This window comes from Telluria sp. B2 (assembly GCF_051789535.1).
Lineage (GTDB): Bacteria > Pseudomonadota > Gammaproteobacteria > Burkholderiales > Burkholderiaceae_D > Telluria.
Map to the genome: position 1 here is coordinate 1017781 of NZ_CP196525.1, position 114943 is coordinate 1132723.

Sequence of the window (114943 nt, forward strand, 5' to 3'; positions counted from 1 at the left end):
AGCACGCAGTCGCCGCTGGGGTCGGGTTCGCCGACGCTGTCGAGGAAGGCCTGGCCTCCGGCATAGCCGCGTGCGTTCAGCCCGCGTGACTGGGCCAGCCACGCGAGCGCATCACGGATGACTTCTTCGTCGTCGACGATATGCAGCATGTGGTTCTCCTTGGTGCGCTATTTTAGCTCAGGCGCGGCCGCCGCTGCATCCTGGCGCGGCAGGCTGAAGGTGAAGATCGTGCCGCCGGCCGGATTCGGCGCATGGGTCAGGGTGCCGCCATGGAATTCGATCGCGGTGCGGCAGATCGACAGGCCCATGCCCATGCCCTCGGCCTTGGTCGAGAAGAAGGGCGAGAACAGGCGCTCGGCGACATCGGGGGCGATGCCGTGGCCATGGTCGACCACCGACACCGATACCTGGGCCGCGTCGGCCGCGGCGGCGATGCGCAGGATGCGCCGCGCGGGCGGCGCCTGCTCCATCGCCTCGATGCCGTTGCGCGTGAGGTTGAGCAGCACCTGCTCGAGCATCACGCGGTCGGCCAGGACCGTGGGGAGGGTCGGCGGCAGGTCGAACTGCAGCGACACGTAAGACTTGCGGGCCTGCAGCTCGATCAGGGCGCGCACGCCGTCGACCACGCTCCTGATCGCCACCTCCTCGCGCTGCGGTTCGCTCTTCTTCACGAACTCGTGCACGCTCTTGATGATCTGGCCGGCGCGCTGGGCCTGCTGGCGCGCCTGCTCGAGCGCGCGGCGCAACAGGGTCGGCTCGACCGGCACGCCGCTGTCGGCGCGTTCGAGCACGTTCAGGGCGCCCGCCGTGTAACTGGAAATCGCAGCCAGCGGCTGGTTCAGTTCATGCGCCAGCATCGACGAGATCTCGCCCATGGTGGCCAGGCGCGCGCTCGCTTCGAGCTTCTCCTGCTGCTGGCGGTTGAGTTCCTCGGCTTTCTTGCGGTCGGTTATGTCGAGGATGGAGCTCATCCAGCCCGTCTGCCTGCCGCGGCTGTCCACCAGCGGCGCCTCGAACACCAGCACCGGCACCCGCAGCCCGTCCGAACGCTGGAACACGGTCTCGAACTGCGGCGTGATGGTCCCGGCCAGCACGCCGGCGAAGCGTTCCTCGTACTCGCCCATCGCTTCCGGCGCCCAGTAGGGCATCGGCGGCTTCTTGCCGACCAGGTCTTCGGGCGGCAGCCCGACCATCTGGCAGAAGGCCTTGTTGACGTAGGTGACGCGGCCCTCCAGGTCGCGCGCGCGCAGGCCGGTCAGCAGCGAATTTTCCATTGCGGTGCGAAAGGCCATCTGCTGGCGCAGCGCGGCTTCGGCCGCCAGGGTGCGCGAGATGTGGCGCCACAGGGTCATGAGGCTGAGCAGGAGGCCGAGCGCCAGCACGATCACCGAGCCGACCAGCAGGTTCGGCAACAGGCGCGGCGCGCCTTTCACGCTGTCGGTCTCCAGCACGATCGAGCTGCCCGGCAGGTCGAGCGCGCGCCGATGCGTGTAGACGCCGCGCCCCGGGCCGCCGTCGGCGCGCTCGGCGATCGGGCGGTCGTCGCGGTCGACCAGGGCGAGGGCATTGTCCTGGGCGAACCACCAGGGCACGGTCTCGTCCAGCAGGACCTTCAGGCTGTAGCTGGCGACCAGGCTGCCGGCATATTTGCCATCCTTGTACAGCGGCAGGTAGTAGTCGATCATGCCTGGCGTATGGGCGCTGGCGCCGTAGGCTTCGGTATAGCGCCCGGCACGGGTCAGGCGCGCCATCTCCTGGGTTTCCAGGCCCACCTTGGCCAGGCCGCCGGGCGGCAGTTCCAGGCCATGCCGGGCCAGCACGCTGCCGTCGGCGCCGAGCCAGAGCACGCGGCGCAGTTCGTGGCCGTTCTTGAACATCTGGACAAAGCGCGCCTGCAGCTGCTCGGGCGCGGGCGGCTTGGTGACCAGGTCCGCGCCCAGGCTTTCCAGGGCTTCCTCGCTGCGCGCCAGCTCGAAGCGCAGGGTCTGCTCGACCCAGAGCGTATCGGCGATCAGCTGTTCCTGGCGCTCGTTGGCCTCCATCTGGCGCGCCTGCCAGGGAAGCCAGATCAGCACCGCCAGGAACAGCAGCACGAGCAGCACCGGCACCAGCCAGCGCCAGGGGCGGGAGAGGCTGGCGCGACGCGGCAGCCGGAAAGGATTTTTCATGCGATACCGTGGAAGGTTTCTGATTCCGATGTTATTGTGGAAATGGGTAATTGCAAGGCAAAATGAAGCTGACGGATCGATTCACGCTGGTCAATACAAAAAAACGATACACCAAGGAGACATCATGCAGATCAAAACCCTGGTCGCGGCCTTTGCCGTCGCCCTTTCCATGAACGCTGCCTGGGCCCAGGCACCGATCGTCATCAAGTTCAGCCATGTGGTGGCGACCGATACGCCGAAGGGCCAGGCCGCAGAGCGCTTCAAGGAGCAGGCCGAAAAGCTGACGAAGGGACGCGTGAAGGTCGAAGTGTATCCGAACAGCCAGCTCTACAAGGACAAGGAAGAACTCGAAGCCCTGCAGCTGGGCGCGGTGCAGATGCTGGCGCCCTCGCTGGCCAAGTTCGGCCCGCTCGGCGTGAAGGAATTCGAAGCCTTCGACCTGCCTTACATCTTCCCCTCGAAGGCCGCGCTGTACGCGGTGACCGAAGGCCCGATCGGCAAGGGACTGCTGAAGAAGCTCGAACCGAAGGGCATCACCGGCCTGGCCTACTGGGATAATGGCTTCAAGATCATGTCGGCCAATAAGCCGCTGCACGTGCCGGCCGACTTCCGCGGCCAGAAGATGCGCATCCAGTCCTCGAAGGTGCTCGACGCCCAGATGCGCGCCCTCGGCGCCAACCCGCAGGTGCTGGCCTTCTCCGAGGTCTACCAGGCCCTGCAGACCGGCGTGGTGGACGGCACCGAGAATCCGCCGTCGAACATGTACACCCAGAAGATGCATGAGGTGCAGAAGCACCTGACGGTATCGAACCACGGCTACCTGGGCTACGCCGTCATCGTCAACAAGAAGTTCTGGGACGGCCTGCCGGCCGATATCCGCGGCCAGCTCGAACAGGCCATGCGCGACGCCACCACTTTCGAAAAAGCGATCGCCCAGCGCGACAACGACCTGGCGCTGGAAGCCATCCGCAAGGCCGGCAAGACCACCATCTATCACCTGACGCCGGCCGAGCAGGCGCAGTGGCGCCAGGTCCTGCTGCCGGTGCACAAGCAGATGGAAGGCCGGATCGGCAAGGACCTGATCCAGGCGATCGCCCGGGAAACCGCGAAGAAGTAAGCCGGCCAGGTAAGCCGGCCGTCATCGGCCGGCGACCCGGCGCCGGACAGGCGTCCTTCGCGGCACGCCCATAGCGCGCTGCGGGACGCGTGCGCGTCCTTTGGTACGCGCGCTCTCCCTGCCTCCTGAAAGACATCCATGAAATTCCTCGATCGACTCGAAGAATGGATCATCGCGACCCTGATGGCGGCGGCGACCGTCGTCATCTTCGTCGCGGTGGTGCATCGCTACCTGTCCGGGCTGCCGATTCCGGCGCTGCAGGACTACCTCATCCAGATCAACACCAGCTGGGCCCAGGAACTGTGCATCTACATGTTCGTGTGGATGGCCAAGTTCGGCGCGGCCTATGGCGTGCGCACCGGCATCCACGTCGGCGTCGACGTCCTCGTCAACCGCCTGAACCCGCGTTGGCGCGCCGGCTTCATCGTCTTCGGCCTGCTCGCCGGGGCGCTGTTCACCGGCATCGTCGGCACCCTGGGCGCCAACTTCGTCTGGCACATGTCGGAAACCGACCAGACCTCGGCCGACCTCGAATGGCCGATGTGGATCGTCTACCTGGCGGTGCCGCTCGGCTCGTACCTGATGTGCTTCCGCTTCCTGCAGGTGATGGTGAACTTCATCCGCACCGGCGAAGTGCCGCACCATGACCCGGCCCAGGTCGAGGGCCTGGACGACGCCGACCTGCCGATCTCGAAAGGCGCCGCATGAACGCCGCCATCATTTTCATCCTGCTGCTGCTCCTGATGCTGACCGGGATGCCGATCTCGATCTCGCTCGGCCTGACGGTGCTGGCCTTCCTGTTCACCATGACCACGGTGCCGATCGAGTCGGTCGCCCTGAAGCTGTTCACCGGCATCGAGAAGTTCGAGATCATGGCGATTCCCTTCTTCATCCTGGCCGGTAACTTCCTCACCCACGGCGGCGTGGCGCGGCGCATGATCCGCTTCGCCACCTCGATGGTCGGCCACTGGCACGGCGGGCTGGCGCTGGCCGGCGTGGTGGCCTGCGCCCTGTTCGCGGCAGTGTCGGGTTCGAGCCCGGCAACCGTGGTGGCGATCGGCTCGATCATCCTGCCGGCGATGGTCAAGCAAGGCTACCCGAAGCGCTTCGGCGCGGGCGTGATCACCACCTCGGGCGCGCTCGGCATCCTGATTCCGCCGTCGATCGTGATGGTGATGTATTCGGTGACCACCAACACCTCGGTCGGCGCGCTGTTCATGGCCGGCGTGGTGCCGGGCCTGATGCTGGCCTTCCTGCTCGGCCTGACCACCTGGGTGCTGGCGAAGAAGCGCGGCTACCCGCGCATGGCCAGGGCCAGCTGGGGCGAACGCTGGGACGCCTTCCGCAAGAGCGCCTGGGGCCTGTTCCTGATCGTGATCGTCATGGGCGGCATTTATTCGGGCATGTTCACGCCGACCGAGGCCGCCGCGATCGCCGCCGTGTACGCCTTCGTCATCTCGGTGTTCGTCTACAAGGACCTGCGCCTGGAACAGGTCGGCAGGGTGCTGCTGGACTCGGCCTCGCTGTCGGCGATGCTGCTCTACATCATCACGAATGCCGTGCTGTTCTCGTTCCTGATGACCAGCGAGAATATCCCGCAACAGATGGCGGCCTGGCTCACCGGCCAGGGCCTGGGCGTGGTCGGCTTCCTGCTGGTGGTGAACGTGCTGCTCCTGCTTGCCGGCAACGTGATGGAGCCTTCCTCGATCGTGCTGATCATGGCGCCGATCCTGTTCCCGGTCGCGGTGCAACTGGGGATCGATCCGATCCACTTCGGCATCCTCATCGTGGTCAACATGGAAGTGGGGATGTGCCATCCACCCGTCGGCCTGAACCTGTACGTCGCCTCGGGCATCACCAAGATGGGGATATCGGAGCTGACGGTGGCGGTCATGCCCTGGCTGCTGACCATGCTTGGCTTCCTGCTCCTGGTGACCTATGTGCCGGCGATTTCGTTGTGGCTGCCCAACCTCGTCTATGGATGATTCTCGATTATCGTATATAAAAAACTATTCTTTGCCGGCACAGTTGCGTTATGATGGAGCGCTGCCGGCACCAGAACAGGGCACCAGCGCGGTGCGGCATACCGGACACAAGTCTTGGGGAGTGAGAGAAAAGCACGGTAATCCATACCGGAGATCATGTGAGGAGACACACGTTCGACAGAAGCTGCGGGTACGCCTAGTAGCCGGGACGTGACCATGATTCAAAAGCGCACATTGTGCGCTTTTTTTTTGCGCGCGCCTGCCAAAGCCCCCATGGCGGCGTTGCATTGTCTCGCCGTACTAGCGTACTGTCTTCGACATTGCGTCGGGTGGCCGCATCCCTTGCCCTGGGAGCTTTGGCAGGCGCGCGTTATGTTGCAAACTCTCCCAATGTTCTCGCGTCCACTGACCGGCTGAACAGCTGCCGTAGGGTGGGCGCCCCGTGCCCACCATGACAACGCTTGCCAGGATCAGGCGGCGAGCTCCGCCTCGTCGACCTCGTTCATGAACACCTTGGGTGCGATGGCGTAGACGCCGACCTGCAACGCCGTAGGCGGCTGGGCGCCGGCCTGGGCCGGGCAACCTGGCAGTGAAACGAAAACCGGGAGGCGTCGTACGCGCGGCATATCGTTCGGTGTCGGTGTTTGATCGCAGGAGAGACGTTTTCGCAAGGATGGGCCGCCACGGACGAGCAATTGCTTCAGCGAAAAACAGTGGTGGACGGCCGGCGCGAGGAGTAAACTGCGCACCATGAATACACCACAAGGCAGCGAGCTGTTTTCCGCCATCGTGCCGGCGCCCTTCGGCGCGATCGGCATCCGCACCGAGGCCGAGCGCGTGCGCGAACTGGTCTACCTGCAGCCGCGTTTCGGCGACAAGGCGCCCGAAAATGCGACGGCCGAACTGGCCGCGCGCCAGGTCGAGCTTTACCTGGCGGACCCTGATTTCGCCTTCGATCTGCCGCTGCTGGACGCTGGCAGCCCCTTCCAGCGCCGCGTCTGGGAAGCCATTAGCGCGATCCCGCGCGGCACCGTGCGCACCTACGGCATCCTGGCCAAGGAGCTCGGCTCGGCGCCGCGCGCGGTCGGCCAGGCCTGCGGCGCCAACTGGTTCCCGCTCGTCATTCCCTGCCACCGCGTGACCGCCGCGCGCGGCCTGGGCGGCTTTGCCAGCAACGACGACGAGAACGGCTTCCACCTCTCGGTCAAGCGCTGGCTCCTGCGCCACGAGGGCGCCACCGCATCGCCATGGCAGCAGCAGTCGATCTGGGACTGATCGACGAGTTCTGCGACACGCTCTGGCTGGAACACGGCCTGGCGAAGAACTCGCTCGACGCCTACCGGCGCGACCTGCGCCTGTTCGCCGGCTGGCTGGAAAAGAAACGGCCGGGACGCGGCCTGCTCGCGGCCGGGCCCGAGGACCTGGCCGGCTATTTCGCCGAACGCCATGCCGACACCAAGCCGAGCACGGCGAACCGGCGCCTGTCGGTCCTGAAGCGCTTCTACCAGCTGGCGCTGCGCCGCAACCAGGTGGCGGACGACCCCTGCCTGAAGATGGCCACGGCGCGCCAGCCGCTGCGCTTCGTGCACACGCTTTCCGAAGAACAGGTCGAGGCCCTGCTGGCGGCACCCGACGTGTCGACCCCGCTCGGCCTGCGCGAGCGCACCATGCTCGAGCTGATGTATGCGAGCGGCCTGCGGGTGTCGGAACTGGTGGCCCTGAAACTGGTCGAACTGAGCCTGAACGATGGCGTGCTGCGCATCACCGGCAAGGGCAGTAAAACGCGTCTCGTACCCTTCGGGGCCGAGGCCCGGAACTGGATCGAGCGTTACCTGAAGGATGCGCGCGGCATCATCCTGAACGGACAGGTCGACGACGCCTTGTTCGTGACAAGCCGCGGTGGGCCGATGACGCGCCAGATGTTCTGGATCCTGATCAAGAAACACGCATTAAAAGCCGGCATCCGCGCACCGCTGTCGCCGCATACGCTGCGCCATGCCTTCGCCACCCACCTGCTGAACCATGGCGCCGACCTGCGCGTGGTGCAATTACTGCTGGGTCACGCGGACATTTCAACCACACAGATTTATACCCATGTTGCGCGCGAACGCCTCAAGCACCTGCATGCACGTCATCATCCACGTGGTTAATTCAAATCCTGAAAGCTTAACTGGCGCATAATAGTTCGAGTTTGCATCACCCTTTCATGTCAGCTTGCATACGAGGAAATCATGGCAAAGACCAACTTCCAATACGAGAAGCGGCAACGGGAACTGGAAAAGAAGCGCAAGGCAGAAGAAAAAGCCCGGCGCAAGCTGGAAGCGAAGAACAATCCGAAACCGGCCGAGGGGGAGCCGGGGGAGGCGGTAGAAGTTGAATCGGCCGAAACGCAGGAGCAGACCTAGCGTTTCCGTAGGGTGGGCACGCTGTGCCCACCCTACGGAAACGCGCCGCAATGTTGGCTTATTTTGAACGTTGCCGTCCGATCGGACGCGCAATATCTTGAGCATACCTGTTGCTCTACCTGGTCGATTGTCGACTCAAGCGGCAGAGCGATGCCGCAGCACTGTTCTCCAGGATACGCTGGTCGAATGCGTATCGTTGAGCTAGAACACCGCTAACACTGCGGCGCGTTCCGCGTGGGCACTTCGTGCCCACCCTACGAGACGCGCCGCAGGCTTTTACGCGCTTTCCTTGGCAATCACCGGCAGATCGTCCGCCACTTCCTCGTGCCCCTTGGCGAACCAGCGCTTGGCGCGCTTGCCGAGGTTGTCGAGGTAGCTGTAGGCCACCGGCACCACTACCAGGGTCAGGAGCGTCGAGGTGATCACGCCGCCGATCACCGCGCGGCCCATCGGCGCTTGCGTTTCGCCGCCGTCGCCGGCGCCGATCGCCATCGGCAGCATGCCGAAGATCATCGCCAGCGTCGTCATCAGGATCGGGCGCAGGCGCACCTGGCCGGCTTCGAGGATGGCCGCGAACTGGCCCTTGCCCTCGCGCTGGCCGTGGTTCGCGAAGTCCACCAGCAGGATCGCGTTCTTGGTCACCAGGCCCATCAGCATCACCACGCCGATCACCGAGAACACGTTCAGCGTACTACCCGTCACCAGCAGGGCCACCAGCACGCCGATCAGCGACATCGGCAGCGACATCATGATCGCGATCGGCTGCAGGAAGCTGCCGAACTGCGAGGCCAGCACCAGGTAGATAAAGATGATCGCGATCACGATCGCCGAGCCGAAGTTGGCCATGGTCTCGGCCATCTGCTGGGCGTCGCCGCCGACGTCGAAGCGCACGCCTTCCGGCAGCTCGATCGACTTCATCGCCTTGTCGATCTCGGCGTTCACGTCGCCCGTCGGGCGGCCTTCGACGCCGGCGTAGATCGCGACGCGGCGTTCCAGCGCCTGGCGCTTGAGCACCTGCGGGCTGAACGAGGGCACGAACTCGACCACCTGGCGCAGCGGCACCATGATCGGGTTGCCGGCGGCGTCCAGGCGCGAGGACGCCAGCGACAGGTCGGCCAGGTCGGCCACCTTCTGGCGGCCGCTCCGCGGCAGCTGGACGTTGACCTGGTAGTTCTGGCCGTCCGGCGCCAGCCACTGGCTGATCTCGTCGCCGGCGACAAACGGACGCAGCGCGGCGCCGACCTGCTGCACCGACAGGCCCAGGTCGCTGGCCAGCTCGTGGTTGATGCGGATCACGGTCGCCGGGTTGGCGCCTTCCTGGCTGTACTCGATGTCGGCCACGCCCTTAATCGTGCGCATCTTGTCCATCAGGCGGTGGGCCACCGCATCGAGCTTGGCCTCGTCGCGGCCGAGGATGGCGATGAAGATCGGCTTGTTCCCGACCGACATCGTGATCCCGGCGATCGAGGACAGGCGCTCGCGGATCACCGACTCCATCTCTTCCTGCGAGCGGCGTTTCGTCTTCTTCACGTCGGTGAGCTTCAGCACGACCTGGGCGCTGTTGTGGCCTTCGTACATGCCGATCGCACTGCTGATCGAGTCGATCTCCTTGTACCCGCGCAGGATGTCCTCGACCTGTTTTACTTTACCGTCGGTATAGGCCAGGCTCGAGCCGACCGGGGTCTTGAAGCGCATCTCGATGAAGCCGTTGTCGGTCTTGGGCGCGAATTCGCCGCCGATCATCGGCACCAGAGCCAGGCTGCCGACGAACACCGCCAGCGCCAGCGCCAGGGTCGACTTCCTCCAGCGCAGGGCCAGCGCCAGCACGTGGCCGTACCAGACGTGCACGCGCTCGATGCCATGCTCGATCTTTGCCATCGCGCGACCCAGCCAGGGCGCGTACTTGAAGCGGTCCTTCACCGGGTCCGGCCACACCGAGGAGAGCATCGGGTCGAGCGTGAAGCTCACAAACAGCGACACCAGCACCGCGACGGCCACCGTCACGCCGAACTGCAGGAAGAAGCGGCCGACGATGCCGTCCATGAAGGCGATCGGCACGAACACGGCGACGATGGCGAAAGTGGTGGCCATCACGGCCAGGCCGATCTCGTTGGTGCCGTCCTCGGCGGCGCGCATGTGGGACTTGCCCATGCCGAGGTGGCGCACGATGTTCTCGCGCACCACGATCGCGTCGTCGATCAGGAGGCCAATGCACAGCGACAGCGCCATCAGGGTCAGGAAGTTCAGCGTGAAGCCGAAGTAGCGCATCGCGATGAAGGAGGCCAGCACCGAGATCGGCAGCGTCAGTCCGGTGATCACCGTGCTGCGCCAGGAGTGCAGGAACAGGAACACGATGATCATGGTAAGGATGGCGCCCTCGATGATCGTGCGTTTCACGTTGTCGAGCTGGTGCTGCACCGTGGTCGACTGGTCGTCCATGATGCGGAAGTGCACGTCGGCGGGCAGGGTCTTGCGCATCTCCTCGACCATCTTGATCACGCCGGTGCCGACCTGCACCGTGTTCGCATCCTGCACCTTGGTGACGTCGAGCGAGATCGCGCGCTGGCCGTTGACGCGCGAGATCGAGGTCTCCTCGCGTTCGCCGTCGACCACGTCAGCCACCTGCGACAGGTAGACCGGGCCGCTGGCGCGGCGCGCCACGATGATGTTGTTGAACTCGCGCGCCTCGCGCATCTTGCCTTCCACCCGCACCAGGCGCTCGGCGGCGCCGTACTGCAGGTTGCCGGCCGGGAGGTTGGTGTTGGTGGCCTGGATCGCACGCAGCACCTCGTCGATGCCGATGTTCTGGCTGCGCAGCTGTTCGGGCTTCACGTGCACCAGGATCTGGCGCGTCGCCACGCCGCCGGTGCGCACTTCGCCGACGCCGGCCACGCTCTGCAGGCGCTTGACGATGACCTGCTCGGCCAGCGTCGACAGGGCGCGCATGTCGCGTTCGTTCGAGGTCACCGAGAGGCGCACCACCGGCTGCTGGTTCTCGCCGTCGGCGCGGATGACGAAGGGTTCCTTTACCTCCTTCGGGAAGCCGGGACGCACGCGCGCGATCTTGTCGCGCAAGTCCTGCATCGCCTTGTCCATGTTGGTGGCGAGGTGGAATTCGACCGAGACGCCGCTACGGCCTTCCCAGGAGTTACTGCGGATGGTCTTGACGCCGCTGACGGTGTTGATGACTTCTTCCATCGGCCGCGTGACGTCGTTCTCGACCTGTTCCGGCGAAGCGCCCGGATACTGGGTCTCGACCCAGGCGTAGGGAATGTCGACGTTCGGCATGCTCTCCACGCCCAGCGAGCGGTACGAGAACAGGCCGAGCACCATCAGGCCGACCATGACCATGGTCGCAAAGACGGGGTGGCGGATGCTGACTTTGGTGATCCACATGGCTCAGTCCTTCTTCGCGACGACGACAGCCTTGGTATCAGGCTTGGCGGCAGCGCCGGGCAGCTTCACCTGGGTGCCCGGCTTGACGCCGTCGAGCGGCACCGCCAGCAGCACCGCGCCGGCGTCCAGCCCGCCGGTCACTTCGGCCAGGCCTTCGTCCTCGTTGCGCATGCCGAGCTCGACCGGCTGGGCCACGACCTTGCCGCCGTCGATGCGGTAGACCACGTCGCGCTGGCCATCCTTGCGCAGGGCCGCCAGCGGCACGATCGGGCGCGCGCTGGACTTGTCGGTGGTGATCTGGCCTTTCGCGAACATGCCGGCGCGCAGAGCGCCATCGGTATTCGCGACGCTGATATACACCAGCATCGCGCGCGAGCCGGTCTCGGCCGCGGGATTGATGCGCGCCACCTTGCCGGTGAATTCACGCGCGTCAAAGCCGTCAACGCGGAAGCGCACGTCCTGGCCGACCTGCACGCGCGGGATGTCGGACGCCGGCACCTGGGCGTCGAGCGTCAGGTGGGCGAGGTCGACGATGGCCATCACCGGGCTGTCCGGCGAGAGCTTTTCGCCGGCCTGCACGAAGCGCTTGCTGACCACGCCCGACAGCGGCGCGCGGATGGTCGTGTCGTTGAGGGCGATGCGAGCCAGGTCGAGCTGGGCGCGCGCGGCGTCGACCGCGGCCTGGGCCAGTTCGACGCTATTCCTCGTGGTGTCGAAGGAATTCTGCGAGATGTAGTTCTGCGCCAGCAGGGCGCGGCTGTTCGCTTCGTTCTTGGTGGCCAACGCCAGGCGCGCGTTCGCTTCCTTCAGCGCCGCGCTCTGCTGCGCCACGCGGGCGCGCGCGTCGGCGTCGTCCAGGCGCGCAATGACTTGGCCGGCCTGCACGCTCATGCCTTCGCGCACGGTGGTCTCCAGCACCACGCCCGAGACCTTGGACTTGACGGTGGCCTGGGCCAGCGGTGCGAGCGAGCCCGACAGGGGCAGGCGCAGCGCCAGTTCGCGTGCCTCGACCGTGACCACGTCGTTCTGGGCCAGCTCGAAGACGGTGGCCTTCGGCGCCGCCTTGGCCGCGGGGGCGGGGGCTGGCTGGCCCTTGCCCGCGAACGCATACCAGCCGCCGGCGGCCAGGACGGCCAGCAGCAGCGCAATGGCGGGCTTGCGCCAGCGGCGCCGGGTTGAAAGGGGAGTCGCGGAAGAAAGCGGCAGGGTTTCGATTTTCATGGCGGCCGTTGTTTGTATTGTTGGAAAGCACGGAGGAACGGGCGCGCGTGCTCCGCCTTGTCTGGCGGAGCTCCGTGCGCATGGTGAGGACTATAGAAATCGACAACGCGATGCGCCATCGGAATGCGACAAGCAGGCGTTTATCGCCGCTGAAATGCAGAAAAAGCGGACCAAACGCTGCGCCGCCGGGCATGCCCGCAGGCCAACCGGGGATTTGCGTGCCCGCAAACGTTCCCGGCAGGGTATGGACAAGAATGGCTCGATGCAGGTGGCATGTCCGCCGCGTTTACCTATAGAAAGGTTCCTTGTGAAAGAGGACTCGCCCGCACCGTCGCCACTGGCCTTGCCCGATGGGCCGGGCCGGGAAGCGCTCGATGCACTGTACCGCTTCGTGGCGGCCATCGAGCTCACGCCCGCGGTGGCCGTGCACAGCCAGGATCGCGACGGCATCGTGCGTTTCTGGAACCGCGCCTGCGCCGAGCTGTTCGGCATACCGGCGCAGCAGGCGGTCGGCCAGCCTTTTTCCAGCCTGGTGTCGCACCTCGAACAGCAGGAGGAATTCGACCGCGCCATTGCCGCGATCTGGTCCACCCTGCAGGCCCCGCCCGCGCGCGAATGGCATGTGGAACGCCATGACGGGCGCCGCATGTGGCTGCATTCCAGCCATTTTCCGGTGATGGGGGAGGGCGGGACCCAGCAGGTGTTTTGCATGGAAATGGACATCACCGCGCGCAAGGAGATCGAAACCACGCTGCAGCAGGCCGCGCTGGTGTTCGACAATGCGCGCGACGCCATCCTGGTGATGGACCACGAGTACCGCGTGCTGGCGGTCAACCGCGGCTATACCACCCTGACGGGCTTTCATCCGCACGAAGTCATCGGCGCCAGCCTGCCCAGCCTGCGCCTGGGCGTGCAGGACCAGGCTTTCTACGACCGCATCCGCCGCCACATGGACACGCACGACCACTGGGAAGGCGAACTCTGGAGCGTGCGCAGCGACAACGCCACCTTCCCCATCCGCGCTTCGCTGTCGGCGATCCGCGATGCGCAGGGCATGGTTACCAGTTACATGGCGCTGCTGTCGGACATCACCGACCGCAAGCGCCTGGAAGAGGAGACCCGGCACCTGGCCCACCACGATCCGCTGACCAACCTGCCGAACCGGGTGCTGTTCATGGACCGGCTGGCCCAGGCGCTGGCGACCAACCGCCGCCAGCATGCCGAGTTCGCCCTGATGTTCCTCGACCTCGACCACTTCAAGAACATCAACGACACCAACGGCCACGAAGCCGGCGACGCCGTGCTGCAGGAGGTGGCGGGACGCCTGACGCGCTGCGTGCGCGGGGTCGACACCGTGAGCCGGCTCGGCGGCGACGAATTCGTGGTGCTGCTGACCGACATCGGCGGCGTCGACCAGGCCGCGCACGTCGCCGCCACCGTCATGCAGTCGGTGGCGCGTCCGGTGCAGGCGGGCGGGCGCGAAATCAGCCTGTCGGTCTCGATCGGCATCGCCATCTGTCCCAGCGATGGCCAGGATGCGAAAACCCTGCTGCGCCATGCCGACGTGGCGATGTACCACGCCAAGCAGAACGGGCGCAACGAGTTCTGCTTCTTCAGCCCGGCCATGAATGCCCATGTGCACGAGCGCGTGCAGGTGGAAAACCGCCTGCGCCGGGCCCTCGCCAACGACGAGTTCGCTCTCGAATACCTGCCCGAGATCGACATCGCCAGCGGGCGCACGGTCGGCGTCGAGGCCCTGATCCGCTGGCGCGACCCCGAGCGCGGCCTGCTCCTGCCCGAGCAGTTCATTCCGGCCGCCGAGGAATCCGGCCTGATCGTGCCGATCGGCCAGTGGGTATTGCGCGAAGCCTGCCGCCAGGCGCGCCAGTGGCGTGACCAGGGTTACCCGGTGGTGGTGGCGGTCAATCTCTCGAACGTGCAGTTCATCCACAATAACCTGGTGCACTACGTGGACGACGCATTGGCCGATTCCGGGCTGGCGCCCGAATGCCTCGACCTCGAGATCACCGAGGCGGTGGTGATGAACAGCGGCTCGGCCACGCGCGAGACCATCGAGGCGCTGCGCAAGCGCGGGGTGCAGCTCACCATCGACGACTTCGGCACCGGCTTTTCCAGCCTGACCGGGCTGCGCCGGCTGCCGCTATCGAAACTGAAGATCGACCGCAGCTTCGTCGACGAAATCACCCGCACGCCCGAGCAGGCCGCCATGATCCCGGCCATTATCGCCGTGGCGCGCAGCCTCAAGTTGCGGGTGGTCGCAGAAGGGGTGGAAACCGCCGAACAGCTGCTCTACCTGCAGCAGCACGGCTGCGACGAGTACCAGGGTTATTACGCGGTGATGGCGGGCAGTATGCCGCCCCACATGCCGCCCTTCATGCCGCGCCTCACATCCCCGCGTCCATGAGGCCGTGGCTTTCGTCGTAGAGGCGGATGCGCGCCAGCACCTGGCCATGGTCCGAGGCCTCCGGCAGTTCCAGGTCGAGGTGGTCGTTCAGGTAGAGCACATCCAGCACCTCGCCGATCGCGTTCGGTAGCGCCGCATTGAATTCTTCCGACACCAGGATGTGGTCGATGGTCGAGTAGTGGCCCTCGTGCACGCTCGAAAAGCCCAGGTGGCGCGCATGGTCGACGCGGCGCTGCACCTGGCTGGCGTCGTACAGCCGGTCGCCCATCGGCGTGCCTGCGCCGAGCACGATGCTGGTGGTGACCGAGTCGGCCACGTCGTTGAAGTCGCCCAGCACCACGCGCGGGCGCCGGTTGGCGCGGCCCATCTCGGTGAGCAGCACGCGCAGGGCCGCCGCCTCGGTGCCGCGCCGGATCAGCGAGCGCAGGCAGGCCAGCGCGTACAGCGCGGGATCCTCGCCGGTGTCGCCGGTACGGTAGTCGGGCCGGCGCGACTTCAGGTGCACCACCACCACGTCGACTGCCACGTCCGGCGAAACCTGGACCACGGCATGCAGCGGCGCGCGGGTGAAGCGGGCCGCGTCGCGGCTGCCCGGCGGCAGTTCTATGCCGCGTGGGAATTCAGTAAGGGGAGCGGGCGGGGCGGCCAGCGGCAGGCGCGAGACCAGCGCCACGCTCGGGGTCAGGCGCATCGCGGCCGGATCGGGGTCGAAGCCGGCGTGGAAGGCCTCGCGGTAGCGCCGGGTGCGCGCCAGCACTTCCTTGAGCGTGGCTTGCGAGAAGATTTCCTGGAAGCCGATCACGTCGGCATCGAGCAGGTCGATCTGGTGCGCAGTCCAGTTCAGCTTGGCTTCGTATTCCTCGGGTGTCGTGGGCAGCAGGTTGTCGTAGAGCTTCACCCCCGGCGGCGCCAGGTTGCAGACGTTGAAGGTCGCAAAACGTATTTCTTGCTGCATAATAGAAACCCCTTTATTCCAGTGTTTAGCGTATCACGCAATGGCCAAGAAAGAGCACGTTTCAGAGACGCCCGCGACCGGGTTCCTGCGCAAGCACGCGGTGACTTTTTCCGAGCATCCCTATGCCTACGAGGAGCATGGCGGCACCGCCGTTTCCTCGCGCGCGCTGGGCGTGCCCGAGCACGACGTCGTCAAGACCCTGGTGATGCAGGACGAGGCGGCGCGCCCGCTGATCGTGCTCATGCACGGCGACTGCAAGGTGTCGACCAAGAACCTGGCGCGCGCGATCGGTTGCAAGTCGGTCGAGCCGTGCAAGCCCGAAGTGGCGCAACGCCATTCGGGGTACCTGGTGGGCGGCACCTCTCCTTTCGGCACGCGCAAGGCGATGCCGGTGTATGTCGAGGAAAGCATCCTCGAACTCGGCAAGATCTACATCAACGGTGGACGGCGCGGCTACCTGGTCGGCATCGATCCGCGCGTGCTGGTCGACGTGCTGGGCGCCAAACCCGTCCAGTGTGCGCTGGCCGACTGACTACCGCCGCGCTGCGGGCTAGTGTATATTCACGAGCCCGTTCCACACGGGAAATAATAGAGAGATAACATGCATACCTTGATCGCCGTCGTTGCCGCCTATTTGCTCGGTTCGGTTTCCTTTGCCGTCGTGATGAGCCGCCTGTTCGGCCTGTCCGACCCCCGCACCTACGGGTCGAAGAACCCGGGCGCCACCAATGTGCTGCGCAGCGGCAGCAAGAAGGCGGCGATCGCCACCCTGATCGGCGACGCCGCCAAGGGCTGGCTGGCCGTCTGGCTGGCGGTGCAGTTCGGCGAGGCCTACGGCATCGAGCGCGGCGGCGTGGCGCTGGTGGCGATCGCGGTCTTCCTCGGCCACCTGTGGCCGGTGTTCTTCCGCTTCGTGGGCGGCAAGGGCGTCGCCACGGCGCTCGGCGTGCTGCTCGGCCTGAACGTCTGGCTGGGCCTGGCAACCCTGGTCACCTGGCTGGTGGTGGCCTATGCCTTCCGCTACTCCTCGCTGGCGGCGCTGATCGCCTCGGTCTTCGCGCCTTTCTACTATGGCCTGCTGTTCGGCGTGAACGAGATCCTGTTCGCCGTGGCCGCGATGAGCGCGCTGCTGATCTTCCGCCACGCCAAGAACATCGGCAACCTGATCGCCGGCAAGGAGTCGCGTATCGGCAGCAAGGCGGCGGGGGCGAAGAAGAAGTAAAACCTTGAGCGCCTGAGAAAGCCCTCAGGGCGAGGCGCGTCGTCGAAGACAGTACAAGCGTACGGCGAGACGATGCAACGCTGCCATGAGGGCTTTATCAGGTGCTCTACTTGATTCTTCCGCAAGCAGGCCCATATAGGGTGAAAGCCGGCGCATTCTGCGCCGGTATTCATTTCAGGAAGGCAGTGTAGCGTGAGCAAGCAATTGAGGATTGATTTCGTGTCGGACGTGTCGTGCCCGTGGTGCGCGATCGGCCTCAAGTCGCTGGAACAGGCGATCGAGCGCGTCGCGCCCGAGGTCACCGTCGACCTGCATTTCCAGCCTTTCGAGCTGAACCAGGACATGGGGCCGGAAGGACAGGACATCGTCGAGCACATCACCGAGAAATACGGCGCCACGCTCGAGCAGCAGGTCCAGTCGCGCGAAACCATCCGCCAGCGCGGCGAAGCGGTCGGTTTCACCTTCGACATGGCGCGCCGCGGCCGCATCTACAACACCTTCGACGCGCACCGCCTGCTGCACTGGGCCGAGTCCCAGGGCCGCCAGCACGCGCTCAAGCTGGCGCTGTTCGAAGCCTATTTCACCCACTGCGAAGACCCGAGCTCGCGCGAGCTGCTGGTGCGCGTGGCGGGGCAGGTCGGCCTCGACACCACCGAAGCGCAGCGCGTGCTGGAGTCGGGCGAATTCGCCGACGAAGTGCGCGAAGCCGAATTCTTCTTCCAGCGCGCGGGCATCCGCTCGGTACCGGCCATCGTCATCAACCAGCGTCACCTGATCTCGGGCGGCCAGCCGCCGGAAGTGTTCGAGCGCGCGCTGCGCGAGATCGCGGCGCAGGGCGAGGCGCAGCTGGGGTGAGCCCTGGAGGCGGCGTCTCTGCGCCGATTCCGCGGCAGTCGACCCGCAAACTCGACGCGGCGTTCCGCGTGGGCACGGAGTGCCCACCCTACGGTTTCCGCTAACGCAAAGAACAGTTGTACGCGTTTTCACCCGTATCGGCGACTGTAGGGTGGGCACCCCGTGCCCACTACGGTCGCCGTCGCGTGCGATGGACCACGGTAACCGTTCTTTGAGTCAGCAGATACCGTAGGGTGGGCACCCCGTGCCCACGCGAACGCCCGCGCTGCGCTAACGTCACACTTGGTCGAAACGCCGGCAGACTGCTAGCGGTTCAACAGATCCGCCGCGAACCTCACACCAGATCCAGCACGATCGGCTGGTGATCCGACGCCGAGGTCTCCGACTGCACCTCGACCTCCGCAATGCGCGGCACCAGGTCTTCGGTCACGAAGAAATAATCGTAGCAATCGGGCTTCTCGGGCCAGGCAAAGCCATGCAGCCCGGCCGTCGGCGCGCGTGCATGGTCGGGATGGCGCACGCGCCAGGCGTCGGCCAGCGCCAGCTCGCCCTGGGCCGGGGGCGCAAGCAGCTCCGCATATTCCGGTGCGTTTGGCTGCAGGTTGAAGTCGCCGCAATAGATCGCCGAGTCCGGCAGCAGCCCCAGCTGGTAGGGCGCGTCCATCTCGGGATTGGGCTGGAAAGTGCGGGCCCGTGCACAGGCCTGGGCATGCAGCTCGCGCAGGCGGCGCACCTGGGCGCTCCTTTGCAACTGCGAATAGTATTCGAGGTGGGTGGTCACCAGGCGCAGCTTCGAGCGTGGCGTGTCGAGCACGACTTCGATCGCCCCGCGCGGCATGCCCTGGGAATGCGCCGGGTCGGCCGGCCAGGGCAGCAGGTGGCGGTGGGCCTGGGTGATGCGGAATTTCGAGAGGATCAGGTTGCCGAACAGGCGGGGAACATTGCTGCGGTAGATTTCGCTGGGGGCGTACTCGACCGGGTGGTAGCCGCCGAAGGCGCCCGCCAGCTGCTTGAACTGGTTGGCGCTGGCGCTGCCTTCGAGTTCGGGGTGGTTCGCAGCCACTTCCTGCAGGCAGATCACGTCGGGATTGAGCCTGCGCAGCACGTCGATGATTGCGTGGATACGGATGCGCCCGTCCCTTCCACAGCCCCAATGAATGTTCCAACTTACAACGCGCATGTAGGACCTCCGAAAACTGAACCGCCAGATATTGCCACTCTTTGGCATGCTGCGGTCACACGGTAGGATCGATGTCAGCGTTGCAAGTTCATTAGGATCAGCCAGCACTGAGCGCCTGACAACCCAGCCATGGGAGCGTTGTCAGGCGCGCTGATCAGGCCGCTTCCAGCTCGTCCAGAGGCCAGCGCGGCCGCACATTGAAGGCGTAGTCGTGCGTCGCCAGCGCAGGATTGCGCTCCAGGCGCATGGCGCCGGCAAAGGCGATCATGGCGCCGTTGTCGGTGCAGAATTCCAGCTCCGGGTAGTAGACGCGGAACTTGCGCTTGGCCGCCGCCGCGTTCAGCGAGGCGCGCAGCTGCTTGTTGGCGCCGACGCCGCCGGCGATCACCAGGCGCTTCAGGCCGGTGTGGCGCAGCGCGTTCACGCACTTCGCGGTCAGCACGTCGACGATCGCGTCCACAAAACCGCGCGCGATGTTCGCCTTGTCCTGTTCGCAGATGTTGGCGATGACCTTTTCGTCGTGGTTCTTTACGACCGTCAGCACCGCCGTTTTGAGGCCCGAGAAGCTGAAGTTGAAATCCTTCGAATGCAGCATCGGGCGCGGCAGGGTGTAGGCGGCCGGGTCGCCGAACTCCGCCAGGCGCGAGATTGCCGGGCCGCCCGGATAACCGAGACCCAGCAGCTTGGCCGACTTGTCGAAGGCTTCGCCGGCGGCGTCGTCCAGGGTCTCGCCGAGCAGCGTATAGCGGCCGACGCCGTCCACCCGCATCAACTGGGTGTGGCCGCCCGAGACCAGCAGGGCGATGAAGGGGAACTCGGGACGCTCGCTCGCCAGCAGCGGCGAGAGCAGGTGGCCCTCGAGGTGGTGCACGCCGAGCACCGGCTTGTCCAGCGCCAGGCCCAGGCTGCAGGCGACCGAGGAGCCGACCAGCAGCGCGCCGGCCAGGCCCGGTCCCTGGGTGTAGGCGATGGCGTCGATGTCGGCCTTGGCGATACCGGCCTTCGCGATCGTCTGCTCCAGCAGCGGCAGGGCGCGGCGGATATGGTCGCGCGAAGCCAGTTCCGGCACCACGCCGCCATACTCCTCGTGCATGGCGACCTGCGAATGCAGGGCATGGGACAGCAGCCCGCGCTCGGTATCGTACAGAGCCAGGCCGGTTTCATCGCAGGAGGATTCGACGCCGAGAACAATCATGGGAACAAGCGGAAGGGGAAAGCGGAATTCGACATTGTAAAGCACCCGGGCGGGCGCTGCTGTGGCCGATGAGGGAATACCGGCGGCGGTGTTGTATGCGGGGGCGGTAGGGTGGGCAGTGGGGCTGGCTAAATGCCAGCACCACGAATGCCCACCCTAGGAAAACCTCACGGCCGCTGCAGCAGCTCCTTGTGCGCACTCTGCAGCATCGCCACCGTATCTTCCCAGCCGATGCAGCCGTCGGTCACCGAGCAGCCATACTTGAGCTGGGTCAGGTCTGCCGGGATCGGCTGGTTGCCGGCGACGATGTTTGATTCGATCATCACGCCGATCAGCGAGCGGTTGCCGTGCCGGATCTGCTGGATCACGTCCGACATCACCAGCGGCTGCAGCTCCGGCTTCTTGTAGCTGTTCGCGTGCGAGCAGTCGACCACCAGGTTGGCCGGCAGTCCGGCCTTCTTCAATGCCTGCTCGGCGATCGTCACCGATACCGAGTCGTAGTTCGGGCGGTCGCCGCCGCCGCGCAGTACCACGTGGCCATAGGCGTTGCCGCGGGTGCGCACGATCGATACCGTGCCCTTGTCGTTGATACCCAGGAAAGCGTGTGGGTTAGCCGAGGACAGCACCGCGTTGATCGCGATGCCCACATCCCCGTCGGTGCCGTTCTTGAAACCGACCGGGGTCGACAGGCCCGAGGACATCTCGCGGTGCGTCTGCGATTCGGTGGTCCTGGCGCCAATCGCGGTCCAGGCGATCAAATCGCCCAGGTACTGGGGCGAAATCGGGTCCAGCGCCTCGGTCGCGGTGGGCAGGCCCAGCTCGCACACGTCGAGCAGGAAGCGGCGCGCGCGCTCCATGCCGACGTCGACCTGGAACGAGTCGTCCATGAACGGATCGTTGATGTAGCCCTTCCAGCCGGTGGTGGTGCGCGGCTTCTCGAAATACACCCGCATCACCAGCAGCATCGTCTCCGCCACTTCTTCCTGCAGCTTCTTCAGGCGCCGCGCATAGTCCAGGCCCGCTTCCGGATCGTGGATCGAGCAGGGACCGACGACCACGAACAGGCGCTTGTCCTTGCGGTCCAGGATGTCGCGCAGGGCGGCGCGGCCCTGCATGACGGTGGTGAAGGCGCGCTCGGTCAGCGGCAGCTTGGCGTGCAGCTCGGTCGGGGTCGGCATGCGCCCGAACGAGGTAACGTTGGTATTTTCGATATCTGGTGTAATGAGCATGGTGCGTCCGTGGGGCAGAGTCGGATTAACGAGTGTAGCGCCAAAAATGCATATTTGCAGCAGACAGGGCAAAAGCGGCAAGCCGGAGCGGGACGGCGAGCGGCACGGCGGCGCAACGGTGTAAGCTAATGCCTATGCATACCGATCACGAATCATTCCCCGCCGCGCGCTTCATCAAGGAGATTGGCCGCGGCGTCAAAGGCGCGCGCAGCATGACGCGCGAAGACGCGGCCTTGCTGTATGCCGCCATGCTCGAAGGCCGCGTGTCCGACCTCGAACTGGGCGGCATCCTGCTGGCCATGCGTATCAAGGGCGAGTCCGTCGAGGAGCTGGCCGGCTTCATGGATGCCGCGGAAGCCTCGTTCGCGCCGCTGCCCACGCCGGCGGGCGAGTTCGCGCCCGTACTCATTCCGAGCTACAACGGCGCGCGCAAGCTTGCCAACCTGACGCCCCTGCTTGCCCTGCTGCTGGCGCGCGAGGGCGTGCCGACGCTGGTGCATGGCGTGCGCAGCGATCCGGGACGCGTCACCACTGCCGAGATCCTGCTTGAAATGGGCCTGGCCGAAGCGGGGTCGAGCGCCGACCTGCAGGACGCCTTCGCGGCGCGCCGCCCCGCCTTCATGCCGATCGAGACCCTGGCCCCAGGCTTGGCGCACCAGCTTTCGCTACGCCGCATCCTCGGCGTGCGCAACTCCACCCACACTCTGGTGAAGATCCTCCAGCCCTTCGAAGGCGCCGCCCTGCGCCTGGTTTCCTACACCCACCCGGAATACCTCGAAACGCTGGGCGAATACTTCAGTACGGCGGCACCGGCCGGCCGCGGCGATGCTTTCCTGATGCGCGGCACCGAGGGCGAGACGGTGGCCAATCCGCACCGCGCCCAGCGGATCGACTGGTTTCACGCCGGAACGCGCACGGTGCTGGTCGAGCGCGACGCGCCCACCGACGACCTGGCCGAGGTGCCCGGCGCCCGCGACGCGGCGGCCACCGCCGCCTGGATCGCGGCTGCGCTGCGCGGCGAGGTACCGGCACCGCGTCCGATCCTGGTCCAGGTGGCCGAGTGCGTGCGCGTGGCGCGCGGCTTGCGCCGCTGAACCGCCTTCGCGCCCCGACCTGCCTGCACCGTGCTCAACGGTCGCGACCTCTACGTGCAAGACGGCGACGAGGTGTGACATCGTCCTCCTCGTTTTCGCGGCCGGACTGTGCGCTGGCGGCGCGAACGTTTACAATGGCCGGTTTGGCGATTCACGGGGAACCTGCGAGGGCAGGGCGGCAGGCATGGCAAAACAATTCGATGTGGCGGTAATCGGCGCGGGCGCGGCCGGGATGATGTGCGCGGCCGTGGCCGGCCAGCGCGGCAAGCGCGTGGTGCTGATCGACCACGCCGGCAAGCTGGCGGAGAAGATCCGTATTTCCGGCGGCGGGCGCTGCAACTTCACTAACATCAACGCCACCCACCAGAACTACCTGTCCGAGAACCCGCACTTCTGCAAGAGCGCGCTGTCCCGTTATACGGCACAGGATTTCCTCGCGCTGGTCAAGCGCTACCGCATCGGCCACCACGAGAAGCACCGCGGCCAGCTGTTCTGCGACGACTCGGCCGAGCAGATCATCGACATGCTGAAATCCGAATGCCTGAAGGGCGAGGTCAGCTGGCGCATGCCGTGCAAGGTCGAATCGATCGATAAACGGGAAGAGGGTTTCGTCATCGCCACCGACCACGGCGACATCGCCGCCGCCAGCGTGGTCGTCGCCACCGGCGGCCTGTCGATCCCGAAGATTGGCGCGACCGACCTCGGTTACCGCATTGCCAGCCAGTTCGGCCTGAACGTGATCGAACCGCGCCCCGGCCTGGTGCCGCTGACCTTCGACGGCCCGAGCTGGGCGCCGTTCGCGCCGCTGGCCGGCATCGCACTGGAAGTCGACGTCACAACCGGTTCCGGCAAAGGCAAAGGCGCCAAAAAGGGCTATTTCCGTGAAGACCTGCTGTTCACCCACCGCGGCCTGTCGGGCCCGGCGATCCTGCAGATTTCCAGCTACTGGCAACCCGGCACGCCCATCGTGCTCGATTTGCTCCCGGAAATGGACGTGGCCGAGGAACTGATCGGCGCGAAGACGACGGTCAAGAAGCAGCTCGGCAACGTGCTGGCGCAATGGCTGCCGGCGCGCCTGGCCGAAGGCCTGCTGCTCGCCAACGGTTTCGCTCCCGACACCCGCCTGGCCGACATGCCGGACGCCAAGTTGCGCAAGCTGGGCGACGCCATCAACCGCTGGGCCATCGTGCCCACCGGCTCGGAAGGCTACCGCAAGGCCGAGGTGACCTTGGGCGGTGTGGACACCCGCGAGCTGTCCCAGCAAACCATGATGGCAAATAAAGTGCCGGGCCTGTATTTCATCGGCGAAACCGTCGACGTCACCGGCTGGCTCGGCGGCTACAACTTCCAGTGGGCCTGGGCCTCCGGCTTCGTCGCCGGCCAGAGTGTTTAAACAGGCGGCATCGTTTCGCTGCCCGTGTGGCGGCCCGCGGCGTTTCGGATTGTTCCGCGCCAGCGGCCCGCAGCGTTTCCCGTAGGGTGGGCACTCCGTGCCCACGCGGACTGGTCGCACCAATAGCAGAGCAGGCAACAGCCCCACTAACGTAAGCAATGGCAAGCTTTGTAGCAAATAGAGCACATCCCAGTAAACTCTTCCACTGCTTGTCAAAAGCTGCTAGAATTTCGTTCTTCCCTAAATCCAACGGTTTGATTTTTACATGACCACTATCCGCCTTAAAGAAAACGAGCCGTTCGAAGTCGCTATGCGTCGCTTCAAGCGCACTATCGAAAAAACCGGTCTGCTGACTGAACTGCGCGCTCGCGAGTTCTACGAAAAGCCAACTGCAGAGCGCAAGCGCAAGCTGGCCGCTGCCGTGAAGCGCCACTACAAGCGCATCCGCAGCCAGCAACTGCCGAAAAAACTGTACTAAGACTGTCCAGCCGGCCACAATCCGGTGATCGCGGGCCTCTGCCCGTTACCGGTAGCTGCTAGAAGTCTCTTGAACCCGCCCTGGTCGTGACCGCGGCGGGTTTTGTTGTTTGCACCCATCTATCCTCGAGGATGCCATGAGCCTGAAAGAACAAATCTCCAACGACATGAAAGCGGCTATGCGCGCCAAGGAAGCCGGCAAGCTGGCCACCATTCGCCTGCTGCTGGCCGAAATCAAGCGCAAGGAAGTCGACGAGCAGATCGAAGTCAACGACCAGCAGACCATCGCCATCGTCGAAAAGATGATCAAGCAGCGCAAGGACTCGATCACCCAGTTCGAAGCCGGCAACCGTCCCGACCTGGCCGAGATCGAAAAAGCCGAGCTCGAAGTGCTGGTCGCCTACATGCCGGCCGGCCTGTCGGACGAGGAAATCGCCGCCGAGGTCGCCGCTGCGGTCGCCGCATCGGGCGCCGCGGGTCCGCAGGACATGGGCAAGGTCATGGGCATCGTCAAGCCGAAGCTGGCTGGCCGCGCCGACATGACGGTCGTATCGAACCTCGTCAAGAAAGCGCTGTCGGGCGCCTGATGTACCACAAAAGGGCTCGATGCAGTCCTTGCTTGTTCCAAATCAATTTTGTAGCGAGCCCTGCGGTATAGTCTGACCTGAGACAAACACTGTGTAAGCCAAGTGATTCCGCAATCATTCATTACCGATCTGCTCAACCGTGTCGACATCGTCGATGTGGTTGGGCGCTATGTGCAGCTGAAAAAGGGCGGGGCCAATTACATGGGCCTGTGTCCTTTCCATAGCGAAAAGTCCCCCAGCTTCACCGTCAGCCCCACCAAACAGTTCTACCACTGCTTCGGCTGCGGCGCCCACGGCACCGCCATCGGTTTCCTGATCGAATACTCGGGCATGGGCTTCGTCGATGCCGTGAAGGACCTGGCCCAGAACGTCGGCATGATCGTGCCCGACGCCGACGACAAGATTCCCCCGCAGCAGCGCGCCGCCCAGCAGGCGCAATCGCTGGCGATGACCGACGCCCTATCCCAGGCCTGCGACTATTACCGGGCGCAATTGCGCCAGGCGCCGAACGCGATCGCCTACCTGAAGAACCGCGGCCTGACCGGCGAAATCGCTGCCCGCTTCGGCATGGGCTATGCACCCTCCGGCTGGGACAACCTGCGCTCGGTGTTCAAGGACTACGACGCGCTGGCCCTGGTCGAGTCCGGCCTGGTGATCGACAAGGTCGACGAGGACGGCGGCAACAAGAAGCGTTATGACCGCTTCCGCGAGCGCATCATGTTCCCGATCCGTAACACGAAAGGGCAGGTGATCGGCTTCGGCGGGCGCGTGCTCGACGGTGGCGAACCGAAATACCTGAACTCGCCGGAAACGCCGCTGTTCCAGAAGGGCCTGGAGCTCTACGGCCTGTTCGAGGCGCGCCAGGCGATCCGCGACGCCGGCTATGTGCTGGTGACGGAAGGCTACATGGACGTCGTCGCGCTGGCCCAGCTTGGCTTCCCGCAGGCCGTGGCCACCCTCGGCACCGCCTGCACGCCCACCCACGTGCAAAAGCTGCTGCGCCAGACCGACAACGTCATCTTCAGTTTCGACGGCGACAAGGCCGGCCGCCGCGCCGCCCGGCGCGCCCTGGATGCGTGTTTGCCGCTGGTGAGCGACAACAAGACCATCCAGTTCCTGTTCCTGCCGCAGGACCACGACCCGGACAGCTATGTGCGCGAATTCGGCGCCGACGCCTTTGCCCAGGAAATCGCCGAGGCCATGCCGCTGTCGCAATTCCTGATCCGCGAAGTAACGGGCGAACATGACCTGTCCACGCCGGAAGGCCGCGCCAAGACCCAGTTCGACGCCAAGCCCCTGCTGCAGGCCATGACCCCCTCAAGCCTGCGCCTGCAGATCGTGCGCATGCTGGCAAGTTTGACCGAATCGACACCGGCCGAGATCGAAAGCCTGTTTGAGTTGTCCAAGCCGGTATCGGTCGCGAAGAAGGCGCCGCCGCGCCAGGGGCGGCCGGAACCGGTCGGGCTGCAAGCGCAGATCGAGCAGATTTTGGTTGCGCATCCAGCGCTGTCGCTGACCCTCGATGAAGCGGCGCTGCAAGCTTTCGACTACTTTGGGCAGGAGTCGGCCGACAACTTGCGTTACCTCGTCGGGATGGCGCAAGCGCTTGGTGAATACGGCAATTTTGCTGCCCTGTCCGAACAGTTGAAAGAGGGAAGCGATGCCTACGACAACCTCATTGCCAAGATCGCATCCGAGTCTGAGTCTGACCCTGAGGCTGAACGTATCGTTTTGGCTAGTGCTGTGAGGCAAATCAAGATGGATGCCTTGAAACAGGAGTTGAACCAGTTGTTTTCTTCTGGACTGACCCCAGATCAGGTGAGTACTCGCTATCGCGAAATCACAGCACAGCAGGACCTCTTGGCCCGTGAAGCGGAGGCGGCGATGACGCCGCGCTGAGCGCGGAGGACTGTTGCCTCTATGGCACGGTTTGGTTCTGGAAAAAAGAGGGGTGCGTGCTATAATAAAACGCTAACTATTGCAACCTTTGAAACGATTTTCGTGTCAAAAGCGGCGTGGAGTTTCAGTTAGCGAGGCAGTGTTGTACGCTGTCTGCAGGGTGATGTAAGGTAACAAAACTTTATCTTTAACCATCGTAAAGTTAGTCGTTGTGACATCGAAAGCGCCTGTGCCAACCAAGAAACCCGAACCCAAAGTGGCTGCCAAATCCACCAGAGCGTCCGCCAAGGCGGACAATGCGCAAGACAAGGCGGAAGTTCGTACGAGCGCCGCCCCTGTCGTCAGCCAGACCACCGATGCCGCCGCCCTGGCCGCCATCGATACGTCGGGCTACGTGCTGCCGACCGTGAAGGTCCCGGGGCGCCGTGGGCGCAAGCCGAAGGAATTCACGCCCGAGAACGACGAGGTCGCCGCGCTGAACGCCGTCGAACGCGCCGAAATGAAGGCCGTCGACAAGGCCAAGGCCAAGGACCGCAAGGCGAAAGAAAAAGCCTTGCTGAAAGACGCGTTCTCGTCCGACACCGAAGCGAGCGAAGAAGAGCTCGAGATCCGGCGCCAGAAACTCAAGGCGCTGATCAAGTCGGGCAAGGAACGCGGCTTCCTGACCTACTCGGAAATCAACGACCACCTGCCCGACAACATCGTTGATCCGGAAGCGATCGAAGGCATCATCGGCACCTTCAACGACATGGGCATCGCCGTGTACGAACACGCGCCCGATGCCGAAACGCTGCTGCTGTCCGACAATGTTGCTACCGTTACGAGCGACGATGAAGCCGAGGCTGCCGCCGAGGCCGCGCTGTCGACCGTCGACTCCGACTTCGGCCGCACCACCGACCCGGTCCGCATGTACATGCGCGAAATGGGCTCGGTCGAGCTGCTGACCCGCGAAGGCGAGATCGAGATTGCCAAGCGCATCGAAGACGGCCTGCGCGACATGATCCAGGCGATCTCGGCCTGCCCGGTGACGATCGCCGAAATCATCTCGGCCGCCCAGCGCATCGAGAACGACGAGATCAAGATCGACGAGATCGTCGACGGCATGGTCGACCCGGAAGATCCGGAAGAAACCTCGCCGACCGCCGTCGGTCCATCCTCGGGCGAGAGCATTGATGACGAGGAAGAAGAAGCCGAGGACGAAGAAGAGGAAGAGGAAGAAGAGCCCGCCGCCAGCCCTGGCGCCGCCGGCTACTCCGCCGAACAGCTCGAAGCGCTGAAGGCTGCCGCCCTCGACAAGTTCCACCAGATCGAGCAGCAGTTCGACAAGATGCGCAAGGCCTACGAGAAGGATGGCTACAACTCGAAAGCCTACGTCAAGGCGCAGGAAGCCATCTCGAACGAGCTGCTGGGCATCCGCTTCACGGCGAAAGTCGTCGAAAAGCTGTGCGACACCCTGCGCGGCCAGGTCGACGAAGTGCGTCACATCGAAAAGCAGATCCTCGATGTCGCGGTGAACCGCTGCGGCATGCCGCGCGCCCACTTCATCAAGGTCTTCCCGGGCAACGAAACGAACCTGGACTGGGTCGACGGCGAAGTCAACGCCGGCCACGCCTACAGCGCCATCCTCGGCCGCAACATCCCGACGATCAAGGAGCTGCAGCAACGCCTGATCGACCTGCAGGCCCGCGTTGTGCTGCCGCTGCCGGACCTGCGCAACATCAACCGCCAGATGGCGGCCGGTGAAATGAAGGCGCGCAAGGCCAAGCGCGAAATGACGGAAGCCAACCTGCGTCTCGTGATCTCGATCGCCAAGAAGTACACGAACCGTGGCCTGCAGTTCCTCGACCTCATTCAGGAAGGCAACATCGGCCTGATGAAGGCGGTGGACAAGTTCGAATACCGCCGCGGCTACAAGTTCTCGACCTATGCGACGTGGTGGATTCGCCAGGCCATCACCCGCTCGATCGCGGACCAGGCGCGCACCATCCGTATTCCGGTGCACATGATCGAGACCATCAACAAGATGAACCGCATCTCGCGCCAGATCCTGCAGGAGACGGGCGCCGAGCCGGATCCGGCAACGCTTGCGATCAAGATGGAAATGCCGGAAGACAAAATCCGGAAGATCATGAAGATCGCGAAAGAGCCGATTTCGATGGAAACCCCGATCGGCGACGACGACGATTCGCACCTGGGCGACTTCATCGAGGACAACAACACGCTGGCCCCGTCCGACGCGGCCCTGCATGCCTCGATGCGCGGCGTGGTGAAGGACGTGCTGGACTCGCTGACCCCGCGCGAAGCTAAGGTGCTGCGCATGCGCTTCGGCATCGAGATGTCGACGGATCACACGCTGGAAGAGGTCGGCAAGCAGTTCGACGTGACCCGCGAGCGCATCCGCCAGATCGAAGCCAAGGCCCTGCGCAAGCTGCGCCACCCGTCGCGCTCCGACAAGTTGAAGAGCTTCCTCGAGGGCAGTAGCTGATTGTTTGGCTGCCGACCTATTGAAAGCTTGACGGCTCTAGTGTAAAAGCAATATCCTCTCGCCACTCTGCTTCACGGTACCGCGCCGATGGAGCGGGTGGCGAGATGTCTTTCTTGCCACTGTCCCGATTTCTGGGCCTCTAGCTCATGCCTGGTTAGAGCAGCGGACTCATAACGGGTTAGTTGGTTGGAGTTTTTTTAATAAAATCAAAGGCTTAAGTGGTTCTGGAAATGGCGAAAGAGGCCTAGGCTACAAATAGGCTACAAATTTGCTCTTTCTGAAAATCGCTTAGATGCAATAAAGATAGTTTCAGGGCCTCTAGCTCATGCTTGGTTAGAGCAGCGGACTTAACAAATTGTCACCTAAGACTCGGATGAGGACGGTGAAAATTGATTGGGTTGCCTTGGGGTAAGTTCACTCTGCCCTATGGTAGAACTGCTCAAATTCGGGGAAACCTCTGTTGTCTTGGCAACGTGGCAATCCCGAGCGAAACTCTCGTTAGGGAGGACGTGTAGAGACTGTACGGGCAGGTCGTAAAGACAAGAGACAGTCCAGACCACAAACCTGAAAAGGGTGGCGAAAGCCATAGTTGGTAAGCATAATCCGTTGGTGCCGTGTTCGACTCACGGGAGGCCCACCATACATTGAAAAGCCGCTGTGTAAATCACAGCGGCTTTTTTTATTGAACTTTCTTTGTTCGATTCTCTTTAGATTGATTTTTTTCAGCAAATGCTCTGCATGTTACATGCCTGGTCAAGTTGTCCAGTAGCGGTCGGCTACTTGCTATACGCCTAAGCAGCTGACGCAACTTTGAAAAACATTGTCTATCGAACACAAAACCGCTTATTTGATTTAATATGTAACCATAACTATCTATAAACTTATTCGACAGAACGGACAATTCCCAGTCCAGCCTCTGAGGCCATACGTTCCGCATATTGCGTGTCGACTTTCCCTAACGACAATGGATCCACATTCCAAGCTGCTGCTCGACATTTACCATTGCGCCGCAGGTGCAAGTGCCGCCGACCTAAACGACTATGTGCTGAGCAGCCTCAAGCGGGTGATTGCCTTCGATTCTGCGGCAATTAGTGACTTGGAGTACTCCGAAGAACACGGTTTTATGATTTCGGCGCTGTATTTGTACAAAGCGCCAATCGAAAGATTTCTCCAGCGACGGGAGGTGATGGGTGTGGAGAAACTCGATGCAGAAGGGCGGTTGCAAAGTCGCGATGTCGTGCTACAGGATGCCTGGGCGCACCGGGGCAGGAGCGTACGCGCCGATGTGAGCAAGCTGCAGCTCAAAGCCGACGTCGCAATGTACACAAAACGCTTTGATACGGCCCATTCACTGACTTACCTTTCGCCGCGGACGTCTACCCCGAAGGCGACGATGATCGCGTTATGGCGTGCCACGCAGAAGCATAGCTATAACGAGGGTCATACGATTGTCGCGGACAATCTGTTTCCGCATGTACTACAAGCACGCCAGATTAATCAACAGTTGGCGCTTGCGACAACACTCGCCGAACCAGCCAGCACAACGATCGCGCTGTCCGACTTTCACGGTTGCCTGCAATTCATAGAGCCTGCCGCCGTGCAGATGCTGCAGCGCGAGTGGCCCGACTGGAGGCCGCCTGTGTTGCCACAAACGTTGACGACCATACTAGCGACGAGCAATCCCGCTCTCTACGCGGGATCTGCCGTGCAAGTGAGGGCGGTGCGTCAAACAAATATGCTCTGTCTCCAGATCTCCCTCCGGCGAACTCTATTCGCCGCGCTCACGACCGCCGAGCTGCACGTAGCCGAGATGGCTGTGCAAGGCATGCAGAATAAGGAAATTGCGCGTTCCCTAGGTACATCGCCGGCGACGGTGCGCAATCAACTGCATGCTGTTTACCGCAAACTCGGCCTGGTCAATCGGCGTGGGCTGGTCCTTGCGATGCAGGCTATGGGATAGATGGCATAGAACACGTGTTCTATAGGCCAAACTGCGAGTTGTCTTTATGATCGGCACTACGCTGTTCATCAAACGATGCAGGCCCTTTGTAATGGGGTTACGCTCGGACGCTCGACGTATGCGTACGAGATTTTTTAGTTCGACTGTTCGGCCATGAAGTGATATGAGGGATGGAGCCTCGGGCGGGCGTTATCGTAGAAGCGATTTCGCAAGACAGGGGCGTGTTAGCCTAATTTCAAATCTCACCAGTAGCGACGATCGTGAATAATTTTTTAAGAGTGGCAATTCCCGCTTTGCCACAGTCATCGTACTGTCCGCTTACAGCAGAGGCAGCGACGGCGGAAGCGTTAGGAAACATTCTGTTTTCCAAATTTCCTGATTTTCGTTGATATGGCCATGCATCACTTTGGCGCTACGGTTTCTAAATTTTATGAAACATGTGAATGTGGAAATCTGCCGTTTTAAGGGAGTGGAAATGAAAAGCAGTTTTAAGAAAAAATATCAGGTGGTTCACAAAAAAGACGGATCTCTGGAGTTAAGATATTTTGCTAGACGGGTGAGCTCTAGAGTACAGGCTTTACTTGCGATTGTTACGTTGCCTGTTATTCTTGTTGGTAGCGTGCGGCTTGCATTAGGGCCTATGAATGGAAATGCGAGTTCTCAACATCCCTTACTTGCTATTATATTGGTTTTGGTATGGGTGTTTTTTTGTTTTTTCTGGCTAGATAAGAAAGAGCATATTATTTTTATGAGCAAAGAAGGTATTGAATTCCGAGGCGGAAAAAAACTTGCATTTAAAGATGTTAGGAGAACAATGTTGACGACATTATACCGTAGTGGCGGTCAGTCCTATATCGTTGAATTTGATGCCTTAGGTCAATCGATTCCGATTACACAAGAAACTCCAGATGAGGCACTAGCAAATTCTATCCTCGAAGAAATTCGTTCATATACGACAATTTAGAATAAAAATGAAAAAATCTCATAAAATAGTTGGCGGCATTTTTGCCGTGGCATTAAGTGCATGTGGCGGCGGCGGCGATGGTGGTAACAGCAGTATCGGAACTAGTCCACCTCCTGCAATCGGTCAGGGTAACGTTCTGACCGATGCACAGATTATTGCTGCTATTAAGGCTACAAATAGCAATTGGGAAGGCTCCAATGGCCACCTTTCTAACGGTCGCCCTCCTGGTACTTGGCGATGGCCTAATACTCCTGATCAGCACATCTTTGTGTATATTCCTGCTGCTAGCAATTCTGTTGAGCAAGACTTGGCGAGAAAAGTAAATACCGCTATCAGTACCTATAATAGCAAACTGGGCGCTTATTTTGCTCTTGAGGCTGTTAATGTTATCCCTGTTGGTGGAAATGTGATCCAGGTCGGTTACAATAATTCGTGGGTTCCGCCGGGTAGTACTGACTACAACAGTTATTGCGCCAATGTATCCAATGTGGCTGGGTCAGGTAGTATGATTAATCCAGATTCTAAAAACAACATTACAAATCCTGTGTATATAAATCTTGGAAACAATCACTGCAACGTTACCCAAGAGATCGTTAATCACGAGTTCGGTCACGCGCTCGGTTTTAACGTTCACTTTGATGTTTTTGGAAATGCGAAATCACCGGATAATTTCTGGGATATACTTGCTACTTTGTATGGCAATCCACAGTCTACGCTAGCAGAAAATCTTGTGATAAAACGTGCGGCCAAGTAATTTTGAATGAATTATTCAAAGCGCGGTAGCATGTAATGGAGGATGTATTGAGCGAAGTGCATGAATGACGTATCAGGAATAGTTATTTGACTAAGAATAACATTTGACGCTGTTCGGAAAGACAATTAAATCGACCGCGAAATGTAATTGAGTAGCCGCTTGACGAAGAATCCTTAACTTTCATTTCATGTCAATTTGATTAATGCATGCTCCATTAGAGTAAAGGACTTTTTATCCTCTGCTTTACGGCGTAATTTAGGCTACAATCTAGGCTACAATCGAGCAGCATAAGCAATTAAAATCAAAGACTTACGGCTGGTAGGAAATTTTTATGTCTTTGATTTTAAAGAGTGTTCCTTTAGGCGGTAGATCTCATAATCCGTTGGTGCCCGGTTCGACTCCGGGGAGGCCTACCAATTTTCCCTGTCACATCAACGCATCAGGCCGGCACTACTGCCAGCTCCCCCTGCCGGTCCAGCGCATAACGCTCCAAGTCGCGCGCCAGGAACAAGTTACCCTCGTACTCGGCGCGCGCTTCACGTTCGATCTCGCCCAGTTCGTGGTAGCGTGGGCTGAAGTGGGTCAGCACCAGGTTCGGCAGCCTCACTTCGCGGGCGAAGGCGGCGACCATCCTGGCCGAGCTGTGCTGCGGTCCGGGTCCGACTTTTTCCAGGATCGCCTGGGTGTAGGTGGCTTCGTGGACCAGCACGTCAGCGTCCAGGGCCTCTGCCGCCAGCAGGGCGGGGGTGTCGTTGTCGCCGGCGACGATGAGCTTGCGCGCCTTGCGCGGCCGCAGGAGATAGTCGGCGCTGCGCACCGGTCTGCCATCGGGCAGTTCGATGTCTTCGCCCGCCTGCAGGCGGCCCCAGCCTGGACCAGAGGCGATGCCGTCGCTGCGCAGCTTGTCGACGTCGAGCCGGCGCTCGAGCTGCTTTTCGGTGAAGCTGTAGGCGAAGGTCGGCACGCGGTGCGACAGCGCGGTGGTGCGTACCCGCAGGTCGGGCAACTGGTCGAGGTCCATCGCTTCCTCGACGTCGACGAATTCCAGCGGATAGGGCAGGGCCAGCTCGCTGGTTTCGCGCACCGCATTCACGAAACGCCGCACCGAAGGCGGCCCCACGATCAGCAGCGGCGCCGTGCGGCCCGCCAGGCCGGCGCTGGCGAGCAGGCCCGGCAGGCCGTAGCAGTGGTCGCCATGGATGTGGGTGACGAAGATCGCGCCGAGCGTCATCAGGGAGTAGCCGGTACGCAGGATGCGGTGCTGGGTCGCTTCGCCGCAGTCGACCAGGTACCATGCCCTGGCGCCGGGCGCGCGCAGCGCCAGGCCGGTGACGTTGCGGGCGCGGGTCGGTGTGCCCGCCGAGGTGCCGAGAAATTGGAATTCCATCGCTGTTCGCCGGTCGTGGATATCGCTTACGATTATCGAACAATGGCCGGGATGCGGCAGAACAGTACCGGGCGTCACTACCCAACTCAGCGAAAGAAACCATGCACCTGCTTACCCAAGAACTCGACGAGGCCTGCGCCGCCCTGGCGCGCATCCTGCTGGCCCGGCACCAGGGCGTATCCCGGGACATTCTCGAGACCGTCACCCACCGGCTGGCGCAGGAAGCCACCCAGCATGCCGAATACGTGGAACTGGTCGGGCGCGATCCCAACATGGTGACGCGCGCCGTGATCTATTTATCCGACATCCACGCCCATCCGGAGCTCGGCAGCGACACCGGCTGGTTCCGTCCGATGCTGGCCTGCCTGCTCGAGCTGGCGGCGCCGAGCCTGGCGCTGTCGGGGGCGGGGGCGCGCTTTCTGACCGATGTCGAGGAGGGTGTAGCGCAGTCGATTGCCGATAACGCGGGAGCGCGCTAGCTGCGGCGTCGTTTCAGCGCGCGACGCTGCGCAGCGTCGGCAGGTACCGCCACAGATAAAAACTGACGCTGCACCCGATCAGCACCAGCGCAATGCGCAGCCCAAGGTGCTCGAAACGGATCATCGCCACCACGAGCGAACACCACATCATGACCGAGGCGACGATCTTCGCACGCAACGGAATCCCGTTGCCCGCCTCGTAATTGCGCAGGTAGACGCCGAACACCCGGTGGTTCAGCAGCCAGCCGTGCAGGCGGCTTGATCCGCGTGCGAAGCAGGCCGAGGCCAGCAGCAGGAAGGGCGTGGTCGGCAGCAGCGGCAGGAACAGGCCGAGGATCGCGAGCAGCAGGGCCAGCACGCCGGCTATGTTGAGGAGGAGTTTCATTGGGTCGGGGGGCTTGAACCTGCATTATGCATGTCCAAGCGAGGATGAAAGAAAATTTCAGGAAATCCGACAAATGGAAATAATATTTCATGCCAGAGACACATTGATAGTGCCGTGAAACAACGTCCATGGTAGTTTTACTTGCTGTAAAGATACGGCCGCTATAGAATTGACATGTAATTTTCGTCAACAGTCCTTAAGCCGACCCTTTGCTGCCGGGTCGTTCCCGGCCATGCCCCATCAGATCGACACTTCGCTGCGTTTCGTCCGCGCCGCGCGCGCCTATTTTCGGCGCGCCGTGCTGCTGCGTCTTGCCGTCTTCCTGCTAGTCGCGCTGCCGGTAGTATGGCTGCTGATCGTCCGCGCCCGCGTCGAGCTCGAATCCACGGCGCGTGAGGAAAGCAGTCGCAACGTCCAGAACCTGTCGCATGCCTTTGCCGAAGAGGTGCGCTCGACCGTCACCTCGATCGACCTCTCGCTCAGCCAGTTGCGCCTGAGCTGGCTGCGCAACCCGGACCAGTTCCGCGCCATTGTCGCCGAGCTCAATACCCATCTGCAGGGCCATCTGCTGGTCAACATGATCGTCACCGACGCCAGGGGCATCGCGGTGTTTTCCAGCGTCGGCGACGTATCGCACCCCATCGACCTGGGCGACCGCGCGCATGTGCGCGCCCAGCTCGATGCCGGCGGGCGCGACCGGCTCGTCATCGGCCAGCCGCTCAAGGGCCGCATATCCGGGCTGTGGTCGGTCCAGTTCACGCGGCCGATCTACCGCGAGGACGGGACCCTGGCCGGCGTGATCATCGCCGCTGTCGCGCCTTCGTATTTCTCGCGCTTCTACGACACCATCGATCTCGGCGAGAACGCCTCGATCGCCCTGGTGCGCAGCGGCGGCATCGTCGTGGCGCGCACCACGCGCGGGGAAGTGACCCGCGACAGCGGCCGCACGCTGCCGGGCGCGCCCTACACCCCGGGCAGCGGCCCCTCGGGCACCTTCCACCGCGTCAGCCGCATGGACGGGATCGAGCGCTACTACGGCTGGCGCACCCTGCCCGAATACGGCCTGGTAGTGACGGTCGGCCAGGCCGTGGCGGATGCCCAGGCGCGCTACGCCGGCCAACGCTCGCTCCTGGTCGGCATCGGCGGCGCGATGACCCTGTTGCTGGTGTTCGGCGGCTGGGCCGCCTTCACCGCGGCCGACAGCCGGCGCCACGCCGTGGCAGCCCTGGCCGCGGCCGAGGCGCGCTGGAAGCTGGCCCTGAACGCCGCCGGCGAGGGCGTTTGGGACTACAGTTTTGCAACCGGCATGATCACGCTGTCGCCGAGCGCCCAGGGCATCGTGGATGCACCGGGCACCCTGCTGCGCTTCGACCGCACCGCCTTTCGCGCCATGTCCCATCCGGACGACGTCGAGGCCGTGCTGTCCGGGCTCGACGAGCACCTGGGCGGCGCCGCTTCGCATTACACGGGCCAGTACCGCACCCGGCTGGGCAACGGCAACTGGCGCTGGATCCTGGCGCGCGGCCGGGTGGTCGAGCGCGCGCCCGGTGGACGGCCGCTGAGGATCGTCGGCACCGTCGCCGACATCGACGCGCGCAAGCTGCAGGAAGACGAGATCCGCCACCAGGCCCACCACGACATACTGACCGGCCTGCCGAATCGCCTGCTGTTTGGCGACCGCCTGCGCCAGGCCCTGTTGTCGGCCCAGCGCGAAGGGCACAAGCTGGCCGTCATCTTCTTCGACCTCGACAAGTTCAAGCCGGTCAACGACACCTATGGTCACGCGGTCGGCGACCTGCTGCTGCAACAGGTGGCCACGCGGGTGCGCGGCGCCCTGCGCGCGTCCGACACCCTGGCGCGCATCGGCGGCGACGAATTCGTGGTGCTGCTGCCGCGCATCGTCGCGGCGCCCGACGCCCGCCGCGTCGCCGAAGAAATCCTGGCGGCGCTCAATCGTCCCTTCGCGCTCGAGACGGCGACCCTGCATATTTCCGGCAGCCTCGGGGTGGCGGTGTATCCGGACTCGGCGCTCGACGCCGAGGCGCTGCTGCATCACGCCGACCAGGCGATGTACGACGCCAAGCTGGGCGGACGCGGGTGCGTCGCCGAACGCCTGGCCGCCTGAGAGCGCCCGGCAAAAGCCTCATGGCGGCGTTGCATTGTCTCGCCGTACGTCCGTACTGTCTTCGACAATGCTCCTTGCCCTGAAGCTTTTGTCAGACGCTCTTGCGCCCTGCAGCCTCAGCGCAAGGGGCGCATCCCTTCCATGACAAAACCGCTGGCCGGCAAGGTCGGCATGCGCGACAGGCTGATCGCCAGGTCCTGGGGCGGCACCTCGTAGGCCACGTCGGACGCCAGCAGGCGCAGGGCGGACTTCGTCAGTTCCACTGTCAGCATTTCGCCGGGGCAGCGGTGGCCGCTCGCGTAGTCGCCGCCGCCCTGGGGGATGAGGTCGAAGCCGCTGCCCTCGCGGCCCTCGAAGCGCTCGGGACGGAAACGTTCGCCGTCGCCGCCCCAGCTGCCCGGGTGGCGGTTGGTGCCGTAGAGGTCGAGCAATACCCAGTCGTCCTTTGCAAAGCCCAGGCCCTGCCATTCGAACTCGTGCAGCGCCCGTCCGCCGACCGCCGGGAAGAAGGGGTAGAAGCGGCGCACTTCCTGTACGAACATCTCGAGCGCGGCGTCGTCGCCGGCGGCCAGGCGGGCGCGCCAGGCAGGGAACTCGTGCAGCGCCAGCGCGCCGAAGACGATGTAGCGCGCCACCGCCACCACCGGACGCAGGATGTTGATCAGCTCGACCGCCGCATGCTCGCCCGACAGCACCTCGCCGTCGGCGTCGACGTGGAAGGCGATCGTCGCGGCCGGGCTGTCAGGGTCCGTTGGACCTTCGGTGCGGATCGCGTTGATGCGCTCGCGCGCCCATTGCTCGGTATGGCGGCGCAGCGACTGGCCGAGCCAGTTGCGCGGTCCCATCGTGCCGGCGCCGTCGATCATGGCGGAGAATTCGGCGGTGCGCAGCACGGCCTCGTCGGCGTTGGCCAGCGGCACCCCGGCCCAGGCGCAGGCGGCGCGGCACAGCACCGCCTGCGCTTCCTGGATCAGCACCACCTGGCGCGTGCGCGCCCACAGCGCGAACTGCTTGCGCCACTCGGCCTCGGCCAGCGCCACCAGGCGTGCGCGTTGCTCGGGCGACTGCAGGTTCATCATCATCGCCTTGCGCACCCGGTGCATCTCGCCGTCCAGCACCTGGGTGCTGCCGTGGTCCTGCAGCAGCGCCAGCGTGGTCGGCGGGATCGCGCGGCGCCGCGTGAAGCGCCCCGGGTGGTAGAACATGCGGGCGGCGGCCTCGCCGCGCACGCAGACCACGCGCTTGAGCATCAGGCGCGTGCCGAAGATGTCCGAGTTCAGGGCGTCGCAGCGGTTGCCGATGAAGCGGTAGCCCTCGCTCAGCAGGGCATAGGTGTTGTCGAAACCCGGCGCCTCGGGAATGGCGCGGTGGACCGGCAGGACGGGCTGGCGAAGGTCGTTCATGGCATTCTCCATTCTCCTTTTAGGCCGAGTGTGCCAGAGGGCGCGTGCGCGCAATGTGCGCCAGCGCCCTTACGGCCGCGTGTGAGGGGTAGATGCAACGGTTTGGTGAGATGAAACGGTGACCTCGCGGCATATCGTTCGGGTAGGGTGGGCGCCCCGTACCCACCCTACGAGACCGTCTTGCGCAACGTCAGCCGTGCTGCACATCGCATCGGGAACCGCACAAGCGAAAGCGCATTCCAAGCATCCGACGCTCCCTTCTTTCAGGAGGCATGATGAGTCGCTACCGCAAGCGCCTGCCCCAGCTGGGCGGGCGGATGTTCCTGTCCGATGCCGGGCTGGAAACGATGCTGAGCTTCCAGCAAGGTTTCACCTTGCCTTCGTTCGCCTCCTTCGTGCTGCTGCGCGAGGAGCGTGGCCGGCAGGCCCTGAGCCAATATTTCGAGATGTTCGCGCGCATGGCCCACGAGCATGGCGCCGGCGCCGTGCTCGAAACGCCGACCTGGCGCGCCAGCCGCGACTGGGCGGGCCCTCTCGGCTACAACACGCTCGAGCTGGCCGAGGCGAACCGGGCGGCGGTGGCGCTGCTGGCCGAGGTGCGCGGGCGCTGGGACAGCGCCGCCACCCCGATTGTTATCAGCGGCAATATCGGCCCGCGCGGCGACGGCTATCGCGCCGGCCGCCGCATGAGCGCTTTCGAGGCGCGCGACTACCATCTGGCCCAGGTCGCCACCTTCGCCGGTACCGAGGCCGACATGGTCGCCGCCTTCACCATGACCTATCCGGACGAGGCGATCGGCGTGGTCGACGCCGCCGCCTCCTGCGACATGCCGGTCGCGATCTCGTTCACGCTCGAGACCGACGGCCGGCTGCCCTCGGGCGACGCGCTGTCCGAGGCGATCCTGCGCACCGACGCCGAGACCGGCAGCTATTGCGCCTACTACATGATCAACTGCGCGCACCCGAGCCACATCGAGCCGGCGCTGGAGGAGGACGGACCCTGGCGCGAGCGCATCCACGGCCTGCGCGCGAACGCCTCGCGCCGCAGTCATGCCGAGCTGGACGAATCGACCGAGCTCGACGACGGCGATCCGGAGGAGCTGGGCGAGGAGTACCTGATGCTGCGCACCTTGCTGCCCCGGATGAACGTGGTGGGCGGCTGCTGCGGCACCGACGAGCGCCATGTGGAGGCGATCGCGCGCAGCCTGGCGCGCGCCGCACCCTTCGATGCGCGCTGGCGGAATGCGCAGGCCGAAGGAATGCCTAGCGGCCGGAGTCCCCACTAGCCTGGCCCGCCTCGTTCCGGCAGCGCGGCAGGTAGATGCTGACCGTCGTGCCTTCGCCGGCCGTGCTTGCCAGGCGGATGTGGCCGCCGCTCTGCTTGACGAAGCCGTGCGCCATCGACAGCCCGAGTCCGGTGCCCTTGCCTTCGGGCTTGGTGGTGAAGAAGGGCTCGAAGGCGCGTTCCATCACGTCCGGCGGCATGCCCTGGCCGGTGTCGGCGACCGCGACCAGCACGTAGTCGCCGGGCAGGATCTCGGGATCGGCGCTGTCGACACTGGCGTTCTCGAGCCGGATCGTCACCTTGCCGCGGCCCTCCATCGCATCGCGCGCGTTGATGACCAGGTTGAGCAGCACGTTCTCGAGCTGGTTCGGGTCGACCAGGGTATCCCACAGCCCCTCGGGGGCGCTGCGCGCGATCTCGACCGATTCGCCGGCGGCACGGTGCAGCAGGCTGTCCATGCGGTCGAGCAATTGCACGACGTTGACCACGCTCGGGTGCAGCGGCTGGCGCCGCGCAAAGGCGAGCAGTTGCGAAGCCAGCTTCGAACCGCGTTCGACGGCGTCGAGGATGCCGTGCAGGCGCTTCTCGGTATTCTTCCCGGACTTGAGTATCAGCTGGACGTTGGCGCTGACGATGTGCAGGATGTTGTTGAAGTCATGGACCACGCCGCCGGTCAGCTTGCCGACCGCCTCCAGTTTCTGCGAGCGTGCCAGCGCTGTGCGCACCTCGTCGAGGCGCTGCTGGCGCAGGCGTTCGCGTTCCTCCAGCTGCTTGCGCGGGCGCAGGTCGCGGACGAAGGCGCTGGCGCCATGGCCGACCTCGGCCGGCAGCAGGGCCACCACGATCTCGACCGGCAGGGCCTGCCCGTCGCGCCCCACGACGCTCAGCTCGGCCGGCTGGCCCGGTACGATGGCTTCACCGTCCCGGGTGCGGAAGGCCGCGAAACCCTGGGCGCCCGGCAGCCGCTGCTCGGGCGCCAGCAGCAGCGTGCCGGCGTCGCGTCCCAGCGCTTCCTGCGCGCTCCAGCCGAACAGGCTGGCCGCCTGGGCGTTCCAGTCGGTGATGCGCCCGGCGGCGTCGACCGCGACGAAGGCATCGTGGGCGCTTTGCAGGATGACGTTCATGCGTGCGCGTTCGGCCGCGATGCGCTCGTAGGACTGGCGCAGCTCGAGCGTCATGGCGCCCGCCAGCTGCAGCGCGCGGCGCCGCTCGCTGGCCAGCAGCCACACCACCAGCGCCAGCAGGAAACCCAGGCCGATGCCGGTGCCGGCGATCACGCGCGGACGGCTGGCGTCGAGCTGGGCCTCGAAGGAGGGCGACGAGGCGATCTCGAGCGTCCATGGCCGCCCCGAGACTGTCGCTGCAAGCGTGCGCCGCAACAGCGGGCTGCGCCACGCCGCTGTTGGCTGCGAGCGGAACAGCAGGGCTTCGGGATCGGGGCGCGCGCCGTCGTAGATCGTCACCTCGAGGTCGGCGGCGTGGGCGCCGCCGACACCGCGCATCAGGTCGTTCATGCGGAAGGGGGCGTAGACCCAGCCGACGATGGCGGCGCGGCGCTGCTCGAGGGTCGCGGCCGGCATGCCCGCGTGGTAGACCGGCAGGTACATCAGGAAACCGGGCTGGGGGTTGCTGCCTTCCTGCACCAGCACCACCTTGCCCGACAGGGCCGCCGTGCCGCTGTCGCGGGCGGCGGCCATGGCGCTTTGCCGCACCGGCTCGCTGTACATGTCGTAGCCGAAGGCGCGCAGGTTGCGTCCCGTGAACGGCTCGATGTGGGTGATCGAGGTCACGATCGGACGCTCGCCCCTGGGATGCACGGCATAGCCCGGAAAGCCGCGGGCGCGTACCGCGGCCTCGTGGGCGGCGATCCGCTCGGGCGGGACGATGCTGGCGATGGCGAGCGCCTCGATGCCAGGAAAGTGTTCCTGCAGGTTCTGGATGCGGAAATACTCGGCGAACGCGCGGCGGTCGACGTCGACGCTGCCGCGTACGAAGCCGCGCAGGCCGCGCAGCACCTGCTCGTAGACGGCCATGCGGCGCACCGTGCTGGTGGCAAGTTCGCGCGCGCGATAGTCGAACTGGGCCGCGAGGGCGGCGGCTGCGTTTCGCTTCGCGCCGCTCCAGGCGGCCCAGGTGACCAGCAGCGAGATCCCGAGCACCAGGGCGGCCAGCATCAGGGGGCCCCATTCCCGCCGCGCCGTGGCGCGGGGAGTGGGACTGATCTGGTCTGGGTCTGAACGCTGCATGTAGTCGCTTGCCGTGCGTCCGCCTGGACGAAATGGAAAAAGGGTGGCCTCTCGATGCCGCAAGCATACGCATCTCATCGTCGCCGAGGCGCACAAGAGGGCGGCGAGCGTTTGCCCGCCAACACCGTGATTTTACAAGAATCAATACTCCCGTTATAAAATCGACCGCCCTGCCATCCTTACGCCGTTGGAAGAACCCATGCATCCCGCCTTTCGCCGCTACTCGCCGCTGTGGCTGATCGCCGCCGCCGCGCTGCTGGCGCTGCTGTGGGGAGCGCTTGCGCCGCTGCGCTATCCCAGCCACGAACGCGTGTTCGAGATTCCGCCGCATGCGCTCGATCCGGCGCCGGACGCGCGGCGCGTTCCGCTGCCGCGCGCGCTGCAACTGACGCTCGGCGTGCAGGACGTGCTGCTGCTGCGTAACCGCGACCGCGTCGGCCACGTGTTCGGGCCGCTGCAGTTGCGTCCGGGGCAGGAATTCCGGCTGCCGTTCGAGCATCCTGGCGACTACCGGTATGCCTGCCCGGCCGTTGCCGGCGGCGAACTGCTGGTGCGCGTGGTGCCCTTGCCCGATCCCGGCTGGGACCGCCTGCGCTGGCGCCTGGGCGCGCTGGTCGACAGGCTGCGTCACCTGCCGCTGGTCGCACCGCGGGATTGAGGGCGCCTGACAGACCTCCATGGCTGCGTTGCATCGTCTCGCCGTACAGTTGTACTGTCTTCGCGGTCCGCCGTCGCGGCGCTACGCCTTGCCCTGAAGGCTTGGTCAGGCGCCCTATGCCCGGTTAGACCGGCGCCGGCGTCGGCAATCGTGCTGCCGTCAGGCGGGTGATTCTGTCATGATGGGGCATGGCGACGATTTCCCTTCCATTGTTCCCGCTCAGCACCGTGCTGTTCCCGGATGGTGTGCTGCCGCTGCAGGTGTTCGAGGCGCGCTACCTCGACATGGTCAGCCGCTGCCTGACCGAGGACGCACCCTTCGGTGTCGTCCTGCTGACCCAGGGGCATGAAGTGCGCCAGCGCGGCGGCCGGCCTGAGCGTTTCGTCGAAGGCGGCACGCTTGCCACCGTGTGCGATACCGCCGCCACCACGCCGGGGCTGCTGCAGGTCGTCTGCCGCGGCGGCGCCCGCTTCGAAGTGAAGTCCTCGCAGCAAAAATTGAACGGATTGTGGATGGCGGAGGTCGAACTGGTAGAGGGCGACCATGCGGTGCGCATCCCGTCCGAGCTGCAGGGCGCGGCTGACGCGCTCGACCGGGTGCTGACTTCGCTGCACGACGTGCCGCAGGAACGCTGGCCGGTGCAGCCGCCGTTCCGGCTCGACGATTGCGGCTGGGTCGCGAACCGCTGGTGCGAGCTGCTGCCGCTGCCCAATTCGCAGAAGCAAAACATGCTCATGCTCGACAACCCGGTCATCCGCCTCGAGCTGCTGCACGACGTGCTGGACGAACATGGCCTGATTACTTCCTAGCGCTGCGATGAAATTCTCGGACGAACTCCTGATTGCATTCGTCAACGGCGAGCTGGCCGAGCCGGCACGCGCCGCCGTCGAACGCGCGATCCGGGCCGATCCGGCCATTGCCGCGCGTGTCGCCCAGCACCGGGCGCGGCGCAGCCGCGTCTACGGCGTCGTCGCCGGCGGGCGCGACAGCGGCAGCCATGCCCACGCCCAGGGTTGCCAGGGCAGCGCCAAGGTAGTCCAGCTCGACACCATCCGCGCCGCCCGCCTGGGCCCCCTGACCCCGCCGCCACCCCCTGCACCGCAATGGACGCGGCGCCACTGGGGCGCCGTTGCCGCTGCCTTGCTTGTCGGCGCGCTGGCAGGTGCCGGCGGCTGGCACGTGATGCAGGACGAAGCCGAGCTGGCCTCGCTGAGCGGGGCGGGCGGGGCGTTGGTGGCGCAAGGCAACCTGGCTGCGGCGCTGACCGGGCAACTGGCCAGTCCCGGCCCGTCGGGGCGCGTGCGCATCGGCATCAGCTTCCTGGCCAAGAACGGCGCCTATTGCCGTAGCTTCGTGATGGACACCACCGCCGGCCTGGCCTGCCGCGAGGGCGGGCAGTGGAAGATCCCGGTCCTGGCCCAGGGGCCGGCGGGCGCCGCCTGGATGGACGGGACGGTGCTGCCGCCGGCGGTGCTCGACGTCATCGACCAGCGCATCGAAGGCACCCCGCTCAGTTCCGCGGCCGAGCGCGCAGCGCAGGCGCGTGGCTGGCGCTGAAGGCGTGGACGGCGGCGAGGCCGGGTGCCAGTACATTCCAAAGCTAACCGTCGACCCTACAAAAAACCGTACAGTACCGTAGAGTGGGCGCCCCGTGCCCGCCGGGTTTGCAAACCTATGAACAGGTGGGCACGGGGGCGCCCACCCTACGGTTCATGCAATTCGACCATCGTGCGCGCGCCTGTCGCGTTGCATGCGTGGTTGAATGCGCGGGCGGCGCTCAGGCAGTAACGTCGAGGCCGGCCTGCGCCGCCTGCGGCGTCGTATACGCCTGCCGCACTTCCTGCTCCCGCGAGCGCTGCACCGGCTCGGCCTCCTGCGCTTCCTGCGTCGATTTCTCGGCCTGTTGCGCCTGCTTCTTCTCGTAGGCAATGCGTTCCTGCTCGCTCACCTTGCGGTCGTTATTCGTGTCCGCTTCGGCGATGTAGTCGGCCGATTCGCTCGCGCTGCTGCTTGCCGTGGCGCCGCCCATGCCCGCGCCGCCGGCCGCGCCGGCTGCCGCGCTCGACGCGGCTGCCGTATCGCCGGACGCTGCCGGCGCTGCGTTTGCCTCGGCCGATTCGGTCGCGTCGGCTTCGCCCGACACCGTCCCCATACGCGTCGCATCGGCCTGCGCATCGAGCTGCGCGCCCAGGCGATCGACCGCAGCCGACTGGGCGCTGCGGGTCACGGCCGCGTCGCTGCCCTCTGCCTGCTCGCTCGAAGTGAGCCCGGCTGTTCCGGCCTGGGCGCTTGCCTGCGTCGTACCGGTCGCCTGTTGCGCCTCCCCGGTCTTGCGGCCCTCGACACGTGCCAGCAGCGACAGCGCCGCGTTCGAGCCACCGATACCTGAAACCATGTTCTTTCCTTTACCGTGATGTAGTCAGGCTATTTACGGTTGGATCGAGCCGGAAATGCAGGGCGGCGGATGTAAAGCCGGGTAAAGCCGGATTTGCAAAAAGGGCAATCCGGACGGCCGGGCGCGCGCACGATTCCATATACACTCCCGTGGATTTGAGGTAACCTTGAGGGCGCTACATAGTGTCTCTACGTCCGCGCCTTCGTTTTACCGGCGCAACGTGCCTACCGAGCCGGCCCCGGGCCGCGCACCAGTCGGCGGCAAGCCCGCCCATCCAGAGTTCTGCGCGCCGACCCTGCGACCGAGGTGCCGAAGCGAAGCGGCCGTAGAGCGGAACGATTTAATGCCTGGAAAGAATAATGTCTGAAACACCGATGAACAACGAGGCCGGGGCAGTTGCCGCGACAGCAGCACCGGGCGTGCGCTTTGCCGACTTCGGCCTGGCGCCGGAGATCCAGCGGGCCCTCGCCGACCAGGGCTACGTCCATCCGACCCCGATCCAGGCCCAGGCCATCCCGGTCGTGCTGCAGGGCCGCGACGTCATGGGCGCCGCCCAGACCGGCACCGGCAAGACCGCCGGCTTCTCGCTGCCGATCATCCAGCTCCTGATGGCGCACGCCAACAGCAGCATGTCGCCGGCGCGCCATCCGGTACGTGCCCTGGTCCTGTGCCCGACCCGCGAACTGGCGGTGCAGGTGGCCGACAACGTCAAGGCCTACGCCCAGCACACCCACCTGCGTTCGACCGTCGTGTTCGGCGGCATGGACATGAAGCCGCAGACCGAGACCCTGCGTAAAGGCGTGGAGATCGTGATCGCCACCCCGGGCCGCCTGCTCGACCACGTCGAACAGAAGAACATCAGCCTGGCGCAGGTGCAGATGCTGGTCATGGACGAAGCCGACCGCATGCTCGACATGGGCTTCCTGCCCGACCTGCAGCGCATCATCAACTTGCTGCCGAAGAAGCGCCAGAACCTGATGTTCTCCGCCACCTTTTCGCCGGAGATCAAGAAGCTGGCCAACAGCTTCCTCGACCAGCCGGTGCTGATCGAAGTGGCGCGCAGCAACGCCACCGCCGAGAAGGTCACCCAGGTCGTCTACAAGGTCGACGAGGAACAGAAGCGCGACGTCGTCGAATACCTGATCCGCCAGCGCGAGCTGAAGCAGGTGATCGTGTTCTCGAACACCAAGATCGGCGCCTCGCGCCTGTCGCGCCACCTCGAACAGTGCGGCATCAAGGCCTCGGCCATCCACGGCGATAAAACCCAGCAGGAACGCATGGCCGCCCTCGACGCCTTCAAGAAGGGCGAGATCGAGGTGTTGGTCGCGACCGACGTCGCCGCGCGCGGCCTCGACATCTCCGACCTGCCGTGCGTGATCAACTTCGACCTGCCGTACAACGCCGAGGACTACGTGCACCGCATCGGCCGTACCGGCCGCGCCGGCGCCTCGGGCGACGCGCTCTCGGTGTATTCCGAGAAGGACGAGCGCCTGCTGGCCGACATCGAGAAGCTGATCAAGCAGACCATCACCCGCGGCGAACTGGCCGGCTTCACGCCGCGCGCACGCAGCCGCGAGCGCGACCGCGAAGGCGAACGTGCCGAGCGTGGCGAACGCCGCACCCGCCGCGAGGCCGAACCGGTGCGCAGCGAACGTCCCCCGCGCAGCTACGGCGCCGGCGCGCTGCCGCGCCGCGAAAAGGTCGATCCCTGGTTCCTGAAACCTTACGAACCGTCGAACGCGCCGAGCCGCGACAGCGCCCAGGCCGCGCCGAACGCGCCGGCCAAGCCCAAGCAGAAGGTGGCTTTCCTGCTCGGCGGCATGCCCAAGACCCAGGCGTAAGCCATCAAGCAAGGTGGGCACAGGGTCCTGCGCGGCCCGGCCCACCCTACGGGTATGAGTTGAAGCGCAGCCGCTCGTAGGGTGGCGCCCCGTGCCCACCATGACCCGCAGGTCGAGAACAACGCAGCCAAGCCGCATGCGCCGGCGCCAGGTCAGATTCACGACGCCGCCGGCAGGATCGCCCGCACGCGCGACAGCAGTTCTTCCTGCCGGTAAGGCTTGCTGAGCACATCGAGCGGCTGGGTGCGTCCCGTGGGCGAGGGCAGTTCTTCCATGTAGCCGGTGGTGATGAGGATGGGCGTCTCAGGGCGCCGCTCGCGTACCCGCTCCGCCAGCTGCAAGCCGTTCATACCGCCCGGCATGATCACATCGGTGAACAGCAGGTCGATCCTGTGTTCCCCGTCCAGCAGTTCCAGCGCCCGCTCGCCACTCGGCGCGGAGACCACGGCATAGCCGGCTGCCCCGAGCATGCTTTCCGCCAGTTCGCGCACGTCCTCGTTGTCCTCGACCACGAGAATACGCGGCTTGCCCGTTTCTTCGTCCAGCGTGGCTGCCGGTGCCTCGGCCGGGTCCGGTGTCTCGGCGGCGCCGTCGGCCACCGGGAAGAGCATGCGCACGGTCGTGCCCTTGCCGGGTGCGCTGTCGAGCTCGAGCCGGCCGCGCGACTGCTGGACGAAACCGTGCACCATCGCCAGGCCCAGGCCGGTACCCGGGCCCTTGGTAGTGAAGAAGGGCTCGGTCGCGCGCCGCATCACCTCCGGCGTCATGCCTTCGCCCTGGTCGATCACGCAGATGACCACGTGGCTGGCGGCATCGCCGCGCAGCAGCGAGGTGCCGACCTTGACCTGGCCGCCCTCGGGCATGGCGTCGCGCGCATTGATCAGGACGTTGAGCAACGCCATCTCCAGGTGGGTGGGATCGAGCGTGCAGTAGGGCAGGCCGGGCTTCAGGTCGAGGTGCAGCTCGACCCGGTCGCCCAGGGTACGCACCAGCAGTTCCGAGAACTCGACCAGCAGCGCGTTCAGGTTGACGCGGCGCGGCTCGAGGCGCTGCTTGCGCGCAAAGGTCAGCAGTTGCTGGGTGAGGCTGCCAGCCTTCATGGCGGCGCGCTGGGCGCGGCGGATCGGCTCGCTCGCACTGGCGTTGCCGCCGAGGCCGAGCAGGGCCAGTTCCAGGTTGCCGTTGATGACCTGCAGCAGGTTGTTGAAATCGTGCGCCATCCCCGCCGTCAACTGGCCGATCGCCTCCATCTTCTGCGCCTGCAGCGAGGACTGCTCGCTCGCGCGGCGCTCGGTCACGTCCATCTGCGAGGCGAAAAAGTACAGCAATTGGCCGTCGTGGTCGAAGATCGGCCCGACGTAGAGCGCATTCCAGAACGGCGTGCCGTCGGCCTTGTAGTTCAGGATGTCGAGGGCGATGGCGCGCTGTTCGGCGACGGCCTTGCGGATCTCGGCGACGGTGGCCGGATCGGTTTGCGGCCCCTGCAGGATGCGGCAGTTGCGGCCGATGATGTCCTGCTCGTCGTACAGGGTGAGGTCGAGGAAGGCGCGGTTGACGAAGACGATCGGGTTGTCGGGCTGGCGCGGATCGGTCACCAGCATCGGCATGCGCGTCATTTCGACGGCGGCGAAGAAAATGTTGCCGCGGTCCTCCAGCCCTTCCTTGCCGATGTAGCCGGCTTGCCAGTGACGCACGCCGGGATTGCCGAGCGGGTTGAAGGAGTTGCCTTCGAGCTCGCCCGAAGCAGGCACGCCGACGCTTTGCCCGTGGCCTTGGAGGTCGAGGGACTTGTCTGTGCTCTCTTCAGGGAATGAGCCAGTTGCCATGAGATTCCTTTTCCGCGCAGCTGCCGCGCAGGGAGGCGGGCAGCACGATGATGTTTCCATCTTCGCGCAAACGCACAGTCCGAACTGTGCGCGGCTTCACGCAAGCGGCCGTCGGGCAGGGGGATCATCAGACTCTGCAATCGGCTGTTTGATCTATAACATGCCGAGACTCCGCGCCTATCGAGCTCACTCAGGGGCAACGCTATCATTTTTGCAGGTTGCGGCTTTGTCCAGCGCAGGTTTATCTGTGGCAGCTCGGCTTGCCAAGCGGTCGGGTCCAGGTTTCATGTTGGGAGCGATAAAATTTTACCTCCTATCGTTGTCGACCTAGATGGCACGCTCATCCATACGGACATGCTGCATGAGTCCGCCCTGTCGATGTTGCGGGATAAACCCCTGAGCGTCCTGCGCATGCCAGGCTGGCTGATGAGTGGCAAGGCCGTTCTCAAGTGTAAACTTGCCGGCCATACGAGCTTCAATCCCGCGTGCCTGCCATACAACCAGGAACTTCTCGGCTGGCTGGAACAGCAGCGGCAGGCCGGACGCAGGCTGGTCTTATGTACCGCTTCGGATGCAACGATCGCCAATACCATCGCTGCACACCTCGGCGTGTTCGACGAAGTATTGGCGAGCAATGGCGAAGTCAACCTTGCCGGACGCCGCAAAGCAGCCGCACTCGAGCGTCGCTACGGTGAGCGCGGCTTCGACTACGCAGGCAATTCGAGCGCCGACCTTGAAGTATGGGAACGTGCACGGCGCGCTATCGTGGTCAATGCTTCCGATTCCGTCACACGCAAGGCAGGCGAGCTGTGTGAGGTGGAGCAGGTGTTCCCGGGCAAGAAGCCCGGCCTCAAGGCATTGGCGCGTACCTTGCGCATGCACCAGTGGATGAAGAACCTGCTGCTTTTCATTCCACTGGTAGCAGCCCATGCATTTTCCAGCATCGAGCCTTGGCTGACGATGGTGCTGGCGTTCATTTCGTTCAGTTTGTGCGCATCGGCGGTCTATATCGCCAATGACCTGCTCGACCTCGAGAGCGACCGCCTGCACCCGCGCAAGCGCGCCCGTCCTTTCGCTTCGGGCCTGGTGCCCACGTGGATGGGAGTGGTACTGGCGCCCGTGTTACTGCTCGTCAGCCTGCTGTTGGGTGCCCGCGTCGGCGGCGGTTTCCTGCCCTGGCTGCTCTTTTATTTCGCGGTGACCTGCACCTATTCCTGGTGGCTCAAGCGCCTGGTCCTGGTCGATTGCCTGACACTGGCAATGCTGTACACTTTGCGGATTGTCGCCGGCGCAGCCGCCGCAGGCATCGCGCTCTCGTTCTGGCTGCTGGCGTTCTCGGCCTTCCTGTTTCTATCTCTCGCGTTCGTGAAACGCTATGCGGAACTGCAGGTGCAGATCTTGAGCGGCAAGCATAAAGCCCATGGCCGCGCTTACCTGACCAGCGACGCCCCGCTTGTCCAGATCCTCGGCATTACGGCCGGCTATGCCGCGGTGGTCGTGTTGTCCCTGTACCTGAACAGCGCTGCCGTGCTGGCACTGTATCGCCAGCCCCAGATCGTCTGGGGCGCGGTTCCGGTCATCCTGTTCTGGGTGAGCTGGATCTGGATCCAGGCCCATCGCGGTCGCATGCACGACGACCCATTGGTGTTCGCGGTGAAGGACCGCGCCAGCCTGGGGGCGGGACTGGTATTCGGCGCCGTGCTGGCGGCCGGGGCGGTTGGCGCGCCATGGTAGCAGTATCGTCCTGGGGCCGGTTGAACTGGGAACAGCATGAGCTGCACATCCTCTCCGATTCTTCGCCCGTGGCCGTCCAGTTGCGCACAGGGCAACGCGGACTGCCGCGTGGCCTGGGCCGTAGCTACGGCGACGTGTGCCTGAACCCGGGCGGGGTGCTGTGGCAGTCCACGTCCCTGGACCGGTTTATCAGCTTCGACGCGGCAAGCGGCCGCCTGGTGTGCGACGTCGGGACGCGGCTGCGCGACATTCAGCGCATGGCAGTCCGGCGCGGCTGGATGCTGCCGGTAACGCCCGGCACCCAGATGGTGACCGTGGGCGGCGCCATCGCCAACGATGTGCACGGCAAGAACCACCATGCTGTCGGGTCGTTCGGCGACCATGTCCTGCGCCTGACCCTGGTGCGCACCGACGGCAGCGTGATCGAATGCGGACCTGGCGTGGCTCCGGAGTGGTTCGCGGCCACCGTGGGCGGGATTGGCCTGACTGGCGTCATCACCCGTGCCGAGCTCCAGTTGCGGCCAGTGGCCGGTGCATGGCTGGACACCGAAACAATTCCGTATGCGAACCTGGACGAGTTTTTCGACCTGGCCGATACCTCCGAGGCGGAGTGGGAATATACAGTCTCATGGGTCGACTGCCTCTCGGCCAGCAGCCGCGGCTTGTTTATGCGTGCCAATCCCGCGGCGGTAGATGCCCGACCGGTGCCGAAAGCACGCGAGCGCACCCTGCCTTTCACGCCTCCGGTTTCACTCGTCAACAGGCTGTCCCTGCGTCTGTTCAATTCCGCATACTTCCAGCTGCACAAACAGCGCGCGGGCAGGGCGCTTGCCCATTACGAAAGCTTTTTCTATCCGCTCGATAAGTTGCACGAGTGGAACCGCATGTACGGCCCGAAAGGTTTTTATCAGTACCAGAGCGTGGTGCCACGCGCCGTTGGCAGGGACGCCCTCCAGGCCATGCTGTCCGAGATCGCGCGTAGCGGTGACGGGTCCTTCCTGGCCGTGCTCAAGACCTTCGGCGACCGTGAAGCACCAGGCATGCTCAGCTTTGCCCAGCCAGGGGTCACGCTGGCGCTCGATTTTCCGAATCACGGTGCGCGCACCCACAGCCTGTTCAATCGGCTCGATGCAATCGTGCGCGAGGCCGGCGGACGGATCTACATGGCGAAGGATGCACGCATGCCGCGCGACCTGTTCGAGGCCGGCTATCCGCGCCTGCATGAGTTCAGTGCCTATCGCGACCCGGGTATCAGTTCGGCACTGTCCCGGAGGTTGATGGGTTCCTGACCAGGAACTCGCGGCGCTCCAGTTCAAGCTGATATGGAAACCAGGGGGGGAAATGCACATCGAGCGAAACCAGTGCCCGGCTGCCCTGTTGTTGGCATCCATATTCTTGTTGGAAGTCATGCGCACGGCATGGATCAGTGATGACGCGGCCATCACTCTCAGGACGGTGCTGAATTTCCTGAACGGATACGGGCCGGTCTTCAATGTGGACGAGCGGGTACAGGCCTACACGCATCCGTTGTGGTTCTTCCTCATATCGGGCGTGTCGCTGCTTGTGTCGAACGTGTTCGCTGCAACCTTCCTGCTGTCGATCTGCGTGTCGCTGTTCGCCTTCTGGTTGTTGCTGACGAAGGTAGCGACCAACGCAAGCGGCGCGCTGATTGCCGGCACCGTGCTGGTGCTGTCGAAGGCCTATGTCGACTTCGCCACGTCCGGCCTTGAAAACCCCCTGTCGCATTTGCTCATCCTTGTCTCGATATTGCTGGCCATCCAGGCGATCGAACGAGGAGCCTTCCGGGACCTCGTCCTGTTTTTCCTGTCGTGTTCATTGATTTACCTGAACCGGCCCGATCTGCTGGCGCTGATGTTTCCTGTCGCCGTGCTCGTTGCCCTGCGTGGCGGCAAAAAAAACATCGCGCTGCTCCTGCGCGCCGTCGCCCTCGGCGCGCTCCCGGTGGTCGGGTGGACACTGTTCTCTACGTATTACTATGGTTTTCCGTTTCCAAACACCGCCTACGCCAAGCTGGGCACCGGAATCGCCTTGGGCGAGCGTTTGTTGCAGGGGGCGCGCTACGTACTGCACAGTATCGGCCGCGATCCTGTCACCGTCGGCTTCGTCGTCGCCGGGGGCGTGATCGGCATGTTCGCCACGCCCCTGAGCAGGAGTATTGCGATCGGTATATGGCTGTATATCGGCTACATCCTGAGCATTGGCGGCGACTTCATGGAAGGGCGCTTTTTCACCGCGCCGTTGTTGGCTGCCGCGATCATCGTCAGCCGCTCCACGCTGCAGCGGGGGCAGGCACGGGCTCTCTGGACGGGTGTCCTCGTCATCGGCCTGGTCGGCATAAAAGGAACCTTGCTGAGCGATGCGAACTACGACGACGAGGTCATCCGTCCCAATGGTATCGCTGACGAGCGGGGATATTATTTCCAGCGTTTCGGCCTGCTGACGGCAGCGCGCGGCACCTTCGATCCACCCAGCTGGGTCATCGGAGAACGCAAGGCCGAAGTGACCTGTGGCGGCCTGGGTTATGCGGGGATTCGCAATGGCCCAAGCGTGCACTACATCGACAACTGCGCATTGGCCGATCCCTTGCTGGCACGGCTGCCAGCACGAGAGGATCCCGGCTGGCGCATTGGTCATTTCATCCGCCAGCTCCCGACCAACTACCAGGATAGCGTTGCTACCGGCAAGAACCTACTGCTGGACGCAGCCACACGTAATTATTACGAAGTGATCAGGACCATTACCCGCGGACCTCTGAATGAGCCGGAGCGCTTGCGGCAGATCCTGCGTTTCAACCTCGGAAAGGTGCCGCGTCCGGATTGGGACATGTATCGCCGCAACGTGGTTTACCCTTCCTCGGGCAAGGTGACCGCGAGCGCTGCGCGCCTGTCCAGGCCGGTCGATGGCGGCGCCTGGGATGCGCCGGGAAATGTGCAGTTCACGCACATCCTCGAAATACCGCTGGCCGGCCCGCAATCGTTCGAGCACATCGATCTCTCTGCCGATCACAACGATGTATACCGGATCGAGGCCCTGACCAGTTCCGGGTGGCAGGAAGTGGCCAGTGTCGGACCGGAGCCCGAGCCCGGCATGGCAAGATACCAGCTGACGCTGGACAAGCAGATTGTCGGCGCAAGCAAGATTCGCGTGACGGCGACGAGTGGCGACAATAAATTTTCAGTAGGCCATTTGCTGTTGAAGTAATTCATCGCTCCATCTGTCTGCAGGGCGATTCGCTGTTTCAATGCACGGCGGTCAAATGTTCATTTTGTTGAACACGAAGCCGGGCAGGTGGCGGATGACCAGCATAATCATGCGCCATTTTCCCGGAACGTAGATGACCTCCTTGCCGCGCGCGAGCGCATCCACGATATCGCGGGCAACGGCCTCCACCGATGCGAGCTTGGCACTCCCTTTCAGGTGCGCCGTCATCGGCGTGTCGGTCGGGCCCGGCTTGATCACGGCGATCTTCACGCCGCTACCGGCAAAACGGTGGCGCAGTCCCTGCAGGTAGCGATCGATCAGGCCCTTGGCGGCACCGTAGACGTAGTTCGATTTGCGGCCGCGGTCGCCCGCGACCGAACCGATCACGGCGACGGTGCCGCGATCTTGCATGTCCATGCGGCGAGCAAATGCTTCGGCGAACAGGACCGGCGAAATCGCGTTTACATCGAGCGCTGCACGGCATGCGTTCAGGTCCTGCTCGCACCCGGCCTGGTCCGGCAGCATGCCGTGCGCCACCAGCACCAGGTCGACGCCGCCGGCCCAGACCGCGCCTGACGTGTTCTCGATCTCGGCCGCGTCAAGGAAGCCGGAGGTGACCACCTCCACCCGTGCCTGCGGACCGCGTACCCGCAGGTCGGCGGCGACGCGTTCAGCCCGGATCCGGTCGCGTGCCACGAGGACCAGATCGACCGCACCTTCCTGCACCCACAGCCGTGCGCAGTGCTCGGCGATGGACGAAGTGGCGCCGATGATAACGATTCGCTTGTTGTTATCCATTGCTGTTCCTGTCTGTGGCGCTGACTACGTGCGCGAAGTTCATGCAGTATGCATGCGGAAGACGTAGTGCTTGTCGAGATTGTATTTGACGAGGTAGCCGATTCCCAGGCCGAGTACGCCGCCCAGGTGGCGCATCTGCTTGGTCGCAAAGAGGTAGTCGAATCCCAGTTCAAAACCCCAGAAAATGGCCGTTGTCGCCAATCCCATCACGGTGTAGAGGAAGAAGGTCTTGCCGTCGTGGGCGGCATCGCGCGCACGAAAGCGGAAAATGTAGCGTTTGTCGAGGTCGTACTTGATGATGAGCCCGACGCCGGTGCCGACGATCATCGACAGGGTGACGGCGCCGATGCCGTTATACAGCCGGATCACGACGTCCTGGGCGCCGATATTGGCGAGTGTCGCAATGGCTGCAAGGAGGGAATAGACGAGCGCGAGTTTCACACATTTCCAGTTCATGCATCGGCGGGCCCATTGTATCCCAGCCGTGCCGGAAGTCAGCCGGACGCTGCCGATGTCTCTTGGGGTAGCTCACAAAACTGCAGCATATGACAGCGCGCGGCGTCACGTAGAGTGGAACACCCAATCGCCGCTGCAGGCATTGACTTGCTACGCCTCACTACTTGGCGGCGCAACTGATTGCGACTACTATCGTATTCCTTCTCAACCATATATTGAGTAAAATCTGAGCATTCAACGAAAGACAAAATGGATCAACTTCCCGCTCCCACAACGTCACAAGTGCCGCTTCTGTCGGTCATCGTGCCCGCCTATAACGAGCACGAGGTCCTGCCAGAGTTCCACCGGCGCCTGGCCAGTGTTCTTGCGCCGCTAGGTATGCCTAGCGAAATCATCTATGTCAACGATGGCAGCACCGATAACACCCTGGAGGTGATCCGGGGACTGCGCGACACTTGGCCCGGGGTGACGGTAGTCGACCTGAGCCGCAATTTTGGCAAGGAAGCGGCTATGACGGCAGGTTTCGACCTGGCGCGAGGCGATGCCGTGGTCGTCATCGACGCCGACCTGCAGGATCCGCCGGAACTGATCCCGGCCATGGTAGAGAAGTGGAAGGCCGGTTTCGATATGGTGTATGCGCAGCGCACCGTGCGGGATGGCGAGTCGGGCATCAAGAAGACCACATCTTATCTGTTCTATCGCCTGATTCAGCGCGTGAGCCGGGTTAAAATTCCGAAGGATACGGGCGATTACCGCCTGCTCAGCCGCCGTGCCGTGCTGGCCCTCAATACGCTGCGTGAGCAGCACCGCTTCATGAAGGGTTTGTTTGCATTTATCGGCTTTCCGCAGACTGCCATTCCGTACCGTCGCGATCCTCGCTTCGCTGGCAAGACCAAATTCAACTACTGGAAGTTGTGGAATTTCGCGATCGAAGGGTTCACTTCGTTCACGATCGCACCGCTGAAATTGGCAACTTACCTTGGCATTTTTACCTCCCTGGTGTCCTTCTTCTACGGCATGTATGTCGTCTACAAGACACTGTTACACGGGGACCACGTGGCGGGTTATCCGTCCATGATGGTCGTGATCACCTTCCTGGGCGGTGCCCAGCTAGCTTTCATCGGAGTGCTGGGCGAATACATCGGTCGCATGTTCAATGAAACCAAACGCCGACCCTTGTATTTCCTGAACGCGTACGAACCCTCCCACTGCCCGGCCGCTGACGAACAGATGTCTGGCTCCGCCGGTATCGCCCATCCGGTGCCTGAGCGTAGGTGGCCGATGGCGGAGAGTGGAACACAGTCGCTCTGCGCCCCTAGCTGAACGCATACAGCGTCCTGTCACACTTCACGCCAGACGCGCTGGCGCACAGCTTGTGGAAACGGTGGGAATCGCTTCCGACTAGTGAGGCGTGCACTGTGCCTGCTCAATGAGGTCGCCCGTTTCGTCGAGCCAGCCTTTGATAACGGGCGAAGCACGCCCGCGCCAGCGCGAAGGGAGCGCAGACAGGTTCTTCCGGAATCCTCGAAGTTGGGCGCTGCATGTGGGGGGCTCCGGCTGAGTTGAGCCTGATGCGAATGAGTCGTCCGCCCGGTAAGGCGATAGAGGCGGCTTAGCACGCTCGGCTGGCTGGCTGTGCGCGGCTGTACGGACGGAGGGATTGCCTGCGATGAATGTCCGCCATGGCAGGGCGCCATGGCGGCAGGAATATCAGGTTGCGGCCGTCTTGCGCTGGCTCAGCCAGGCCGAGAATTCGGCGCCGAGTTCGGAGTGCGTTGTGCCGAGGTCGACGCTCGCCTGGAGCAGGCCAAGTTTGCTGCCGCAATCGTAGCGTCGCCCCTGATAGCAATAGGCGAGGACCTGCTCGGATTCGAGCAGCGCTGCAATGCCGTCGGTGAGCTGGATTTCGCCGCCGGCACCACGTGCCTGGCCGCGGATGCGGTCGAATACGGACGAGGTCAAAATGTAGCGGCCCGCGACCGCCAGCGTTCCTGGCGCATCGCGCGGGTCCGGTTTTTCGACCAGTCCCTCGACAGTGACGAGGTCGGCGGCAATGCGCTCGCCGCGCACGATGCCGTAGCGCCCGGTATGCTCGCGCGGAACGTCCTGAACAGCAAGGATGCTGCACTGGCGCCGCGCGAACAGGTCCACCATTTGCTTCATCACCGGCACCTCGCCGATCATGAGGTCGTCCGCCAGCAGTACCGCGAACGGTTCCCCGCGCACCAGGTGTTCGGCGCATAGGACCGCGTGGCCCAGGCCCAGCGCCTTCGGCTGGCGCACGTAGACGCATTGCATGTCTTCCGGTTTGATCGCCTCGACCGCCGCGATCAGGGCGTTCTTCCCGGCGGCGGCCAGTTCGGCTTCGAGTTCGTAGGCGGTGTCGAAATGGTCCTCGATAGCGCGCTTGTTACGGCCGGTCACGAAGATCATTTCGCGAATGCCCGCCGCATAGGCTTCTTCAACCGCGTACTGGATCAGGGGCTTGTCGACAACAGCAAGCATCTCTTTCGGTGAGGCTTTGGTGGCCGGTAAGAAACGCGTTCCCAGCCCTGCAACCGGGAACACGGCCTTGGTCACGCGTGTGGTAGCCGTCGTCATGCCGCACCTCCCATCCGGTCCATGCGCATGCCACGCATCCGGTCAGCTGTCCCGTCGTCGGAAGGGAGGAAGACTGGCAAAAATTGGCGCGCTGACCGTACTTCAATTGCAACATGCATTCGTAAACCTCATTGAGTTATTCCCAGGGTGCGTCCACACCCTCAGCCCGGATTGTTTTCAACATGACGATCTTTCGGCGAGGACGGAGCGAACCGTTGCTGACGCGTATCGCGGCGATGCCGGCTGCGGTGCGAGGATAGTTCGAATCCAGCGAAAGACGGCGCATTATAGTGTAGATCGAGCAACACGAACGGCCATCCGCTGCCGCTTCCGTGGTAGGCAGCGCGGATTATTAGTCGGACTGCCTTGCACAATTGTGCCAATGCAAAAACGACAGCCGCAGATACCAGCGGGCATAGCCGCATTGGGATTAGTTGTGCCAAGGGTAAGAATTGCGGCATAATCGCAGCGCGTTCGAAATTCGTCTGGATGGTTGGTGTCGGCTGGCGACCGCCTGTTTGTTTACCGGAAGTCGTGCTGCACGCAGCTCGGATTCGGGCCCCATCCCGCCACTCCGACCTCCGTTCATAGTCCCCGGGATCACCGTCAAGGTCGCCCATTAGGCTTGCGGCGTGAAGAAGACATTCTCAAGGGGCTGCAGTGCCGCTTGCGACGGCCAAGTCTCGATCATCCTCCCGCTCAGGTTGCGTTTCAGCCAATCAGACGCACGGACGCCATCGGTTTGCCTGCTGCACTGCAGCGGACCGATACGGACGAGCAGGCAGACGACTTGATAGTTCGATTAACTTTCTTCATGGAAAAACCGGTATGATTGGCAGGATTCACAGCATCGGCTGGGTCAGCAGAAACGAATCGTTAATACTCATTGCAGCCGCGTTCTTCATCGCCAATCAGATTTTCGAAGTCCTGGCCATTAACCTGTTTCGCCTCGGTTACGACTACCAGTGCAACTGGGATTGCGGATGGTACAAGGGGATTGTGGAGTGGGGCTATGATCTCGAGCCGCATGGCCACGAAAAAGGCGACGCGGCCAATTGGGCGTTTTTCCCGGTATTGCCCATGGTCGCGCGCGCCCTTGGATTCCTGCTCGGTTCGACCCCGGGGACCTCGCTCGTCATCACCTCCAAAGTGTTTTTCCTGCTGTCGATTTTTGCTTTCCTGAAGTTTGCGAAAGCGTATCGTCCAGGACTTGACCCGCTCATTCCGGCTAGTGTCATCGCATTCAATCCGTATTCCATCTACGGGAATGTAGGCTATACCGAGCCGCTGTTCCTGCTGCTCACCTGCGTATTTTTCTATTTGCTCAAGCACGGGAATGTGCTTGCCGCCGGTGTGGCCGGTGCGTTCCTGACGGCGTCGCGCGTCGTCGGTGTCGTCACTATCGCCTCCTATCTTTATACGCTCTGGCGCGAGCGGCCACGCGGCGCAAGGGAATATGAGCGTGCGCTGCTTGGCCTGCTGCTGATCCCGCTCGGGTTGGTGCTCTTCATGACCTTCCTGTACTACCACACTGGCGACGCACTCGCGTTTTCGCACATCCAACGGGCTTGGGGACGATCACCTGGCAATCCGTTTGTGTACTTGTATGCTGCTTTCAAGAGCAGCCCGGTAGAGAAGTACTTTGCCGTCATGTCGGCGCTGGCCTTGCTCGTTCCGGTGTATTTTGCCTGGAAGCGGAATATCGAGCTGGCGCTCTTTACCCTCGGCTGCACCCTGATACCTCTTTCGACCGCCATCTGGTCGATGCCCCGCTATATTTGGTGGCAGGCGCCGATCCTGCTCGCGGTCGCTCTTCTGCTTACCAGGCGAATCATGTGGATCATGTTCATCGCCACATCGACGCTTGGACTGACTTTCAGCTATTTTTCCTGGTTTTCGGGTAAGGGACTGCTCACATGACCATCATGATCAGGAGCGCGATCATTTCTCTGGTCGTGTTTTATCTTTTTGTCTTTTATCTCATGACGCATCCAAACGTCAGTGCGGATTACCGGGATTACTACATCCTCAAAAGCACCGATTTGACGGTCAAGGAGCGTGCGAGACTCTCGGCCATGCAACTCGGCCAGGAATATGCTCATAAAGATGCCGCCATCGGCTTTGACAAGTGGTCAGGGCCGGAGGAGGCGTATCGGTGGAACGACGGCAAGCGCGCCAGGCTTGTCTTCAGGCTGGATTCCGATACGGTGGCGCACGCACCAACGCGCCTTGTGCTGAGCCTGATGCCGCACGGTACGCAGCGCACGGGCTGGCGGCTGAATGGGAACGAGCTCGGCACGCGCCAAATCACCAGCGAAGGACTAGTGACGTTCCCCTTGAAGCCAGGCATGCTGCGCAGCGGAGAAAATGTCATCGAGATCGATTTGCCGGACGCACACCAGCCCAATGACAACGATGGCAGGGCGCTGGGAGTTGCATTCAAGTCGCTCCGGCTGGAATAAAAGCCGAAGCACCGTCAGGCCGCAAGCGGCATGCCGGTGGTTTGCCGATCCGGCCTGCCGCTTCAATGAAAAGCAGGCTGGACGATTCGAAGCACTACGGTCGGCTGGGGCATTGCTGGTTTGGCCGCTAGCGCCGACGCGTCATGAAAGTCGCTAAGGGCCCGTCTCCGGCGCCCTGCGGCGACAATTATTCCTTGTCCGACTTGGCGAGCTCGCGGCTTGCGTCCGCAATGGCGATGCTGCGCGCGAGCTCCGTCACCAAGTTCAGGTTTTGGCGCAGTTTCAAGTGGATATTGATTACTACAGCGAGCGAAATGATCATCCAAATGTAGTAAATCATGTCGGCACCGCGGCCGATGCCAAGGATGTTGGCAATATGCGTGGACTCGTCAGGGAGCCAGACGAAGAACATCCCCGCAAAGATCACCCCGTACAGTGCCAGCCTGACCGCCCCCGAGAGTCGGGTTTGCCCGTGGACATACAACCAGGCGCCTCCCAGCGCCAACGTGAACAGGAATTGAGCGATCATTTGCTGAGCCTTTGCAGTACGAGATCGATAACGATGTTAATAGCGTTCGACGCCTTTTGTCCTTTTGCGCGCGAATAGTCCGTGTAACGCACGGTATTGCCGAATTCGCGAAAAGCCAGCTTACGCTGGGCGATTTGTTCCAGGATTTCGGAGGCATGCGCCATCCGGTTATGAAAAAGACGGATTTTGCGTGCACCAGCACCGGAAAAGACGCGCAAACCATTATGCGCATCGGTCAATTGCAGGCCGGTGGTCAGACGGGTAAACAGGATCGCTGCGCCGAGCAGCATGCGCCGGCCAAAGGTCATGCCGGATACCTTACCGATAAACCGGCTTCCCAGCACCACATCCAGTTTTTCCTTCTGCAGAAGGTGAACCATGGGCAGGACATCCCGTATTTCGTGCTGGCCGTCGGCGTCGAAAGTCACGATGAATTTCGCACCCTGGCGCAAGGCAAATTCAATGCCGGTCTGCAAAGCCGCACCCTGGCCCAGATTGATCGGGTGGCGAACGACCACCGCCCCGGCCGTCCTGGCGCAGTTCGCAGTGTCGTCGGACGATCCGTCGTCGACCAGTGCTACATGGTCATAAAAGCGACGTACCTCCGCAATCACGTGCTGAATAACCGGACCTTCGTTATAAGCCGGAATCACCACCCACAACGAGTTGACAACTGCGGGATCAGGTTGCGTGTTGCTGTTGTTAGTCGACATAAATTTTGCTGACGTGAATAAGCTTACCATTATAAAGTGGTTCGATCAGCCTGTGATGTCGCTGTTGCCTTCGCGCCAACAGGAGTGCCAGCGTGATGAGATCCGAAACCCGTTGCGATATGCACTTGAGTGAGCGGTGTTGCTACCGCTGGCGACGGGCCTGGCGCGCGTGCATGAGCCTTGCCTTGAATGCGGGAACCAGCTGGGACAAGGCGGCAAGCAGTGCGAGCCCGATGGCCATTCGGGGCCAGGCGTGGTAGCGGCCCATGGCGGCGGTCGAAATGGCCGACATCAGGAAGGTATAGGAGAGCGCGCTGATGACAAGCAGTTGGGGCACGATGCGTTCCACGCGCGTGCCATGGGCGCGCAGCCAGCCTGCAGCAAAGCCAAACAGGACGAGAAGGCCCGTTACGAGCCACAGCCACGGCATGAACAAATATTTTCCGATGTCCGTTTCAGATAGCTGGTAGTAAAACTGTTGCAAGGGCGAATGGGTCTTGCGCCAGCCCAGGCTGCCGTCGCCCACCATCGACTCGTCGGCAAAAAAATGGCCGCGCAGGCGAGGGGCGTCGTTGCGCAGCCCGATGAATTTCGCCATGTATTCCGCGCGGAATTTCAGATACGACAGCGGATAGTTGCGGATCCCGCCAAGCCAAGCTGCTGCGAGTTCGGCATGGTTGGCACCAGGATGATAGACCAGATGATTCGCATCAGTACTCCAGATCAGCCCGTCGGCGATGGCCGGGTTGAAACGCGCACGCAGGACAGGCAAGGGATAACCGCCGCCGAGCCTGGACGCAGGCAGCAACATCATATCGGTATCGACAGACATGGCGCTCAGGTCGAACAGCATGGTGACCTGCTCAGCGTGATACGGCGAGACTTTGAACACGTAGGTGTTGGCAAAGCGGGATATGCCCATGAAACACAGGACGAGCATCGCCCCGGCCACAAGTGCTGCGGCGTTGATGGCGAATGAAGCGCGCCGCACGGCGGTCAACTCGCGCCAGGATAGATACACGAGCAAAGGAAAGAGGGCGAATATGGCATCAACCCGGATCAGGACGGCCAGCTGCATTGCCAATGCGGTCACTAGCAGGGTCTTGCGCTTGGCCTGACCAACGTGGTTCGCCAACGCGACGAATACAGCCAGCATTGCGGCAACGAAGAACAGGTCCTTGGTGACCAGGCCCAGGGTCACGAAGACCGGAGGCAGCGCAATCAGTACGAACAAGGCGATGGCACTTCCGGCGCGCGTCAGCGATATTTTCTTGAACAGGCAGAGGCTGAAGTACAGGACGGCAGCCAGGCCGATGGAATAAGGGAGCGCCGGTCCGGGGAAGATACGGCCGGTCAAGCTCCAGAAACGCACCATCAAGGGGGAATGCCCGTCATGGCGGGGGGCACCCATGGACTGGTTGAAAATGTCCAGCTCATCCTGGGTGAAGACACCCGGGAACCAAGTGAAGTACAGGAGTACAAAACACAGGAACACGAATACCAAGTGCAGTTCGCGGTCGCGCGAGGCTGGCGCCAGGATTGGATTATTCATGACCAGCCCCTTTAGCCGCCTGGATTTGCAGGGTGACGCCGTCGATCGACAGCTCGTCGTCACGATTGACCACGACGCGCAGCTCGACCTCGTTCAGGGGCATCGCCGTGTCGAATTCGACGCGCTGCAAGAGACCCGATACGACCGAGGCCGCGACGGGTGCGGTGCCGGAAGCGACCGTTCCATGTTTAGTCGAGAATATTTCGAACTTCGGTTTGGCCCCGACGCCTGCCGTGCCCGTCCATGACACGATATAGTGGCCGGGGGGCAGGGTGATGTAAGGCCCGTACACGAGTGCGCCCGGTGTGTTTGTCGTTTTGAAGGCATGCGCGTCCTTGTCGAGTGTTCCCACGGAGGTGATGATGTGCCCCCCTCCCGGAGAGTAGGCCAGGGTGACCGGCCGCGATGTGGCGCTGCGTGTAATGTCGAAAAACGGCCCGCCTGCTGCAAGTACTGCGATCAGGATGCTGGCTGCGCACGCAATGAACAGGGCCGGTTTGTTCGGCCTGGATTGAAACAATTCCATGTAATCAAGCCCGGACGGCAAGCACGATGCCGACAAAAATAAGCGTTACACCGAAAAAATACTGAGGCTGGAAGCGCTCGCCAAAGATGAAATAACTGGCCAGTGGAACCAGGATGAAGGCCAGCGCCATCAAGGGATAGACGCGGCCCAGCTCTGCTTTCTGCAAGACCCAGACCCAGCCGATCGTCGTGATGCCGTACAGGGCCAAGGCCGCGAACAGGATCATGGCGGTACGCGGATCGAAGAAGCTTCCGCTGCGATGCAGGGCGTTTGCGCTCAGCTTGAACAGAATTTGTCCGGCGGAAATGCCAAGTACGCAAATAAGGGCGATCAGGTAGGTCATCATGATGTACAGAACGAAGTCGGATGATGGATGCGCGAACGGACAAGCTCAGTCGATCGAGTACGCAAATGCTTCGTAGTCGACGTGAACGATGCCCCATAGATCGCGCTCGACCGGATAGTCGGGGAAGCGGACAGCGAAGCGGCAGGCGCCCGGGCAAAAATCGACCACCTGGTCGACCAGCGTCTGGCCATGATTCTGCGGATTGTTGTACAGCGTGGCGATGCCTGCGGTGACACCGTATTCACCCGGGCAAAGCGGATTCTTGAAGGTGAATTCGATCATCTGCAGCACGTTCGGCGTGGCGTCGGAGGCGTACAGGCCCGCGAACATCGGATTCAGGTGCAGGATCTGGCGGCCGGAATTGTCCGTGATGGATACGTTCAATACCGCTTTCGGCGGCGGCGCCGAATGTACCCGGTACAGTACGCGGATCTTGAGCTGCTCGTCGAGATCGACCGAGTCGGTATCAGTGCCGCGATGATCGATGACATTGATGTCCTCGATGAGGATTTCACCGCTGCCGCTGCGCAATGGTGCTACGCGCTCGGCAAAAGCCAGCCGGCGTGCTTCGTCGAGCATGGGGCGGTCGATGCTGCCGGTGGTCGCGGCTGTGCCGTCCTCGGCCTGGTTCGTTGCGGCCGGGGCCGTCACATCGGGGGACGTCAGGCCGCCCCTGACCATGCGCCCGAATATGTGGCTCTGGTAGGCTGCGCCAACTTGGCTGGCCGAGCCGGCAACGCGCACCTTTCCATTCTCCAGCCACAGGCCTTCGTTGCACAGTGAACGGATCGCGTCGGCGGCATGGGTCACATAAATGAACGAGGTCCCCTGGTCGAGCATGGACTTAATCTTGTGCAGGCACTTGTTCTGGAAATAGGCGTCGCCCACACTCAAGGCTTCGTCAACGATCAGGATGTCGGGCTGAACGTAGACGGCGCAGGCAAAGCCGAGCCGGACGGCCATCCCGCTGCTGTAGGTTTTGACGGGATGGTCGATTGCGTCGCGCAGTTCGCTGAACTGGATGATTTCTGGCAGCGCCATCTCGACTTCTTCCTTCTCCATGCCGTGCAGCATACAGAACTGGCGAATGTTCTCGCGGCCGGCGATTTCCGGATTGAAGCCCGCGCCCAGTTCGAGCAGCGCCGACACGCGGCCGTTGACGGCGACCTTACCCGAGGAGGGTGTCAGGACGCCGGCAAGCACTTTCAGCAACGTGCTTTTGCCGCTGCCGTTTTCGCCGACAATACCCAGGCGCGCGCCCGGCTCCATGGAAAACGAGACCTGGTTTAGGGCGCGCGTTTCACGCGCATATTGCTTGCGTCCGCCCGAAACGAGCTCGAGCAGGCGGTGCCTCGGCGATTCGTAGGTGTGATACACCTTGCTGACATTGTCTAGGCGAATGGCGAATTGTTTATCTAAATTACTCATGGAGCGTTCGATTTTCAGATGACGTCCGCGAATCCGGGCTGCAGTTTGCGGAACAGCGCGACCCCGGCTGCCAGGATAAGCAGCGCCACGAGCGTCACGCCCGCCAGGCTTTGCGCCTCCACGGGCGCACTGCCAAAGACCGCATGGCGGGACATGTCCACCACGTAGTAGAAGGGATTGAAATCCATGATGATGTTGCGCATCCAGAGCGCCCCTTTTTCCTGCACAAGGGTCGCGGGATACAGGATCGGGGTCAGCCAGAACAGGATGGTAATGCCGACAGGAACTGCCTGGGCCATGTCCGGCACATACACGGACAAACTTGCGACGGCGTAGGCGATTCCAAGCGTAATGATGACTGCGACGGCCCAGATCACGATGTACAGCCAGGCGCTCGATGCGATCGTCACGCCTAGGTGAACGGCCAGTCCGATGGTCAGCAGGAGAATGATCGCCTGGCTCAGTAGTGCCGAAGCAAGCGGTACCAAAGGAAGTACCCAGGCCGGGAATGCAATCTTGTTGATCAGGTAGGAATATTCGCGCAGGATTGTCGGTGCGCGTCCAACGACGTCGGCAAAGAGCGTCCACAGCGACAGCGGCACGAAATAAAACATGGCGAAGGGAATGTCGCCATATGCTTTCCCCATTTTCCCCGACATCAGGATCGAAAACACGAGGACGTTGATTCCCGAATACAGCAGGGGCACGCCGATATTCCAGGCGACGCCCGCGTACGAGCTGGCGTAGCGATTTTGCAGGTCGCGCTTGGCAAGCATCCATGCTAAGCGCAGCTGCGCCCACAGGTTCTGGTGATGACGATGGCGCATATTAACGGCTCCGCGGGATGGCCGGCATCAGGCGCCCGATTAGACGAAGAAACCGTTGTTTGGTTGAATGTGGATTGAATTGTGCTACGTAGGCCGCGGCCCGTCCGGCAAAAGTGGCGTAGCTGTCGCTGTCGCCGGCGCGCCAGGCCGACGCTGCACAGGTATCGGCGACCTCTCCCATCGCCGTCGCGAGCTGGTGCTTGTCGCCGGAAGGAACGAGCGTTGCCAGGCCGCCTGAAATATGGGGAATGTTCGAATTGTCGTAGGCGATGACGCGGCATCCCGACGCCAGCGCTTCGAGGATCGGCACGCAGAAACCTTCGTGGTAACTGGGGAGGACGAAGATATCGGCCTGCGCCAAGCAATCGGTCTTGAGCTGCTCGGGCGCGCTACCATGCAGGTTGACCTGCACGCGTGCCCCGAATTGTGTGTGCAGGCATTCGATGAGCGTGTTCATTTCCGCGAGCACTGTCTGGTCGGAAAACCTCAGGTTGCCGATCAGGTCGAGCTGGGCACGCAGGGCAGGGCGCGCTTCCAATACCTGTGTCAGGGCCTCGAGCAGTTCGGCCGGGCCTTTGGAACGCACGAACCGTCCCACGAAGACGAAACGCAGGATGCCGTCCTCGAAAGAGGGCTTGGCCTCCGGAAGCGCTGGCCTTGCATGCAGGGCCAGCGGCAGGACGGTGGCCGGGACGTGGACGCCCGCCTGGCGCAGCACGTCGAGATTGACTTGGCTGACGCACACGACATGGTCTGCGAACGTCATATTCGACATTTGCACGAAGGACTTGTCGATCAATGAATGGTCCGCTGACGCCACGAATTGCCTGGGTGTGATGTTATGAAACACCACCATGCGCAAGGCATTGCGTGGGACCACCGGCAGCAGGTCGAACAGCGGGTAAAACACGCCGAAATGGAAAACGACCAGGTCGCTGGACTGGAAATGGGGATCGAAAACGATGTCGCGCACATCAGTGACGATCCGCGCGGGCAGGGCCGGGTTGTCGCACGCATACGTGTAGAGCCGCACGTCATGGGCTTCGCTCAGCCAGATGACCTCGTCTCGTATCGAATTCGAAATCGCGTCATTGTTGAGGCAGATCCCGTTTACGTAAGAAATCTTCACGCGCCGCACTCATGGGTCGCTTTGGCAGCCGCATACACGTCGGCTGAAACATGTGCCATGTGCTGCGCGGTGAAACGCTCCAGGTACAGGCGCCGTCCGGCCGTTCCCATGGCGCTGCGTAACTTCGGCGATGCGACCAGCTTCAGCAAGGCATTTTCGAGCGCCTGCTGGTCACCTGGCGGCACGAGTATGCCATTCTCAGGAGAAACGACTTCGGGCATGCCACCGGCGTCGCACCCGATGACCGGACGGCCTGCGCGCATCGCCTCGACGAAGATCAGGCCGAAGGACTCGAATCGGCTCGGGGCCACGAGCAGGTCGCATCGGCGGTAAGCCTCGAGCAGGGTGGCCTGGTCGACCTTGCCTTCGAAGCGGATCCGGTCGGCGACCGCCTTGCTGGCGCGATTGTTCAGGAAATGTTCTTTGTAGGTGCGGCCATCGGCCGAGGGCAGGGTATCGTCACCGATGATGCGGAAATGCACCTCGGGATGGCGCGCCAGCACCGCCGGGATCGCAGCCAGCAATACATCGATTCCCTTGCGGTGTTCCAGCCTGCCGACAAACAGCACTTCCAGTGGCTTGCCGTCCGGAACTGGGACGGCGGTGCTGTCGGCAGGCGGCGTGTCCGGCATGCCGAGGGGCGCAATCACGACGCGTTCCGGCGCAAAACGGAATTGATAAGCCTGTTCAATATCGCGTGCGATGGCAACACTGATCGAGCGTACTGCATTACTTTCCTGCATTACCTTTTTTTCGAGCGCTAGCATCGGGTTGCCAAAGGATTTCATCCAGGCCTGATTGGCACGCGACTCCGGGTGCGATTCAAGCCAGAAGTGCAGGGTCGTCTGCAGGCTCGTTACCAGCGGCCAGGCACCGTTGAGCAGGAACGCGATCCCTTCGCAATCCCAGATTGGTGCTTCCACGACATCGATCGGGCGGTGCGTGGCGATGCGCGCGGCTTCTTCCAGCGCGATTGCCGACCAGTTCCAGACGTGCTGCGGCACCTTCAGCGCGCTGGCCTCGGGGGGCATGGGCATGTCGCGCATAGCCATGCGATGCACCCAGACACCGTTTTCTAGGTCGACCCGGTTGATGTCGGGACTTTGCGTGATGACGCAGACGATATGCCCTTGCTCGGCCAGTGCCTCGGCAAGGTCCTTGTTGAAGGTGGCGATCCCGCCGCCATGGTTGGGCGGGAAGTCACGCGAGACCAGCACGATCGACTGCGGCGCAGGATGCGAATTCAGGCATTTGAACGGCAGGAAGTTGCCATCCCACTTTGCCTGTTTTTCCGGGGTGATGTATTCGTAGGTGCCAGCCAGGCCGCGCGCCAAGCCGCGTTCCCATGCCCGTTCGTTCTGGTCGGCAAATACCGCACGCTCGCTGACAGGCAGCCTGCCGCCGGCGATATGGAACTCGAGGTCAGCGGCTTGCTGGTCGGAAAACGCCTTGTTGTCTGCAAGAATCTCGGGCAGGGACATGTAAGGGCGGCCGTGCTTGATGGAGAAGTACAGCTTGTTCTTGATGACTGGATAACGATAGCGCGTGATCTTGTGTTCGTCGCGAATATTGCTTGGGGCGAACTTATGGTGAACGTAAGCCTCGTCCAGCTGGCGGATGATGTAGCCGGCGTCGACCAGGCGGCAGCACAATTCGGTCTCGTCGAGGTAATACTCCAGTTCTTCATCGAAGCCCCCCACTTCCAGCAAGGCCGTGCGCCGGAAGGACGCATTGGTCCCTTGGAGATAAGGGAATTCGAAGGAGTGCGGAAAACTCAGGTGCTCCGCACTCGTCGTCAGCTTCCAGTTGGCGTTGGCCAGCCGGTTGGCGGTCGAGTATTCATACTGGTAGGTGTATCCGCTCTGGTCGAATACCAGGCCGCCGGCTCCGCCTACGCCCTCATCGGTATACGCTGCCGCAAGTTGCGTCAGCCATTCGGGTTCCGGAATGGCGTCGTCGTCGATAAACGCGACCACATCGCCGCGCGCCATGCAGATCCCGATATTGCGCGAAATGGACAGGTTGGCGACATCGCAGCGCGCAGCGCGAATATGCGGCAACCAGCTATCGATGACTTCCTGCGAATGATCGGTGGACGGGCCATTCACCACAATGACCTCGAACTCGCCGTCGTATTTCAGCCAACGAAAGCTTTCGAGGGTTTTTGCAAGGAGCGTGCCGCGGTTAAGCGTATTGATGACGATTGAAAAGGTAAGAGGCATGTGAATAGATCGTTAGTTCGATGCGGCTGCGGCAACCTGTTTTTCAGCAACAATTTCAAACTCGTAGCAGCGACCGTTCTTGCGTCCGCTCTCAATGATCTTCGGCGTCTTGAATCCCGCTTCGCGCAGCAGGGCGCTCATGGAATCCGGTGTGAACATATTGAAGTGGAAATCGCCGTCATAATCCTGTGCTCCATACAGGACTTCACGCAGGTCCTCATAGGGATAATCCCCTTGCGCGTAATGCGCGATCATTGCCTGTGCATCCGGAACCACTGCACGAAACACGCCACCCTCTTTCAGCAGCGAATTGTAATAAGGCAGTAATTCACGGCGCAGCTGTTCCTCGGGGAAGTGCTCCAGCAGGTGCGACGAGAAGATCTCGTCCGCTTCGCCCGGTTCCAGCGGCAGCGAATCGACTTCGGCGACGATGTCGACGCCGGGCAGCGCACGGCGGTCGACGTTGATGTAGCCGTCGAGCGTAATGTGGCCGCATCCGAGATTCAGGCGTAACTTGTCGCGGCGCGCGGCGTCGAGCTTTTCCCGGGACAGGATTTCGCTTGCTACGGTCAGCGCTTTGCCTTCGCCCTGTGCCCCGGCCCCGTACCGCAGCTCGAACATCAGCTCGCGGCGCACGAATTCGATACGCTGCACGGCGTAGGCAATCGATTCGCCGACGCTGTCGGCCTTGCTGCCGGCCCGCGCCGCGGTGCCGGCCAGCTCTTCCGTTCGGCTGCGCAGGTTGTCCAGGTCCCCAGGCAGCGGCGCCAGCCGTTGCGCGATCTGGCCGATCTGGTTACGCAAGTCCGCCACGTCGCGCACCAGTTTGCGCAAGGCGACTGGCGCCGATTTGCGCAGGTTGTCGTAGTCGTTTTCCGCAGCCAGTTGCCGATGATTGAGGTCGGAGATCGCCTGCAGCAAGGTCGGCAGTTGGGCTGTCTTGAATTGATCCAGTAAATCCCGATTCAAATGAGCGCCAGCGTTGGCCGGGCGCCACGGAGCGACCTCATTCTGGACCTGTTCACGAAACTCGGGAAGGCGGATGACAGCCACCATAATGCGGACCAGCCGGCCAATGAAGGGCCAGCGAGCGATCATGCGGACGACTTTTCGTAAGAATGCTTTCATTGAATCGACTTTGGAAAATAAAAGGTACTGCCAAGGCGGTCTCGCCTTCATAAATTCACTCAGGAACGAGTCGGCAAACGGCGTAAGCGCAGTACTGCAGACCAGCTGGTGATGCCGGAATATAACGGCAATCAAGACGTGAAGGAATACTGGCCGAGCGTGATCCAGACGGCTGGACTAACTGGTATGGACGCCGAACAAAACTGCTTAATTATAATATAGTCAGCCATTCGCGGGCGCAGAAAGGCGCGCGTACCAGGCGTTGCGGCAGGCAGCGCACGCAGTCGCTCAGTCGCCATAGCGAACGGATCATCGCGTCCGGACAACCCTCACGCAGCGGACGGGGCGGCTGCGTCCAACGCCGCTGCGACACTCGGCATCACAGGCCAGCCGTCGTCCTGCACGGCAGCCTTGTCGCCGTCGGCAATCGCTTCGACGGCGTCGATGTGTCGATGGCTGGCGATGCGGCGTAGCTCGTCGCGCACCGCGCCGACCCAATTCCGTCCATCTTGTGCCACGATCCTGTGCACCCATACTCCATCTTCGAGGTCGACGCGATTGACATCCGGGCTGCCGGTGATGACGCACACGATATGGCCCTGCGCAGCCAGCCTGCGCCCCAGCTGTTCTTGGGCGGCGGCCAGTTTGCGCGCGACGAACACGATGGCTTTCGGTGCCTGCGCCGAGATCACTCGGTCGAAAGGGAGGAAATCGCCGGCCCAGGCCCGCTGCTTTTTGGGGGTAATGTATTCGTAGGCGCCGGACAAGCCACGCGCCATCCCCCGCTCCCACGCACTGCGCACCTGTCCGGCGAGCGCCTCGCGCTCGCTGGCAGGCAGGCGGCCTGCGCCGATATGGCCTTCGACTTCCCGTGTCTGCTCTTCGACGAAACGCTTGTTGTCGGCAAGGATATCAGCGAGCGGCACGTATTCGCGTCCGTGCTTGAGGGAGAAATATAGTTTGTTCTTGATGACCGGGTAGCGATAGCGCGTGATCTTGTGCTCGTTACGGATATTGCTCGGTGCGAACTTGTGGTGAACGTACGCGTTCGACAATTGCCGGATCAGGTAGCCGGCATCTGCCAGTCGGCAGCACAATTCGGTCTCGTCCAGGTAGTACTCGATTTCCTCGTCGAAGCCGCCCACCTCGAGCAGGGCGTTGCGCCGGAACGAGGTATTCGTGCCTTGCAGGTAGGGAAATTCGAAAGCACCCGGATAGGCCAGGTGGTCGGCAGGGCGCATCAGGCGCCAGTTGGCGTTGGCCAGCCGCGTCGCGGTGGAGTATTCGTACTGGTACGAATAACCGGTCTGGTCGAACACCAGTCCCCCGGCGGCTCCTACCGATGGATGGTCATAGGCACGGGCGAGCTGCTCGAGCCACTCCGGCTCGGGAATCGCGTCGTCGTCGATGAACGCGACGATGTCGCCGCGTGCCATGCAGATACCGATGTTGCGCGAAACGGAGAGATTCGCGACCTCGCAGCGCGCCACGCGGATCGCGGGCAGCCAGGACTCGATCACCTCCTGCGAGTGGTCGGTGGATGGGCCGTTGACGACGATAACTTCGAACGCGCCGCGGTATTTCAGCCAGCGCAGGCTGTCCAGCGTTTTTGCGAGCAGCGTTGCGCGGTTCAGGGTATTGATAACGATCGAAAAGCTCGGTGGCATGGTGGCTCTCAGGGCACGGACGAATCAGATGAGGACTTCTCGGCGACGGTCTCAAAGGTATGGCGTCGCCCGTCGCGCATGCCGGTGTCCGCGGCATGCGAAACTGTGAATCCAGCCTCGCCCAGAAGCGTGGCGAGGCTGGACGGGCTCAGCATGTTCAGCTGCAGCGGGCTGTCGGCTTGTGCGCCGCCGAAGAGCGCTTCGCGCAGTTCGTCGTAGGCGCACTCGCCTTGGGCATAGGCGGCAAGTGCGGCGCCGGCGTCGGCGTATAGTACGCGCAGGCGTCCACCGGTTTGCAGGCAGGCGCGCAGGTGCGGCAGCACGTGTTCACGCAGCTCTGCCTGCGAAAACGTCTCGAACAGGTAGGCGACCTGGATTTCCGCCGCGGTGCCGGGCTCCAGTGGCACGGCGCCCGGGATGTCTTCCAGGCTGGCGCTCACATGGCCCGCCGGCGCGGGCCCGTTATGGCCAAGATGCAGCTTGAGGCCCACGGCGCTTGCGTGCGCGGGCGCGACGACGAGCCTCGAAGCCTGGCCACCGTGCGGGGGCAGGCTTGCCTCCATTCCGACGCCGGTTTCATCGAGCCGCTGGCGCAGCGCATGCACTTCGCGGGTGAGCCTGCGTAGTGCAACCGGTACCGAGTGTGCCAGGTTGGCATCGCCCGAGGTGTTTTCGCGCAGCGCGTTGACTTCGCGCCAGAGGGCCGGCTGGCCCTTTGGGCCCTGCTGGTAGCTGCCGGACGCGAGTCCGACGACTTCGACGCGCAGCTCCGGCAGGCGGACGATGGCGATCGCGATCTGGACCAGGCGGCCGAGGCCGGGCACGGTGGCGGCGTGTCGGGCAATTTTCTTGACGAGTATTTTCATTGGATGTCTGTGCGCCTTGCCGGCGTCTTCAGGATCGTGAGCAGTTGACGGACGTTTTCTTGCCAGGTCATCCATCGCAGCGACGAGGCCGGGGCGTGCCTGCCGGCTGCCTGGCGGGCGAGCCAGTCGCGCACCGCGTGCGCCAGGGTCGGGCCGTCGAGCCCGCTGAAGTACTCGGCGCCATCGCCGCCGACCTCGCGGAACACCGGCAGCTCGCGCGCCAGTATCGGCAGTCCATGGCGCGCCGCTTCGATGAGCGGTAAGCCGAAACCTTCGCCCTCGCTCGGCGCTAGCAGGCAGCTGGCGGCGCCGTAGATCTGGTCCAGCTCATCGTCGTCGACGCCCGTAAGCCACAGCAGGCGGCGGCCGAGCTCGGGGTGGGTGCGCAGCCGTTCCACGATGCGTGGAATGGTGCGCCTTTCCGCTTCCGGCAGCCCCTTCCAGCCTTCGTTGCCGACCACGACCAGGTTGACCTCGACCCCTGCCGCCCACAGCTGGTCGAAGGCGTCTAGCGCCTGTAGGTGGCCCTTGCGCGGCTCGATCGTGCCAACCATGAGGAAACTCGGTCTGGCGGCGACCTGGCCCGCGCGTGCGCTTGGCCGGGCTGGTGCTTGCGTCGTACTGACGATGTCGGCCCCTAGGTGAAGCGAGGTGATGTGCGGCATGCGTTGCGCCGGCCTCGTCCTGGCCAGCCATGCATGCAATTCGTCCGCCACGGCGGCCGAGATGCAAATCACCCTGTGCGCCTGGGCTGCGATGCAGGCAAGCCAGGCGCCGTGGGTGAGGTCCGCGTTCGGCGGAAAGAACTCGGGGCGCAGCACGGGCAGCAGGTCGTAAAGCACGAAATTGATCTCGACGCCGCGCATGCGCCAGTTCGCGAACAGGCCCTCCCGGGCCGCCGTCATGGTCACGTGCGGCGAGTGGTCGCCGCTGTAGTAGATGTCACCCGCTTGGACGTCGACCAAGGCGTCGCCTGCGGGCATCGCGCCCTCGATCCCGAGCAGGCGGGCGGCGTAGCGGCGCGCGTAACGGCAACGCAGCACTCCCTCTTCCTGCTGGAAGTACACTGGTTCGACGCGCAGGCCGCTGTCGGCCAGCTGCAGGAGTTCCCGCAACTGGGTGCGCACGACTCGCTCGATCCCCGTCTTTAAATCGTGCTGGGCAATGGCGGTCACGTCGACCAGCAGCTGGCGCGGCACCAGCGGATCGCGCGCCCGCGCAATGCTGCGGGCGCATTGGTGCAGCACCGCGTCGTCGAATGCGAGTTCCCGTATGTCGAGCAGTCGTTCGTACAGTGCGGCGCGGCCGCAGTGGCGGCGCGCGGCCGCGCGCTCCAGCGCCAGCTCGTACTGCTGCGCGCAACGCTCCGGGCTGTTTTTCTCCGCCACGAAGGCGAGCGCCGCTTCGCCCAGCCTGCGCCGCTGCGCCGGATCGCTGCGCAGCAGGCCCAGCGCGCCGGCCAGGTCGCCGATGCTGAAGCGGTCCGGCAGCATGCAGACGGCGTCGCCCGGAAACTCGGCCATCGAGCCGTTAGCGTTCAATATCGTCGGCAGACCATGGATCAGGCAATCGAGGGCGGTACCGGAAGTCTCGCCGCGCGAACCCGTGCGCAGCTGGACCCCGGCATCAGCCGCCTGCAGGTAAAGCAGGTAATCGTCGTCCGAGATCCAGCCGGTGATCCGGATGCGGTTGCCCGCGTAGGCCTCACGGATCGCCGCGGACAGCTGCGCGCCATAATCCTGGCGGTCGTTCTCGCCGACAAAGACTAGTTCGCACGCGGAGTCCCGGTGCAGCCCGGCGGCGACCCAGGCCTGCACGAGTTCGAGGCAATGCTTGGTCGGCGCGACGAAACCGAAGTTGCACACCACGAAAGCCTCGGGGGCAATGCCGAGCGCGGCCCGCGCTGCGGACCGGTCGTGCACTGCGGGCAGGGCACGCGGCAGCGGAACGATGGTCCAGTCTTCCCCCGCCTCGGCGCCGTACCACTCGCGGGCAAGTTGACGCGTGAATGCCGAATGCACGATCACGTGGCTGGCATCCTGCAGGACATCGAGGTTGCTCGGATAGCGGCGCTGCGCCTGTTCCCAGCCTTCCGTCGTCGGGCTCATCTGCAAGGCGCGATAACCGTGCGAGGCAAACAATGCGTGTGTCCAGATGCCCGGCATGGCACCGGTCATCTGTTCGTAGGCGAGGGTGCTGCTCAGGTAAAAATCGTGCAGCACGACGACGCCGGGATGCTCTGCAAGCAGCGGCAGCATGTAGCTGTGGAGGGGGTTGTTGCCCAGCTGGTAGACGATATGGTCGTAGTCGCCGGCATGGCTGCGCAGCCAGGCTACATCGCGGCATGCGAGCTTGGCGAGCTCGGGAGGAAGGCTGACGGATTTGTGTTCGACGATCAGGTCGATCTCGAAACGAGGCAGCAGCGTCGGCAGTACACGGACCGCATAATCGGCGACCCCGGTGCGCGCAGGCGGCAGTGGCGACACGAACGCGATCCGCGGTTTGTCAGGCAAGTGCTGCGCCGGCATGGCATCCTGGGCGCAATGGCGCTGCTCGAGTGTCTCCAGGACGCGCAGCGCGCTATGGTCCCAGCCGGAGTCGGCCGCCGTGGCAATCGTAACGACCTGTTCCGGCGCCAGGCCGAGAGCATCGAGCGCCTGCTGGCGCGCGTGGTCGCAGGTGGCCAGCAGCAATCCGGCTGCGCGCAGCGACGCGATCTTCCTGTCGTCATACTCGCGTTGCACTGCCGTGCCGGGGGCGACGCCAGGACCGGGCAATGGAGCAGGGGCGTGCAGGATGACGGCGGTCGTGATGCCCGGCATGAAGCGGCCAACCGATACGACCGCGTCATCGGCGTAACCTTCGAACAGGCTGGTCACGAGCACGGCGTCCGGCTGGATCTGGGCAATGAAATATTCGCGCAGCAGTTCACTGGCGCGGGCGCGGGGGCTGTTGCGCGGGTCGCTTTCGGCGCAAGGGCAGAGGATGTCGAACACGCGGACGCGTTCGCGCGAAACCAGTCCGGCAAAGGCCTCGCGGATCTCCTCGATCGCGGCGCCGAGCGCGCCGTTCAGGACCAGCCACAGTTCGTGGTCGCCAGCATTGCGTGCGACGGCCAGCGCCAAAGCCAGCGAACGGCGTCCGATTTCACGCGAGCGGCTTGCGGACTGGGCACCCTGCATGTCGATGACTATTCGCACCGGTCTTTCCTTGCCTGTTGCGCCTGTTTCAACTCCCGGAAGATGCGCGCCGTCCTGACCGGCGCCTCGTTGCCGATCATGGGCTCAGGCGGCGCCATACCGGACTGGTTTGTCCACATACTGCGATACAGGAAAGCGCGCAGGCGCGGTTGGAGGCCGGGAATGCGTGCCAGCAGCACGCGTGCCGCACGCTTGAGCTGGGGCTGGCGCGACGTGGCGGACACCAGGCGCCGCAAGGCCGCCACGACCATGCGGTTGGTGTGGGCGAGTCCCTTACGCATGACGGCAAGGCGAGCTGTGTCCCGCTGCGTTATTCATATGAGGAAGAAACCTGGGATGTCGAAGCTGGCGCTGCTGGCGAAGCGACGATATCGCTGCCATGCCGGCCAGGAGCCGCAGTTGAAAAGGCTGCAATCATAACATGCAACATTGATGAGTGGCCCGCCGCGAAGCGCGCTTGGCCGGTTTCATCCATTCCCGATCATTACTGTTTGAATACGAGGAATTTGGCGCTTGAAAAATTGACGAGCATGCCGGCGAGCGAACCGGCAGCCACCGCTACTCCCGGGAGGAAGGGCAGGCCGGGTGCGAGCGATACGACCGCGCTGTAGGCCAGGTAATTGACCATGCCGCCGCCGAGCATGGCCAGCAGGTAACGCCACCATTGTGGGCGGGCCGTCGCGGACTCGCCGCCGGCGAAGGTGTACCTGCGGTTGAGTTCCCAGGTGGCCCAGACGGCGGCCAGGAACGAGCACAGGCGGCCGGAGTAGTAACCCAGGCCGATCCACAGGCAGGCGTACAGCACGGCGATGTCGACCACCAGCCCGGCGACCCCGACCAGCGCGAAGCTGGCGAACTGGCGCGGAGCTTCACGCATCGGTGCGCACCGTCGGGGCTTCGTTGTCACAAGGGATGCGGACGGCAATGCGTTGCAGGGCCAGGACGCTCATGGCCCGTTCCCCGCACAGTGCGGACACGACACCCCATAGACGTAGTCCGGCGAGAGTTGCTGGCGCGGCGTGACCACGGTCTTGCCCGCGAAGTCGTCCTTGTGCGCGGCGATCACTTCCGGGAACTCGGTGAACTTGGCGATGCGGTAATCGACCGTGTTGTCGAAGGTGCCGACGTCGACTTCGAAGTCGTTGCGGGTGTCGACCATCACGACCGGCTTGCCGTTGTCATCAAAGCCCTGGTCGAGCCAGCGCTTGAGCGTGGCCGCGTCGACCGAGGGCGCGCGGCCGAGCTCAGGCTTGATCAGCGGCATACGCATGGTGATGATCTCTTTCTTGATCTTCACCAGCATGCGCTTGTGCGATTGCTCGTTCGAATAACTGTACTTGACTTCGATATCGGCAAAGCGCGGGTCCTTGCGCAGCCATGCCAGGTACTGCTCGATGTCGGCCGGCAGGCCGGACAGGAACATGTTAATGCCTTCCGGCGTCAGCAGGATCGTGCCCTTCAGGTTGAGCTCCTGGCACAGGGCCTGGAACTGCGGGCGCATCTCTTCGGTGTTGTCGAAGGAAATGAATTTGTAGGCCGCGATGTTGACGTAGCGGCCCGTGCCCGGGGCGACGGTGCTGGCGATGGGCGCGCTGCGTGGGGTGGTTTGCATGATTGCCAACTAGCGTATTCTGATCAGCCGCCATTATAAGCCGTTGAGCCCGGACGGAAATCCCGCTGGCTGGCGCCAAGGCGCCGTCAGTCGAAACTCGCCCGCAGCAGCGCAAGCGCACTCGCAGCGCTGCCCTGCCAGGGCAGGATCCGCAGCCCTGCAGCGTGTTCGAGCCTGTGTTCGGCGATGCGTTGCTGGATTGCAGCGCCCTCGGCCTGCGAAAGGCAGAGCAGCAGGTCGCTGTGGCGCACTGCCGCCGCGAATTCCTCGTGTAGTCGGTCCGCGTCCGTGTTGCCGGCAGCCACCGTCCCTGCCGGCCCGGCAAGCGGCGGCGCGCTGGCGACGATGCGGCCGCCGAACTGGCGCACCGCCTCGAAGACAGGCAGGAACAGCTGATGCCTTCCCCAGTCCGCGTCTGGCATGAACAGGACATCGCCGGGCTGGATATCGATCTGCTCGGCGGGGAAGGCGCCGGAGTCGATCGCGAACAGCGCGCTGGCGGCAGCGCTCGCCCTGTACAGCTTACCTTCGTCGACCCGCACGAGCTCGATCGGCGTCGCCGCCTCCGCGCAATTGCACATGTCGTGGACCAGGTCGCGCAGCGAGGACGCGATAGGCTCGGCACCGGCCCCCGGCCCGAGCCGGGTGGCGTCGACTAGGATGCGGCCGCTACGATTCAGGCGCAGGTTGCGCTCCGCGTACTGCGCCGCCTCGTCGAGCACTGATTCGTCGCACCGCCCGCTACGCCATGCGGCCGCGACATGCGCCGCGGCCGCGCGCCAGCTCCTGTCGGCGCCCATTCGCAGCGCAGCGGCCAGGTGCCGCGCCCTTTCCTGCTCGTCTGCGGCGCCAAGCACCGCCAGTGCCGGCAGGGTACCTGGCGCGCAGGTCTGTTGCAGCAGGGTGGCCGTTCCTTTCTCCTCGAGCACCAGGCAGCGCAATGCTTCGAGCAGGCTGCGGCCGAGCGGCATCGCGGATCCGGTCCGGTTGGCCGCGTTGCGATGCCGGGCAACCAGTCCTTGCAGGCCTTCGTCGCGCAGCAGCTGGCTGGCTTCGGCAGCGTTTCCCGGCAAGCCGGCGCATGTCGCCGTATCAAGGCCGCCGAGCAGCAGGAGCACACCGGGAGCGCTGCGGATCAGGGTCACCAGGTCCGGCGCCAGGGTGTCGTGCTGCGCAATGTAGAGCATCGTGTCGAAGCGGTTCCATTGCCGGGCCAGGTCCCCGCGCGACAAGGTCTTCTGTGCCGCGTCGGGGAAGACGGTGTCATCGACCAGCGCAACATCAGCATAGGGCGACAGGGCGTGCACGAGCCGCAGCGCACGTTTCCGCGCCGGGCCCTCAGGCAGAGGAACGACAGCGGCAATACGCAGGCGTGGTGCGCCGTGCTGCAGCGGGTTTGCCAGCGCCGCGCGCTGTGCCGCCAGCGCCGTGTCGATTGCCTGCCACGCGGCGGCGGCGGTTTTGTCCCAGCTAAACCGGGTAGCGTGCGCCAGGCCATGTGCGGACAATTCGGCACGCCAGGCATCGTCGGTCAGCGTGCGCAGCAGTTTGACCGAGATATCTTCCGGCGACGAGGCGTCGAACAGGGAGTCGGAGCGGCCGACCACCTCGGGGATCGATGAATTGTCGCCTGCAATGACGGGGGCGCCGCAGGCCATCGCCTCGAGAACCGGAAGGCCGAAGCCCTCGTACAGAGACGGGAAAACGAAGACCTTGCAGCGATTGTACAGGGCTCGCAGCTCGTCGTCGGAAATGCGGCCGGTGACGACGACACTGTCGCGCGCCAGTCCGGCGGCGGCAACCTGCAGCATGAACATCTCGACATGACCGACCTGGTTGACCACCAACTGGTGGGTATCGCGCACCGCGCGCGGCAGCCGGGCGAACGCACTGAGCATACCTGCCAAGTTCTTGCGGTAGTCGCTGTTGCCTGTATAAAGCACGAAGGGACGGTCGATGCCGAAGCGGTCGAGGTCGGTCGCTGAGAGCGCGTCGGGTGGCAGCTGGCGGAAAGTCGTATCGGCGGCGGCGAAAATGTTGACCACCCGTTCCGGTGTCAGGCCCAGCAGTCGTATCGCGTCGGCGCGAGTCGCCTCCGAATTTGCAAGCAGCAAATCGTATTGCCCGAGTGCGGCAAGCCGGCGCGTGTACCACTGCTTGTAATCCGGTACCGGATCGAGATGCTGTTCCGGGAACAGCCACGGAATGAGATCGTGGAGCACTGCCACCTTCAGGCCTGCCGGGAGCCGGCCCGCGGCCTGGGGCACGACACCGCGTTCGCACCACCCTTCGAACGGGCTGGCGCACAGCACTACATCGGCACCGATCGCCTGATAGGCTGTATGGACCAAGGCTGAGGCTAGTTGTTCCTGGTGCAGATCGTCGGTATTACGCGGGTCCAGGGGCAGGTGGGTATAGCAGGCATAGGCACCGGGTGCCACGAGGCCGGCAAACTCGGTGCGAAATTGTTCTGCCGAATCCGGATACAGGCCGTTGGCAAGCAAGCGCAGGTCACGCCCGCCGGCCTGGGCCGCCATGGCCTTGGCCAGCGACAGCGTAAAGCGGCCAATTCCGCGATAACGTGACTCGCTTTGGGTCGGGAACAGGTCGAAAATCAGCCGCATCTACGCTTTGCCTTCCCCGGAAGGCGCATCGAGGCGATGCAGTTCGTCGAGGATCAGCTCCTTGAAGGGTGGCCCAAGCCGGGTGGCCGGACCTGAGGGGCCGGGCGCCGTCAAGGCTGGCAGGCTGGGACCGGCCGGCAGCATCACATCCTTCAAATGGCGCTTGAAACGCTGCACCAGTCCGGGGTAGCGCAGTGCCACACGCAGTGCGACCCGCCTGAGCGCGGGCAGGTTGACCACTATGCCGATCGCTCGCCGCAGCAACACACTATGCAGGGGCGGAGCGGGCTCGCGCAGGTGGGGGGCTGGACGCATGGGATCTCAGGCCGCGCCTGCGCAATGCGGGCAAGACACCCCGTACACATAGTCCGGCGACAACTGCTGGCGCGGCGTGACCACCGCGCGGCAGGCGAAGCACTGCACGGTCTCGGTTGGCTCCAGCTTCGGGTTGAGCGCGGTACGGTAGTCGAACACGAAGCAGTCGCCGGTGTAGTGGGCGCCGCCGACTTCCTCGAAGTACTTCAGGATGCCGCCTTCGAGCTGGTAGACGTTGTCGTAGCCGATGTTCTGCATGTGGATCGCCGCCTTTTCGCAGCGGATGCCGCCGGTGCAGAAGGTGACCACGGTCTTGCCCGCGAAGTCGTCCTTGTGCGCGGCGATCACTTCCGGGAACTCGGTGAACTTGGCGATGCGGTAATCGACCGTGTTGTCGAAGGTGCCGACGTCGACTTCGAAGTCGTTGCGGGTGTCGACCATCACGACCGGCTTGCCGTTGTCATCAAAGCCCTGGTCGAGCCAGCGCTTGAGCGTGGCCGCGTCGACCGAGGGCGCGCGGCCGAGCTCAGGCTTGATCAGCGGCATACGCATGGTGATGATCTCTTTCTTGATCTTCACCAGCATGCGCTTGTGCGATTGCTCGTTCGAATAACTGTACTTGACTTCGATATCGGCAAAGCGCGGGTCCTTGCGCAGCCATGCCAGGTACTGCTCGATGTCGGCCGGCAGGCCGGACAGGAACATGTTAATGCCTTCCGGCGTCAGCAGGATCGTGCCCTTCAGGTTGAGCTCCTGGCACAGGGCCTGGAACTGCGGGCGCATCTCTTCGGTGTTGTCGAAGGAAATGAATTTGTAGGCCGCGATGTTGACGTAGCGGCCCGTGTCGGGCGAGCCGGTAGAGCTGGCCAGGTCGGTGGTGGCTTGCATAGATGCTAAGGGGAGAATTCGTGGACAGGCAGTATTATAAGCCGCTGGACGTGCCCGGCAAACTGCGGTCCCACTGCTGGTCAATCACACAACCGAGCAGCTTGCGAGCGCTTTCGGACCAGGTGAGCCACGGCAGCCCGGCCGATACAGGGGCCTGGCCGGCGGCGAACAGGGCCAGCCACGCACGCAGGGCCTCGGCCAGCTCCTGTGGCGTCTCGCCTTCGAAATAAGACGCGTGCTCCCTGCAGATCTCCTCGAATACCCGAAGCCTGCGGGCGATGACCGGCAACCCGTGCTGGGCTGCCTCGATCAGCGGCAGGCCGAAGCCCTCGCCGAGGGAGGGGGCGAGCAGGGCCGAGCACGACCGGTACAGCGTCTCGAGCATCTCATCGGACGCCTCGTCAAGCCAGAACAGGCGCGCATCCAGTTGCGCATGCGTCTTCAGTTTCTTGATCAGCGGTTCGACCATCCAGCCAGGCTTGCCGACAATGACCAGGTTGACATCCGCGCCCTCGGACCACAGCAGTTCCAGGGCCGCCAGCGCCTGGGCCTGGGCCTTGCGTGGCTCCAGCGTGCCTACCATCAGCAGCGTCGGCCGTTGCGTCGTCGCTTGGAGGATGGCCTGAGCGTTCGCCGGCAAGCCGGCACTGGGGGCGCTGGCGTCCAGGTCGGCTCCCAGGTGGAAGTGGCCGATGTGCAGCGCTGCGGACCGCGCCGGTGGGTGCGCCATGACCCATTCGGCGAGCATGTCGGCGGTGGCGCGTGTATTGCACAGCAGACCATCCGCATGGCGCGCGATCGTTTCCAGGTATTTCCGGAAATAGGCATCGGTGCCGTAAGCGAATTTGTCCGGCAGTTGCAGCGGAAGGATGTCGTACACCACGAAAAATACCTGGACCCCGTGATTGCGCATGTCCGTCAGCAGCGCCGCGTTCTGCGTCGTGATGCTGGCAGCCACGTCGAGGCCGAGGAAGATGTCGCCGGGGCGGTGTTCGATCGGCGCGTCTTCCAATTCCATCTGCCCGGCGCCGATCAGGGCCAGCGTGAAGTTGCGGGCGTAACGGTAGCGGCGGTTGCCGCCGTCGCCGTACACGGCTTCCACGCGATAGCCCGGCGGCGGCGCGGTGATCAGGGCCAGGAGGATGCTGCGCACTACCCGCGAGATGCCGGTTTTTGCATCCAGTTGCACGATTGCGGATACGTCCACCAGCAACTGGCGCGGCGGCACGGCAGGCTGGTTGTCGGCGATCGACATGGCAGCGGCCAGCAGTTCGGGATGGCGCGCATCGCGCGGGCAATCGTTCGACCGCAGTGCTTGCAGCAGCGCGCGGTAGTGAGCCGCCGGGCTGTGGCGCGTGAAGGCTTCGATGGCGTCGACGTAGGACGCGCAACGTGCGGTGCAAGACTGTTCTGCATGCTTGTCCTGTCGTGCCGGGATGCAGCGCCAGCGCTCGGCGATGCCGCGGCCGTACCAGGCTTCGGCTTGCGTGATCAGGTCCGCCGAGTCGACGATCACCCCGACGGCGAGGTCGAGCACAGGCTTATTCAGGGGATACTTGCCGGCTATGCCGGCAAGGCCCAGGGCCGGCTCGTCGGCCAGTCCGGTATAGCCATGCGACTCGAACAGGGCCATGCGCAAGGCTGGTGCTTGGCCCGCGCCGTCGAACAGTTCGCCAAGGAAGAAGTCTTCGAGGACGACAATGCCCGGATGGCGTGCCAGGAGTGGGGGCACGAAGCGATGCCGTTGGGAATTGCCAATGGCATAGACAATACGGTCGAATGTGCTCGCGTGTTCCTCGAACCAGTCGAGGCTGCGCAGCGGGAAGGGGAGGCTTTCGTCTGCCGGGCCGAGCGCCGGGACGACCAGGCACAAGGAGTAGCTCCGGGCCAGTTCCGCGAGCAGCCGGACTTGCAGGCTGGTGCTGCCTGGCGCTTGCGCGGCAATCCAGGCGAGGGCCGGGCGTGCCGGCGGCATGGGGTGGGCCGGCCGTTGGCGCAGCGCCAGCTCGAACGTTCCAAAAGCCCGGCGCGCGACGGCGGCCGCGTCGGCATCGATCTCGACGACGAGCGCGCCAGGCGGCTGCGTGTGCGTCGATCCGGGGTCGGAGGAAACACCGACGGCAGTCAGGAAGTGAGGAGAAGGCGGGGGACAGACGGTATTGGCAGTCGAGGACAAGCCCGGCGTGAATACGATGTCGACATCCAGGTTGGCAAAGAAATTCTCCCTGATCAGATCAATCGTGCGCTCCACCCGGGCCGTGCCGTCGGGCGCCGGGAGCGCATAGGTCAGGATGCGCTCCGGCGGCAACAGTCCTGCAAACGCTGCCCGCAGGTGTTCGATCGTTTCGGGGAACTGCTTGTTAAATGCAATCCAGACCGTGTGCGGACCGGGAGCGCCGGCCATTTCCCGGACGGCTGCCAAGCTGTCGCGGGCCAGGCTGCCGTTTGCCTGCTGGCAGGCGCGAAGATCGATGGCGATGCGCATGCGCTCGGCTTAGCGATGTGGCGTGGCGCTGTCCGGGCGCGCCAGATCGAGCAGCACCTTGCGTGCCGACACCGGCATGCGGGCGAAATCCAGCGGAAGGGGACCTGACCAGTCCGGCGCAAGGACGGTATTCGACAGTGCGGGGCTGGTCAGCTTGCCCTCCGCCAGGCGGCGCAGCATCCCCCAGAATTGCGGGTAGCGGTACAGTACCGGCAAGACGATCCTGCGCGCCAGATTGCTGCTCTTGGCGCGGCGCAGGCCGTCCTTGAGCCCCTTGATTGCGGCGGCGCGTGGCGTCCTGAGTGCGGCGGAAACAAGCTGGCGCAGCTGTTTTTTCAATTGCATGACTGCTAAAAATAGATCCTTGGATAGGCAATATTATATCCCCCGTACCATGCCCGGATGAGGGAGCGGCATTACAAGTCGACAACCGCATCCTGGTGAGCGCCGCCGCCAGGGACCGGCAGCCGGCGCTGGCGTCGAGCTCCGCCAGCGGCACAGCAGGCCCTGCCTGCGCATGGGGGGCTGCAGGCCGTTCATCGGAAAAGGACCGACCAGGCGCCGGGCCGGAAACTGTCGGATTTTTTTACACTAGGCAAGCGCCGTTTGGAGGTTCTTTTTGTAAATACTTGTTTTGTTTGAGAATTTTCTTTATGGCATGATTCGTGCTTGCTGGAAAGATGCGTTTTCCACCCTTACTTCCTACTATGAAAAAAATTTCTCTCATTGCCAGCTCCCTCCTGCTCGCCTTCGGCGCCAACGCACATGCCGGCATCATCGTTGCCCAGGAAAGCTTCGATGGCGCCAGCACCGGCTTCAAGGCCGGCTGGGCCACCGATCTCAAGGACAAGAACAAGCCGCTGGTCGTCGACAAGGCGCTGACCATCAAGACCAATTCCGACCGCGCAGCGTACTGGAACCTGAGCAATGCCCAGAGTGGCGACGTGTTCATCGATTTCTCGTTCTCGTACAGCGGCACGCTTGGCGACAACGACTTCCTGGGCCTGTGGCTGGGCGATTCGACCGGCCCGAGCTTCGGCCTGAAGGCCAATTGCGGCAACGGCAAGTGCACCGATGACCTGTACGTGCGCACGATCGGCACCGATGGTTCCTTCCTGCTGGGCAGCAACCTGAACGCCAACACCACCTACCGCCTGTTCGGCCACCTGTACAAGGCTGACGGTTCGGCCTACTACAACCGCTTCGACGCCTGGCTCAACCCGACCGCCGACGAAATGCGCGGCCTGACCGGCGCCGACATGAAGGCCAGCGGCACCAGCAAGATCAAGACCGTCGGCAGCATCGGCCTGCGCACCGTGAACATCGACAACAAAGTGAGCCTGCGCGTGGACGACATCCGTGTCAGCCAGGTGCCGGAACCGGGCAGCCTGGCGCTGATGGGCCTGGCCATGGCCGGCCTGGGCCTGGCCAGCCGCCGCAAACGCGCCTGAGCGCCATTGCGTTGCGCTCGACAGCCCGGCTTGCCGGGCTGTTGTTCGTTTGGCGGCGCCAGCCGGCTCCCGTCGAGGGGCATGCCTGCCCTGTCGTGAATGGATGTGGCTTCTGGCCACGCATGGGATTGCCGGACATGCAAGCAGCCGGTGCTCGTGCGTATTGATGGTTGTATTCATGCAACTGTCGTTCCCCGTACGCAGGCCGCGGGAAGCGTTGGGCATCGTGCCGCCGGGTTCGCGACGCGGTAAAATGACGGGATGACTTCCCCGATCTTCACCCACCTTCGCGTCCACTCCGAATACTCCATCGTCGACGGCCTCGTGCGCATCGACGAACTGGTGGGCGCCGCCGCCAAGGACCAGCAGCCGGCGCTGGCCGTCACCGACCTGGCCAACATGTTCTGCATGGTGCGCTTCTACAAGGCGGCGCGCGGGAAGGGGATCAAGCCCATCGTCGGCGTCGACGCCTGGATCACCAACGACGACAACCGCGACAAGCCGCATCGCCTCTTGATCCTGGCGAAGAACCACACGGGCTACCTGCAGCTGTGCGAACTGCTGTCGAAAGCCTGGCTGACCAACCAGTACAAGGGCCGCGCCGAGATCCGCGTCGAGTGGCTCGAAGCGCTTGCCACTTCCGTCTCCACGCTCGAGCCCGACGTCGACCAGGCCAACGCCCTGATCGTGCTCTCGGGTGCGCACTTCGGCGACATCGGCCAGGCCATCGAGAACGGCGACCTGGCGAAGGCCGAGAAGGCCGCCGAGCGCTGGTCGCGCATCTTCCCGGGCCACTTCTACATCGAGATCCAGCGCGCCGGCCAGGCCAACCAGGAGCAGCAGGTGCGCCATTCGGTGGCGCTGGCCTCGCGCCTGGGCCTGCCGGTGGTGGCGACCCATCCGGTGCAGTTCCTCAGGAAGGAGGAATTCATCGCCCACGAGGCGCGTACCTGTATCGCCGAAGGCGAGATGCTGGCCAACGCCAAGCGCGTGCGCCGCTTCAACGAAGAGATGTGCTTCAAGTCCCAGGCCGAGATGGCCGAACTCTTCAAGGACCTGCCGGGGGCGCTGGCCAACTCGGTCGAGATCGCCAAGCGCTGCAACGTCACCCTCACGCTGGGCAAGCCCCAGTTGCCGGACTTCCCGACGCCGCCGGGCATGACCATCGACGACTTCCTGGTCGCCGAAACGAAAAAGGGCCTGGAAGAGCGCCTGCTGCAGCTCTTCCCCGATCCGGCCGTGCGCGAGAAGGAGCGTCCGCGCTACGATGCGCGCCTGGAGTTCGAGAACCAGACCATCATCAAGATGAAGTTCCCGGGCTACTTCCTGATCGTTGCGGAGTTCATCCAGTGGGGCAAGAACAACGGCGTGCCGATCGGTCCGGGCCGCGGCTCGGGTGCGGGCTCGCTGGTCGCGTATGCGCTGAAGATCACGGACCTCGATCCACTTAAATATAACCTGCTGTTCGAGCGCTTCCTGAACCCGGAACGCGTCTCGATGCCCGACTTCGACATCGACTTCTGCCAGGAAAAGCGAGAACTGGTCATCCAGCACGTGAAGGACCTGTACGGCCGCGACGCGGTCTCGCAGATCGCCACCTTCGGCACCATGGCGGCAAAAGGCGCGATCCGCGACGTCGGCCGCGTGCTCGACTTCGGCTACAACTTCTGCGACGGCATCTCGAAACTCATTCCGTTCAAACCGGGCAAGCCGGTGTCGATCGCCGAAGCCATCGAAGAGGAACCGCTGCTCAAGGAACGCCTCGAGAACGAGGAAGAGGTCAAGCAGCTGCTCGACCTGGCCCAGCAGGTCGAGGGCATTACCCGCGGCATCGGCATGCACGCCGGCGGCGTCCTGATCGCACCGGGCAAACTGACCGACTTCTGCCCGCTCTACACCCAGGGCGGCGACGCCGGTGTGGTCTCGCAGTACGACAAGGACGACGTCGAAGCCGTCGGCCTCGTGAAGTTCGACTTCCTGGGCCTGACCACGCTGACCATCCTCGACCGTGCGGTGAACTACATCCGCGCGCTCGATCCGGCGGACGCCGACTTCAACCTGGAGTCGCTGCCGCTGAACGACCGGCCCTCTTATAAACTGCTGACCGAAGCGAAGACCGTCGCCATCTTCCAGCTGGAATCGCGCGGCATGCAGGGCATGCTGAAGGATGCCCGTCCCGACCGCTTCGAGGACATCATCGCGCTCGTCGCCTTGTATCGCCCGGGCCCGATGGACCTGATCCCCGACTTCTGCAAGCGCAAGCACGGCGAGAAGTTCGATTACCCGGACCCGCGCACCGAGTCGATCCTGTCCGAGACCTACGGCATCATGGTCTACCAGGAGCAGGTCATGCAGATGGCGCAGATCGTCGGCGGCTATTCGCTGGGCGGCGCGGACATGCTGCGCCGCGCGATGGGTAAAAAGAAGCCGGAAGAGATGGCCCAGCACCGCGAGATCTTCCGCGCCGGCGCGGCCAAGGATGGCCTGTCGCAGGAAAAGGCCGACGAGATCTTCGACCTGATGGAGAAGTTCGCGGGCTATGGCTTCAACAAGTCGCACGCGGCCGCGTATGCGCTGCTGTCCTACCACACGGCCTACCTGAAGGTTCACCATACCGCCGCGTTCATGGCAGCCAACATGTCGCTGGCCATGGAAGACACCGACAAGATCAAGATCCTGGTCGAGGATGCGATCGACGTCTGCAAGCTGACCATCCTGCCGCCGGACGTGAACGAATCGCAGTTCCGCTTCACGCCGGAAGGCCAGCCGCGCTCGGTGACCGGCAAACAGGTCTCGAACATCCGCTACGGCCTGGGCGGCGTGAAGGGCGCCGGCCAGGGCGCGATCGAGGCGATCATCGCGGCGCGCGAAGAAGGCGGCAAGTTCAAGGACCTGTTCGACTTCTGCAAGCGCGTGGACAAGAAGCAGATCAACCGCCGCACCATCGAGTCCCTGATCCGCGCCGGCGCGATGGACGCTTTCGGCGTCGACCGCGCCGTGCTGCTCGCCTCGGTCGCCTTTGCGATGGAAGCGGCGGGGCAGGCCGCCGCCGCCGCCAACCAGGTCAGCCTGTTCGGCGGCGACGATTCCGACCTGATCGCACCGCCCGACTACGTGAAGGCCACGCCCTGGACCGACCGCCAGAAACTGGCCGAGGAAAAGATCGCGCTCGGCTACTACCTGTCGGGCCACATGTTCGACTCGTATGCCCAGGAAGTGCGGCGCTTCGCCAAGACCAAGCTGAAGGACCTGGAGCCTTCGCGCGAACCGCGCATGCTGTGCGGCGTGATCACGGGCGTGCGCACCCAGATGACCCAGCGCGGCAAGATCCTGATCGTGGCGCTGGACGACAAGACCGGCGTGGTCGAGGTGACGATCTATAACGAGCTGCTCGAGGCCCACAAGAACATCTTCAAGGAAGACGAATTCCTGCTGGTGGTGGGCAAGGTGTCGGAGGACCGCTTCAACGGCGGCCTGCGCATCACGGCCGAGAAGGTGTTCGACATCGCCGCCGCGCGCATCCACTACGGCCACAAGCTGGAGATGGACATCGAATGCACGATCAGTCCGGCAAAGATGGCCGAGATACTGACGCCTTACCGCAACCCGGACGGCCTGCCGGTCAGCCTGCGCGTGAAACCGCAGGGCATCGAGTGCACGCTGCAGCTGGGCGACGAATGGCGCGTGGCGCCGTCGGACGCGCTCAAGCACGCGCTCGAGCTGAACCTGGGCGCGAAGGACGTGGCGGTCGAGTACTGAAGACGCGCTGGCGCAGGCGCCGATCCCGGCCGGGCCCGGGTTCCACGCATCGCAGCCCTTCGCTGTCCGCGGCGGAGCGGGCCGCCAGCGTACGCGGCCACTTGTGTTGGCAGCTATGGCACCATGGGCGATAATGGCCGGATTTCTTGTCGTCCTGTCCATCAGCAGATCCGTCGGGTCGTCCGGTTCGGGCTCCGGCAGATGGTGTCAATCAAGTTGTATTGTCGAGCATGAATAATCTCCACGCTGTGATGAGTAAAAATACGCAAGCGACCCGATTGGCCTCATCGCTGCCATGGGCTGGCGCCCTGGTCTTCCTGATACCCGCCCTCAGCCTCATCACCACGTTTGGCATTGGCCTCGGGAGCTTCCTCTTCGTGCTGGCACTGCCTTTGGTCTGGCGCGACGGCCGGCAGGCACTGGCGCGCCATTGGCCGGCCGTGCGCTGGGTCGTGCTGGCCTTCGCTTTCAACTTTGCCGTGACGCTGGCCTTTTTCGCTTTGCGACCCGAGCAGCCGCTCAACAGCGTCGAGAAGCCGCTGCGCATGTTCTGCGCCGTCAGCGCGCTCATGGTGGTGCTGGCGACGGCGCCGCCGCGCCGTGCGCTGTACTGGGGCGCCGCCGTCGGCGCTGTGGGCGCCTTCCTGCTGGTGGGTTACCAGCGTATCGTCCTCGGCATCGAGCGGCCTGGGGGGCTGACCAATGCGGTCACCTTCGGCGACATGGCCGTGTGCCTGAGCCTTGTCGCGCTGGCGGCTGCGATCGATGTCAGCCAGCGCCGGAACCAGATCCTGTGGCTGGCGCTCGGGGCGCTTGCCGGCGTGCTTGCTTCGTTCATCAGCGCGACCCGCGGCGCCTGGGTGGCGCTCGGCCTGGCAGCCCTGCTGGTCGGGCGTCACGTCTTCATCATGCGCAGCACGCGCATGCGCGCGCTGTTGTTCGCTGGCCTGGCGCTGGGCGTGTCGCTGTACTTCATTCCGTCCAGCGGCATGCAGGAGCGGGTAGCGCAGGGGATCAGCGACGTGCGTGCCTGGAACAATGGCGGCGACAAGTTCACGAACGTGGGAATCCGGCTCGAGCTATGGAAGGGCGCCGGCATGCTGATCGCGGAGCGGCCCCTGTTCGGGCGCGACCCCGCGCGCGCGCATGCCCGCATGAAGGAATATGTCGCCGAGGGCCGCCTCGATCCGGTGGCGCTGGCGCCGCTGCACCTGCACAACGATGCGCTGGACGCGCTGGTTGGCGGCGGTATTCCCGGCCTGCTGGCATGGATCGGCATCCTGCTCGCGCCGTTCCTGTTCTTCGCGCGCGAGGCCAGGCAGGCCGCCGGCCATGACCATGCCCGGAATGCGCTCGCGCTGGCCGGCATGCTGATACCGCTGAGCTACTTCGGCTTCAGTCTGACCGACACGATGTTCTGGTCGGTAAAGCCCAGCATGTTCTACGCGCTCATGATCTTCGTCCTCATGGGCCTTTGCCTGAACCAGAAAGAAAAATTTGGAAACTAGCACCATCGTCAAACGCCTGCTGGCGATCATCAAGCCGTATCGCTCGCGCGCCTTCCTGGCGCTGTTCGCGATGGCCGGCACCGCCGCTACCCAGCCGCTGCTGGCCAAGGCGCTCGAACTGCTGCTCGACAAGGGCTTCGGCCCGAACAAGGTCGAGTTCAGCCTGTGGCTCGTTCCCGGCATCCTGATCTCGATCTTCGCGCTGCGCGGCGTGTTCACCTTCTCCACCGCCTACCTGAACAATTGGGTCCTGAGCCGCGTGCTCAACGACCTGCGCCGCATGGCCTTCTCGCGCGTGCTGCGCCTGCCGGTGGCGCGCTTCCACGAGGAGTCGACCGGCAAGATCATCAACACCGTGATCGGCGACGTGCGCCAAGTGGTCGACATGATCAATTCGGTCTTCGTCGCCTATGTGCGCGACGTGCTGGTGGTGCTCGGCCTGCTCGGCGCGCTGCTCTACCTGAACTGGCGCCTGACCCTGATCGCGATGGTGGTGGTGCCGCTCACTGCCGTGATCGTGCGCACCACCACCGGCCGCCTGCGCCGCCTGAACCGCGAGAACCAGCGCGTCACCGCGGAGATGACCCAGGTGGTCGAGGAAGCCACGCGCGGCCACCAGGTGATCCGCGTGTTCGCGGGCGAAAGCTACGAGCGCCGCCGTTTCGAGCGGCGCAGCGAAGCCATGCGCGGCTTCTCGCAGCGCATGACGGTGGCCTTTGCCGCCACCACGCCGATCACGCAGGTCGCCACCGCGGTGGCGGTGTCGGTGGTGATCGTGATGGCGATCCAGTCCGACATGACGGTCGGCGAATTCACCAACTTCACCACCATGATGCTGATGCTGCTCACGCCGCTCAAGTCCCTGGCCGAGGTGAACGGCCCGATGCAGCGCGGGATCGCCGCCGCAGAGACCGTGTTCTCGATCATCGACGCCCCGGTCGAGCACGACCCCGGCACCCGCACCCTCGAGCGCGCCCAGGGGCACCTGCGTTTCGAACACGTGAGCTTCACCTATCCGGGAGCAGGGGCGCCGGCCCTGTCCGACATCACGCTCGACGTGCAGCCGGGGCAGACGGTCGCCCTGGTCGGGGTCTCGGGCGGCGGCAAGTCGACCTTTGTGAATCTGGTGACGCGCTTCTACGATCCGCAGGGCGGGCGCATCCTGCTCGATGGCATTCCGTATGAAGAGCTGACCATGGCCAGTCTGCGCCAGCAGCTCGCCATGGTGAGCCAGAACGTGGTGCTGTTCGACGACACGCTGGCGGCCAACATCGCCTACGGCGCCGACGACATCGACTACGAACGCCTGGCGGCGGCGATCAAGGCCGCCCACCTGACCGACGTGGTGGCGAAGCTGCCGGAAGGCGTGGAGGCGAAGATCGGCGAGAACGGCATGCGCCTGTCGGGCGGCCAGCGCCAGCGTGTGGCGATCGCGCGCGCGATCTACAAGGATGCGCCGGTGCTGATCCTGGACGAGGCGACCTCCGCGCTTGACAACGAATCCGAACGCGCGGTCCAGGCCGCGCTCGACACCCTGATGGCGGGCCGCACCACGCTGGTGATCGCGCACCGCCTGTCGACCATCGAACGGGCCGACCGCATCGTCGTCATGGAAGCGGGTCGCATCGTCGAACAGGGCACGCATGAGGAACTGCTGGCGGCCAACGGCATGTATGCGAATTTGTACCGCCTGCAATTTGCCGCCGCCACCAACGCCTGACGACAGTCGGGAACGGTCAAACAGAAACGCCTCCGGTTGCATCGCGCAACGGAGGCGTTTTCTTTTGTTGACCCGAGATGCAAGGTGGGCACGGGGCACCCACCCTACGACAGACCGACCTGCAACCGATGCTGATCCGTAGGGTGGGCGCCCCCGTGCCCACCATGACGCAAGAACGGCCAGCGCCGGCCTTAGAACTTGCGCAACCCGTTCGCCAGGTTGGTGAACAGATTCGCAAAACGATAAAACGTTTTATATACAAACCGCTGCAAGCCCAGCACGAAGCCCTTCTCGCGCTGGTTGCGCACATCGATGCCGATCACGGAATCGGCGTGGGTCGGATAGACCCCGTGCGGCACCACCGCATGGATCAGTTCCCCGTGGTCGAAGGTGTACTTCAGGAACAGGTCGATCGGCGCCCGGATCGTGCGGGCATGCTCCAGCAGGCGCCGCGCGCCGCGCGGGGTGATCACGTAGCCGGTCATGCACATGCCGACATCGAGCTGCTTGACCAGGCTGAAACGCTCGCCCTTGTCCGAGGTTAGCACCGTGTGCTTTTCCAGCGGTTCCAGGCGCACGAACGAGACCTGGTCGGCGAACCGCGCGACGTAGTCCACGCCGCCTTCGAAGTCGGGCGTGAGCTCGAAGTCGTCTTCCAGCACCACCACCGGCTCGTTCAGCGCGATGCAGCGCTCCCAGGCCAGCAGGTGGCTGACATAGCAGCCCAGCTCGCCCGGCGCGGCGCGGCGGCGCCGGTGCACCAGGAAGCTTTTTTCGTCGTAGTGCTGGAGGTAGGGGTGCTTGTCGACCCGGCCGTCGACGGCGTCGATGAATTCGAAGGGGAGATGGCGCTCGCCGAGTTTCTGCGCCGCGCGGGCGCGCCGCTCGACGCTCTTCGGAAGACTGATGACAAGTATTTTCAAGGTAAGCCTGTAAGGATGCTGAATGACCGGGCGATGCCGGCACAGGCTGAATGTTACCCGATCGACCGGGCGGCGTGCGGAGCGCCGCTGCTCGCGGCGGCGCTGCAAAAGAAAGCCGCCGCCCGGCGCGTGGCGCGCGGGGCGGCGGCAGGTGCCTCAGGCCGCGTCAGCTGGCGTAGTGCGCAGCCTCGCCAGCGACTTCACCGTCGTCGCTGGCGTGCTCCTCGAGCGCCTTGAGGTAGCGCGCCAGGGCGTCGTCGAGCGAGGGCAGCAGCAGGCCGCGCTCGCTGCCCAGGGCCGAATAGCTCGGGCGCGCCGCCACGTAGCCCGATTCGGCCGCCGGACGTTCGACCAGGCGGCTGGCGTCGACGCCGGCCACTTCGCAGGCCTTGCGCGCCAGTTCGGCCCAGGTCACGGCCTCGCCGTTGGTCAGGTGCCAGATGCCGCGTTCGCGGTCGATCATCAGGTCGAGGGTGGCGTTCACCAGGTCGGGGACATAGGTCGGCGAGACCACCAGGTCGTTCGAGGCCGTGAACGACTGGCCCGAGCGCAGGGCACCCAGCGCCTGGGTCACGAAGTTATGGCGGTCCCAGGGGCCGAAGAAGGAGCTGGTGCGGATCACCAGCGCCTGCGGGTCGGCTTCCAGCACGCGGCGCTCGGCCTCGGCCTTGCTGCGTCCATACACGCCAAGCGGCGCGACCGGATCGGACTCGACGTACGGCGTGTCCTTGCCGCCGTCGAACACCAGGTCGCTCGAGAAGGTCACGAAGCGGATCGCGTGGCGGATGCAGGCCAGGGCCAGCACGGTCGGGCCGTGGGTGTTGGCGGACATGCAGGCTTCGCTGTCGGTCTCGGCATCGTCGACGCGCACATAGCCACCGGCGTTGATGATGGCCCAGGGCTTGAAGCGCTGGATCGCCGCTTCGACCGAGGCCGGATCGGTGATGTCCATTTCCTGACGCGTCAGCACGTGGCAGGCCAGGTTACGCTTCTTGCACAGCCGCGCAAAGGCCGAGCCCAGGGTGCCGGTCGCGCCGCTGATCAGGATCGGCTGCACGTGCTGCGACTTGAACTGGCCGCGCACGGCGATGTCAGCCACGGCGGTGCGGGTCGCGACCGGCTTGCACAGGAAGCGGTCGGGACGGCGCCACCAGCCTTCGCCCTGCAGCACGGGGTTCGACAGCGGACGGCCCGAAGCCAGTTCGCGCATCAGGTTGGCCACCGCGGTCGGGCGCGGTTCCGGGCCGCGCACGTCGAATGGACCCGGCTCGTAGTAGCCGCGGCATTCGGTGACCAGGCAGTTCCAGTCGTAGGAGCCGAGCAGGGCCCAGACGGTCACGGCGCGCACGTCGGCGCCGGACTGGCGCACTTTCTTCGCGGCGTTCCAGATCTCGAGCAGCCAGCGCATCTGGTCTTCGCGGTTGGCGTCGATGTGGGCCTCGGTGACGGCGATCGGCAGGCCGTAGCGGTCCCAGGTTTCCTGCAACAGCGGGCCGATGCCCGGGGTCGGCGTGGCCAGCACGCGCGGCGTCTCGATGTCGGCGAACTTCTCGCCGTCGTACTCGCCCCAGCGGTCTTCCGGATAGCGGTCGCGGCGATGGTCGAGCCAGCGCTCGCTGGTGGCGTAGTAGTTCACGCCGATGATGTCGGGCGGGCAGGGATTGTCGCGGAACCAGAGTACCTCCTCGGCCGTGGCGCCGGAGTCCATCAGGTACTTCCACATCTTGTGCTCAGCGTCGACCATCCCGCACAGCAGGTCCCAGGACAGCCAGCGGCGCTCGTTGAAGAAGTTGACCAGGTGTTCCATCTCCGGTGTGCCGTAGGTCTTCGACAGGTCGTCCGTCTGCACCAGCTTGGCCTCGGGATTGACCTCGCGGATGGCGCGCATCGACAGGACGGTAGCCTTGCATTCGACCAGCAGCGCCCGCACGAACGTTTCATGACTCGTTCCGTGCGGGTACCACACGCCATACAAGCCTGAGAAGCGCGCCGTGGTCAGGGGTTCGTTGACCGGGGTGTAGTACTCGGCCCAGGGGTAGCGACGGGCTACCGCGCCGGCGTACTCGGCGAGCTTTTCGGGAAAGGCTGGATCGACCAGGCTGGTGTGCTCGGGACCGCTGCCATGGTGCACCAGGCCGACGATCGGGGTGACGCCGAGGCGCTGCAGCGCGGGAAGGCGGGCGTCGGACCAGGACCAGTCGGCGCTCTCGATGCCGTTCGGTGCGGTGCGTTCCCACAGTACGGGATAGCGGATGGCGGTGATGCCGAGCGAAGCAAAACGCTCGATGTCCTGGAGACGGTCAGCATGGCCGTTGCGGTCCATCTGGCTGAAGTACTGGTCGCGGACGCGGTTGACGGTGCATTCGAGTCCGCCCCAAAGCGCCAGCTCTGGCCGGGAATCTGGCTGGATTTGCTTGTCGATGTTCATGAGGATCTACCTGCTTTAGTGAAGACAGGCTTAAGCCTAGCGGCGTCGGACAGACATTTATGTGAAACGGCGAACATAATGAGGAAATTTCGGACTAGTCCTACTTTTTATCTTCATATCCGTTTCCTCTGCTAAATAACATTGATCTGTCTCTAAATCGTGCGACGTTGTCGCGCCGCGCCATGCAGAATTGTGTCATTCTTGCCTGTTCGGCAAGCCGTTTGGGCGGCAAGCAGAAGAGTCAGCCCAGAAGCAACCGAGGGGCAGCCGAGAAGGAGTCAGCCGATGTACATGGTGTACTGGACAATGGTCGAGGAAACGGAAAGCACGCCGCACGCGCAGCCCTTCGGCACCGACGAAATGGTCAAGGCCATGGGCTTCATGGAAGAACTGCGCAAGCGCCAGCGCAGCGGCGAGGGCGTGCGCTTCGTGACCATGTGTTCCGAGCACCCGGACCTGGTCGGCCATCCGGGCGTGGATGTCACCGGACCGGAATACAACTGGAAGAAGCGGCGGCGTTAGGGCTCCAGGCTGGGGCGCGCAGGCGGGGAAATGCCGCTTGCATTGAACTGACGGGAAAACTGGCATATGCTTGAACTATAAGCATGATGACAAGGCAGCCGGCCCCGCGCCAGGCTGCCGTCCTGGAGGCAGACAATGAACCACCCCGTCATCCCGATCGCGCCGGCCGGCCCGAGCCGCCAGCGCAAGCGCGAGGCGCCCAAGGGGCGCCGCGTCGACCCGCAGGCCCTGGCCGATGTACGCGCGCTGCTGGGCGAGGCTCCGCGCCGGCGCGATCTCCTGATCGAATACCTGCATGCCATCCAGGACCGCCACGGTTGCCTGGCAAGCGGCCACCTCGCCGCACTGGCCCAGGAACTGAACCTGGCCCAGGCCGAAGTCTTCGAAGTCGCCACCTTCTACCACCATTTCGACGTCGTGCGCGAGGGCGAGGCTGCGCCTGCCGCGCTCACGGTGCGCGTCTGCGCCGGGCTGTCCTGCGAGATGGCGGGCGCCGCCGAACTGCTGGAAAAACTGCCGGCCATCCTGGGGCGCGAGACGAGGGTGCTGGCCGCCCCCTGCATTGGCCGCTGCGAGCAGGCCCCGGCCGTGGTGGTCGGGCAGCATCCGGTGCCGCGTGCCAGTCCCGAAGCGGTGCTGGCAAAGGCGAGCGCCGGCGTCACGGCCGACGCCGTGGCTGGCCACATCGACTACGCGGGCTACCGCGCCGGCGGCGGCTACCGCCTGCTGCGCGCCTGCGTGGCGGGTGAACACGATGTGGAGACCGTGATCGCCACCCTGGAGGCGTCCGGCCTGCGCGGACTGGGCGGCGCCGGCTTTCCGCTGGGACGCAAATGGCGCATCGTGCGCAATGAACCCGGACCGCGCCTGATGGCGATTAACATCGACGAGGGCGAGCCCGGCACCTTCAAGGACCGCGTCTACCTCGAGCGCGACCCGCACCGCTTCCTGGAGGGCGCCCTGATCGCCGCCTGGGCGGTCGGCATCGACGCCATCTACGTCTACCTGCGCGACGAATACCACGGCTGCCGCGCGATGCTGGCGGCGGAGCTGGACAAATTGAACGCGGACCCGCCGGTGCAGGGCATGCCGGCGATTCACCTGCGGCGGGGCGCCGGCGCCTATATCTGCGGCGAAGAGTCGGCGATGATCGAGTCGATCGAAGGCAAGCGCGGCATGCCGCGCCTGCGTCCGCCCTATGTGGCGCAAATCGGCCTGTTCGGGCGGCCCACGCTGGAACACAATTTCGAGTCGCTGCACTGGGTGCGCGAGATCCTCGAGCGCGGCGGCGACTGGTTCGCCAGCCACGGCCGCAACGGCCGGCGCGGCCTGCGCTCGTTCTCGGTATCGGGGCGGGTGCGCGAACCGGGCGTCAAGCTGGCCCCGGCCGGCATCACGGTGCGCGAGCTGATCGAGGAGTATTGCGGCGGCATGCAGGACGGGCACGATTTCTATGCCTACCTGCCGGGTGGCGCATCGGGCGGCATCCTGCCGGCCACAATGGGCGACATCCCGCTCGACTTCGACACCCTGCAGCCCTACGGCTGCTTCATCGGCTCGGCGGCGGTGGTGGTGCTGTCGCACCGGGACAGCGCGGTTGCCGCCGCACGCAACACGATGCGCTTCTTCAAGGACGAGTCCTGCGGCCAGTGCACGCCCTGCCGTGCCGGCACGGCCAAGGCGCTGGCGATCATCGAGCAGCCCCGGTGGGACACGGACCTGCTCGCCGATTTGTCGCAGGTAATGCGTGACGCCTCGATCTGCGGCCTGGGCCAGGCGGCGCCGAATCCCGTCGACTGCGTGATCAAGTACTTCCCACATGAACTGGGGGCAGCATGAACGCCGATATTCCCCGCATTGCATTTGAACTGAACGGCCGCAGTGTCGAGGCCCTGCCCGGCGAGACCCTGATCGAGGTCGCCCGGCGCGAAGGCGTCGAGATTCCCCACCTGTGCTACAAGCCGGGCATGGAGGCCGTCGGCAATTGCCGTTCCTGCATGGTCGAGATCGCGGGCGAGCGCGTGCTGGCGCCCTCGTGCTGCCGCCATCCGGCCGCCGGCATGAAGGTCAGCACCGGGAGCCCGCGCGCCCTCGCCGCGCAGAAGATGGTGCTCGAGCTGCTGCAGTCGGACGCGGGCGATCCGGCGGGTGTTTCCGAATACACGCGCGAGAACGAGCTGGGCCAGTGGTCCGCCAGGCTCGGCGTCACGCAGTCGCGCTTCGCCTCCACGCGTCCGCAGCCGGCGCGCGACGCCACCCACGCCGCCATCACCGTCAACCTCGATGCCTGCATCCAGTGCACGCGCTGCGTGCGCGCCTGCCGCGACGAGCAGGTGAACGAGGTGATCGGCCTGGCCTTCCGCGGCCAGGACGCAAAGATCGTGTTCGACCAGGACGATCCGCTGGGCGCATCGACCTGCGTGGCCTGCGGCGAATGCGTGCAGGCCTGCCCGACCGGAGCGCTGGCGCCGGCGCGCGGCGTGGCCCTGGAAGTCCCCGACAAGGAGGTCGATTCGGTCTGTCCCTACTGCGGCGTCGGCTGCCAGCTGACCTACAAGGTCAAGGACAACCGCATCCTCGAAGTGAAAGGGCGCGACGGTCCGGCCAACCATGGCCGCCTGTGCGTCAAGGGCCGCTACGGCTTCGACTACGCCCACCATCCGCACCGCCTGAAGACGCCCCTGATCCGGCGCGAGGGCATGCCGAAGACCGGCGACTTCACGATGGACCCGTCGCGCGTGCTGGAGGTGTTCCGCGAGGCGAGCTGGGAAGAGGCGCTCGAACTGGCCGGCGGCGGGCTGGCCCGGATCCGCGACCAGCACGGCGGCGCGGCGCTGGCCGGCTTCGGCTCGGCCAAGGGCAGCAACGAGGAAGCTTATCTTTTCCAGAAGCTGGTGCGCACCGGCTTCCGGACCAACAACGTCGACCACTGCACCCGCCTGTGCCACGCCTCATCGGTGGCGGCGCTGCTGGAGGGAATCGGCTCGGGCGCGGTGTCGAACCCGGTGATGGACGTGATGCAGGCCGAGGTCATCGTCCTGATCGGGGCGAACCCCACCGTGAACCATCCGGTGGCGGCCACCTGGATCAAGAACTCGGTGAAGGCCGGCGCGAAGCTGGTCGTGCTCGACCCGCGCCGCTCCGAGTTGGCGCGCCACGCGCACCGCTACCTGCAGTTCAAGCCCGACACCGACGTCGCCCTGCTCAACGCGATGATGCACACGATCGTCAGCGAGCGGCTGGTCGACCCGGCCTTCATCGCCGAACGCACGGTCGGCTACGCGGAGCTGGAGGCGAACGTGGCCGGCTACAGTCCGGAGGCGATGGCGCCGATCTGCGGCATCGACGCCGCCACCATCCGCGAGGTCGCGCGGCTGTACGCCACCTCGAAGGGCTCGATGATCCTGTGGGGCATGGGCGTGTCCCAGCACGTGCACGGCACCGACAACGCGCGCTGCCTGATCGCGCTGTCCCTGATGACCGGCCAGATCGGCCGTCCCGGCACCGGCCTGCATCCGCTGCGCGGGCAGAACAACGTGCAGGGCGCGTCGGATGCCGGCCTGATCCCGATGATGCTGCCCGATTACGGGCGCGTGGACGACCCGGCCGTGCGCGCGAAGTTCGAACAGGGATGGGCCGCCACGCTCGACCCGCAGCCCGGCCTGACCGTGGTCGAGATCATGGAGGCGATCGACGCCGGCCAGGTGCGCGGCATGTACATCATGGGCGAGAACCCGGCCATGTCAGATCCGGACGCGAACCACGCGCGCGCGGCCCTGGCCTCGCTCGAACACCTGGTGGTGCAGGACATTTTTCTCACCGAGACGGCCTACCTCGCGGACGTGATCCTGCCGGCGTCCGGTTTTCCGGAGAAGACCGGCACCTTCACGAATACCGACCGCCTGGTGCAGCTGGGCCGCCAGGCGATCGATCCGCCGGGCGACGCGAAGCAGGACCTGTGGATCATCCAGCAGATGGCGAACCGGCTCGGCTTGCCCTGGAACTACGGCCACGTGTCCGAGGTCTTCGACGAGATGCGGCGCCTGATGCCGAGCATTGCCGGCATCACCTGGGAGCGCCTGGAGCAGGAGGGCGCCGTGGTCTACCCCTGCCGCAACGAAGGCGACTCCGGCCAGCCGGTGGTGTTCACGGACAGCTTCCCGCGCGCCGGGGACCGCGCGCGCTTCGTCCCGGCCGACATCATCCCGGCCGACGAGCGTCCGGACCTCGACTATCCGATGGTCCTGATCACCGGCCGCCAGCTCGAACACTGGCACACCGGCAGCATGACCCGGCGCGCCGGCGTGCTCGATGCGATCGAACCCGATCCGGTGGCGCTGGTGCACCCGCTCGACCTGCAGCGGCTCGGCATCGAACCGGGCTCGGCGATCACGATCGCCTCGCGCCGCGGCGAAGTGGTGCTGTGGGCGCGCGCCGACGACAGTTCGCCCGTGGGCGCGATCTTCGTCCCGTTCTGCTACTACGAAGCGGCGATCAACCGCCTGACGAATGCGGCGCTCGACCCCTACGGGAAGATCCCCGAGTTCAAGTACTGCGCGGTCAGGATTACCCCGGGCGGGGAGGTCGCACCGCAGGGCAGCTACGGTGGCGGCCAAATTCTGGCGGACGTGGCACAATTGGCAACATGAATTGCCCAGACCTGTCCCGCTACCGCCCCCTGCTGTCCGATGCCCGCGCCGACCTCACGCACGAGGTCGAGTCGATCGACGAGCGCGGCCGCCGCTCCACGATCTCGATTCCCGCCGAGCGGCCGCTGACGGTCTACGTCGACAAGCGCGAGCTCGTCACCCTGATGACCCTGGGCGGCGCGCCCGAGGCGCTCACCCTTGGCTACCTGCGCAACCAGCGCCTGGTGCGCGCCATCGAGGACGTGGTGTCGGTGCAGGTCGACTGGTCGGTCGACGCGGTGGCGGTCGTCACCAGGAACGGCATTGCCGACGTCGAGGAGCGCACCGCGAAGAAGGTCGTCACCACCGGCTGCGGCCAGGGCTCGGTGTTCGGCGGCCTGATGGACGAGGTCGACCGGATCGCGCTGCCGCCCGATGCCCGCCTGGCCCAGTCGGGCATCTACCGCATCGTCGAGACCATCCGCACCCAGCAGTCGATCTACAAGCAGGCCGGCTCGGTGCACGGCTGCGCGCTGTTCTCGAACAGCGGCGAGCTGCTGTACTTCGTCGAGGATGTCGGCCGCCACAACGCGGTCGACGCCATCGCCGGCCTGATGTGGCTGGAAGGCATGCGCGGCGAAGACAAGGTCTTCTACACCACCGGGCGGCTCACGTCCGAAATGGTGATCAAGGGCGCCCAGATGGGCATCCCCTTCCTGCTGTCGCGCTCCGGCACCACGCAAATGGGCCACATGGTCGCGGAAAAGGTCGGCATGTCGCTGCTGGCGCGCTGCACGGGCAGGCACTTCCTGCTGCTGTCGGGCCAGGAACGGATCGTGTTCGAGCCCGAGCTGTTCGAGCAGCCGCTGCCCCAGCCCTTGCACGCTCCTTCGTGACCCGGCCGTTCGCATGACCCTGTTCGAGGCCACGCGGCACGCGTTCGTGCTGCTGTTTTCCGGCGACGCCGCGCTCTGGCACATCATCTGGGTCTCGATCAAGACCAGCACGATCGGCCTGCTGCTGGCCACGCCGCCCGCGGTCCTGCTCGGCTATGCGATCGCCATGCACCGCTTCCCGGGCCGGCGCATCGCGATCTGGCTGGCCCAGTGCGCGCTTTCCCTGCCCACGGTCCTGATCGGCCTGCTGCTCTACCTGCTGCTGTCGCGTCGGGGCCCCCTCGGTCCGCTGGAATGGCTGTTTTCCCAATCCGGCATCATCGCGGGCCAGTTCGTGGTCGGCCTGCCGGTGCTGCTGGCCTTCACGCTGGCGGCGGTGCAGGCGCTCGACCCGCGCTACGCCGAGACCGCGCGCGCCCTCGGCGCCTCGCGCTGGCGGGTGCTGGCCACCGTGCTGCACGAGGCGCGCTACGGCGTGATGGCGGCCGTGATCAGCGGTTTCGGCCGCGTCATTTCCGAAGTCGGCTGCGCGCTGATGGTGGGCGGGAACATCGAGGGCGAGACCCGCACCATCACCACGGCCATTGCGCTGGAAACCAGCAAGGGCGAGTTCGCGCAGGGGATCGCGCTGGGCATCGTGCTGGTGACGCTGGCCCTGGTGATGAACGGCGCGCTGATGCTGCTGCAGGGCGAGGCGCATACCGCAGGGGGGCGTCCGTGAGCGCGCTGGCGAAGGTGCTGCTGACCGTGCGCGGCCTGCGCAAGCGCCATGGCGAGCGTCTGCTGTTCGACATCGATCAGCTGTCGCTGGACGCCGCCAGCGCCTATGTGCTGACCGGCGCCAATGGCGTGGGCAAGAGCACGCTGCTGCGCATCCTCGGCGGGCTGGAGACGGCCGAGGTGGAGTCCGTCTTCTTCGATGGTCACGCCGTGTCCCTGCACCCCTATCCGAAGGCGCTGCGCGAAGCCATCGTCTACGTCCACCAGCATCCGATCATGTTCTCGACCAGCGTCGCCGACAACATCGCCTACGGCCTGCGGGCGCGCGGCGAATCAAAAGCGACAGTGAAGCAGGCGGTGGAAGAGGCCATGGCCTGGGCCGGCGTGGATTACCTGCGGCACACCGATCCGGCCCGCCTGTCCGGCGGCGAAAAGCAGCGCGTGGCGCTGGCGCGCGCGCGCGTGTTGAAACCGCGTCTGCTGCTGCTGGACGAACCGACCGCCAACCTGGACGGCGTCGCACGCGAGCAGGTGATCGCCCTGATCCCGACCCTGCTGGAGCAGGGCAGCACCGTGGTGATGGCCTGCCACGATCGCGATCTGATCGGGCTGCCCGGCGTGCAGCGCCTGAAGCTGCGCGACGGGCATCTCGAATACCGGTCGCACAAATCCGACGAGCCTTGAACGGGCTCAGCGGGCGATATCGTCCAGCACCTGGCGCAGCGCCGCTTCCATGGTCTCGTAGGGCACGGCGCCGCGTACCGCCAGGGCCTGGTCCCAGCCGGCGCCGGCCGGGCGGAAGACCATGATCGGCACCCCGGCCACACCCAGCGAATGGGCCAGCTTCTGGTCTTCCAGCACCTCGGCGGTATGGCGCGCGCTGCCGAGCGCTTCGCTCAGGCCCAGGCGGTCCACGCCGCATTCGACCCCGATATCCTCGAGTATCCCCGGGTCGCCGATGTCCCGCCCGTCCACGAAGAAGGCGCGGAACAGCGCTTCATGCATCAGGTCGAAACGCCCCTGTTCGCGCGCGTAGGCCACCGCTTCGAAGGCCTTGCGGCTGCGTGGCTGCACCGGCGGCAGTTTCAGGGTCATGCCGCGCTCGGCCGCCATCGGATAGACCGAGCGGTTCCAGGTCGTGTGCAGGTATTCGCCGTCCGGGTCGAGCGTCGGTTTCGGATCGGGACGCAGCTCGAAGGCGCGCCAGGCGACCTCGAGTTGCTCCCCGTAGGCCTGCTGCAGGCGCTGCACGGCGGGCAGTTCGAGGTAGCAGAAGGGGCAGACGTAGTCGCTCCAGATGTCGATGCGGATGGATGGTGTAGTCATGGCGCGATGTTAGGACGATTTGCGAGGGGAGGGCGCACCCGTGCGGAAACAGATCAGGAAGGCAAGGCCTGGATCGCGTGCGCGAGGTTGCGGCGGGCAGCAGCCTCGAAGCGTTCCTGGCAGGGCAGGGTGTGGAAGATACTGTCGCGGTCGAGAAAGCCCTGCAGGATCTGCCTGCGCTTCTCCATGAACAGCGCCTGCGGCACGTGCGCATACTCGGCGCGGATCTGGGCCTCGTACTCGGCAAAGCGCCCGGGCTGCGCGCCGAGGATGGCCAGGTCGACGTCGGTCAGCAGTTGGGCGTCGGGCGTGGCGGGAAGGGCATCGTGGCAGGTCGCCATGATCAGTGCGTGCACGCGCTCGCAGACACCGGGCGCCAGGCCGGCCGCCAGCAGCGCCTGGTCCGCCCAGTCGGCCGAACGCGCCTCGTTATCGCGGGCGTGCACGTCGTACACGCTGTCGTGGAACCACAAGGCCAGTTCGATCTCGGCAGGGTGTTCGGCCAGGTGGCGCAGCGCGTCGAAGTGGGCAAGGCACTCTTCGAGATGCTGCTCGGTGTGGTAGTGGCGCTGCGGTTCGCGGTAAGCCTGGATCAGCGCATCGAACAGGCCGGCGGGAGCAGGTGTGCCCAGTTCCTTCCACAGGCGCTGCCAGCCTTGCTCGAACGAAGGGCTCACGCCATCCTCACATCAGGATCACGTCGTACTGCTCCTGGTGATACCCCTTCTCCACCTGCAGCGAAATCTTCTTGCCGATGAAGTCGCCCAGCATCGCCAGGTGCTGCGACTCCTCTTCCAGGAACAGATCGACCACTTCCTGCGAAGCTAGGATGCGGAATTCGCGCGGATTGAACTGCTTGGCTTCGCGCAGCAGTTCGCGCAGGATTTCGTAGCAGATGGTGCGCGAGGTTTTGACTTGTCCCTTGCCGCCGCAGGCAGGGCAGGGTTCGCACAGGATGTGGGCGAGCGACTCGCGGGTGCGCTTCCTCGTCATCTCGACCAGGCCCAGGGCCGAGAAGCCGCTCACCGAGACCTTGGTGCGGTCGCGCGCCAGCGTCTTCTTGAGTTCGGCGAGCACGGCGTTGCGGTGCTCGTTGTTCTCCATGTCGATGAAGTCGAGGATGATGATGCCGCCCAGGTTGCGCAGGCGCAGCTGGCGGGCAATGGCGTGGGCCGCTTCCAGGTTGGTCTTGAAGATCGTGTCCGCGAAATTGCGGCCGCCGACGAAGCCGCCGGTGTTGACGTCGATCGTCGTCATCGCCTCGGTCTGGTCGACGATCAGGTAGCCGCCGCTCTTGAGGTCGACGCGGCGGCCCAGCGCGCGCAGGATTTCCTCTTCCACGCCGTACAGGTCGAACAGCGGACGCTCGCCGGTGTAGTGCTGCAGACGCGACAGGACGCTCGGGGTGTAGACCTGGGCGAACTCGACCAATTTGAGGTAGTTCTCGCGCGAGTCGACCTGGATCGTCGCCGTTTCCTCGTGCACGAAGTCGCGCAGCACGCGCTGGGCGAGGTTCAGGTCTTGATATAACAGGCTCGTGGCCGGGCGGGTGCGGGCGCCGTGCTGGATCGCGGCCCAGGTCTTGCGCAGGTAGTCGATGTCGGCCAGCAGGTCGGCGTCGCTCGCTTCCTCGGCCTGGGTGCGCACGATGTAGCCACCTTTTTCTTCGGCCGGCAGCAGCTCCTGCATGCGCGTGCGCAGCAGTTCGCGGTCGCTTTCCTTTTCGATCTTTTGCGAGATGCCGATGTGCTTGTCCTGCGGCAGGTAGACCAGCATCCGGCCCGCGATCGAGATCTGCGTCGACAGGCGCGCGCCCTTGGTGCCGATCGGGTCCTTGATGACCTGCACGGTCAGCACCTGGCCGTCGTAGAGCAGCTTTTCGATGGGCGTGGGCGGCACGTTGGAATTGTCGTGCGGGCGCGCTTCCCAGATGTCGGCCACGTGCAGGAAGGCCGCGCGCTCCAGGCCGATGTCGATGAAGGCCGACTGCATGCCAGGCAGCACGCGCACGACCTTGCCCGAATACACGTTGCCGGCCAGGCCACGCGTCAGCGTACGCTCGATGTGCAACTCCTGCACCGCGCCCTGCAGGACCAGCGCCACGCGCGTTTCCTGCGGGGTGATATTGATGAGGATGTCTTCGTTCATGAGCGCTGCGCGTAAGGGATATTGTTCAGAGTGTCATGATACACGCTGGGATGGGGGATGGTGGGGCTGCGGGTATTCCGCGGAGGGGGATGTGGTTCGGTTAGGTCCGTTGCCGCGCCCGTACGCCAACACGACGCGAATGTTCGCGTGGGCACGGAGTGCCCACCCTACGGGAGCTGCCGCGGTGTCGAAAAGCTGCCGCGGATCACCGGATGTCTGCGACGCGTCTGGTAGGGTGGGCAGTGTTAGCGGGGTTTGAACAGGAGCGTCCGACAGAAGCCAGAGCCCGGATTCGGGCCGCCATCGTCACCATTTAAACCTGCACGCCCACCTTGCGCAGCAAGGCCGCCGTCTCGAACAGCGGCAAGCCCATGATGCCCGAATGGCTGCCCTCGATGTGCTCGATGAAGAGCGCGGCCAGGCCCTGGATGCCGTAGGCGCCGGCCTTGTCATAGGGTTCGGTGGTGGCGCAGTAGGCGGCGATCTGCTGCGGAGTCAGCCTGGCGAAGCGCACGTCCGAGACCTGGGTGATGTGCTCGGCAAAATCGGTGTAGTGCACCGCGACCGTGGTCAGCACCTGGTGGGTGCGGCCCGACAGGCGCTCGAGCATGGCTTTCGCTTCCGCCGGGTCGGCCGGCTTGCCGAGGATCTCGTCGGCTATCGTCACCGTGGTGTCGGCCGTGAGCACCGGGCGCAGCGGCTGGCGGCGCTGCTGCAGCACCTTCCAGGCAAAAGCGCCTTTCTCGCGCGCCACGCGTACGACATATTCGTGCGCCGGCTCGCCCGGCAGCACGTCCTCGGGCACGTCGACGCCGCGCGCCGGGTCGTTACGCAGGCTCAGCAGCTCGAAGTCGATGCCGACCTGGCGCAGCAGTTCGCGCCGCCGCGGGCTTTTCGAGGCGAGATAGATTTTCTTGTCGTGCGCATTCATTGGGCAGGCGTTCAGACGCGGTGATACGGATGGTTCTGGGTAATGGACCAGGCGCGGTAGAGCTGTTCGGCCAGCATTACGCGCACCATGCCATGCGGAAGGGTCATGCTGGAAATGCGGATCATGCCTTCGGCACGCGCCTTCAGCTCGGGATCGAGGCCATCGGCGCCGCCAATGAGGAAGGCGGTGTCGCGCCCGTCCTGCAGCCAGCCCAACAATTGTTGAGAGAGTCCAACACTTGTCAGGTCCTTGCCCCGCTCGTCGAGCGCGATGATGCGCACGCCTTTGGGCAGCACCGCTTCGATGCGCTCGCGCTCGAGCGCCATCGCGGTGGCCGCCGTCTTGCTGCCGGAGCGCTCGACCGGCTTGATTTCCTTGAGCACGATGCGCAGCTCGGGCGGCATGCGCTTCGTGTATTCCGCAAAGCCGGTCTCGATCCAGGCCGGCATTTTATGGCCGACCGCGGCAATGATGAGTTGCATCGAAACTTACTCGGTGACCTTCTTGGCGACGCGCTTGATGACCTTCTTGACCGGTTCGGCGTCGGCAGCAGCGGCGGCTTTCGGCGCGCGCTTCGGCGGCTTGGCCTTGGTCGCTTCGACGGCGGCGATCTCGCTCTTGCTCGGCGCCACTTTCACGACCTTGCCGACCGGGGCCTTCTTGGCGGCCGGCTTCTTCGCAGCGACGGTCTTGGCGGCAGCGGTCTTGGTTGCGGCGGTCTTGGTGGCGGTCTTGCGCTCGCGCACCGGCTTTGCTTCCGGCTGGTCCTGGTTGGCGGCCAGGTGCTTCGACTTGGTCTTCGGCTCGGCAGCTTCAAGCGCTTCCGGCGTCGACTTGCGCTTGGCCGCGCCCAGCTTCACCGGCTTCTCGCCCCAGATTTCTTCCAGGCGGTAGTACTGGCGGATGGCCGGCTGCATGATGTGCACGATCATGTCGCCCAGGTCGACCAGGACCCATTCGCCGGTGTCCTCGCCTTCCAGGCCGACCACGTCGCCGCCTGCTTCCTTGACCTTGTCGCGCACCGAGGCGGCCAGCGCCTTGGTCTGGCGATTCGACGTGCCCGAGACCACGGCGATGCGGTCGAACAGGCTGGTCAGGTGGGTCGTGTCGAACAACATGATCTCCTGGCCCTTGACGTCTTCGAGGGCGTCGACGACGACCGTTTGCAGTTTTTTGATATCCATTAGCTTCTGTATAAATTATGTTGTTGAATATAGTCTAGCACTACCCGCGCGAGGTACGCGGTTGGCGCACGCTCCGGAACAGCGTCGGGCGCCGCACCGGATGCGCCTTCATTTTGCAGTGCTGCGCGCACCTGCGTAGCGGAAATGTCTACCGCCAGCGTGTGCGCCAGGCACACCAGGCCGGAAGGCGTGGTGCGTACCTGTTCAGGCGGCGCCAGGCGCCGCGCGATTTCCTGCGCCACCTCCGGCGGCATCGCGTCCTGCTCCAGCCTGTAGCCCGGCCGGGCTGCGACGCCAATATTGGCCAGCGCAAATAGTTCACGCCAGTCGCGCCAGCTATCGAGCCTTTGCAACTGGTCTGCTCCCATCAGGAACACGATCGAGACCTGCTCGCCCAGTTCGGCGCGCAGGCCGCGCAGGGTTTCCACCGTATAGGTCGGATTGCCGCTGTCGATCTCGCGGCGGTCGATGATGGCCGTGAGGCCAGCGTCGCGAAACGCCAGGTCCAGCATCGCGACCCGGTCCTCGTCGCTGGCCTGCAGCGCCGCTTTCTGCCAGGGACGGGCCGGCAGCACGCGCAATTCGGTCGGTTGCAGCAGCTCGGCGAACAGGCGCGCCAGCGCAACGTGGCCGTGATGCACGGGATCGAAACTGCCCCCCAGCAGGGCGACGCATGGAATCACGAAGCGAGCCAGTCCCGGTGCGGCAGGAAGTCGGAATACAACCGGGCTTCCGCGCTGCCCGGTTCCGGATGCCAGTCGTAGCGCCATTTGACGATCGGCGGCAGCGACATCAGGATCGCCTCGGTCCGCCCACCCGACTGCAGGCCGAAGTGCGTGCCGCGGTCCCACACCAGGTTGAACTCGACGTAGCGTCCACGGCGGTAAGCCTGGAAGTCGCGTTCGCGCTCGCCGTAGGGCGTGTCCTTGCGGCCTTTCAGGATCGGCAGGTAGGCATCGAGGAAACCGTCGCCCACGCTCTGTACCATGGCGAAGGCTTCGTCGAAAGGCAGCTCGTTGAAGTCGTCGAAGAAGATGCCGCCGACGCCGCGCGCTTCCTTGCGGTGCTTCAGGTAGAAATACTCGTCGCACCACTTCTTGAAGCGCGGGTGCAGGTCTTCGCCATAGGGCGCCAGCGCGTCGTGGCAGACGCGGTGGAAATGGCGCGCGTCGTCGACATTGCCGTAATAGGGCGTCAGGTCCATGCCGCCGCCGAACCACCAGACCGGGTCCTTGCCCTCGGCCGTGGCCTCGAAGAAGCGCACGTTCATGTGCACGGTCGGCGCGTAAGGGTTACGCGGGTGCAGCACCAGCGACACGCCCATCGCTTCCCAGGCGCGGCCCGCCAGTTCCGGACGCGCCGCAGCGGCCGACGGCGGCAGGTTGGTGCCCATCACGTGCGAGAAATTCACGCCGCCGCGTTCGAGCACACTGCCTTCCTCGATCAGGCGCGAGATCCCGCCGCCGCCCTCGGGGCGCTCCCAGCTGTCGCGCAGGAAGGGCTTGCCGTCCACATCCTCCAGCGCCGCGACAATGCGCGACTGAAGGTCGAGCAGCCAGGCTTTGATGGCGGATGGGGAAGGGGTGGACATGGATCGGTGCGGGGAAGTCAAAATTGAGGGCGATTGTACACTGTGCGGCCGTGTGTACGGAATTTACGCCGAGGGGTGCTGCCTGGTGTGGTGCTGATCGGAGGGGGAGACAGCGTGGACACAGGTGTCCACCCTACGAACCCCGTATTTGTAGGGTGGACACCTGTGTCCACGCGGTACAACATGACCGAGCCAGGAAGCTTACCGAAGACCGCGGCTGCGATGATTCACCGCCGGCCTTCGAACGCGCAACGAACGCGGCTTACTTGATCCCGCGCCACCCGATATCGCGGCGGAACTGCGCGCCGTCGAAACGGATCTTGTCGACGCCTTCGTAGGCCTGCTTCTGCGCCATCCTGACGCTGTCGCCCAGGCCGACCACGCACAGCACGCGGCCGCCGTTGGTCTTCAGGACGCCATCGGCCAGGGTGGTGCCGGCGTGGAAGGTGATGCATTCCGGCGTCTCGGCTGGAATGTCCTCGATCACGTCGCCCTTGCGCGGGCTGTCCGGGTAGCCGGCGGCCGCCATGACCACGCCCACGGCCGTGCGGCGGTCCCATTCGAGTTCGATCGCGTCGAGGGTGCCGTTGCAGGCGTGTTCGAGCACGGTAACGAAGTCGCTTTTGAGGCGCGCCATGATGGGCTGGGTTTCCGGGTCGCCCATGCGGCAGTTGAATTCCAGCGTGCGCGGGTTGCCCTCACTGTCGATCATCAGGCCGGCGTACAGGAAGCCGGTGAACTGGATGCCGTCCTTGGCCATGCCCAGGATGGTCGGGTGGATGATCTCGCGCATCACGCGCGCGTGCATCGCCGGCGTGACGATCGGCGCCGGCGAATAGGCGCCCATGCCGCCCGTGTTCGGGCCCTGGTCGGCGTCCTTCAGGCGCTTGTGGTCCTGGGAGGTGGCCATCGCCACCACGTTCTTGCCGTCGCACATGACGATGAAGCTGGCTTCTTCGCCGGCGAGGAATTCCTCGATGACGATGCGCGCGCCGGCGTCGCCGAAGGCGTTATCGGACAGCATGTGGTCGACCGCCGCATGCGCTTCTTCCAGCGACATCGCGACGACCACGCCCTTGCCGGCCGCCAGGCCGTCGGCCTTGATGACGATCGGCGCACCGTTCGCATCGACGTAGGCGTGGGCTTGCGCCGCATCCGAGAAACTCTGGTACTTCGCGGTCGGGATGCCGTGGCGCTGCATGAAGGCCTTGGCGAAGTCCTTCGAGCTTTCCAGCTGCGCCGCCTCGCGCGTCGGCCCGAAGATCTTCAGGCCGCGCGAACGGAACAGGTTGACGATGCCGGCGGCCAGCGGCGCTTCCGGACCCACCAGGGTCAGGGCGATGTGTTCGGCCACGACGAAGTCGGCCAGCGCCGCCGGGTCGGTGATCTCGACGTTCACCAGGCGGTCATCGACCGCGGTGCCGCCATTGCCCGGCGCGACGTAAACCATCTGGACGCGTTCGGATTGGGCCAGTTTCCAGGCCAGGGCATGTTCACGGCCTCCAGAGCCGACTACCAGGATCTTCATATGGCTCTCGCTGCTTATTCTTCGATGACGGCGTTGGTGTAGACGTCCTGGACGTCGTCCAGGTTTTCCAGTGCGTCGAGGATCTTCTGCATCTTGATCGCGTCTTCACCGGTGAGCACGGTCTCGTTGTCCGGCTTCATGATGACTTCCGAGACCTCGGCCTTGAAGCCGGCCTTTTCCAGCGCTTCCTTCACGCCCGAGTAGGCGAACGGGTCGCACAGCACTTCGAAGCCGCCTTCCTCGTCCTGCACCACGTCGTCGGCGCCGGCTTCCAGCGCCGCTTCCATCAGCTTGCCCTCGTCCACGCCTGGCGCGAACTGGAACTGGCCGACGTGCTTGAACATGAAGGCCACCGAACCCTCGGTACCCATGTTGCCGCCGTACTTGTTGAAGGCATGGCGCACTTCGGCCACGGTGCGCACCCGGTTGTCGGTCAGGCAGTCGACGATGATGGCCGCGCCGCCGATGCCGTAGCCTTCGTAGCGGACCTCTTCGTAGTTGACGCCCTCGAGCTCGCCGGCGCCGCGCTGGATCGCGCGCGTGACGTTGTCCTTCGGCATGTTGGCGTCGGCCGCCTTTTCGACCGCCAGGCGCAGGCGCGGGTTGGCGTTGATGTCGCTGCCGCCCATGCGCGCGGCGACCGTGATTTCCTTGATCAGTCGGGTCCAGATCTTGCCGCGCTTGGCATCAGTTGCGGCTTTTTTGTGCTTGATGTTGGCCCATTTGCTGTGTCCAGCCATGTTCGAGAATCCTTAGACGGTATGGGACGCCCAGTGCCGCCGCTTGCGGCGGCTTTTTGAGCTTCCCTTATGCAAGAGTGGGCGACATTTTAGCATGTGCCCCGCTCGCAAACCGTGCCTCGATTGTTATGGAAACAGCAATAGGGTCCCCCAGGCGACGAGTCCAAGACCGCCGATGCAGGCCACCACCGTGCCGCCCGGCAGCAGCTTCTCGGCCAGGATCAGCGCTGCCAGCCCGACCAGGGCCGCCAGGTTGGTGACGCCGGCCGCGAACAGCAGCAGCATCAGCAGCCAGCACGAGCCGGTACAGTAGAGTCCATGGGTGAGGCCCATGCGCCAGGCGCCGATCAATCCCGGACGCCAGCCCGTCAGGACGAAGGCGAGCGGGTTGCGGCACATCTGCAGGCAGGCGTGCTTGGCGGGCGTCCACTGGTAGACGCCGGCGGCGACCAGGGCCAGGCCGCATGCGCTGGCATTCGTGACGGCCATGCCGCTGTCGAGCGCGCCGGCGTCGTGCAGCGCCCACTGGGCCAGGGTGGCAAGCAGGCCGAAGCCGCCCCAGACCATCAGGTAGCCGAACACGAACAGCAGGGTGGCGAAATTCGGGTAGCGCACCGTGTGCGCCAGCCGGTTGATGCGGGCGAACAGCAGGATCGCCGGCGTCGCCGCCGGCAGCACCATGGCCGAGAGCATGGCGCCCCACATCGCCAGCACCAGCACCAGCTCCTGCGCGCGATAGGGGTGGGGCGCGACGCCCAACACCGCGTTTGCCAAGCCCGTGGCCAAGCCTGTGGACATGGCGGCGGGTTCGCCCGTCGAGATGCGCAGCGCCCGGAACACCAGGCAGGCCCAGCACAGTGCGACCAGCGCCGCCAGCCAGGCGATGACGAAGGGCCGATCGCGCCCCGCCGAGGGGGCGACACGGACGAGCGCGGTCATCGGACCGCCTCCATGCGGGCAAGCGCGGGCGGGATCCACGCGTGCGAACGGCCGCGCGGCCGCTTCATGCTCCAGTTCGGCATTGTTCCTCCTCATGAATTGTGAATGTGGCGGTTTGACTATGCGCATGGGTTTGCGTTCCGGGCTTCTGCCGAGCTTGATTCTGTGCTTGGTCGTACAATCGACGGATGACCCAGCATGCTCCAAGCACAACCGCAACTTCCGCACCACGCGCCAGCCTCCTCGCCGGCCTGTCCATCGCCATTGGCGGCGCCGTTTTGTTTTCCACGAAAGCCGTGGTCGCCAAATTGCTGTATCGGTACCACATCGATGCAGTGACTTTGATCGCCTTCAGGATGTTGTTTTCATTTCCGGCGTTCGCTGGCGTCGCGCTCTGGAAGATGCGTACCGAGGCGCCCCTGAGCTGGCCCGACCGCTGGCGCATCGTCGGGCTGGGCCTGGTCGGTTACTACCTGTCGAGTTACCTCGATTTCCTCGGCCTGCAATACATCTCGGTCGGGCTCGAGCGCCTGATCCTTTTCCTCACCCCGACCTTCGTGCTGGCGATCACGGCCGTGTTCCTGAAGCGCCGGATCACTCCCGTCGAGTGGGGTGCGCTGGCGCTGTCCTATTGCGGCATCGTGCTGGTGTTCGTGCACGACCTGGCCGGCGGCGCCGGCAGCACCGTCGTCGGCTCGCTGTTCGTGCTCGGCTCCGCGCTCACCTACGCCTTCTACCTGCTCGGCTCGGGCGAAATGGTGCGCCGCATCGGCTCGCTGCGCCTGGTGGCCTACGCCATGTGCGTCTCGAGCGCCGCCTGCATCGGCCAGTTCTTCCTGCTGCGCCCGGCGGAACTGCTGCTGCAGCCGCTGCCGGTGTACGGCCTCTCGCTCGTGAATGGACTTTTCTGTACTATCTTCCCGGTGTTCATGACGATGGTCGCGGTGCAGCGCATCGGCGCCGCCACCGCCTCGCAGGCGGGCATGATCGGTCCGGTGTCCACGCTGTTCCTCGGCGCCCTGGTGCTGGGCGAGCCGATCACCGCCGTGCAGCTGGCGGGAACAGGCCTCGTCCTGGCGGGTATCTACATGCTGTCCCTGAAAAAATAGGAAAGAGACGACAAGAATGAAGCCACGCATCGCGCTCATCGCGCACGACAAGAAGAAGGACGACATGATCACGCTCGCCGCCGAGTACCGGGAATTCCTGGCCGGCTGCACCCTGTCGGCCACCGGCACCACGGGCGGACGCCTGATCAACGAACTCGGGCTGGAGGTCGAGTGCAAGCACTCGGGGCCTTTCGGCGGCGACCTGCAGATCGGCGCCCAGCTGGTGACGGGGGAGGTCGACTGCGTGATTTTCCTGCGCGACCCGATGACGCCGCAGCCGCACGAGCCGGACATCAATGCCCTGGTGCGCGCCTGCGACGTCCACGACATCGCCTGCGCGACCAATATATCGACGGCGCGCCTGGTGCTGACCCAACTCATGAATACCAACAACAAGGAGCAAACACCATGATGGCCAAGGCAATCCGATTGACCCGCACCGGCGGCCCCGAGGTGCTGGAATACGTCGATGTCGAGGTGGGCGAACCGGGCCCGGGCGAGGCGCGCGTGCGCCAGCATGCGATCGGCCTGAACTTCATCGACGTGTATTTCCGCACCGGCCTGTA

At 64.2% G+C, this 114943-nt stretch carries 97 protein-coding genes (2 of these 97 running past the window's edge); 45 read left to right on the forward strand and 52 right to left on the reverse strand.

The features are described 5' to 3' along the window. A protein-coding gene (locus ACSUZJ_RS04640) for a response regulator transcription factor (protein WP_499413733.1) crosses the window boundary here: on the reverse strand, nucleotides 1–149 show its start. 433 nt of this gene lie to the left of the window's left edge; 149 of the gene's 582 nt are visible here — the first part of the coding sequence; it begins with the start codon at nucleotides 147–149; its stop codon lies off the left edge, out of view. Between the two features lie 18 nt (nucleotides 150–167). Further along, nucleotides 168–2168, reverse strand: a complete 2001-nt coding sequence (locus tag ACSUZJ_RS04645; RefSeq protein ID WP_499413735.1) for a sensor histidine kinase — start codon at nucleotides 2166–2168, stop codon at nucleotides 168–170. 124 nt (nucleotides 2169–2292) lie between these two features. Between ACSUZJ_RS04645 and ACSUZJ_RS04650 the strand changes: the two genes are divergently transcribed. The 3 genes from ACSUZJ_RS04650 to ACSUZJ_RS04660 all read left to right on the forward strand — a co-directional run bounded on the left by ACSUZJ_RS04650 (nucleotide 2293) and on the right by ACSUZJ_RS04660 (nucleotide 5270). Next, a complete protein-coding gene (locus ACSUZJ_RS04650) occupies nucleotides 2293–3285 on the forward strand; it encodes a TRAP transporter substrate-binding protein (protein ID WP_499413737.1) in 993 nt (330 codons plus the stop codon). Between the two features lie 138 nt (nucleotides 3286–3423). Further along, the gene (locus ACSUZJ_RS04655; protein WP_499413739.1) at nucleotides 3424–3993 is read left to right on the forward strand and encodes a TRAP transporter small permease; all 570 of its coding nucleotides are present in this window, start codon (nucleotides 3424–3426) and stop codon (nucleotides 3991–3993) included. Further along, nucleotides 3990–5270: a TRAP transporter large permease gene (locus ACSUZJ_RS04660; protein WP_499413741.1), complete on the forward strand. Its 1281-nt coding sequence runs from the start codon at nucleotides 3990–3992 to the stop codon at nucleotides 5268–5270. Before ACSUZJ_RS04655 ends, ACSUZJ_RS04660 begins: the two co-directional genes overlap by 4 nt. Before the next feature lie 470 nt (nucleotides 5271–5740). Here ACSUZJ_RS04660 and ACSUZJ_RS04665 read toward each other — a convergent pair whose 3' ends face one another. After that, nucleotides 5741–5896 carry a hypothetical protein gene (locus tag ACSUZJ_RS04665; RefSeq protein WP_499413743.1) on the reverse strand — a complete coding sequence of 52 codons (156 nt, stop codon included), beginning with the start codon at nucleotides 5894–5896 and terminating at the stop codon, nucleotides 5741–5743. A gap of 124 nt (nucleotides 5897–6020) precedes the next feature. Here ACSUZJ_RS04665 and ACSUZJ_RS04670 point away from each other — a divergent pair, with 124 nt between their 5' ends. The 3 genes from ACSUZJ_RS04670 (at nucleotide 6021) to ACSUZJ_RS04680 (ending at nucleotide 7675) form a co-directional block, all read left to right on the forward strand. Beyond that, on the forward strand, nucleotides 6021–6545 hold the full coding sequence (locus ACSUZJ_RS04670) for a methylated-DNA--[protein]-cysteine S-methyltransferase (RefSeq protein ID WP_499413745.1): 525 nt from the start codon (nucleotides 6021–6023) through the stop codon (nucleotides 6543–6545). Further along, nucleotides 6518–7420 (forward strand): site-specific tyrosine recombinase XerD, encoded by a 903-nt coding sequence (xerD, locus tag ACSUZJ_RS04675; protein ID WP_499413747.1) that lies wholly within the window; start codon nucleotides 6518–6520, stop codon nucleotides 7418–7420. The genes ACSUZJ_RS04670 and xerD overlap by 28 nt, the downstream gene beginning before the upstream one ends. A gap of 81 nt (nucleotides 7421–7501) precedes the next feature. Beyond that, the gene (locus ACSUZJ_RS04680) at nucleotides 7502–7675 is read left to right on the forward strand and encodes a hypothetical protein (RefSeq protein WP_499413749.1); all 174 of its coding nucleotides are present in this window, start codon (nucleotides 7502–7504) and stop codon (nucleotides 7673–7675) included. Nucleotides 7676–7951: 276 nt separating this feature from the next. Here the strand turns inward: ACSUZJ_RS04680 and ACSUZJ_RS04685 are convergent, their stop codons facing one another. Then, nucleotides 7952–11071 carry an efflux RND transporter permease subunit gene (locus ACSUZJ_RS04685; protein ID WP_499413751.1) on the reverse strand — a complete coding sequence of 1040 codons (3120 nt, stop codon included), beginning with the start codon at nucleotides 11069–11071 and terminating at the stop codon, nucleotides 7952–7954. Between the two features lie 3 nt (nucleotides 11072–11074). Beyond that, on the reverse strand, nucleotides 11075–12292 hold the full coding sequence (locus ACSUZJ_RS04690) for an efflux RND transporter periplasmic adaptor subunit (protein WP_499413753.1): 1218 nt from the start codon (nucleotides 12290–12292) through the stop codon (nucleotides 11075–11077). Nucleotides 12293–12599: 307 nt separating this feature from the next. Between ACSUZJ_RS04690 and ACSUZJ_RS04695 the strand changes: the two genes are divergently transcribed. Further along, nucleotides 12600–14717: a putative bifunctional diguanylate cyclase/phosphodiesterase gene (locus ACSUZJ_RS04695; RefSeq protein ID WP_499413754.1), complete on the forward strand. Its 2118-nt coding sequence runs from the start codon at nucleotides 12600–12602 to the stop codon at nucleotides 14715–14717. Here the strand turns inward: ACSUZJ_RS04695 and ACSUZJ_RS04700 are convergent. Then, on the reverse strand, nucleotides 14698–15672 hold the full coding sequence (locus ACSUZJ_RS04700; RefSeq protein ID WP_499413756.1) for an endonuclease/exonuclease/phosphatase family protein: 975 nt from the start codon (nucleotides 15670–15672) through the stop codon (nucleotides 14698–14700). The genes ACSUZJ_RS04695 and ACSUZJ_RS04700 overlap by 20 nt on opposite strands. A gap of 40 nt (nucleotides 15673–15712) precedes the next feature. On the opposite strand from ACSUZJ_RS04700, the gene ACSUZJ_RS04705 reads away from it, so the two are divergent. The 3 genes from ACSUZJ_RS04705 (at nucleotide 15713) to ACSUZJ_RS04715 (ending at nucleotide 17749) form a co-directional block, all read left to right on the forward strand. Further along, complete coding sequence (locus ACSUZJ_RS04705) at nucleotides 15713–16204, forward strand: aminoacyl-tRNA deacylase (protein WP_499413758.1); 492 nt, start codon at nucleotides 15713–15715, stop codon at nucleotides 16202–16204. A 69-nt stretch (nucleotides 16205–16273) separates the two neighbouring features. Next, nucleotides 16274–16894, forward strand: coding sequence for a glycerol-3-phosphate 1-O-acyltransferase PlsY (gene plsY / locus ACSUZJ_RS04710; protein WP_499413760.1), 621 nt, complete (start codon nucleotides 16274–16276; stop codon nucleotides 16892–16894). Between the two features lie 192 nt (nucleotides 16895–17086). Next, the gene (locus tag ACSUZJ_RS04715; protein ID WP_499413762.1) at nucleotides 17087–17749 is read left to right on the forward strand and encodes a DsbA family oxidoreductase; all 663 of its coding nucleotides are present in this window, start codon (nucleotides 17087–17089) and stop codon (nucleotides 17747–17749) included. A 334-nt stretch (nucleotides 17750–18083) separates the two neighbouring features. On the opposite strand, the gene ACSUZJ_RS04720 is transcribed toward ACSUZJ_RS04715, so the two are convergent. The 3 genes from ACSUZJ_RS04720 to ACSUZJ_RS04730 form a co-directional block, all read right to left on the reverse strand. Further along, a complete protein-coding gene (locus ACSUZJ_RS04720) occupies nucleotides 18084–18929 on the reverse strand; it encodes an endonuclease/exonuclease/phosphatase family protein (protein WP_499413764.1) in 846 nt (281 codons plus the stop codon). 154 nt (nucleotides 18930–19083) lie between these two features. Further along, nucleotides 19084–20124, reverse strand: a complete 1041-nt coding sequence (tsaD, locus tag ACSUZJ_RS04725; protein ID WP_499413766.1) for a tRNA (adenosine(37)-N6)-threonylcarbamoyltransferase complex transferase subunit TsaD — start codon at nucleotides 20122–20124, stop codon at nucleotides 19084–19086. A gap of 167 nt (nucleotides 20125–20291) precedes the next feature. Further along, nucleotides 20292–21353 (reverse strand): 3-deoxy-7-phosphoheptulonate synthase, encoded by a 1062-nt coding sequence (locus ACSUZJ_RS04730; protein ID WP_499413768.1) that lies wholly within the window; start codon nucleotides 21351–21353, stop codon nucleotides 20292–20294. 134 nt (nucleotides 21354–21487) lie between these two features. Between ACSUZJ_RS04730 and ybiB the strand changes: the two genes are divergently transcribed. The 9 genes from ybiB (at nucleotide 21488) to ACSUZJ_RS04775 (ending at nucleotide 32966) form a co-directional block, all read left to right on the forward strand. Then, nucleotides 21488–22447, forward strand: coding sequence for a DNA-binding protein YbiB (gene ybiB / locus ACSUZJ_RS04735; protein WP_499413770.1), 960 nt, complete (start codon nucleotides 21488–21490; stop codon nucleotides 22445–22447). A 184-nt stretch (nucleotides 22448–22631) separates the two neighbouring features. Beyond that, nucleotides 22632–23840, forward strand: a complete 1209-nt coding sequence (locus ACSUZJ_RS04740; protein WP_499413772.1) for a BaiN/RdsA family NAD(P)/FAD-dependent oxidoreductase — start codon at nucleotides 22632–22634, stop codon at nucleotides 23838–23840. A 265-nt stretch (nucleotides 23841–24105) separates the two neighbouring features. Further along, nucleotides 24106–24318: a 30S ribosomal protein S21 gene (rpsU, locus tag ACSUZJ_RS04745; protein ID WP_005665410.1), complete on the forward strand. Its 213-nt coding sequence runs from the start codon at nucleotides 24106–24108 to the stop codon at nucleotides 24316–24318. 136 nt (nucleotides 24319–24454) lie between these two features. Then, nucleotides 24455–24904, forward strand: a complete 450-nt coding sequence (locus ACSUZJ_RS04750; RefSeq protein ID WP_499413775.1) for a GatB/YqeY domain-containing protein — start codon at nucleotides 24455–24457, stop codon at nucleotides 24902–24904. A 102-nt stretch (nucleotides 24905–25006) separates the two neighbouring features. Continuing rightward, on the forward strand, nucleotides 25007–26803 hold the full coding sequence (dnaG, locus tag ACSUZJ_RS04755; protein ID WP_499413777.1) for a DNA primase: 1797 nt from the start codon (nucleotides 25007–25009) through the stop codon (nucleotides 26801–26803). A 256-nt stretch (nucleotides 26804–27059) separates the two neighbouring features. Further along, on the forward strand, nucleotides 27060–29288 hold the full coding sequence (rpoD, locus tag ACSUZJ_RS04760; protein WP_499413779.1) for an RNA polymerase sigma factor RpoD: 2229 nt from the start codon (nucleotides 27060–27062) through the stop codon (nucleotides 29286–29288). 964 nt (nucleotides 29289–30252) lie between these two features. Next, nucleotides 30253–31248 carry a helix-turn-helix domain-containing protein gene (locus tag ACSUZJ_RS04765; RefSeq protein ID WP_499413781.1) on the forward strand — a complete coding sequence of 332 codons (996 nt, stop codon included), beginning with the start codon at nucleotides 30253–30255 and terminating at the stop codon, nucleotides 31246–31248. Between the two features lie 475 nt (nucleotides 31249–31723). After that, nucleotides 31724–32212 (forward strand): hypothetical protein, encoded by a 489-nt coding sequence (locus ACSUZJ_RS04770; RefSeq protein WP_499413783.1) that lies wholly within the window; start codon nucleotides 31724–31726, stop codon nucleotides 32210–32212. 7 nt (nucleotides 32213–32219) lie between these two features. Continuing rightward, nucleotides 32220–32966 carry a hypothetical protein gene (locus ACSUZJ_RS04775; RefSeq protein WP_499413785.1) on the forward strand — a complete coding sequence of 249 codons (747 nt, stop codon included), beginning with the start codon at nucleotides 32220–32222 and terminating at the stop codon, nucleotides 32964–32966. 439 nt (nucleotides 32967–33405) lie between these two features. On the opposite strand, the gene ACSUZJ_RS04780 is transcribed toward ACSUZJ_RS04775, so the two are convergent. Further along, entirely contained in the window at nucleotides 33406–34353 is a 948-nt protein-coding gene (locus ACSUZJ_RS04780; RefSeq protein WP_499413787.1) for an MBL fold metallo-hydrolase, read from the reverse strand. Nucleotides 34354–34454: 101 nt separating this feature from the next. Between ACSUZJ_RS04780 and ACSUZJ_RS04785 the strand changes: the two genes are divergently transcribed. Beyond that, complete coding sequence (locus ACSUZJ_RS04785) at nucleotides 34455–34832, forward strand: hypothetical protein (RefSeq protein WP_499413789.1); 378 nt, start codon at nucleotides 34455–34457, stop codon at nucleotides 34830–34832. A 13-nt stretch (nucleotides 34833–34845) separates the two neighbouring features. Here the strand turns inward: ACSUZJ_RS04785 and ACSUZJ_RS04790 are convergent, their stop codons facing one another. Next, nucleotides 34846–35217 carry a YbaN family protein gene (locus ACSUZJ_RS04790; protein WP_499413791.1) on the reverse strand — a complete coding sequence of 124 codons (372 nt, stop codon included), beginning with the start codon at nucleotides 35215–35217 and terminating at the stop codon, nucleotides 34846–34848. Nucleotides 35218–35449: 232 nt separating this feature from the next. Between ACSUZJ_RS04790 and ACSUZJ_RS04795 the strand changes: the two genes are divergently transcribed. Further along, complete coding sequence (locus tag ACSUZJ_RS04795) at nucleotides 35450–37342, forward strand: diguanylate cyclase domain-containing protein (protein ID WP_499413793.1); 1893 nt, start codon at nucleotides 35450–35452, stop codon at nucleotides 37340–37342. A 116-nt stretch (nucleotides 37343–37458) separates the two neighbouring features. On the opposite strand, the gene ACSUZJ_RS04800 is transcribed toward ACSUZJ_RS04795, so the two are convergent. Then, nucleotides 37459–38745, reverse strand: a complete 1287-nt coding sequence (locus tag ACSUZJ_RS04800; protein ID WP_499413795.1) for a cytochrome P450 — start codon at nucleotides 38743–38745, stop codon at nucleotides 37459–37461. 272 nt (nucleotides 38746–39017) lie between these two features. Between ACSUZJ_RS04800 and ACSUZJ_RS04805 the strand changes: the two genes are divergently transcribed. Next, a complete protein-coding gene (locus tag ACSUZJ_RS04805) occupies nucleotides 39018–40031 on the forward strand; it encodes a homocysteine S-methyltransferase family protein (protein WP_499413797.1) in 1014 nt (337 codons plus the stop codon). Here the strand turns inward: ACSUZJ_RS04805 and ACSUZJ_RS04810 are convergent. After that, nucleotides 40009–42276, reverse strand: coding sequence for a CHASE domain-containing protein (locus ACSUZJ_RS04810; protein WP_499413799.1), 2268 nt, complete (start codon nucleotides 42274–42276; stop codon nucleotides 40009–40011). The genes ACSUZJ_RS04805 and ACSUZJ_RS04810 overlap by 23 nt on opposite strands. A 199-nt stretch (nucleotides 42277–42475) precedes the next feature. On the opposite strand from ACSUZJ_RS04810, the gene ACSUZJ_RS04815 reads away from it, so the two are divergent. The 3 genes from ACSUZJ_RS04815 (at nucleotide 42476) to ACSUZJ_RS04825 (ending at nucleotide 44491) form a co-directional block, all read left to right on the forward strand. Beyond that, nucleotides 42476–42934: a cupredoxin domain-containing protein gene (locus tag ACSUZJ_RS04815; protein WP_499413801.1), complete on the forward strand. Its 459-nt coding sequence runs from the start codon at nucleotides 42476–42478 to the stop codon at nucleotides 42932–42934. Nucleotides 42935–43122: 188 nt separating this feature from the next. Then, the gene (locus ACSUZJ_RS04820) at nucleotides 43123–43743 is read left to right on the forward strand and encodes an LON peptidase substrate-binding domain-containing protein (protein ID WP_499413803.1); all 621 of its coding nucleotides are present in this window, start codon (nucleotides 43123–43125) and stop codon (nucleotides 43741–43743) included. Nucleotides 43744–43750: 7 nt separating this feature from the next. Beyond that, on the forward strand, nucleotides 43751–44491 hold the full coding sequence (locus ACSUZJ_RS04825; protein WP_499413805.1) for an anti-sigma factor family protein: 741 nt from the start codon (nucleotides 43751–43753) through the stop codon (nucleotides 44489–44491). A gap of 220 nt (nucleotides 44492–44711) precedes the next feature. On the opposite strand, the gene ACSUZJ_RS04830 is transcribed toward ACSUZJ_RS04825, so the two are convergent. Further along, complete coding sequence (locus ACSUZJ_RS04830) at nucleotides 44712–45329, reverse strand: hypothetical protein (protein ID WP_499413807.1); 618 nt, start codon at nucleotides 45327–45329, stop codon at nucleotides 44712–44714. A gap of 374 nt (nucleotides 45330–45703) precedes the next feature. On the opposite strand from ACSUZJ_RS04830, the gene ACSUZJ_RS04835 reads away from it, so the two are divergent. Continuing rightward, nucleotides 45704–47170 (forward strand): DEAD/DEAH box helicase, encoded by a 1467-nt coding sequence (locus ACSUZJ_RS04835; protein WP_499416443.1) that lies wholly within the window; start codon nucleotides 45704–45706, stop codon nucleotides 47168–47170. Nucleotides 47171–47328: 158 nt separating this feature from the next. Here ACSUZJ_RS04835 and ACSUZJ_RS04840 read toward each other — a convergent pair whose 3' ends face one another. Then, on the reverse strand, nucleotides 47329–48996 hold the full coding sequence (locus tag ACSUZJ_RS04840) for a histidine kinase famiy protein (RefSeq protein WP_499413809.1): 1668 nt from the start codon (nucleotides 48994–48996) through the stop codon (nucleotides 47329–47331). Nucleotides 48997–49299: 303 nt separating this feature from the next. On the opposite strand from ACSUZJ_RS04840, the gene ACSUZJ_RS04845 reads away from it, so the two are divergent. Genes ACSUZJ_RS04845 through ACSUZJ_RS04855 form a run of 3 tightly spaced genes read left to right on the forward strand, consistent with a single transcriptional unit; the run spans nucleotide 49300 to nucleotide 53952 of the window. Next, complete coding sequence (locus ACSUZJ_RS04845) at nucleotides 49300–50730, forward strand: UbiA family prenyltransferase (RefSeq protein ID WP_499416445.1); 1431 nt, start codon at nucleotides 49300–49302, stop codon at nucleotides 50728–50730. Beyond that, on the forward strand, nucleotides 50724–52019 hold the full coding sequence (locus ACSUZJ_RS04850; protein ID WP_499413811.1) for an FAD-binding oxidoreductase: 1296 nt from the start codon (nucleotides 50724–50726) through the stop codon (nucleotides 52017–52019). Before ACSUZJ_RS04845 ends, ACSUZJ_RS04850 begins: the two co-directional genes overlap by 7 nt. Before the next feature lie 52 nt (nucleotides 52020–52071). Beyond that, complete coding sequence (locus ACSUZJ_RS04855) at nucleotides 52072–53952, forward strand: hypothetical protein (RefSeq protein WP_499413813.1); 1881 nt, start codon at nucleotides 52072–52074, stop codon at nucleotides 53950–53952. 51 nt (nucleotides 53953–54003) lie between these two features. Here the strand turns inward: ACSUZJ_RS04855 and ACSUZJ_RS04860 are convergent, their stop codons facing one another. Then, nucleotides 54004–54750, reverse strand: a complete 747-nt coding sequence (locus ACSUZJ_RS04860; protein ID WP_499413815.1) for an SDR family NAD(P)-dependent oxidoreductase — start codon at nucleotides 54748–54750, stop codon at nucleotides 54004–54006. 39 nt (nucleotides 54751–54789) lie between these two features. Continuing rightward, nucleotides 54790–55191: a GtrA family protein gene (locus tag ACSUZJ_RS04865; protein ID WP_499413817.1), complete on the reverse strand. Its 402-nt coding sequence runs from the start codon at nucleotides 55189–55191 to the stop codon at nucleotides 54790–54792. Nucleotides 55192–55455: 264 nt separating this feature from the next. Here ACSUZJ_RS04865 and ACSUZJ_RS04870 point away from each other — a divergent pair, with 264 nt between their 5' ends. Beyond that, on the forward strand, nucleotides 55456–56529 hold the full coding sequence (locus ACSUZJ_RS04870) for a glycosyltransferase family 2 protein (RefSeq protein WP_499413819.1): 1074 nt from the start codon (nucleotides 55456–55458) through the stop codon (nucleotides 56527–56529). Nucleotides 56530–56916: 387 nt separating this feature from the next. Here ACSUZJ_RS04870 and galU read toward each other — a convergent pair whose 3' ends face one another. Further along, complete coding sequence (gene galU / locus ACSUZJ_RS04875; protein WP_499413821.1) at nucleotides 56917–57807, reverse strand: UTP--glucose-1-phosphate uridylyltransferase GalU; 891 nt, start codon at nucleotides 57805–57807, stop codon at nucleotides 56917–56919. An 828-nt stretch (nucleotides 57808–58635) separates the two neighbouring features. Here galU and ACSUZJ_RS04880 point away from each other — a divergent pair. Together ACSUZJ_RS04880 and ACSUZJ_RS04885 are read left to right on the forward strand one after the other, a co-directional pair. After that, the gene (locus ACSUZJ_RS04880) at nucleotides 58636–59727 is read left to right on the forward strand and encodes a hypothetical protein (protein ID WP_499413823.1); all 1092 of its coding nucleotides are present in this window, start codon (nucleotides 58636–58638) and stop codon (nucleotides 59725–59727) included. Then, on the forward strand, nucleotides 59724–60269 hold the full coding sequence (locus ACSUZJ_RS04885) for a hypothetical protein (RefSeq protein ID WP_499413825.1): 546 nt from the start codon (nucleotides 59724–59726) through the stop codon (nucleotides 60267–60269). The genes ACSUZJ_RS04880 and ACSUZJ_RS04885 overlap by 4 nt, the downstream gene beginning before the upstream one ends. Nucleotides 60270–60456: 187 nt before the next feature. Here the strand turns inward: ACSUZJ_RS04885 and ACSUZJ_RS04890 are convergent, their stop codons facing one another. The 21 genes from ACSUZJ_RS04890 to ACSUZJ_RS04990 form a co-directional block, all read right to left on the reverse strand. Next, entirely contained in the window at nucleotides 60457–60798 is a 342-nt protein-coding gene (locus ACSUZJ_RS04890; RefSeq protein ID WP_499413827.1) for a DUF2304 family protein, read from the reverse strand. Next, entirely contained in the window at nucleotides 60795–61511 is a 717-nt protein-coding gene (locus ACSUZJ_RS04895) for a glycosyltransferase family 2 protein (protein WP_499413829.1), read from the reverse strand. The genes ACSUZJ_RS04890 and ACSUZJ_RS04895 overlap by 4 nt, the downstream gene beginning before the upstream one ends. A 142-nt stretch (nucleotides 61512–61653) precedes the next feature. Beyond that, a complete protein-coding gene (locus ACSUZJ_RS04900; RefSeq protein ID WP_499413831.1) occupies nucleotides 61654–63063 on the reverse strand; it encodes a hypothetical protein in 1410 nt (469 codons plus the stop codon). After that, on the reverse strand, nucleotides 63056–63589 hold the full coding sequence (locus tag ACSUZJ_RS04905; RefSeq protein ID WP_499413833.1) for a hypothetical protein: 534 nt from the start codon (nucleotides 63587–63589) through the stop codon (nucleotides 63056–63058). Before ACSUZJ_RS04905 ends, ACSUZJ_RS04900 begins: the two co-directional genes overlap by 8 nt. A 4-nt stretch (nucleotides 63590–63593) precedes the next feature. Then, nucleotides 63594–63935, reverse strand: coding sequence for an EamA family transporter (locus tag ACSUZJ_RS04910; protein ID WP_499413835.1), 342 nt, complete (start codon nucleotides 63933–63935; stop codon nucleotides 63594–63596). 45 nt (nucleotides 63936–63980) lie between these two features. Continuing rightward, complete coding sequence (locus ACSUZJ_RS04915; RefSeq protein WP_499413837.1) at nucleotides 63981–65363, reverse strand: ABC transporter ATP-binding protein; 1383 nt, start codon at nucleotides 65361–65363, stop codon at nucleotides 63981–63983. A gap of 14 nt (nucleotides 65364–65377) precedes the next feature. Further along, a complete protein-coding gene (locus tag ACSUZJ_RS04920; protein ID WP_499413839.1) occupies nucleotides 65378–66190 on the reverse strand; it encodes an ABC transporter permease in 813 nt (270 codons plus the stop codon). Nucleotide 66191: 1 nt separating this feature from the next. Further along, complete coding sequence (locus tag ACSUZJ_RS04925; RefSeq protein ID WP_499413841.1) at nucleotides 66192–67319, reverse strand: glycosyltransferase family 4 protein; 1128 nt, start codon at nucleotides 67317–67319, stop codon at nucleotides 66192–66194. Then, the gene (locus ACSUZJ_RS04930; RefSeq protein WP_499413843.1) at nucleotides 67316–69541 is read right to left on the reverse strand and encodes a glycosyltransferase; all 2226 of its coding nucleotides are present in this window, start codon (nucleotides 69539–69541) and stop codon (nucleotides 67316–67318) included. The genes ACSUZJ_RS04925 and ACSUZJ_RS04930 overlap by 4 nt, the downstream gene beginning before the upstream one ends. Before the next feature lie 12 nt (nucleotides 69542–69553). Further along, nucleotides 69554–70639 (reverse strand): class I SAM-dependent methyltransferase, encoded by a 1086-nt coding sequence (locus ACSUZJ_RS04935; protein ID WP_499413845.1) that lies wholly within the window; start codon nucleotides 70637–70639, stop codon nucleotides 69554–69556. 359 nt (nucleotides 70640–70998) lie between these two features. Then, nucleotides 70999–72336 carry a glycosyltransferase gene (locus ACSUZJ_RS04940; RefSeq protein WP_499413847.1) on the reverse strand — a complete coding sequence of 446 codons (1338 nt, stop codon included), beginning with the start codon at nucleotides 72334–72336 and terminating at the stop codon, nucleotides 70999–71001. An 8-nt stretch (nucleotides 72337–72344) separates the two neighbouring features. Further along, complete coding sequence (locus ACSUZJ_RS04945) at nucleotides 72345–73202, reverse strand: hypothetical protein (RefSeq protein WP_499413849.1); 858 nt, start codon at nucleotides 73200–73202, stop codon at nucleotides 72345–72347. After that, entirely contained in the window at nucleotides 73199–76402 is a 3204-nt protein-coding gene (locus ACSUZJ_RS04950; RefSeq protein ID WP_499413851.1) for a glycosyltransferase, read from the reverse strand. Before ACSUZJ_RS04950 ends, ACSUZJ_RS04945 begins: the two co-directional genes overlap by 4 nt. Then, on the reverse strand, nucleotides 76393–76683 hold the full coding sequence (locus ACSUZJ_RS04955) for a hypothetical protein (RefSeq protein WP_499413853.1): 291 nt from the start codon (nucleotides 76681–76683) through the stop codon (nucleotides 76393–76395). The genes ACSUZJ_RS04950 and ACSUZJ_RS04955 overlap by 10 nt, the downstream gene beginning before the upstream one ends. Before the next feature lie 203 nt (nucleotides 76684–76886). Continuing rightward, nucleotides 76887–77279 (reverse strand): GtrA family protein, encoded by a 393-nt coding sequence (locus ACSUZJ_RS04960; protein ID WP_499413855.1) that lies wholly within the window; start codon nucleotides 77277–77279, stop codon nucleotides 76887–76889. A 69-nt stretch (nucleotides 77280–77348) separates the two neighbouring features. Then, complete coding sequence (locus ACSUZJ_RS04965; protein WP_499413857.1) at nucleotides 77349–78014, reverse strand: rhodanese-like domain-containing protein; 666 nt, start codon at nucleotides 78012–78014, stop codon at nucleotides 77349–77351. Between the two features lie 86 nt (nucleotides 78015–78100). Next, the gene (locus ACSUZJ_RS04970) at nucleotides 78101–80638 is read right to left on the reverse strand and encodes a glycosyltransferase family 4 protein (protein ID WP_499413859.1); all 2538 of its coding nucleotides are present in this window, start codon (nucleotides 80636–80638) and stop codon (nucleotides 78101–78103) included. Beyond that, nucleotides 80639–80953, reverse strand: a complete 315-nt coding sequence (locus ACSUZJ_RS04975; protein WP_499413861.1) for a hypothetical protein — start codon at nucleotides 80951–80953, stop codon at nucleotides 80639–80641. 6 nt (nucleotides 80954–80959) lie between these two features. Next, nucleotides 80960–81841 carry a sulfurtransferase gene (locus ACSUZJ_RS04980; protein ID WP_499413863.1) on the reverse strand — a complete coding sequence of 294 codons (882 nt, stop codon included), beginning with the start codon at nucleotides 81839–81841 and terminating at the stop codon, nucleotides 80960–80962. 34 nt (nucleotides 81842–81875) lie between these two features. After that, a complete protein-coding gene (locus ACSUZJ_RS04985) occupies nucleotides 81876–84326 on the reverse strand; it encodes a glycosyltransferase family 4 protein (protein WP_499413865.1) in 2451 nt (816 codons plus the stop codon). A 9-nt stretch (nucleotides 84327–84335) separates the two neighbouring features. Then, nucleotides 84336–84671 carry a hypothetical protein gene (locus ACSUZJ_RS04990; protein WP_499413867.1) on the reverse strand — a complete coding sequence of 112 codons (336 nt, stop codon included), beginning with the start codon at nucleotides 84669–84671 and terminating at the stop codon, nucleotides 84336–84338. Between the two features lie 362 nt (nucleotides 84672–85033). On the opposite strand from ACSUZJ_RS04990, the gene ACSUZJ_RS04995 reads away from it, so the two are divergent. From ACSUZJ_RS04995 to msbA, 4 genes are all read left to right on the forward strand, one after another. Then, entirely contained in the window at nucleotides 85034–85777 is a 744-nt protein-coding gene (locus ACSUZJ_RS04995; RefSeq protein WP_499413869.1) for a PEP-CTERM sorting domain-containing protein, read from the forward strand. Nucleotides 85778–86038: 261 nt separating this feature from the next. Further along, entirely contained in the window at nucleotides 86039–89536 is a 3498-nt protein-coding gene (gene dnaE / locus ACSUZJ_RS05000) for a DNA polymerase III subunit alpha (RefSeq protein WP_499413871.1), read from the forward strand. A 278-nt stretch (nucleotides 89537–89814) separates the two neighbouring features. Beyond that, on the forward strand, nucleotides 89815–91044 hold the full coding sequence (locus ACSUZJ_RS05005) for an O-antigen ligase family protein (protein ID WP_499413873.1): 1230 nt from the start codon (nucleotides 89815–89817) through the stop codon (nucleotides 91042–91044). Beyond that, the gene (gene msbA / locus ACSUZJ_RS05010; RefSeq protein WP_499413875.1) at nucleotides 91034–92764 is read left to right on the forward strand and encodes a lipid A export permease/ATP-binding protein MsbA; all 1731 of its coding nucleotides are present in this window, start codon (nucleotides 91034–91036) and stop codon (nucleotides 92762–92764) included. Before ACSUZJ_RS05005 ends, msbA begins: the two co-directional genes overlap by 11 nt. Nucleotides 92765–92955: 191 nt before the next feature. On the opposite strand, the gene ACSUZJ_RS05015 is transcribed toward msbA, so the two are convergent. Continuing rightward, nucleotides 92956–93687, reverse strand: a complete 732-nt coding sequence (locus ACSUZJ_RS05015; protein WP_499413877.1) for a glycosyltransferase family 25 protein — start codon at nucleotides 93685–93687, stop codon at nucleotides 92956–92958. 166 nt (nucleotides 93688–93853) lie between these two features. Next, nucleotides 93854–96115, reverse strand: coding sequence for a family 1 glycosylhydrolase (locus ACSUZJ_RS05020; RefSeq protein ID WP_499413879.1), 2262 nt, complete (start codon nucleotides 96113–96115; stop codon nucleotides 93854–93856). Nucleotides 96116–96400: 285 nt separating this feature from the next. Between ACSUZJ_RS05020 and ACSUZJ_RS05025 the strand changes: the two genes are divergently transcribed. The 6 genes from ACSUZJ_RS05025 (at nucleotide 96401) to ACSUZJ_RS05050 (ending at nucleotide 103565) form a co-directional block, all read left to right on the forward strand. Next, nucleotides 96401–96637, forward strand: a complete 237-nt coding sequence (locus ACSUZJ_RS05025) for a hypothetical protein (RefSeq protein WP_499413881.1) — start codon at nucleotides 96401–96403, stop codon at nucleotides 96635–96637. Nucleotides 96638–96772: 135 nt separating this feature from the next. Further along, the gene (locus ACSUZJ_RS05030) at nucleotides 96773–98476 is read left to right on the forward strand and encodes an NADH-ubiquinone oxidoreductase-F iron-sulfur binding region domain-containing protein (RefSeq protein WP_499413883.1); all 1704 of its coding nucleotides are present in this window, start codon (nucleotides 96773–96775) and stop codon (nucleotides 98474–98476) included. Continuing rightward, nucleotides 98473–101286, forward strand: coding sequence for a formate dehydrogenase subunit alpha (gene fdhF, locus ACSUZJ_RS05035; protein WP_499413885.1), 2814 nt, complete (start codon nucleotides 98473–98475; stop codon nucleotides 101284–101286). The genes ACSUZJ_RS05030 and fdhF overlap by 4 nt, the downstream gene beginning before the upstream one ends. Next, nucleotides 101283–102161, forward strand: coding sequence for a formate dehydrogenase accessory sulfurtransferase FdhD (locus ACSUZJ_RS05040; RefSeq protein ID WP_499413887.1), 879 nt, complete (start codon nucleotides 101283–101285; stop codon nucleotides 102159–102161). Before fdhF ends, ACSUZJ_RS05040 begins: the two co-directional genes overlap by 4 nt. Before the next feature lie 13 nt (nucleotides 102162–102174). Next, nucleotides 102175–102882: an ABC transporter permease gene (locus ACSUZJ_RS05045; protein ID WP_499413889.1), complete on the forward strand. Its 708-nt coding sequence runs from the start codon at nucleotides 102175–102177 to the stop codon at nucleotides 102880–102882. Continuing rightward, on the forward strand, nucleotides 102879–103565 hold the full coding sequence (locus ACSUZJ_RS05050; RefSeq protein ID WP_499413891.1) for an energy-coupling factor ABC transporter ATP-binding protein: 687 nt from the start codon (nucleotides 102879–102881) through the stop codon (nucleotides 103563–103565). The genes ACSUZJ_RS05045 and ACSUZJ_RS05050 overlap by 4 nt, the downstream gene beginning before the upstream one ends. A gap of 6 nt (nucleotides 103566–103571) precedes the next feature. Here ACSUZJ_RS05050 and ACSUZJ_RS05055 read toward each other — a convergent pair whose 3' ends face one another. The 11 genes from ACSUZJ_RS05055 to ACSUZJ_RS05105 form a co-directional block, all read right to left on the reverse strand. After that, entirely contained in the window at nucleotides 103572–104207 is a 636-nt protein-coding gene (locus ACSUZJ_RS05055) for a DsbA family oxidoreductase (protein WP_499413893.1), read from the reverse strand. 53 nt (nucleotides 104208–104260) lie between these two features. Then, nucleotides 104261–104884, reverse strand: coding sequence for an HD domain-containing protein (locus ACSUZJ_RS05060; protein WP_499413895.1), 624 nt, complete (start codon nucleotides 104882–104884; stop codon nucleotides 104261–104263). 7 nt (nucleotides 104885–104891) lie between these two features. Continuing rightward, on the reverse strand, nucleotides 104892–106355 hold the full coding sequence (rng, locus tag ACSUZJ_RS05065; protein WP_499413897.1) for a ribonuclease G: 1464 nt from the start codon (nucleotides 106353–106355) through the stop codon (nucleotides 104892–104894). A gap of 313 nt (nucleotides 106356–106668) precedes the next feature. Continuing rightward, entirely contained in the window at nucleotides 106669–107286 is a 618-nt protein-coding gene (locus ACSUZJ_RS05070) for a Maf family protein (protein WP_499413899.1), read from the reverse strand. 11 nt (nucleotides 107287–107297) lie between these two features. Further along, nucleotides 107298–107768 carry a 23S rRNA (pseudouridine(1915)-N(3))-methyltransferase RlmH gene (gene rlmH, locus ACSUZJ_RS05075; protein ID WP_499413901.1) on the reverse strand — a complete coding sequence of 157 codons (471 nt, stop codon included), beginning with the start codon at nucleotides 107766–107768 and terminating at the stop codon, nucleotides 107298–107300. A 6-nt stretch (nucleotides 107769–107774) separates the two neighbouring features. Continuing rightward, nucleotides 107775–108470, reverse strand: coding sequence for a ribosome silencing factor (rsfS, locus tag ACSUZJ_RS05080; protein WP_499413903.1), 696 nt, complete (start codon nucleotides 108468–108470; stop codon nucleotides 107775–107777). Further along, nucleotides 108470–109153 (reverse strand): nicotinate-nucleotide adenylyltransferase, encoded by a 684-nt coding sequence (locus ACSUZJ_RS05085; protein ID WP_499413905.1) that lies wholly within the window; start codon nucleotides 109151–109153, stop codon nucleotides 108470–108472. The genes rsfS and ACSUZJ_RS05085 overlap by 1 nt, the downstream gene beginning before the upstream one ends. Beyond that, entirely contained in the window at nucleotides 109150–110061 is a 912-nt protein-coding gene (gene hemF, locus ACSUZJ_RS05090; RefSeq protein ID WP_499413907.1) for an oxygen-dependent coproporphyrinogen oxidase, read from the reverse strand. The genes ACSUZJ_RS05085 and hemF overlap by 4 nt, the downstream gene beginning before the upstream one ends. Before the next feature lie 262 nt (nucleotides 110062–110323). Continuing rightward, nucleotides 110324–111589, reverse strand: coding sequence for a phosphoribosylamine--glycine ligase (gene purD, locus ACSUZJ_RS05095; RefSeq protein WP_499413908.1), 1266 nt, complete (start codon nucleotides 111587–111589; stop codon nucleotides 110324–110326). Between the two features lie 14 nt (nucleotides 111590–111603). Continuing rightward, nucleotides 111604–112329: a YebC/PmpR family DNA-binding transcriptional regulator gene (locus ACSUZJ_RS05100; protein WP_499413909.1), complete on the reverse strand. Its 726-nt coding sequence runs from the start codon at nucleotides 112327–112329 to the stop codon at nucleotides 111604–111606. A 126-nt stretch (nucleotides 112330–112455) separates the two neighbouring features. After that, nucleotides 112456–113268, reverse strand: coding sequence for a DUF2182 domain-containing protein (locus ACSUZJ_RS05105; protein ID WP_499413910.1), 813 nt, complete (start codon nucleotides 113266–113268; stop codon nucleotides 112456–112458). Nucleotides 113269–113456: 188 nt separating this feature from the next. Between ACSUZJ_RS05105 and ACSUZJ_RS05110 the strand changes: the two genes are divergently transcribed. The 3 genes in view from ACSUZJ_RS05110 to ACSUZJ_RS05120 are tightly spaced (at most 16 nt apart) and all read left to right on the forward strand, a layout consistent with a single transcriptional unit that may run on beyond the window. Then, nucleotides 113457–114377 (forward strand): DMT family transporter, encoded by a 921-nt coding sequence (locus ACSUZJ_RS05110; RefSeq protein WP_499413912.1) that lies wholly within the window; start codon nucleotides 113457–113459, stop codon nucleotides 114375–114377. A 16-nt stretch (nucleotides 114378–114393) separates the two neighbouring features. Next, nucleotides 114394–114789 (forward strand): methylglyoxal synthase, encoded by a 396-nt coding sequence (locus ACSUZJ_RS05115; protein ID WP_499413914.1) that lies wholly within the window; start codon nucleotides 114394–114396, stop codon nucleotides 114787–114789. Further along, nucleotides 114789–114943: the start of a quinone oxidoreductase family protein gene (locus ACSUZJ_RS05120; RefSeq protein ID WP_499416447.1), read on the forward strand. It continues 820 nt past the right edge of the window; 155 of the gene's 975 nt are visible here — the first part of the coding sequence; its start codon is at nucleotides 114789–114791; the stop codon falls past the right edge of the window. Before ACSUZJ_RS05115 ends, ACSUZJ_RS05120 begins: the two co-directional genes overlap by 1 nt.

Bases quoted from the DNA above. Each gene is read 5' to 3' on its own strand.
- ACSUZJ_RS04645 (WP_499413735.1), bottom strand. From the start codon at position 2,168: ATGAAAAATCCTTTCCGGCTGCCGCGTCGCGCCAGCCTCTCCCGCCCC.
- ACSUZJ_RS04650 (WP_499413737.1), top strand. From the start codon at position 2,293: ATGCAGATCAAAACCCTGGTCGCGGCCTTTGCCGTCGCCCTTTCCATG.
- ACSUZJ_RS04655 (WP_499413739.1), top strand. From the start codon at position 3,424: ATGAAATTCCTCGATCGACTCGAAGAATGGATCATCGCGACCCTGATG.
- ACSUZJ_RS04660 (WP_499413741.1), top strand. From the start codon at position 3,990: ATGAACGCCGCCATCATTTTCATCCTGCTGCTGCTCCTGATGCTGACC.
- ACSUZJ_RS04665 (WP_499413743.1), bottom strand. From the start codon at position 5,896: ATGCCGCGCGTACGACGCCTCCCGGTTTTCGTTTCACTGCCAGGTTGC.
- ACSUZJ_RS04670 (WP_499413745.1), top strand. From the start codon at position 6,021: ATGAATACACCACAAGGCAGCGAGCTGTTTTCCGCCATCGTGCCGGCG.
- xerD (WP_499413747.1), top strand. From the start codon at position 6,518: ATGGCAGCAGCAGTCGATCTGGGACTGATCGACGAGTTCTGCGACACG.
- ACSUZJ_RS04680 (WP_499413749.1), top strand. From the start codon at position 7,502: ATGGCAAAGACCAACTTCCAATACGAGAAGCGGCAACGGGAACTGGAA.
- ACSUZJ_RS04685 (WP_499413751.1), bottom strand. From the start codon at position 11,071: ATGTGGATCACCAAAGTCAGCATCCGCCACCCCGTCTTTGCGACCATG.
- ACSUZJ_RS04690 (WP_499413753.1), bottom strand. From the start codon at position 12,292: ATGAAAATCGAAACCCTGCCGCTTTCTTCCGCGACTCCCCTTTCAACC.
- ACSUZJ_RS04700 (WP_499413756.1), bottom strand. From the start codon at position 15,672: ATGCAGCAAGAAATACGTTTTGCGACCTTCAACGTCTGCAACCTGGCG.
- ACSUZJ_RS04705 (WP_499413758.1), top strand. From the start codon at position 15,713: ATGGCCAAGAAAGAGCACGTTTCAGAGACGCCCGCGACCGGGTTCCTG.
- plsY (WP_499413760.1), top strand. From the start codon at position 16,274: ATGCATACCTTGATCGCCGTCGTTGCCGCCTATTTGCTCGGTTCGGTT.
- ACSUZJ_RS04720 (WP_499413764.1), bottom strand. From the start codon at position 18,929: ATGCGCGTTGTAAGTTGGAACATTCATTGGGGCTGTGGAAGGGACGGG.
- tsaD (WP_499413766.1), bottom strand. From the start codon at position 20,124: ATGATTGTTCTCGGCGTCGAATCCTCCTGCGATGAAACCGGCCTGGCT.
- ACSUZJ_RS04730 (WP_499413768.1), bottom strand. From the start codon at position 21,353: ATGCTCATTACACCAGATATCGAAAATACCAACGTTACCTCGTTCGGG.
- ybiB (WP_499413770.1), top strand. From the start codon at position 21,488: ATGCATACCGATCACGAATCATTCCCCGCCGCGCGCTTCATCAAGGAG.
- ACSUZJ_RS04740 (WP_499413772.1), top strand. From the start codon at position 22,632: ATGGCAAAACAATTCGATGTGGCGGTAATCGGCGCGGGCGCGGCCGGG.
- rpsU (WP_005665410.1), top strand. From the start codon at position 24,106: ATGACCACTATCCGCCTTAAAGAAAACGAGCCGTTCGAAGTCGCTATG.
- ACSUZJ_RS04750 (WP_499413775.1), top strand. From the start codon at position 24,455: ATGAGCCTGAAAGAACAAATCTCCAACGACATGAAAGCGGCTATGCGC.
- ACSUZJ_RS04765 (WP_499413781.1), top strand. From the start codon at position 30,253: ATGGATCCACATTCCAAGCTGCTGCTCGACATTTACCATTGCGCCGCA.
- ACSUZJ_RS04770 (WP_499413783.1), top strand. From the start codon at position 31,724: ATGAAAAGCAGTTTTAAGAAAAAATATCAGGTGGTTCACAAAAAAGAC.
- ACSUZJ_RS04775 (WP_499413785.1), top strand. From the start codon at position 32,220: ATGAAAAAATCTCATAAAATAGTTGGCGGCATTTTTGCCGTGGCATTA.
- ACSUZJ_RS04780 (WP_499413787.1), bottom strand. From the start codon at position 34,353: ATGGAATTCCAATTTCTCGGCACCTCGGCGGGCACACCGACCCGCGCC.
- ACSUZJ_RS04785 (WP_499413789.1), top strand. From the start codon at position 34,455: ATGCACCTGCTTACCCAAGAACTCGACGAGGCCTGCGCCGCCCTGGCG.
- ACSUZJ_RS04790 (WP_499413791.1), bottom strand. From the start codon at position 35,217: ATGAAACTCCTCCTCAACATAGCCGGCGTGCTGGCCCTGCTGCTCGCG.
- ACSUZJ_RS04795 (WP_499413793.1), top strand. From the start codon at position 35,450: ATGCCCCATCAGATCGACACTTCGCTGCGTTTCGTCCGCGCCGCGCGC.
- ACSUZJ_RS04800 (WP_499413795.1), bottom strand. From the start codon at position 38,745: ATGAACGACCTTCGCCAGCCCGTCCTGCCGGTCCACCGCGCCATTCCC.
- ACSUZJ_RS04805 (WP_499413797.1), top strand. From the start codon at position 39,018: ATGATGAGTCGCTACCGCAAGCGCCTGCCCCAGCTGGGCGGGCGGATG.
- ACSUZJ_RS04810 (WP_499413799.1), bottom strand. From the start codon at position 42,276: ATGCAGCGTTCAGACCCAGACCAGATCAGTCCCACTCCCCGCGCCACG.
- ACSUZJ_RS04815 (WP_499413801.1), top strand. From the start codon at position 42,476: ATGCATCCCGCCTTTCGCCGCTACTCGCCGCTGTGGCTGATCGCCGCC.
- ACSUZJ_RS04820 (WP_499413803.1), top strand. From the start codon at position 43,123: ATGGCGACGATTTCCCTTCCATTGTTCCCGCTCAGCACCGTGCTGTTC.
- ACSUZJ_RS04825 (WP_499413805.1), top strand. From the start codon at position 43,751: ATGAAATTCTCGGACGAACTCCTGATTGCATTCGTCAACGGCGAGCTG.
- ACSUZJ_RS04830 (WP_499413807.1), bottom strand. From the start codon at position 45,329: ATGGTTTCAGGTATCGGTGGCTCGAACGCGGCGCTGTCGCTGCTGGCA.
- ACSUZJ_RS04835 (WP_499416443.1), top strand. From the start codon at position 45,704: ATGAACAACGAGGCCGGGGCAGTTGCCGCGACAGCAGCACCGGGCGTG.
- ACSUZJ_RS04840 (WP_499413809.1), bottom strand. From the start codon at position 48,996: ATGGCAACTGGCTCATTCCCTGAAGAGAGCACAGACAAGTCCCTCGAC.
- ACSUZJ_RS04850 (WP_499413811.1), top strand. From the start codon at position 50,724: ATGGTAGCAGTATCGTCCTGGGGCCGGTTGAACTGGGAACAGCATGAG.
- ACSUZJ_RS04855 (WP_499413813.1), top strand. From the start codon at position 52,072: ATGCACATCGAGCGAAACCAGTGCCCGGCTGCCCTGTTGTTGGCATCC.
- ACSUZJ_RS04860 (WP_499413815.1), bottom strand. From the start codon at position 54,750: ATGGATAACAACAAGCGAATCGTTATCATCGGCGCCACTTCGTCCATC.
- ACSUZJ_RS04870 (WP_499413819.1), top strand. From the start codon at position 55,456: ATGGATCAACTTCCCGCTCCCACAACGTCACAAGTGCCGCTTCTGTCG.
- galU (WP_499413821.1), bottom strand. From the start codon at position 57,807: ATGACGACGGCTACCACACGCGTGACCAAGGCCGTGTTCCCGGTTGCA.
- ACSUZJ_RS04880 (WP_499413823.1), top strand. From the start codon at position 58,636: ATGATTGGCAGGATTCACAGCATCGGCTGGGTCAGCAGAAACGAATCG.
- ACSUZJ_RS04885 (WP_499413825.1), top strand. From the start codon at position 59,724: ATGACCATCATGATCAGGAGCGCGATCATTTCTCTGGTCGTGTTTTAT.
- ACSUZJ_RS04890 (WP_499413827.1), bottom strand. From the start codon at position 60,798: ATGATCGCTCAATTCCTGTTCACGTTGGCGCTGGGAGGCGCCTGGTTG.
- ACSUZJ_RS04895 (WP_499413829.1), bottom strand. From the start codon at position 61,511: ATGTCGACTAACAACAGCAACACGCAACCTGATCCCGCAGTTGTCAAC.
- ACSUZJ_RS04900 (WP_499413831.1), bottom strand. From the start codon at position 63,063: ATGAATAATCCAATCCTGGCGCCAGCCTCGCGCGACCGCGAACTGCAC.
- ACSUZJ_RS04905 (WP_499413833.1), bottom strand. From the start codon at position 63,589: ATGGAATTGTTTCAATCCAGGCCGAACAAACCGGCCCTGTTCATTGCG.
- ACSUZJ_RS04910 (WP_499413835.1), bottom strand. From the start codon at position 63,935: ATGATGACCTACCTGATCGCCCTTATTTGCGTACTTGGCATTTCCGCC.
- ACSUZJ_RS04915 (WP_499413837.1), bottom strand. From the start codon at position 65,363: ATGAGTAATTTAGATAAACAATTCGCCATTCGCCTAGACAATGTCAGC.
- ACSUZJ_RS04920 (WP_499413839.1), bottom strand. From the start codon at position 66,190: ATGCGCCATCGTCATCACCAGAACCTGTGGGCGCAGCTGCGCTTAGCA.
- ACSUZJ_RS04930 (WP_499413843.1), bottom strand. From the start codon at position 69,541: ATGCCTCTTACCTTTTCAATCGTCATCAATACGCTTAACCGCGGCACG.
- ACSUZJ_RS04935 (WP_499413845.1), bottom strand. From the start codon at position 70,639: ATGATCGCTCGCTGGCCCTTCATTGGCCGGCTGGTCCGCATTATGGTG.
- ACSUZJ_RS04940 (WP_499413847.1), bottom strand. From the start codon at position 72,336: ATGCCACCGAGCTTTTCGATCGTTATCAATACCCTGAACCGCGCAACG.
- ACSUZJ_RS04945 (WP_499413849.1), bottom strand. From the start codon at position 73,202: ATGAAAATACTCGTCAAGAAAATTGCCCGACACGCCGCCACCGTGCCC.
- ACSUZJ_RS04955 (WP_499413853.1), bottom strand. From the start codon at position 76,683: ATGCGTAAGGGACTCGCCCACACCAACCGCATGGTCGTGGCGGCCTTG.
- ACSUZJ_RS04960 (WP_499413855.1), bottom strand. From the start codon at position 77,279: ATGCGTGAAGCTCCGCGCCAGTTCGCCAGCTTCGCGCTGGTCGGGGTC.
- ACSUZJ_RS04965 (WP_499413857.1), bottom strand. From the start codon at position 78,014: ATGCAAACCACCCCACGCAGCGCGCCCATCGCCAGCACCGTCGCCCCG.
- ACSUZJ_RS04970 (WP_499413859.1), bottom strand. From the start codon at position 80,638: ATGCGGCTGATTTTCGACCTGTTCCCGACCCAAAGCGAGTCACGTTAT.
- ACSUZJ_RS04975 (WP_499413861.1), bottom strand. From the start codon at position 80,953: ATGCGTCCAGCCCCCCACCTGCGCGAGCCCGCTCCGCCCCTGCATAGT.
- ACSUZJ_RS04980 (WP_499413863.1), bottom strand. From the start codon at position 81,841: ATGCAAGCCACCACCGACCTGGCCAGCTCTACCGGCTCGCCCGACACG.
- ACSUZJ_RS04985 (WP_499413865.1), bottom strand. From the start codon at position 84,326: ATGCGCATCGCCATCGATCTTCGCGCCTGCCAGCAGGCAAACGGCAGC.
- ACSUZJ_RS04990 (WP_499413867.1), bottom strand. From the start codon at position 84,671: ATGCAATTGAAAAAACAGCTGCGCCAGCTTGTTTCCGCCGCACTCAGG.
- ACSUZJ_RS04995 (WP_499413869.1), top strand. From the start codon at position 85,034: ATGAAAAAAATTTCTCTCATTGCCAGCTCCCTCCTGCTCGCCTTCGGC.
- dnaE (WP_499413871.1), top strand. From the start codon at position 86,039: ATGACTTCCCCGATCTTCACCCACCTTCGCGTCCACTCCGAATACTCC.
- ACSUZJ_RS05020 (WP_499413879.1), bottom strand. From the start codon at position 96,115: ATGAACATCGACAAGCAAATCCAGCCAGATTCCCGGCCAGAGCTGGCG.
- ACSUZJ_RS05025 (WP_499413881.1), top strand. From the start codon at position 96,401: ATGTACATGGTGTACTGGACAATGGTCGAGGAAACGGAAAGCACGCCG.
- ACSUZJ_RS05030 (WP_499413883.1), top strand. From the start codon at position 96,773: ATGAACCACCCCGTCATCCCGATCGCGCCGGCCGGCCCGAGCCGCCAG.
- fdhF (WP_499413885.1), top strand. From the start codon at position 98,473: ATGAACGCCGATATTCCCCGCATTGCATTTGAACTGAACGGCCGCAGT.
- ACSUZJ_RS05040 (WP_499413887.1), top strand. From the start codon at position 101,283: ATGAATTGCCCAGACCTGTCCCGCTACCGCCCCCTGCTGTCCGATGCC.
- ACSUZJ_RS05045 (WP_499413889.1), top strand. From the start codon at position 102,175: ATGACCCTGTTCGAGGCCACGCGGCACGCGTTCGTGCTGCTGTTTTCC.
- ACSUZJ_RS05055 (WP_499413893.1), bottom strand. From the start codon at position 104,207: ATGACTACACCATCCATCCGCATCGACATCTGGAGCGACTACGTCTGC.
- rng (WP_499413897.1), bottom strand. From the start codon at position 106,355: ATGAACGAAGACATCCTCATCAATATCACCCCGCAGGAAACGCGCGTG.
- ACSUZJ_RS05070 (WP_499413899.1), bottom strand. From the start codon at position 107,286: ATGAATGCGCACGACAAGAAAATCTATCTCGCCTCGAAAAGCCCGCGG.
- rlmH (WP_499413901.1), bottom strand. From the start codon at position 107,768: ATGCAACTCATCATTGCCGCGGTCGGCCATAAAATGCCGGCCTGGATC.
- rsfS (WP_499413903.1), bottom strand. From the start codon at position 108,470: ATGGATATCAAAAAACTGCAAACGGTCGTCGTCGACGCCCTCGAAGAC.
- hemF (WP_499413907.1), bottom strand. From the start codon at position 110,061: ATGTCCACCCCTTCCCCATCCGCCATCAAAGCCTGGCTGCTCGACCTT.
- purD (WP_499413908.1), bottom strand. From the start codon at position 111,589: ATGAAGATCCTGGTAGTCGGCTCTGGAGGCCGTGAACATGCCCTGGCC.
- ACSUZJ_RS05100 (WP_499413909.1), bottom strand. From the start codon at position 112,329: ATGGCTGGACACAGCAAATGGGCCAACATCAAGCACAAAAAAGCCGCA.
- ACSUZJ_RS05105 (WP_499413910.1), bottom strand. From the start codon at position 113,268: ATGACCGCGCTCGTCCGTGTCGCCCCCTCGGCGGGGCGCGATCGGCCC.
- ACSUZJ_RS05110 (WP_499413912.1), top strand. From the start codon at position 113,457: ATGACCCAGCATGCTCCAAGCACAACCGCAACTTCCGCACCACGCGCC.
- ACSUZJ_RS05115 (WP_499413914.1), top strand. From the start codon at position 114,394: ATGAAGCCACGCATCGCGCTCATCGCGCACGACAAGAAGAAGGACGAC.